This is a genomic window from Pseudomonas sp. C8002 (assembly GCF_013385765.1).
In the GTDB taxonomy this organism is placed as follows: domain Bacteria; phylum Pseudomonadota; class Gammaproteobacteria; order Pseudomonadales; family Pseudomonadaceae; genus Aquipseudomonas.
Map to the genome: position 1 here is coordinate 259 of NZ_JACAPJ010000001.1, position 111641 is coordinate 111899.

The 111641-nt window shown below is 61.9% G+C and carries 108 protein-coding genes; 59 read left to right on the forward strand and 49 right to left on the reverse strand.

Translation table 11 applies throughout. The annotated features are described in order from the left end of the window. Window positions 1-325: 325 nt before the first annotated feature. The 4 genes from HX814_RS00005 to HX814_RS00020 all read right to left on the reverse strand — a co-directional run bounded on the left by HX814_RS00005 (window position 326) and on the right by HX814_RS00020 (window position 4424). Window positions 326-1393, reverse strand: coding sequence for an ABC transporter ATP-binding protein (locus HX814_RS00005; protein WP_008430152.1), 1068 nt, complete (start codon window positions 1391-1393; stop codon window positions 326-328). Between the two features lie 5 nt (window positions 1394-1398). Then, window positions 1399-2190, reverse strand: a complete 792-nt coding sequence (locus HX814_RS00010) for an ABC transporter permease (protein WP_008430153.1) — start codon at window positions 2188-2190, stop codon at window positions 1399-1401. A 28-nt stretch (window positions 2191-2218) separates the two neighbouring features. Continuing rightward, a complete protein-coding gene (locus tag HX814_RS00015; protein ID WP_008430156.1) occupies window positions 2219-3154 on the reverse strand; it encodes an ABC transporter permease in 936 nt (311 codons plus the stop codon). 109 nt (window positions 3155-3263) lie between these two features. Further along, complete coding sequence (locus HX814_RS00020; protein ID WP_177009792.1) at window positions 3264-4424, reverse strand: PotD/PotF family extracellular solute-binding protein; 1161 nt, start codon at window positions 4422-4424, stop codon at window positions 3264-3266. Window positions 4425-5183: 759 nt separating this feature from the next. Between HX814_RS00020 and HX814_RS00025 the strand changes: the two genes are divergently transcribed. Beyond that, on the forward strand, window positions 5184-6275 hold the full coding sequence (locus tag HX814_RS00025) for a thiamine pyrophosphate-dependent enzyme (protein ID WP_177009791.1): 1092 nt from the start codon (window positions 5184-5186) through the stop codon (window positions 6273-6275). On the opposite strand, the gene HX814_RS00030 is transcribed toward HX814_RS00025, so the two are convergent. Then, complete coding sequence (locus HX814_RS00030) at window positions 6266-7132, reverse strand: helix-turn-helix transcriptional regulator (RefSeq protein WP_032899479.1); 867 nt, start codon at window positions 7130-7132, stop codon at window positions 6266-6268. The genes HX814_RS00025 and HX814_RS00030 overlap by 10 nt on opposite strands. 438 nt (window positions 7133-7570) lie before the next feature. On the opposite strand from HX814_RS00030, the gene HX814_RS00035 reads away from it, so the two are divergent. From HX814_RS00035 to HX814_RS00055, 5 genes are all read left to right on the forward strand, one after another. Continuing rightward, a complete protein-coding gene (locus HX814_RS00035; RefSeq protein ID WP_177009790.1) occupies window positions 7571-8737 on the forward strand; it encodes a Gfo/Idh/MocA family protein in 1167 nt (388 codons plus the stop codon). A 64-nt stretch (window positions 8738-8801) separates the two neighbouring features. Beyond that, entirely contained in the window at window positions 8802-9833 is a 1032-nt protein-coding gene (locus tag HX814_RS00040; RefSeq protein ID WP_177009789.1) for a glycoside hydrolase family 3 N-terminal domain-containing protein, read from the forward strand. Then, on the forward strand, window positions 9820-10860 hold the full coding sequence (locus HX814_RS00045; RefSeq protein WP_008436030.1) for a glycoside hydrolase family 3 N-terminal domain-containing protein: 1041 nt from the start codon (window positions 9820-9822) through the stop codon (window positions 10858-10860). The genes HX814_RS00040 and HX814_RS00045 overlap by 14 nt, the downstream gene beginning before the upstream one ends. After that, on the forward strand, window positions 10844-11725 hold the full coding sequence (locus HX814_RS00050; protein WP_177009788.1) for a sugar phosphate isomerase/epimerase: 882 nt from the start codon (window positions 10844-10846) through the stop codon (window positions 11723-11725). Before HX814_RS00045 ends, HX814_RS00050 begins: the two co-directional genes overlap by 17 nt. A 49-nt stretch (window positions 11726-11774) precedes the next feature. After that, window positions 11775-13361, forward strand: coding sequence for a GMC family oxidoreductase (locus HX814_RS00055; RefSeq protein WP_008436028.1), 1587 nt, complete (start codon window positions 11775-11777; stop codon window positions 13359-13361). Between the two features lie 312 nt (window positions 13362-13673). Here HX814_RS00055 and HX814_RS00060 read toward each other — a convergent pair whose 3' ends face one another. The 4 genes from HX814_RS00060 to xylA all read right to left on the reverse strand — a co-directional run bounded on the left by HX814_RS00060 (window position 13674) and on the right by xylA (window position 18814). Further along, window positions 13674-14810, reverse strand: coding sequence for a sugar ABC transporter permease (locus HX814_RS00060; protein WP_177009787.1), 1137 nt, complete (start codon window positions 14808-14810; stop codon window positions 13674-13676). Beyond that, window positions 14811-16370 (reverse strand): D-xylose ABC transporter ATP-binding protein, encoded by a 1560-nt coding sequence (gene xylG, locus HX814_RS00065; protein WP_134326919.1) that lies wholly within the window; start codon window positions 16368-16370, stop codon window positions 14811-14813. It lies immediately after the preceding gene. A 68-nt stretch (window positions 16371-16438) separates the two neighbouring features. Continuing rightward, window positions 16439-17440, reverse strand: a complete 1002-nt coding sequence (gene xylF, locus HX814_RS00070; RefSeq protein WP_003219660.1) for a D-xylose ABC transporter substrate-binding protein — start codon at window positions 17438-17440, stop codon at window positions 16439-16441. A 57-nt stretch (window positions 17441-17497) separates the two neighbouring features. Next, window positions 17498-18814, reverse strand: a complete 1317-nt coding sequence (gene xylA / locus HX814_RS00075) for a xylose isomerase (protein ID WP_003219661.1) — start codon at window positions 18812-18814, stop codon at window positions 17498-17500. Between the two features lie 153 nt (window positions 18815-18967). Here xylA and HX814_RS00080 point away from each other — a divergent pair, with 153 nt between their 5' ends. From HX814_RS00080 to HX814_RS00090, 3 genes are all read left to right on the forward strand, one after another. Beyond that, complete coding sequence (locus tag HX814_RS00080; RefSeq protein ID WP_003219663.1) at window positions 18968-20179, forward strand: DNA-binding transcriptional regulator; 1212 nt, start codon at window positions 18968-18970, stop codon at window positions 20177-20179. 54 nt (window positions 20180-20233) lie between these two features. Further along, window positions 20234-22384: a phosphocholine-specific phospholipase C gene (locus HX814_RS00085; RefSeq protein ID WP_177009786.1), complete on the forward strand. Its 2151-nt coding sequence runs from the start codon at window positions 20234-20236 to the stop codon at window positions 22382-22384. Window positions 22385-22523: 139 nt separating this feature from the next. Next, window positions 22524-22799 (forward strand): hypothetical protein, encoded by a 276-nt coding sequence (locus tag HX814_RS00090; RefSeq protein WP_008436022.1) that lies wholly within the window; start codon window positions 22524-22526, stop codon window positions 22797-22799. Here HX814_RS00090 and HX814_RS00095 read toward each other — a convergent pair. Next, complete coding sequence (locus HX814_RS00095) at window positions 22790-24505, reverse strand: amidase (RefSeq protein ID WP_177009785.1); 1716 nt, start codon at window positions 24503-24505, stop codon at window positions 22790-22792. The two genes, HX814_RS00090 and HX814_RS00095, sit on opposite strands and share 10 nt — an antisense overlap. Window positions 24506-24657: 152 nt before the next feature. On the opposite strand from HX814_RS00095, the gene HX814_RS00100 reads away from it, so the two are divergent. Next, on the forward strand, window positions 24658-24963 hold the full coding sequence (locus tag HX814_RS00100) for a putative quinol monooxygenase (RefSeq protein WP_177009784.1): 306 nt from the start codon (window positions 24658-24660) through the stop codon (window positions 24961-24963). A gap of 86 nt (window positions 24964-25049) precedes the next feature. Next, window positions 25050-25304 (forward strand): hypothetical protein, encoded by a 255-nt coding sequence (locus tag HX814_RS00105; RefSeq protein ID WP_177009783.1) that lies wholly within the window; start codon window positions 25050-25052, stop codon window positions 25302-25304. A 14-nt stretch (window positions 25305-25318) separates the two neighbouring features. On the opposite strand, the gene HX814_RS00110 is transcribed toward HX814_RS00105, so the two are convergent. Beyond that, the gene (locus tag HX814_RS00110) at window positions 25319-26119 is read right to left on the reverse strand and encodes an SDR family oxidoreductase (protein WP_177009782.1); all 801 of its coding nucleotides are present in this window, start codon (window positions 26117-26119) and stop codon (window positions 25319-25321) included. 120 nt (window positions 26120-26239) lie between these two features. On the opposite strand from HX814_RS00110, the gene HX814_RS00115 reads away from it, so the two are divergent. Both HX814_RS00115 and HX814_RS00120 read left to right on the forward strand, forming a co-directional pair. Beyond that, window positions 26240-26764 carry a MarR family winged helix-turn-helix transcriptional regulator gene (locus HX814_RS00115; RefSeq protein ID WP_003219677.1) on the forward strand — a complete coding sequence of 175 codons (525 nt, stop codon included), beginning with the start codon at window positions 26240-26242 and terminating at the stop codon, window positions 26762-26764. A gap of 74 nt (window positions 26765-26838) precedes the next feature. After that, entirely contained in the window at window positions 26839-28167 is a 1329-nt protein-coding gene (locus HX814_RS00120) for an LLM class flavin-dependent oxidoreductase (protein ID WP_003219678.1), read from the forward strand. 262 nt (window positions 28168-28429) lie between these two features. Here HX814_RS00120 and HX814_RS31640 read toward each other — a convergent pair whose 3' ends face one another. Genes HX814_RS31640 through HX814_RS00135 form a run of 3 tightly spaced genes read right to left on the reverse strand, consistent with a single transcriptional unit; the run spans window position 28430 to window position 29813 of the window. Next, window positions 28430-28951 carry a hypothetical protein gene (locus HX814_RS31640; RefSeq protein WP_043225000.1) on the reverse strand — a complete coding sequence of 174 codons (522 nt, stop codon included), beginning with the start codon at window positions 28949-28951 and terminating at the stop codon, window positions 28430-28432. Window positions 28952-29011: 60 nt separating this feature from the next. Further along, window positions 29012-29650 carry a helix-turn-helix domain-containing protein gene (locus tag HX814_RS00130; protein ID WP_008436005.1) on the reverse strand — a complete coding sequence of 213 codons (639 nt, stop codon included), beginning with the start codon at window positions 29648-29650 and terminating at the stop codon, window positions 29012-29014. A 4-nt stretch (window positions 29651-29654) separates the two neighbouring features. After that, window positions 29655-29813 (reverse strand): hypothetical protein, encoded by a 159-nt coding sequence (locus HX814_RS00135; RefSeq protein WP_003219684.1) that lies wholly within the window; start codon window positions 29811-29813, stop codon window positions 29655-29657. 216 nt (window positions 29814-30029) lie between these two features. Between HX814_RS00135 and HX814_RS00140 the strand changes: the two genes are divergently transcribed. Next, window positions 30030-32177, forward strand: coding sequence for a TonB-dependent receptor domain-containing protein (locus tag HX814_RS00140; RefSeq protein ID WP_177009781.1), 2148 nt, complete (start codon window positions 30030-30032; stop codon window positions 32175-32177). A gap of 51 nt (window positions 32178-32228) precedes the next feature. Here the strand turns inward: HX814_RS00140 and HX814_RS00145 are convergent, their stop codons facing one another. Continuing rightward, the gene (locus HX814_RS00145) at window positions 32229-32540 is read right to left on the reverse strand and encodes a hypothetical protein (protein WP_008435994.1); all 312 of its coding nucleotides are present in this window, start codon (window positions 32538-32540) and stop codon (window positions 32229-32231) included. A 174-nt stretch (window positions 32541-32714) separates the two neighbouring features. Between HX814_RS00145 and HX814_RS00150 the strand changes: the two genes are divergently transcribed. From HX814_RS00150 to HX814_RS00160, 3 genes are all read left to right on the forward strand, one after another. Then, window positions 32715-33260 (forward strand): sigma-70 family RNA polymerase sigma factor, encoded by a 546-nt coding sequence (locus HX814_RS00150; protein WP_003219688.1) that lies wholly within the window; start codon window positions 32715-32717, stop codon window positions 33258-33260. Then, window positions 33257-34201, forward strand: a complete 945-nt coding sequence (locus HX814_RS00155) for a FecR family protein (RefSeq protein ID WP_177009780.1) — start codon at window positions 33257-33259, stop codon at window positions 34199-34201. The genes HX814_RS00150 and HX814_RS00155 overlap by 4 nt, the downstream gene beginning before the upstream one ends. Before the next feature lie 89 nt (window positions 34202-34290). After that, entirely contained in the window at window positions 34291-36780 is a 2490-nt protein-coding gene (locus HX814_RS00160; RefSeq protein WP_177009779.1) for a TonB-dependent siderophore receptor, read from the forward strand. Between the two features lie 55 nt (window positions 36781-36835). Here HX814_RS00160 and HX814_RS00165 read toward each other — a convergent pair whose 3' ends face one another. The 3 genes from HX814_RS00165 to HX814_RS00175 form a co-directional block, all read right to left on the reverse strand. Then, complete coding sequence (locus HX814_RS00165; protein WP_177009778.1) at window positions 36836-37435, reverse strand: TIGR00730 family Rossman fold protein; 600 nt, start codon at window positions 37433-37435, stop codon at window positions 36836-36838. Window positions 37436-37512: 77 nt separating this feature from the next. Next, window positions 37513-38925: a PLP-dependent aminotransferase family protein gene (locus HX814_RS00170; protein WP_177009777.1), complete on the reverse strand. Its 1413-nt coding sequence runs from the start codon at window positions 38923-38925 to the stop codon at window positions 37513-37515. A 17-nt stretch (window positions 38926-38942) separates the two neighbouring features. After that, window positions 38943-39545 carry an FMN-dependent NADH-azoreductase gene (locus tag HX814_RS00175; RefSeq protein WP_087693030.1) on the reverse strand — a complete coding sequence of 201 codons (603 nt, stop codon included), beginning with the start codon at window positions 39543-39545 and terminating at the stop codon, window positions 38943-38945. A gap of 195 nt (window positions 39546-39740) precedes the next feature. Here HX814_RS00175 and HX814_RS00180 point away from each other — a divergent pair, with 195 nt between their 5' ends. The 3 genes from HX814_RS00180 to HX814_RS00190 all read left to right on the forward strand — a co-directional run bounded on the left by HX814_RS00180 (window position 39741) and on the right by HX814_RS00190 (window position 41331). Next, complete coding sequence (locus HX814_RS00180; protein WP_029615984.1) at window positions 39741-40187, forward strand: carboxymuconolactone decarboxylase family protein; 447 nt, start codon at window positions 39741-39743, stop codon at window positions 40185-40187. A gap of 67 nt (window positions 40188-40254) precedes the next feature. Further along, entirely contained in the window at window positions 40255-40575 is a 321-nt protein-coding gene (locus HX814_RS00185; RefSeq protein ID WP_087693029.1) for a multidrug efflux SMR transporter, read from the forward strand. Window positions 40576-40692: 117 nt separating this feature from the next. After that, window positions 40693-41331 (forward strand): hypothetical protein, encoded by a 639-nt coding sequence (locus HX814_RS00190; protein WP_003219694.1) that lies wholly within the window; start codon window positions 40693-40695, stop codon window positions 41329-41331. Window positions 41332-41393: 62 nt separating this feature from the next. Here the strand turns inward: HX814_RS00190 and HX814_RS00195 are convergent, their stop codons facing one another. After that, window positions 41394-41939, reverse strand: a complete 546-nt coding sequence (locus HX814_RS00195; RefSeq protein ID WP_003219695.1) for a hypothetical protein — start codon at window positions 41937-41939, stop codon at window positions 41394-41396. A 213-nt stretch (window positions 41940-42152) separates the two neighbouring features. On the opposite strand from HX814_RS00195, the gene HX814_RS00200 reads away from it, so the two are divergent. Next, complete coding sequence (locus HX814_RS00200) at window positions 42153-42482, forward strand: hypothetical protein (RefSeq protein ID WP_174717799.1); 330 nt, start codon at window positions 42153-42155, stop codon at window positions 42480-42482. Between the two features lie 3 nt (window positions 42483-42485). Here HX814_RS00200 and HX814_RS00205 read toward each other — a convergent pair whose 3' ends face one another. Then, window positions 42486-43037 carry a DUF4262 domain-containing protein gene (locus tag HX814_RS00205; RefSeq protein ID WP_003219697.1) on the reverse strand — a complete coding sequence of 184 codons (552 nt, stop codon included), beginning with the start codon at window positions 43035-43037 and terminating at the stop codon, window positions 42486-42488. A 172-nt stretch (window positions 43038-43209) separates the two neighbouring features. On the opposite strand from HX814_RS00205, the gene HX814_RS00210 reads away from it, so the two are divergent. The 4 genes from HX814_RS00210 (at window position 43210) to HX814_RS00225 (ending at window position 45644) form a co-directional block, all read left to right on the forward strand. Then, a complete protein-coding gene (locus HX814_RS00210; RefSeq protein ID WP_177009776.1) occupies window positions 43210-43905 on the forward strand; it encodes a fumarylacetoacetate hydrolase family protein in 696 nt (231 codons plus the stop codon). Window positions 43906-43941: 36 nt separating this feature from the next. After that, window positions 43942-44841, forward strand: a complete 900-nt coding sequence (locus tag HX814_RS00215; protein ID WP_177009775.1) for an AraC family transcriptional regulator — start codon at window positions 43942-43944, stop codon at window positions 44839-44841. A gap of 91 nt (window positions 44842-44932) precedes the next feature. Next, window positions 44933-45379: a GNAT family N-acetyltransferase gene (locus tag HX814_RS00220; RefSeq protein ID WP_003219700.1), complete on the forward strand. Its 447-nt coding sequence runs from the start codon at window positions 44933-44935 to the stop codon at window positions 45377-45379. 4 nt (window positions 45380-45383) lie between these two features. Continuing rightward, on the forward strand, window positions 45384-45644 hold the full coding sequence (locus HX814_RS00225; protein ID WP_177009774.1) for a hypothetical protein: 261 nt from the start codon (window positions 45384-45386) through the stop codon (window positions 45642-45644). Window positions 45645-45931: 287 nt separating this feature from the next. On the opposite strand, the gene HX814_RS00230 is transcribed toward HX814_RS00225, so the two are convergent. After that, window positions 45932-46876: a sensor domain-containing diguanylate cyclase gene (locus HX814_RS00230; RefSeq protein WP_177009773.1), complete on the reverse strand. Its 945-nt coding sequence runs from the start codon at window positions 46874-46876 to the stop codon at window positions 45932-45934. 243 nt (window positions 46877-47119) lie between these two features. On the opposite strand from HX814_RS00230, the gene HX814_RS00235 reads away from it, so the two are divergent. Beyond that, complete coding sequence (locus HX814_RS00235) at window positions 47120-47368, forward strand: DUF1652 domain-containing protein (RefSeq protein WP_008435982.1); 249 nt, start codon at window positions 47120-47122, stop codon at window positions 47366-47368. A 4-nt stretch (window positions 47369-47372) separates the two neighbouring features. On the opposite strand, the gene HX814_RS00240 is transcribed toward HX814_RS00235, so the two are convergent. Further along, complete coding sequence (locus HX814_RS00240) at window positions 47373-47516, reverse strand: hypothetical protein (protein WP_166742173.1); 144 nt, start codon at window positions 47514-47516, stop codon at window positions 47373-47375. Window positions 47517-47786: 270 nt separating this feature from the next. On the opposite strand from HX814_RS00240, the gene HX814_RS00245 reads away from it, so the two are divergent. The 5 genes from HX814_RS00245 to HX814_RS00265 all read left to right on the forward strand — a co-directional run bounded on the left by HX814_RS00245 (window position 47787) and on the right by HX814_RS00265 (window position 50338). Further along, window positions 47787-48107, forward strand: a complete 321-nt coding sequence (locus HX814_RS00245; RefSeq protein ID WP_003219711.1) for a YXWGXW repeat-containing protein — start codon at window positions 47787-47789, stop codon at window positions 48105-48107. Window positions 48108-48154: 47 nt separating this feature from the next. Continuing rightward, complete coding sequence (locus tag HX814_RS00250) at window positions 48155-48736, forward strand: RNA polymerase sigma factor (protein WP_087694119.1); 582 nt, start codon at window positions 48155-48157, stop codon at window positions 48734-48736. Continuing rightward, complete coding sequence (locus HX814_RS00255) at window positions 48733-49164, forward strand: hypothetical protein (protein ID WP_003219715.1); 432 nt, start codon at window positions 48733-48735, stop codon at window positions 49162-49164. The genes HX814_RS00250 and HX814_RS00255 overlap by 4 nt, the downstream gene beginning before the upstream one ends. Then, window positions 49161-49637: a periplasmic heavy metal sensor gene (locus HX814_RS00260; protein WP_008435977.1), complete on the forward strand. Its 477-nt coding sequence runs from the start codon at window positions 49161-49163 to the stop codon at window positions 49635-49637. Before HX814_RS00255 ends, HX814_RS00260 begins: the two co-directional genes overlap by 4 nt. A gap of 491 nt (window positions 49638-50128) precedes the next feature. Continuing rightward, entirely contained in the window at window positions 50129-50338 is a 210-nt protein-coding gene (locus tag HX814_RS00265) for a YXWGXW repeat-containing protein (protein ID WP_080673247.1), read from the forward strand. A 72-nt stretch (window positions 50339-50410) separates the two neighbouring features. Here HX814_RS00265 and HX814_RS00270 read toward each other — a convergent pair whose 3' ends face one another. After that, a complete protein-coding gene (locus HX814_RS00270; protein ID WP_177009772.1) occupies window positions 50411-51352 on the reverse strand; it encodes a LysR substrate-binding domain-containing protein in 942 nt (313 codons plus the stop codon). Window positions 51353-51470: 118 nt separating this feature from the next. Between HX814_RS00270 and HX814_RS00275 the strand changes: the two genes are divergently transcribed. Genes HX814_RS00275 through HX814_RS00285 form a run of 3 tightly spaced genes read left to right on the forward strand, consistent with a single transcriptional unit; the run spans window position 51471 to window position 53735 of the window. Beyond that, on the forward strand, window positions 51471-52475 hold the full coding sequence (locus HX814_RS00275) for an aldo/keto reductase (protein ID WP_003219721.1): 1005 nt from the start codon (window positions 51471-51473) through the stop codon (window positions 52473-52475). A 16-nt stretch (window positions 52476-52491) separates the two neighbouring features. Beyond that, entirely contained in the window at window positions 52492-53289 is a 798-nt protein-coding gene (locus HX814_RS00280) for an SDR family NAD(P)-dependent oxidoreductase (RefSeq protein WP_003219722.1), read from the forward strand. A 29-nt stretch (window positions 53290-53318) separates the two neighbouring features. Beyond that, window positions 53319-53735, forward strand: a complete 417-nt coding sequence (locus HX814_RS00285) for an SRPBCC family protein (RefSeq protein ID WP_102369400.1) — start codon at window positions 53319-53321, stop codon at window positions 53733-53735. Between the two features lie 126 nt (window positions 53736-53861). Here HX814_RS00285 and HX814_RS00290 read toward each other — a convergent pair whose 3' ends face one another. Continuing rightward, window positions 53862-55259 carry a cell wall metabolism sensor histidine kinase WalK gene (locus tag HX814_RS00290; protein ID WP_008435962.1) on the reverse strand — a complete coding sequence of 466 codons (1398 nt, stop codon included), beginning with the start codon at window positions 55257-55259 and terminating at the stop codon, window positions 53862-53864. Further along, entirely contained in the window at window positions 55237-55920 is a 684-nt protein-coding gene (locus HX814_RS00295) for a response regulator transcription factor (protein WP_003219726.1), read from the reverse strand. Before HX814_RS00295 ends, HX814_RS00290 begins: the two co-directional genes overlap by 23 nt. Before the next feature lie 368 nt (window positions 55921-56288). On the opposite strand from HX814_RS00295, the gene HX814_RS00300 reads away from it, so the two are divergent. The 5 genes from HX814_RS00300 to HX814_RS00320 all read left to right on the forward strand — a co-directional run bounded on the left by HX814_RS00300 (window position 56289) and on the right by HX814_RS00320 (window position 63545). Next, window positions 56289-57194, forward strand: a complete 906-nt coding sequence (locus tag HX814_RS00300; protein ID WP_003219728.1) for a hypothetical protein — start codon at window positions 56289-56291, stop codon at window positions 57192-57194. A 297-nt stretch (window positions 57195-57491) separates the two neighbouring features. Next, window positions 57492-57836: a hypothetical protein gene (locus HX814_RS00305; protein WP_177009771.1), complete on the forward strand. Its 345-nt coding sequence runs from the start codon at window positions 57492-57494 to the stop codon at window positions 57834-57836. Between the two features lie 96 nt (window positions 57837-57932). Beyond that, window positions 57933-59171 (forward strand): TolC family protein, encoded by a 1239-nt coding sequence (locus HX814_RS00310; RefSeq protein ID WP_177009770.1) that lies wholly within the window; start codon window positions 57933-57935, stop codon window positions 59169-59171. Then, window positions 59164-60435, forward strand: a complete 1272-nt coding sequence (locus tag HX814_RS00315; protein WP_177009769.1) for an efflux RND transporter periplasmic adaptor subunit — start codon at window positions 59164-59166, stop codon at window positions 60433-60435. Before HX814_RS00310 ends, HX814_RS00315 begins: the two co-directional genes overlap by 8 nt. Next, the gene (locus HX814_RS00320; protein ID WP_177015375.1) at window positions 60432-63545 is read left to right on the forward strand and encodes an efflux RND transporter permease subunit; all 3114 of its coding nucleotides are present in this window, start codon (window positions 60432-60434) and stop codon (window positions 63543-63545) included. The genes HX814_RS00315 and HX814_RS00320 overlap by 4 nt, the downstream gene beginning before the upstream one ends. A 102-nt stretch (window positions 63546-63647) precedes the next feature. Here the strand turns inward: HX814_RS00320 and HX814_RS00325 are convergent, their stop codons facing one another. Beyond that, window positions 63648-64763 (reverse strand): Gfo/Idh/MocA family protein, encoded by a 1116-nt coding sequence (locus HX814_RS00325; protein ID WP_177009767.1) that lies wholly within the window; start codon window positions 64761-64763, stop codon window positions 63648-63650. A gap of 428 nt (window positions 64764-65191) precedes the next feature. Between HX814_RS00325 and HX814_RS00330 the strand changes: the two genes are divergently transcribed. The 5 genes from HX814_RS00330 (at window position 65192) to HX814_RS00350 (ending at window position 70536) form a co-directional block, all read left to right on the forward strand. After that, window positions 65192-66232 carry a YCF48-related protein gene (locus HX814_RS00330; protein WP_256344144.1) on the forward strand — a complete coding sequence of 347 codons (1041 nt, stop codon included), beginning with the start codon at window positions 65192-65194 and terminating at the stop codon, window positions 66230-66232. A gap of 15 nt (window positions 66233-66247) precedes the next feature. Next, entirely contained in the window at window positions 66248-68623 is a 2376-nt protein-coding gene (locus HX814_RS00335) for an RND family transporter (protein ID WP_177009765.1), read from the forward strand. Window positions 68624-68741: 118 nt separating this feature from the next. Then, window positions 68742-69038, forward strand: coding sequence for a DUF5629 family protein (locus tag HX814_RS00340; RefSeq protein WP_003211207.1), 297 nt, complete (start codon window positions 68742-68744; stop codon window positions 69036-69038). Beyond that, a complete protein-coding gene (locus tag HX814_RS00345; protein ID WP_003211210.1) occupies window positions 69025-70200 on the forward strand; it encodes a lactonase family protein in 1176 nt (391 codons plus the stop codon). Before HX814_RS00340 ends, HX814_RS00345 begins: the two co-directional genes overlap by 14 nt. Before the next feature lie 156 nt (window positions 70201-70356). Then, window positions 70357-70536: a hypothetical protein gene (locus tag HX814_RS00350; protein ID WP_003211212.1), complete on the forward strand. Its 180-nt coding sequence runs from the start codon at window positions 70357-70359 to the stop codon at window positions 70534-70536. Between the two features lie 131 nt (window positions 70537-70667). Here HX814_RS00350 and HX814_RS00355 read toward each other — a convergent pair whose 3' ends face one another. From HX814_RS00355 to yegQ, 4 genes are all read right to left on the reverse strand, one after another. Next, entirely contained in the window at window positions 70668-71261 is a 594-nt protein-coding gene (locus tag HX814_RS00355) for a glutathione S-transferase (RefSeq protein ID WP_177009764.1), read from the reverse strand. Next, window positions 71258-74896: an AAA family ATPase gene (locus HX814_RS00360; RefSeq protein WP_177009763.1), complete on the reverse strand. Its 3639-nt coding sequence runs from the start codon at window positions 74894-74896 to the stop codon at window positions 71258-71260. The genes HX814_RS00355 and HX814_RS00360 overlap by 4 nt, the downstream gene beginning before the upstream one ends. Then, complete coding sequence (locus tag HX814_RS00365; RefSeq protein WP_177009762.1) at window positions 74893-76134, reverse strand: exonuclease SbcCD subunit D C-terminal domain-containing protein; 1242 nt, start codon at window positions 76132-76134, stop codon at window positions 74893-74895. The genes HX814_RS00360 and HX814_RS00365 overlap by 4 nt, the downstream gene beginning before the upstream one ends. A gap of 227 nt (window positions 76135-76361) precedes the next feature. Continuing rightward, complete coding sequence (gene yegQ, locus HX814_RS00370) at window positions 76362-77681, reverse strand: tRNA 5-hydroxyuridine modification protein YegQ (RefSeq protein WP_008435935.1); 1320 nt, start codon at window positions 77679-77681, stop codon at window positions 76362-76364. Window positions 77682-77830: 149 nt separating this feature from the next. Here yegQ and HX814_RS00375 point away from each other — a divergent pair, with 149 nt between their 5' ends. Continuing rightward, window positions 77831-78892, forward strand: coding sequence for an AI-2E family transporter (locus HX814_RS00375; RefSeq protein ID WP_177009761.1), 1062 nt, complete (start codon window positions 77831-77833; stop codon window positions 78890-78892). Here the strand turns inward: HX814_RS00375 and HX814_RS00380 are convergent. The 3 genes from HX814_RS00380 to HX814_RS00390 all read right to left on the reverse strand — a co-directional run bounded on the left by HX814_RS00380 (window position 78889) and on the right by HX814_RS00390 (window position 79952). After that, a complete protein-coding gene (locus HX814_RS00380) occupies window positions 78889-79068 on the reverse strand; it encodes a hypothetical protein (RefSeq protein ID WP_003211225.1) in 180 nt (59 codons plus the stop codon). The genes HX814_RS00375 and HX814_RS00380 overlap by 4 nt on opposite strands. Window positions 79069-79171: 103 nt before the next feature. Next, window positions 79172-79366 carry a hypothetical protein gene (locus HX814_RS00385; RefSeq protein WP_003211226.1) on the reverse strand — a complete coding sequence of 65 codons (195 nt, stop codon included), beginning with the start codon at window positions 79364-79366 and terminating at the stop codon, window positions 79172-79174. A gap of 232 nt (window positions 79367-79598) precedes the next feature. Then, window positions 79599-79952, reverse strand: a complete 354-nt coding sequence (locus tag HX814_RS00390) for a hypothetical protein (protein ID WP_008435927.1) — start codon at window positions 79950-79952, stop codon at window positions 79599-79601. A gap of 241 nt (window positions 79953-80193) precedes the next feature. Between HX814_RS00390 and HX814_RS00395 the strand changes: the two genes are divergently transcribed. After that, complete coding sequence (locus HX814_RS00395; RefSeq protein WP_003211230.1) at window positions 80194-81012, forward strand: shikimate 5-dehydrogenase; 819 nt, start codon at window positions 80194-80196, stop codon at window positions 81010-81012. A 201-nt stretch (window positions 81013-81213) separates the two neighbouring features. Here HX814_RS00395 and HX814_RS00400 read toward each other — a convergent pair whose 3' ends face one another. Then, on the reverse strand, window positions 81214-81861 hold the full coding sequence (locus tag HX814_RS00400) for a YceH family protein (protein WP_003211232.1): 648 nt from the start codon (window positions 81859-81861) through the stop codon (window positions 81214-81216). 126 nt (window positions 81862-81987) lie between these two features. Between HX814_RS00400 and HX814_RS00405 the strand changes: the two genes are divergently transcribed. Next, a complete protein-coding gene (locus HX814_RS00405) occupies window positions 81988-82497 on the forward strand; it encodes a DUF1993 family protein (protein ID WP_003211233.1) in 510 nt (169 codons plus the stop codon). Window positions 82498-82565: 68 nt separating this feature from the next. Here the strand turns inward: HX814_RS00405 and sstT are convergent, their stop codons facing one another. Further along, window positions 82566-83786 carry a serine/threonine transporter SstT gene (gene sstT / locus HX814_RS00410; RefSeq protein ID WP_087694103.1) on the reverse strand — a complete coding sequence of 407 codons (1221 nt, stop codon included), beginning with the start codon at window positions 83784-83786 and terminating at the stop codon, window positions 82566-82568. Between the two features lie 214 nt (window positions 83787-84000). Between sstT and HX814_RS00415 the strand changes: the two genes are divergently transcribed. Beyond that, entirely contained in the window at window positions 84001-85155 is a 1155-nt protein-coding gene (locus HX814_RS00415; protein WP_177009760.1) for an MFS transporter, read from the forward strand. 4 nt (window positions 85156-85159) lie between these two features. Here HX814_RS00415 and nhaR read toward each other — a convergent pair whose 3' ends face one another. Then, complete coding sequence (gene nhaR, locus HX814_RS00420; RefSeq protein ID WP_003211241.1) at window positions 85160-86062, reverse strand: transcriptional activator NhaR; 903 nt, start codon at window positions 86060-86062, stop codon at window positions 85160-85162. A gap of 134 nt (window positions 86063-86196) precedes the next feature. On the opposite strand from nhaR, the gene HX814_RS00425 reads away from it, so the two are divergent. The 4 genes from HX814_RS00425 (at window position 86197) to mnmH (ending at window position 89457) form a co-directional block, all read left to right on the forward strand. After that, window positions 86197-86460, forward strand: a complete 264-nt coding sequence (locus HX814_RS00425; RefSeq protein WP_023658942.1) for a hypothetical protein — start codon at window positions 86197-86199, stop codon at window positions 86458-86460. Between the two features lie 28 nt (window positions 86461-86488). After that, entirely contained in the window at window positions 86489-87235 is a 747-nt protein-coding gene (locus HX814_RS00430) for a TerC family protein (protein ID WP_003211245.1), read from the forward strand. Between the two features lie 84 nt (window positions 87236-87319). Then, window positions 87320-88354: a selenide, water dikinase SelD gene (gene selD, locus HX814_RS00435; RefSeq protein ID WP_003211248.1), complete on the forward strand. Its 1035-nt coding sequence runs from the start codon at window positions 87320-87322 to the stop codon at window positions 88352-88354. After that, window positions 88354-89457 carry a tRNA 2-selenouridine(34) synthase MnmH gene (gene mnmH / locus HX814_RS00440; RefSeq protein ID WP_003211249.1) on the forward strand — a complete coding sequence of 368 codons (1104 nt, stop codon included), beginning with the start codon at window positions 88354-88356 and terminating at the stop codon, window positions 89455-89457. The genes selD and mnmH overlap by 1 nt, the downstream gene beginning before the upstream one ends. Window positions 89458-89585: 128 nt before the next feature. Here mnmH and HX814_RS00445 read toward each other — a convergent pair whose 3' ends face one another. Together HX814_RS00445 and HX814_RS00450 are read right to left on the reverse strand one after the other, a co-directional pair. Further along, window positions 89586-90641 carry a permease gene (locus tag HX814_RS00445; RefSeq protein WP_003211251.1) on the reverse strand — a complete coding sequence of 352 codons (1056 nt, stop codon included), beginning with the start codon at window positions 90639-90641 and terminating at the stop codon, window positions 89586-89588. Window positions 90642-90834: 193 nt separating this feature from the next. Then, window positions 90835-91536, reverse strand: coding sequence for a histidine phosphatase family protein (locus tag HX814_RS00450; protein ID WP_177009759.1), 702 nt, complete (start codon window positions 91534-91536; stop codon window positions 90835-90837). Between the two features lie 217 nt (window positions 91537-91753). On the opposite strand from HX814_RS00450, the gene HX814_RS00455 reads away from it, so the two are divergent. The 3 genes from HX814_RS00455 to hemB all read left to right on the forward strand — a co-directional run bounded on the left by HX814_RS00455 (window position 91754) and on the right by hemB (window position 94401). Beyond that, entirely contained in the window at window positions 91754-92452 is a 699-nt protein-coding gene (locus HX814_RS00455; RefSeq protein WP_177009758.1) for a glutathione S-transferase N-terminal domain-containing protein, read from the forward strand. An 8-nt stretch (window positions 92453-92460) separates the two neighbouring features. Continuing rightward, window positions 92461-93303, forward strand: coding sequence for a PhzF family phenazine biosynthesis protein (locus HX814_RS00460; protein WP_177009757.1), 843 nt, complete (start codon window positions 92461-92463; stop codon window positions 93301-93303). 123 nt (window positions 93304-93426) lie between these two features. After that, window positions 93427-94401, forward strand: a complete 975-nt coding sequence (hemB, locus tag HX814_RS00465; RefSeq protein ID WP_003211635.1) for a porphobilinogen synthase — start codon at window positions 93427-93429, stop codon at window positions 94399-94401. Between the two features lie 124 nt (window positions 94402-94525). On the opposite strand, the gene HX814_RS00470 is transcribed toward hemB, so the two are convergent. Next, a complete protein-coding gene (locus tag HX814_RS00470) occupies window positions 94526-95140 on the reverse strand; it encodes a LysE family translocator (protein ID WP_102369383.1) in 615 nt (204 codons plus the stop codon). A gap of 146 nt (window positions 95141-95286) precedes the next feature. On the opposite strand from HX814_RS00470, the gene HX814_RS00475 reads away from it, so the two are divergent. Beyond that, window positions 95287-96372, forward strand: coding sequence for a DUF1615 domain-containing protein (locus HX814_RS00475; protein WP_177009756.1), 1086 nt, complete (start codon window positions 95287-95289; stop codon window positions 96370-96372). A 93-nt stretch (window positions 96373-96465) separates the two neighbouring features. Further along, entirely contained in the window at window positions 96466-96885 is a 420-nt protein-coding gene (locus tag HX814_RS00480) for a PaaI family thioesterase (RefSeq protein WP_177009755.1), read from the forward strand. Window positions 96886-96945: 60 nt separating this feature from the next. On the opposite strand, the gene HX814_RS00485 is transcribed toward HX814_RS00480, so the two are convergent. The 3 genes from HX814_RS00485 to HX814_RS00495 are packed head-to-tail and all read right to left on the reverse strand — an operon-like array spanning window position 96946 to window position 99528. After that, a complete protein-coding gene (locus tag HX814_RS00485; RefSeq protein ID WP_003211627.1) occupies window positions 96946-98127 on the reverse strand; it encodes an acetyl-CoA C-acetyltransferase in 1182 nt (393 codons plus the stop codon). An 11-nt stretch (window positions 98128-98138) separates the two neighbouring features. Continuing rightward, on the reverse strand, window positions 98139-98798 hold the full coding sequence (locus HX814_RS00490; RefSeq protein WP_003211625.1) for a CoA transferase subunit B: 660 nt from the start codon (window positions 98796-98798) through the stop codon (window positions 98139-98141). A gap of 31 nt (window positions 98799-98829) precedes the next feature. Beyond that, a complete protein-coding gene (locus tag HX814_RS00495) occupies window positions 98830-99528 on the reverse strand; it encodes a CoA transferase subunit A (protein WP_003211623.1) in 699 nt (232 codons plus the stop codon). Between the two features lie 133 nt (window positions 99529-99661). Here HX814_RS00495 and HX814_RS00500 point away from each other — a divergent pair, with 133 nt between their 5' ends. Continuing rightward, window positions 99662-100570, forward strand: a complete 909-nt coding sequence (locus HX814_RS00500; RefSeq protein WP_023658941.1) for a LysR family transcriptional regulator — start codon at window positions 99662-99664, stop codon at window positions 100568-100570. 64 nt (window positions 100571-100634) lie between these two features. Here the strand turns inward: HX814_RS00500 and HX814_RS00505 are convergent, their stop codons facing one another. The 6 genes from HX814_RS00505 to HX814_RS00530 all read right to left on the reverse strand — a co-directional run bounded on the left by HX814_RS00505 (window position 100635) and on the right by HX814_RS00530 (window position 108639). Continuing rightward, window positions 100635-100964, reverse strand: a complete 330-nt coding sequence (locus tag HX814_RS00505) for a hypothetical protein (protein WP_003211618.1) — start codon at window positions 100962-100964, stop codon at window positions 100635-100637. A 626-nt stretch (window positions 100965-101590) separates the two neighbouring features. After that, a complete protein-coding gene (locus tag HX814_RS00510) occupies window positions 101591-102439 on the reverse strand; it encodes an NAD-dependent protein deacetylase (protein ID WP_134326890.1) in 849 nt (282 codons plus the stop codon). A 14-nt stretch (window positions 102440-102453) separates the two neighbouring features. Continuing rightward, window positions 102454-102894, reverse strand: a complete 441-nt coding sequence (locus tag HX814_RS00515) for a CBS domain-containing protein (protein ID WP_177009754.1) — start codon at window positions 102892-102894, stop codon at window positions 102454-102456. Between the two features lie 135 nt (window positions 102895-103029). After that, a complete protein-coding gene (locus HX814_RS00520) occupies window positions 103030-104979 on the reverse strand; it encodes a DNA topoisomerase III (protein ID WP_177009753.1) in 1950 nt (649 codons plus the stop codon). Between the two features lie 235 nt (window positions 104980-105214). Then, window positions 105215-106837 (reverse strand): MFS transporter, encoded by a 1623-nt coding sequence (locus HX814_RS00525; RefSeq protein ID WP_003211608.1) that lies wholly within the window; start codon window positions 106835-106837, stop codon window positions 105215-105217. A gap of 158 nt (window positions 106838-106995) precedes the next feature. Beyond that, window positions 106996-108639: a GMC family oxidoreductase gene (locus HX814_RS00530; protein ID WP_177009752.1), complete on the reverse strand. Its 1644-nt coding sequence runs from the start codon at window positions 108637-108639 to the stop codon at window positions 106996-106998. 129 nt (window positions 108640-108768) lie between these two features. Between HX814_RS00530 and HX814_RS00535 the strand changes: the two genes are divergently transcribed. Beyond that, on the forward strand, window positions 108769-109659 hold the full coding sequence (locus HX814_RS00535) for a LysR family transcriptional regulator (RefSeq protein ID WP_003211603.1): 891 nt from the start codon (window positions 108769-108771) through the stop codon (window positions 109657-109659). On the opposite strand, the gene HX814_RS00540 is transcribed toward HX814_RS00535, so the two are convergent. Further along, a complete protein-coding gene (locus HX814_RS00540; RefSeq protein WP_134326886.1) occupies window positions 109656-111515 on the reverse strand; it encodes a DUF3857 domain-containing transglutaminase family protein in 1860 nt (619 codons plus the stop codon). The two genes, HX814_RS00535 and HX814_RS00540, sit on opposite strands and share 4 nt — an antisense overlap. Window positions 111516-111641 lie beyond the last annotated feature (126 nt).

Here is a 111641-nt window from a genome sequence, read left to right on the forward strand (position 1 = left end):
AAACCGGCAGGACGCCGGTTTAGCCGCACCGGGCCATGGATGGCCCGCTTCGCGGCGGCCCGCTTCGCGGTGCCGGAGTGAGGGAACGCCGAGCCTAGGCGAGGCGCCGACAGGCGGGGCAGAGCCCTAATGAGATGGTCAGCCCGGCACGGGCCCCCGGTAAATCTAGACTTACCGGAGGGCCCACTTCCCGCTCAATAAAACCGACCATTACTCTCTTCCCCCCGGGCAAAAAAAACGCCAGACCAGCCTCCCGTGAAAGAGCGCATGATCCAGCGTAAAAATGAACCTCGGCTGCTTCAGCCAGGCCCCATGTTCAACCCCTTCAGACCGGAATCACCACAAAGCTTTCCGGTTTGCAGGTCAACGCCACGTTCGTACCCGGCGGCAGTGCGTGGCTGCCGGGAGTCGGCAGTTGCTGGCATTTGAGATCAAGCGTGCCACCCGCCACCTCCACGCGGTAGATCACCCGATTGCCGATAAACGAAGTGTCCTTGACCTTCCCGGCAAACGCACCGTCGGCCAGCGCGGCGCCCAGAGCCGGCTCAAGGCCGATGGTTTCAGGCCGGATCGACACATTCACCGGCCCTGCACCCACGCCGCTTTTAGCGGTGTGGGCATAACGCCCAAACGGCAACTCGACCACGCCACCGAGCCCATACGTGCCGTTGACGATATTGGTATCGCCGAAAAACCTGGCGGCAAACAACGTGCGCGGCGACCAATACATCTCCTGCGGCCCGCCGATCTGCTCGATGCCACCCTTGTTCAGCAATACCACACGGTCCGACAAGATCATCGCTTCGTCCTGGTCGTGAGTCACATACACAAACGTGGTGGAAGTCTCTTCGTGGATGCGCTTGATCTCGTTAAGCATGTGATGGCGAATCTTCAGGTCCAGGGCCGCCAGCGGCTCGTCCAGCAGCAACACCGCCGGGCGATTCACCAGCGCGCGGGCCAGGGCCACACGTTGCGCCTGCCCGCCACTGAGCTCGGAGATCCAGCGGCTCTTGAAGCTTTCCAGTTGCACCAGTTCCAGCGCCTTGTTCACTTCACGCTTGATCTCATCCTTGGGCTTCTTCTTCAAACGCAACCCGAAGGCCACGTTGTCGAACACGTCCAGGTGCGGGAACAGCGCGTACTTCTGGAACACCATATTCACCGGGCGGTGTTCAGGCGCCAGGGCGGTGGAGTCCTTGCCGTCGATCACCACTTTGCCGGTGGTGGGCTCTTCGAAGCCGGCAATGATCCGCATCAGGGTGGTCTTGCCGCAGCCACTGGGGCCGAGCAGGGTCAGGATCTCGTTGCGTTTTACCGTGAGGTCGACTTTGCCCAGGGCAGTGAGGTTGCCGTAGCTCTTGGAAATCCCGGTCAGTTCAATACTGTTGGTCATGGTGATTACTCTGCAGTTTCAGCACGTTCAAGTTCGAGGCGGCGACGACGCAAGGTCATGACCAGGCCGGCAATGGCGATGATGGCGATGGTCACCACCAGCATGAATACCGAGGCGGCATTGATGGTGGGGCTGACGGCGCGGCGCATCATCGAAAGAATCATGAGGGGCAGCGTGGTGTCGCTGCCGGTGACGAACACGGTGATCAGGAATTCATCCATCGACAGCGCCACCGCGAGGATCGCGGCGCCGGCGATGGTTGGCCCGATGATCGGCAGCGTCACCAGCCAGAACGCTTTGAGGGGCGAGGCGCCGAGGTCACGCGCGGCCTCCTCGAACGACAGGTCGAAATACTCCAGCCGTGAGCGCACCGACTCCACGAAGAACGGAAAGGTAAACAGGGTGTGGCCGATGATCACCGTCAGCAGCGAGCGGGGCAGGCCGACCAGTGAGAAGAAAATCACCAGTGCAATCCCCAAAAACAAACCGGGCAAGGCGATGGGGGCGAAGTTCATGAACGCGAACACCGCTTTTACCCGGCCTTTCATGCGCATCAGCGCCAGGGCCGAGAACGTGCCCAGCAGCGTGGTGAGAATCGCCGAACCGGCGGCGACGATCGCACTGTTGGTCAGGGCTGTCATGAAGTCCGAACTGCTGAACAGCGCCTCGTACCAGCGCGTGGAAAAACCCTCGAACGGGAACGACAGCGAGGCGGACGAGTGAAAGCTGAACAGCGCGATAATCGCGATGGGCGCGTAGAGGAACAACATGTAGACGTAAGTGAATAACCGGATCATGGGGAGTTACCTTTTTTATGAGCGGCAGTCAGTCGTGGTAACGCTTGCCGGGTGCCAGGTTGGCTGCGCGCAACACCCCCAGCAGCAACGCGTACACCAGCATGAACACGATCAACAGCAGATAAGCCATCGCCGCACCGAGTGGCCAGTTACCTACCGAGCGGAACTGGTTGGCGATCACCAGCCCGGTGGTCATCGCATCCCGGCCGCCCAGCAGTTGCGGGGTGACGTAGTCGCTGGCGGCCAGCACGAAGGTGAACATGAACGAGCTGACGATGCTCTTGTGGGCCATCGGCATGATCACCCGCCACAGAATGGTGACACCGCCGGCGCCCAGGTCGGCAGCGGCCTCCAGGTAGTCCTTCTTGATGTCCCGCAGGCCCGACACCAGCAGCAACAGGGTGAAGGGCAGCATGATGTGCACCAGGGTCAGCACCACGGCGAACTTGCTGAACACCAGCCACTCCAGCGGCTGGTCGATCAGGCCGAAGTGCAGCAGGGTGGAGTTGATCACGCCGTTGGTGCCCAGGATCGAGCGCCATGCGTAGACCCGTACCAGGTAACTGGAAAACCACGACACCAACGCCAGGTACAACACGGCGTTGGAGCGTGTGCGGTACACGATGTAATAGGCCACCGGCGCACTGATCACTGTGGAGAGCAGGGCGGTCCAGAAGCCGTTTTGCAGGGCGATCCACAGCGAGTCATAAAACCCGCTGGCGCTCAGGGCCTTGGCATAGTTGGCCAGGGTGGCGGCGGGCTCCATGCTGAAGGTCTTGGCGGTCCAGAAACTGGCAATCAGCAACAGTGCCGACGGAACCAGAAAGAACACCACCAGAAACAGCAACGGCGGCGACGCCAGCCAATACCCGCTGAGGGTTCTCTTATCCATCTTCACGTGTTTACCGACCCTTGAATCGCCGTCGTCCAGGGGCATGGACTCGGTGTTGTTGACTACGGTCATGATGAGGTTGCCTTTGCGTTTTTATTCGAGAGTCAGGGCGCGTTGACCCGTGGGGCGCGTGTTGATGAACACCCACCCCACGGTTGCCAGCGCCGGCGTGCCAAGCGCTCTAGAACGAGCCTTTGAAGTTCGCCCACTGATCGATCCATTCCGCATAGGTCACATACTTTTCGGAGCTCAGGGGCGGTTGGCCATAGAGTTTGGATTTCTCGAAGAAGCTGTCGAGGTTCGCGTAGTCAAAGGTGTTTCTCAGGTCCTCCGGCAGCAGCGGCACGGCCTTGGGGTTGACCACGCCGGAGAACATCGTGGTTGCCATCTTGGCCTGGGTATCGGGCTCCAGGGTCTTGTTGATGAACTCCAGGGCCAGGGGAATATCCTTGGCGGTTTTCGGGATGAACAACGCATCGCACCACAGCGCTGCGCCTTCGCTGGGCACCGACAGGGCAGTGGTCACGCCGCGCTTGATGGTTTCGCTCGGGGTGTTGGCGGAGGCCGAGAACACCGCGTCCACTTCACCCGATACCAGCAGCGATACCGCGTCACCCGACGAAGCCGCGAACACGCGGCATTGATCACGGTACGGCTTGAGTTTTTCAAAGGCGTCGTTGAACTCGGCGCGGGTCAGGTTGGGGTACTTGTCGCCGTAGCCGGCGATGGTCGCGATCAGCGACCAGTTCGAGGTGCCGTCATCGACAAAGGTCAACTTGCCCTTGAGCTTGGGGTCCAGCAGGTCGGTGTATTGGGTGGGCTTTTTGACGTTCTTGGGGTTATAGATGATGGTGTTCATCCCCCACAGCAACGGGATGCCCCATTGCTTGCCGTCCCAGTACCAACGGCTGCCCTTGTAGAACAGCGCGAGGGTATTGTCGGCGGAATAGTTGGGGATCTTCGTGGTGTCGATGGCCTTGAGCAGGCCCATTTCCTGATAGATCTTTTCGTAGCCCAAGGCGTACATGGTCAGGTCGAGCTGCACTGGATCGGAGCCGGCCAGCCGGGCGGTGATGTCGTCCTGGTTGCTGGCATAACTGGAGCGCACGGTAACGTTGCGTTGCTTGCGCCAGTCGGCAAGTTCGGCGTCGCCGGTTTCGCCTTCCCAGCCGAGGATTTCCAGGTGCCCGGTGGTGGCGGCAAATGCGCTGGGCACGAACGAGCCGAGGTACAAGCCTGCGGCAGAGGCGGCAGCGCCCAGCAGGAACGAGCGTCGTTTCAAGCTGAGGAAATTGAAGTCAATGCCGGTCAAACCATAACCCGTCTCTATTTCTTTTTTCATTTCGAGTTCCTGCCTGGGTGGTGGGTGCAAATGTTGAGCGACTTGCAAGGCATGGGCCTGGTGTCGATGCCAGGTGCGTCCTTTTGTATGCAGTCAGTTGGATCGGCAGTGTTATGGCCAGCATTGATTCCATGCTGCTGGGGAGGGTGGTAAGGCCTCCACTGTTCCGATTGACTCTTCCTTGGCGGGGCGACGCACGCTTATTCCGGGCTGCAGGGTGTTGCGGGCCTGAAGCGGTGCGCCCAGCGCTTGATAGGCTCGGCTTGTTGTTTTCATGGGTTGAGTATTGAGCGGGGAGGCGGGGGGCTCAATTTCGCAGGGGGGTTAAAAGCGACGCACTCTGACGCATTGGAGTGACCTAAGCGGCGCACGTGGGGGGCCAGGGGTTTCTGGGGGGATCCGTAGCAAGAGCACGGCGGCCTGAAAGCCGACCTGCAGGTTAGAAACCAGAGCAGAAGCAGAGCGGCTTTTCTGTAGGAGCTGGCTTGCCTGCGATGCAGACAACTCGGTACATCAGACACACCTGGGCGATGCCATCGCTGGCAAGTCAGCTCCCACATTTGACCGTGCCCGCTTTAGCTTTTGATTTGGCTTCTAACACTCAAGCCGGCCTGCAGGCCGCTGTGCTGTAGTGAGCCCCAATATCTGCGTCAATCTGCGTCTCTTTTACCCAAGGTGCGAAATTGAGTCCACCCCGCACCAAGCGAATACTCCAAGCCTGATCCCGGCCCAGACGCCGCGCATTCGCTGGAGTATCGAGTGAAATTCACAGGTGGCCAAATCATCGCCAAGGCACTCAAGGCCAACAGTGTCGACTACGTAGCCGGGCCCCCGGGCGACGGCGCCCGGGCCCTGGTGGAAGCGCTGCTGACCCCGGGCACCGACATCCCCTTCATCCACGTCATCCAGGCCCACAGCGCCGTGCACCTCGCCGACGGCTACTACCGTGCGTGCGGTCGCCCCATGGCCGTCGTACTCACGGGCCCCCTGGGCATCCCCTCAGCCCTGGGAGCCCTCGCCACCGCGCACCAGGACGCCTGCGCGCTGCTGGTCATCAGTAACGCCCAGCCCGAAACGATAGCCGCCAACGTCATGAAAGATCACGCGACGGTTTCGACACTACAACAGCTACCCCAAGCCCTGCGCCAAGCCTTCGACACCATGCTGAGCGCCCACCCCGGCCCCGTCAGCCTGTCCATTGACGACGCCCTCCAAGGCGCCTCCACCAACGCCAGCCTGCCACCCGCCACCCTGCGTGCAGAACCCCAACCCACCCCGCGAAACATCAGCGTACTGCGCGAAGGCCGCGCCTCACCCTCCGTGCTGGAAAACGACGCCATCCTCGTCTTCGGTAGCGGCCCCACCCAGCCCATGGCCCGCAAGATGTTCCCGGTGCATTACCCCGGCAGGCACTTGTGCGCCGGCAACCCCGCCACCCTCGGCTGGGCCGTCCCGGCGGCTATCGGCGCCAAGCTCGCCATGCCCGCCCGCCAGGTGGTCTGTGCCGTGGGCAGCCGGGATTTCCTGCAGTCGATGCAAGAGATGGCCGTGTGCGTGATGCACAGCATTCCGGTGGTATTCCTGGTCTTCAACAGCAACGGTGACGAAGCCCTGGGCGACGTACAGACGTCGCCCATCGAGCAGCACCGGGCCGGTGAATTCAACCTGCCGGATGGCAAACCCTATGCCCCGGACTTCGCCGGCATCGCCCGAAACTTCGGCCTTGAAGCCTGGCGCGTGGAACACGCGTCACAACTCAACGCGACCCTCGTCAAAGCCCTCAACAGCAAGGGCCCGTCGCTGGTTGAAATGATGACGGCACGCCAGCCCCTGCAGGTCCCTCAGTCCTGACCGCCCCAGACGATGGTGGCGTTGTCGCCGGTCATGTATTCACGTACGTCCAGCGGGATCGACTGGTCGCTGGGCAACAGCACCGTTGCATTGCGCAAGTGATGCTTGCGGATCTTGCCCTTGTCCACCAGTCCCAGCGCCATGCGCGTGGAGAAGGGCTGGCGGAACGAGGACGACGCCACACCCGTCACCAACCCATAGAGAAAACGGATCGGCCGACGATGCTGCGGCGTCAGGATCGAGAACGTCATTTCGTTACGTTGCTTGCCTTCGAAATCCACCATGAACAGGCGATCGCCCAGCAGCAGGCAGAACCCGTGGTAGGTGAATGAATAACCGATCTTGCCGCTGCCATCGCGCAGCGGAAAGCGCTCGACGGTGACGTACTGCACCATCGAGTCGGCGCGGTACAGGCAGGTGACCGAACGCAGGATCCGGCCCTTGTAGATCGATGAATTGTGGTAGCGGTAATACACCCCCAGATAGTCTTCGAGCACGTCAGCCGACTGCTTGGCCAGCGGCAGGAAATGATTGAACTGCTCCGAAGCCCGCAAGCCGGTGGGCAGTTCGTTTTCATAGCCTTCATAGAACTTCTTGAACTCGGCGGGCGGGCGGAAGAGGTCTTCGGCTTCCATCATGAAATAGCGGCCGATCTTTTGCAGAATCTTCTGCGACGGCACGTGCTGGCCCACCAGGTACTTGTTGAACTGCTGGCGGTTCACATCAACTTTGCGGCACATGTCGGCCACCGACCGGCAGGACTCCACCAGCGTGCTCAGGTTCTTTTGCACATTGGCCTGCAAGTCGCTGCGCGCCTGCTGTCGCTCGGGGTGGGAGGTGGCGGCGGCTAATGACAGGGGCGATGAGTCCGGGCGGCTGGGCATTATTATCTCGATGTACTTGGCTGGGTTAAGGCGCCAGTTATTAAGTTATAGCGCAGTTATCGAATAACCTTGGGCATAACCGTAATAACCGTCTAAGCATTTGAAACTTCCGATCATTACCAAAGCATCTTTCATGCCGTTTGTTTAAGTTCGAACATGAAGTTTGAGCATAACTGAATGCGTCAGATTGTAAGCGCTTTTACTGAAGGTTCGGCGCCAGTGCGTTGTGGTTTTCACGGGTCAATCGTGAAGGTGGCGGTCCGCCCAGTAACACATTCGATAGCGACGGGTAACACCCCGTGCTGCGCAGGAGTGCTTCAGTCCGCGTCAGGTATCGCCAAGGGTGCGAAATGGTGGAAACACCGGTCACCCCTGATACTCGGGCCAATGCTTTTTGCGGAGGATTGGGCGATGGCAAGGTTGACCGGCGACATTCCCGGAAAGAGGCGACTCAAGGTCGGCATGGTCGGCGGCGGGCAGGGCGCTTACTTCGCCAGTTACCACCGCGCCGCGATGCGCCTGTGTAATCGCTTCGATATCGTCGCCGGCGCGTTCTCTGCCGACGCGGATAAATGCCGCGAGGCGGGCGCAGCGCTCACTATTGAACCCGAACGTATCTACTTGTCGTTCGAGGACATGGCGGCCGCCGAGTCTCGCCGCTCCGACCCGATCGAGGCGGTGGTTGTCGTGACGCCCAACCACTTGCACTTCGAACCGTGCCGGTTGTTCCTGGAGGCGGGCATCCCGGTGATCTGCGACAAGCCCCTGGTCAACCACCCTGACGAAGCCCATGAGTTGGCGAGCCTTGCCGAGCGCCATGGGACATTTTTTGCGCTGACCTACACCTACCAGGGCTACCCGATGGTCAGGGACGCCCGCAGTCGCATCCAGGCCGGCGAGCTGGGTGAGCTGCGCTTCCTGTACGTCGAATACCTGCTGGAGTGGCTGGCCCCCGGCGTGTCCGGCTTGAGCAATAGCCTGGCGTGGCGCGGTGACCCGCAAAAGGCCGGCCCCACCGGCGCGCTGGGAGACGTCGGCACCCACGCCTTCAACCTGTTGGAGTTTCTGTCCGGGCAGCGCTGCACCCAGCTCAACGCCAAGTTGACCAGCGTGGTGCCGGGTTGGGGCCTGGACGATACCTGCGTGGTGCAACTGGAATTCGACGGCGGCGTGGATGGATTGTTGTGGGCCAGTTTCGCCGCGCCCGGGCATCGCAACGGCTTGCGCTTCAAGGTCGTCGGCAGCCTGGCTTCGCTCGAGTGGTGCCAGGAGTCACCGGAAACCCTGTTGTTCACGCCCACTGACGGTGCAGACCGCATCTATCGGCGAGGCCAGTCCGACAACAGGCCGCAGACGCTGACGTTCACCAGCTTGCCGGCGGGCAATACCGAAGGTTATCTGGAAGCGCTGGCCGTGCTGTACGCCGACTTCGCCGAGGCCCTGGACGCCGGGGCGCAATGGCGCACAGCGACCAGCGTCCCGTTGCCGGATATTCACGCAGGCGTGCGCGGGGTGTTGTTGTCCCAGGCCAGCCTCGAATCCCACCAGCAGCGGGCCTGGGTGCCTTTCCCGCGGTAATTGATTTCATGCGTGGCACCGCTGCGCATCCAACGACTCACCCAAACGCTGTTGAGGAAAAACAATGTCAAGCGAACTGCATCGCGCCGCGTATTCGGTACTGCTTCCCGCATTCGGGGATTTGCACCTGGACGACAATGTGCGCCGTTACCTGAGCCGTGGTGGTGTGTCCCTGTTGCTTGGGGAAACCCGGGATGAATACGTGGGCCGAGGCATGAGCCCGGCGCGCAAGGCGGCCGAGTCCAAAGCCGATTTCATCAGTATCGTCAAGGAAGCCACGGCGCTGGCGGGCTCTGCGGTGCTGATCGCGGTAGACCAGGAACTCGGCGGAATCGAACGCCTGCACCAACTGGTCCCGGCGGTCGCCACCCGGGCGCAGCTCCAGGACCTCGGCGCCGAGGACCTCGAGCAACGTTGCTTCGAGATGGCCGCCGCGGCCCGCGGGCTGGGCGTGAATCTGTTCCTGGCGCCCATCGTGGACGTGGTCACCGGCGTCAATCCATGGCTGCACAATCGGCACCTGGGCGCGGATCCAGTGGAAGTCAGCCGAGTGTCCTGCGCGTTTATCCGCGGGGTGCAGCGCGCGGGTGTGATCGCCACTGCCAAGCACTTTCCCGGGCACTACGTCACCGAGCACGATCCGGCCATTGCCGAAGCCACCGTGCCGGGGCCGCTGGAATTGCTGCATGACAATCTTGAAGTGTTCAAGCAGGTCATCGCCACCGGCGTAAAAGCCGTCATGCCTGGCCCGGCGGTATTTCCTGCGATTGATGCGCAGCAGTCGGCGTCCACCTCGTCGAAGGTCATCGGCGTACTGCGTGACACCCTCGGCTTCGAAGGCCTGATCATTTCCGATGACCTGGACGCCGTGTCGATCCTGCGCGGCAATACCATCCCCGACACCGCCGTAGCCTCCCTGGTGGCCGGTGCGCACCTGTTGCTGGTGTCCAGCGAGTCAGGCCTGGACAGCATCGCCGAGGCGATTGTCGCCGCCGTCCACGAAGGCACCCTGGACCGCCAGGTTCTGTTGGACGCCGCTGCCAAGGTTCGTCAACTGGCAATCGCCACCCAGGAAACCAGCCATGAGCGCGAATGACCGCAAGGCCTACGGCGTACTGTTCCCGGTATTGCTGGACGTGCAGATGACGGATGACGTGCGTCGGTTCCTCGGCAATGGCGGGCGCAGCCTGTTGTTTGGCGAGACGGGAGAGGAATACGTCAGCGGAAAAATGAGCGCCAGCCGCCTGCAAACCGAAACCCTGGACATCTGGCAGCGTTTTACCGGCACGGCCACCGAACTGGGTGGGCCGCTGCTGCTGGCAGCCGATGCCGACATCTCCGCCGTGCACCGCTTGCAAGGGGTGACCCCGGCGCTGCCGGAGCCCGATGTGGCCCGGGCGATGGATTGTGCGGCGCTGGAGCAGGCGTGCTTCAAGGTCGCCACCGCCGCGCGGGCGACCGGGGTCAACCTGCTGCTGTCGCCGACGGCGGATGTGGTCGGCGGCCGTAATGTGTGGCTGGCGGGGCGCACGCTGTCGGGCGATGTCCACCAGACGGCGGCGATGGTCGGGGCGTATGTGCGCGGCGTGCGGCGGGCCGGGATGGCCAGCACCCTGAAGCACTTCCCCGGGCACCCGGTGCTGTTTCAGCAGCCGTCGACTGAAACGGCGGTGGTCAGCGAATCCATGCAGCAACTGCGGGCCTTCTGGCCCGGGTTCCAGGCCGGGATCGACGCTGGCGCCGATGCGGTGATGATGGGCCCGGCGATATTCGCTGCGTGCACACCGCCCACGGCAGCCTCGGTGTCGCCTGAATTGATCGGCGTGTTGCGCCAGGAGTTGGGCTTCAAGGGGCTGGTGATGACCATCGACCTCGATCACCGCTCAACCATCGGCCAGATGTCCCTCGGCGAGGTCGCAGTGGCCGCGCTGAATGCCGGGGCCGACTTATTACTGATTTCCGCAAAGGCTATGCCCCACGTGCCGCAGATCGTTCGGGCGATTGTCGCCGCCGTCGCCGAGGGCCTCTTGCCCCAAGCACGGCTGGACGCCGCGGCGTTGGCCGTTGGTGCCTTGGCTGATCGCTACTCAACCGTAGGAGCGCCATATGGCAACCCAAAATAACGTCCTCGCCCTGCATTCCACCGTTGCGAAACACTCGACCCTGGCGATGGATATCGACATAGCCCGGACGCTGGGTTTTGACGCGCTGGAGATCAACAGCGGCAAGCTGGAGGCGTATCTGCAGGCCGGCTATACCGAGTCAGAGCTTCAAGCACTGCTCAACGACGTGCCTGTCACCGGCATCGGCTACCTGCGGGACATCGAACGCCAGGGCGCCGAGCGCGATGACCTGTTCAAGGAAGCCCGGCGGCTATTTGAGCTGGCCAATCTGGTGGGCGCCAAAGGCGTGCAGGTCCTCACCGGTCCGATCAATGTACAGGCGGTGATTGATTTTCAGGCGATCGGCAAGAGCCTGCATTACTCAGGCTTGCTGGGCCTGGATCAGGCCGAACAATACGCCCGCACGGCAAGCAACCTGGCGGAGTTGGCCGATGTGGCCAGGCAATACGGTCTGCTGCTCTACCTCGAAGCCTTGTCCTGGACGCCACTCAACACCCTGGATCACCAACTGCAGCTGATTGAACGCACCGGGCGCAGCAACGTGAAGATGGTGATCGACTATTGGCATTGCTTTACCAGCGGCGTGACCCCTGCGGACGTCGCCCGGCTCGACAAGGACGTGATCTACGGCGTGCATGTCTGCGACTCACTGGCCTTCGAAGGCGGTATCCCGAATGAGGAAGTGCTGCGCGATGTGCCCACCGGCAGCGGCGTGCTCGATCTGGTCGAGTGGACCGCCGCGGTAAAGGCCACCGGTTACGCCGGGTGGTGGAGTTGTGAGTTGTTCTGCAAAAAACAGCAGCAGCAAAACAGCTACGCCGTCGCCCAACAATTGAAGACGCTGTTAACCGGCCTGGTCGGTTGATAACGCGCGTTTCGACACTGGCTGAATACTAAAAAGATCTGAGGTTGTCATGGTGGATTTCATCGTAATCGGGGGCGGCTCCACGGGCTGCACAGTCGCATCGCGCCTGAGTGAGGATGCGGGAGCGTCGGTGGTGCTGTTCGAGGAAGGCCCGCGGGATCGCAGCCCTTACATCCATATTCCCGGCGCCTACTACAAGACCGCCCAGGGCCCGCTGCTCAAGCGTTATGCGTGGGAGCCGACCGAGGACCAGCACCGCAGCGAAACGCCGACCATGGTCCAGGCCAGCGTGCTCGGGGGCGGCAGCTCGGTGAATGCGATGATTTATATCCGTGGCGTGCCTGCCGACTACGACGGTTGGGCCGAACAGGGCGCCGCCGGGTGGTCGTATAAAGACGTGTTGCCGTACTTCAAAAAGGCCGAGGACAACGAGCGGTTCTGCAACGAGGTGCACGGTGTCGGCGGGCCGTTGGGGGTGTCGGACCCGATCAATATCCATCCCTTGACCAAAGTCTGGCTGCGGGCCTGCCAGCAGTTTGGATTGCCCTATAACGAAGACTTCAACTCAGGCCAGCCCGAGGGCTGCGGGCTGTACCAGATCACCGCCAAAAACGGCTTTCGCAGCAGTGCCGCCGTGGCCTACCTGGCGCCGGCCAAGTCGCGCAAGAACCTGACGGTGAAGACCGGCTGCCGGGTGCTGCGTATCCTGATGCAGGGCAACAAGGCCGTCGGCATCGAATACCTGGAGAAGGGCGTGCGCCAGGTGATGCACGCCGACAAGGAAATCATCCTGTCCTGCGGCGCCATCAACTCACCCCGGTTGCTGATGTTGTCGGGGATCGGGCCCGCTGAGCAGCTGGAAAAACACGGGATCAAAGTGGTTCAGGATTTGCCCGGTGTGGGGCAGAACCTGCAGGACCATATCGAAATTTCACTGGTGTATGAGCTGACCGGCCCCCACAGCTATGACAAGTACAAAAAACCCTGGTGGAAGCTTATGGCGGGGTTGCAGTACGCGTTGTTCCGGCAAGGCCCGGCGGCGTCCAACCTGATTGAAGGCGGGGCGTTCTGGTGGGGCGACAAGACGGCGGTGCACCCGGATATCCAGTATTTCATGGTGGTGGGCGCGGGCATCGAGGAGGGTGTGGATTCGGTGCCCGGCGGCAATGGCTGCACGTTGAACCTGGGGCAGATACGGCCAAGGTCCAGGGGCTATGTGGAGCTTTACTCCGCCGACCCGATGTCCCCGCCGCGCATCGTGCCCAACTACTTTTCCGATCCGTACGACATTGAAAGCCTGGTGGACGGTTGCCTTGTGGGCGAACAGATCATGGCCCAGGCGGCCTTCAAACCCTACGTGGCTCGTCGGCATGTACCGGAACCCACCGTGCGTTCGCGCGAAGCGATGAAGCGGTTTTGCCATCAGGAAGCCCACGCCGCACTGCATCCATCCGGCACCTGTCGCATGGGTGTGGATGAGCGGGCGGTGGTGGGGCCGGACCTCAAGGTGCATGGCATCGAAGGGCTGCGGGTGGCCGATGCGTCGATCATGCCGACCCTGATTTCAGGCAACCCCAACTCGGTGTGCATCATGATCGGCGAAAAAGCTGCCGACATGATCCGGACCGCCCGATAGAGTTGCCCGAGCGGTAACACCAGCCTCTTTTTGGGGCAGGCTCAGGCGCCGATCAACCACAGCGCGAAACAGCTGCCGAGGGCCAGCAGCCCAAGGGCGATGCCAAGCTTTGCCTGCAGTTCAAGGGGCATTGCCCTAGGGTCCGGATGTTTGTCCATGGAATCAACGGACTGTACGCGGCCGTTGATCATCTGAGCGGTTGCAAAGAACAAACTGTGCATGGCATGTGCCTCGTGGGTCGTTTCTGCTCAAGTCGAGGCCGATATCGGCCGCCTGCTGGTCAAGAGCAAGCTCCATGCCATTGCCCAAATCTCAACGGCGCCCCGTCCGTGTACTCACATCCACCCACACCGCCAGCACCAGGATGCTGCCCTTGACGATCATCTGCCAGTAGCTGTCCACGTCGAGCATCGACATGCCGTTGTCCAGGCTGCTGATCACCAGTGCGCCGAGCAGGGCGCCGTACACGGTGCCCGAACCGCCGCGCATTGAAGTACCGCCGATAAAGCACGCCGCGATAGCGTCCAGTTCGCCCATGTTGCCCGCCGAAGGTGAACCCGCCGCCAGGCGCGCGGTGTTGACCAGCCCGGCGAGGGCGCACATCACGCCCATGATCCCGAAGATCCACAGTTTGACCGCCTGCACGTTGATCCCCGACAGGCGCGTGGCTTCCATGTTGCTGCCCACCGAGTAGATGCGCCGGCCAAAGACGGTCTGGCTGGTGACGTAACTGAACACCCCCAGCAGCACCAGCAGAAGCAGCACCGGCACGGGAATGCCGTCGTAGCTGTTGAGGGTGTAGACGAAGCCGGCCAGCACGAAACCGATCAACACCACGCGCACGCTGTCGCGCAGCATCGACGGCAGCGCCAAGCCGTGCAGGGCGCGGTTGTGGCGTTGGCGCCAGGTCAGGAATATCGCCAGACCGAACAGCAACACGCCGAGAATCACCCCGACCACCGTCGGCAGGTAACCCTGGCCGATGTACACCATTTGTGGCGAAACCGGTGCAATCGTGGTGCCGCCGGTAATGCCCAGCAGCACCCCGCGAAACGCGAGCATGCCGCCCAGGCCGACGATGAAGGAGGGGATGCGCAGGTACGCGGTCATGTAGCCGTTGCCCAGGCCAATCAGCAAGCCACAGAGGGCGACGATGGCCAGGTTCAGCGGCAGGGGAATGTGATAAACCACATCCAGGATCGCCGCGACGCCGCCGAGCAAACCGAGCATCGAGCCCACCGACAGGTCGATCTCGCCGCTGATGATCACCAGCACCATGCCGCAGGCCAGGATGCCGGTAATGGACATCTGCCGCAGCAGGTTCGACAGGTTGCGCGGGGTCAGGAAACCGCCTTCGGTCTGCCAGCTGAAAAACACCCAGATCAGCACCACGGCGATCAACAGGGCGAGCATTTTATAGCGGGTAAAAAGCTGTTTGACCTGGTTCATTTACGCGGACTTCCGATCATTATTATTGTCATGCCCGTTCGGTTGGCTGAGGGCGGCGGCGAGCACCTGTTCCTGGGTCAGGCCCTGGTTGATGAAGTCGCCGCGCAACTGGCCCTCGCCGATCACCAGCACCCGGTCGGAGACCCCCAGCACCTCGGCCAGCTCCGAGGACACCATGATGATCGACACGCCTTCGGCCGCCAGCGCGCCCATCAATTTGTAGATCTCATATTTGGCGCCCACGTCTACGCCACGGGTCGGTTCGTCGAGGATCAGCACCCGGGGTTTGGTCAGGAGCATCTTGGCCAGTACGGCCTTCTGCTGGTTGCCGCCGGACAGGCTGGTGATCGGCAGGAACGGGTTCGCCGTCTTCAGGTGCATGCGCTTGATTTCCTGCTCGACGCTGCCCAGTTCCGCCTCGGCATCGATGCGCGTCAGGTGCGAGAAACGGTCCAGCACCGCCAGGGTGATGTTTTGCCCAACGCCCAGGTCCGGGACGATGCCCTGGCGCTTGCGGTCTTCCGGGACCATGCACAGCCCGGCGCGAATCGACTTCAGCGGCGTGCGTGTATCAATCGGTTTGCCATCCAGCCACACCTCGCCTTGGTAGCGCCCGGGGTAGCTGCCGAACAGCGCCGACACCAGTTCCGTGCGGCCGGCGCCCACCAGCCCGGCGATGCCGAGGATTTCGCCACGGCGCAGGCTGAACGAGACATTGTCCACCCGCTTGCGGCCCGGGTTGTCGACGTCGTAGCAGGTGACGTTGCGCGCCTCGAACAGCACCTCGCCGACCGCATGGGGTTCGGTGGGGTAGAGGTTGCTCATCTCACGGCCGACCATCTGCGTGATGATGCGCGACACGTCCATCTCGGCCATGGCCGTGGTCGCGATGTGTTTGCCGTCGCGGATCACCGCGATGGTGTCGCAGATGGCCGAGACCTCATCGAGCTTGTGGGAGATGTACACGCAGGCGACGCCCTTGGCCTTGAGCCCACGGATGATGTCCAGCAGCACCTCGATTTCCGAGCGGGTCAGCGCCGAGGAGGGTTCGTCGAGGATCAGCAGGCGCGCCTGCTTGTTCAGGGCCTTGGCGATTTCCACCAGTTGCTGGTAGCCGCCGCCGTATTGCGAAACGGGCAGGGCGACGTTCATGTCCGGCACTTTCAGCTCGCGCATCAGGGCTTCGGCACGGTGCATCATGGCGGGGTAGTTCATGCGCCCGCCGGGCAGTGTCAGCTCGTGGCCCATGAAGATGTTTTCGGCCACCGAGAGGTCGGGTACCAGGGTCAGTTCCTGATGGATGATCACGATGCCGCAGGCTTCGGTTTCGGCGATGGAGTGGGCGCGCAACGGCTGGCCGTCCCAAAGGATTTCGCCGTCCCAGGTGCCATGGGGATACACCGCCGACAGCACTTTCATCAGGGTCGATTTGCCGGCGCCGTTCTCGCCGCACAACCCTACGCATTCCCCGGGTTTTACCTTGATGTCGATGCCATTCAGGGCTTTGACGCCACCGAACGTCTTGACGATGTTGTTCATTTCCAGCAGGTAGTCGGACATGGCGGGCACTCATTCCACAGCGAAAAGGCAGGAGCGGCCTCATACCGCCCCTGCAGTGAGCCGTACGCTTACTGCCCGGCGATTTGCGCTTTGGTGTAGAACCCGTCTTCTTCCAGCACGTTGACGTTGTCCTTGGTCAACGCGGTCGGCTTGAGCAGGATGCTCGACACCTGTTTGCTGCCGTTGTCGTACTGCGAGTTGTAGGCCGGTTTCTCGTCACGCACCAGTTGCACCGAGAGCTTGGCCGCCTCGGACGCCAGCAGCTTCAGGGGCTTGTAGACGGTCATGGTCTGGGTGCCGGCGATCACGCGCTTGATCGCGGCCAGGTCGGCATCCTGGCCCGAGACCGGCACCTTGCCCGCGAGTTTTTGTGCCGCCAGGGCCTGGATCGCGCCGCCGGCGGTGGCGTCGTTGGAGGCGACGATGCCGTCGATCTTGTTGCTGTTGGCGGTCAGGGCGTTTTCGACAATGCTCAGGGCTTCGGTGGGGTTCCACTCCTTGACCCATTGCTGGCCGACAATCTTGATGTCGCCCTTGTCGATCGAAGGCTGCAGCACCTTCATCTGGCCCTGGCGCAGGATCTTCGCGTTGTTGTCGGTAGGTGCGCCGCCCAGCAGGAAGTAATTGCCTTTAGGCTGCGCGTTCAACACGCCCTGGGCCTGCATCTCGCCGACCTTTTCGTTATCGAAGGAGATGTAGGCGTCGATATCGGCATTCAAAATCAGCCGGTCGTAGGACAGCACTTTCACCCCGGCTTTCTTGGCCTCGGCCACCACGTTGTTCAGCACCGTGGCATTGAACGGCACGATCACAATCACGTCGACGCCCCGGGAGATCAGGTTTTCAATCTGCGAGATCTGCCGCTGTTCGTTGGCGTCCGCCGACTGCACATAGACCTTGGCCCCCAGTTGTTCGGCGGCGGCGGTGAAATAATCGCGGTCGCGGGCCCAGCGTTCAAGGCGCAGGTCGTCGATGGAAAAGCCGATTTTCGGATGGGCCGCGTCGGCCATGACCGAATTGGAAAGCAGTGCCAGAACGCTGGTGAGCAAGACAGTTTTCAGGTGTTTCATGATGGTGAGTCCCTTTTATTGTTGTTTAGACGCACTGCTGGACCTGGAGCGTAGCGGTCATGGGTAGATAAAGCGATTCACTACGCCTTCGAGCATCTCCTGGCGGCCACTCACGGCTTGTGGGTTCAGTTGGTGGCTGAAGGCATGCTCGGCAAGCGACGCCAGGCTGAAGTCGCCGCCAAGCACGGCACGCCCGAAGGATTGGTCCCAGCCGGCATAACGCTGGGCCTTGAACTGTTCGAGGGCGTCGTTCTGCACCATGGCGGCGGCGCGTTCCAGTGACAGCGCCAGCACGTCCATTGCGGCCACGTGGCCATGGAACAGGTCCACTTCGTCGAGGCTTTGGCGGCGTACCTTGGAGTCGAAGTTGTAGCCACCTCCCTTGAAGCCACCGGCCTTGAGTACCTCGTAGGTGACCAGGGTCAGCTCCTCGACGCTGTTGGGGAACTGGTCGGTGTCCCAGCCGTTCTGCGGGTCGCCACGGTTGGCGTCGATGCTGCCGAAAATCCCCAAGGACGCGGCGGTGGCGATCTCATGGTGAAAACTGTGGCCGGCGAGGGTGGCGTGGTTGGCCTCGATGTTGACCTTGATCTCTTTCTCCAGGCCGAACTGATGCAGGAAGCCAAACACGGTGGCGCTGTCGTAGTCGTATTGGTGCTTGGTGGGCTCCTGTGGCTTGGGCTCGATAAACAGCTCGCCGGTGAAGCCGATCTTGTATTTGTGCTCGACCACCATGCGCATGAACCGCCCGAGTTGCTCGCGCTCGCGCTTGAGGTCGGTATTGAGCAGGGTCTCGTAGCCTTCGCGGCCGCCCCACAACACATAGCTGGAGCCCTTGAGACGGTGGGTGGCATTCATCGCGCTGAACACCTGGGCCGCCGCATAGGCAAACACTTCCGGGTTCGGGTTACTGGCGGCGCCGGCGGCGAAGCGCGGGTTGCTGAAGCAGTTGGCAGTGCCCCACAGCAGCCGGATACCGGTCTGTTCCTGATGGCCTTCGAGCTGGTCGACCATCCGCGCAAAGTTGTCGCGGTACTCCGCCAGGCTTGCGCCTTCGGGAGCCACGTCGGTGTCGTGGAAGCTGTAGTAGTCGATGCCCAGCTTGGAGAAAAACTCGAACGCCGCTTCGGCCTTGCCGCGTGCCACTTGCAGGGCTTCCCCCGGTTGCTGCCAGGGCCGCTGGAAGGTGCCGGAGCCGAACATGTCACTGCCGGGCCAGACGAAGTTGTGCCAGTAACACGCGGCCATCCGCAGGTGCTCGCGCATCGGTTTGCCGAGGATCAGCTTGTTTGCATCGTAGTGCCGGAAGGCCAGGGGAGAGTCGCTATCGGGGCCTTCATAGAGGATTTTTTCGACCGCGGGAAAGTAGGGCATCGCCAGATCCTTGTTGTTATGAGTGCACGTTAACCTTGCCTCGATACTAGCAACGGCCCCCGGCCAACCGATTATGAAAATCACCAGAGCAGGGTTCGATTTTGAGTGGTTTTACGCGCATAGTGGCTCGACATATCGCATGGAGCCGCCCCTGTGAAAACTGTCCCGCCTGTGCACCGGATTGCCCTGCTGTTCAATGGCAACAAGATCTACGATCGCGGCATCATCACCGGGATCGGCAACTACCTGAGCAGTACGCGGGTGTCGTGGGATCTGTTCCTGGAAGAGGACTTCGTCTGCCGGCTCAAGGGTATCGAGCGCTGGCATGGCGACGGGATCATTGCCGACTTCGACGACCCGGCGATGGGCCCCGCGTTGGCGGGTGTGCATGTGCCGGTGGTGGCGGTGGGCGGGTCTTATGAGGATGAGCGGGCTTACCCACGGCATACTCCGTATGTGGCCACTGACAATTTTGCTTTGATCAAGCTGGCCTATGAACACCTGATCGAAGCCGGGCTGACGCGCTTTGCCTGTTTCAGCCTGCCTGAAGCCGATATCAACCGTTGGGCCCAGGAGCGCGAAAAAGCCTTCCGCCGCCTGCTGGAGCGCGATGGCTTGCCGGTGGAGGTGTATCGCGGGCTCGGCACCAGCGCGCCGCTGTGGGACTCGGCGGTGGAGCAACAAATTGCCTGGTTGCACAGCCTGCCCAAACCCATCGGCATCATCGCGGTCAGCGACGCCCGTGCCCGCCAGTTGCTGCAGGCCTGCCTCACCGCCGGCATCCCGGTGCCGGAGCAAGTGGCACTGATCGGCATCGACAACGACCCCTTGACCCGCACCCTGACCCGCGTGCCGCTGAGCTCGGTGATCCAGGGCACTGAAAAAATGGGCCGCACCGCCGCGCGCCTGCTGCACCAGATGCTGCACGGCATGCCTTCGGCAGGCAGCCAGATCCTGGTGCCGCCGGAAGCGGTCAACGTGCAGACCTCAAGCCTGCACCAACCCCTCGGCCATCCCTACGTGATGCAGGCGCTGCATTTCATTCGCCAGTACGCCTGCCAGGGCATCAAGACCGCCCAGGTCGCCAACTACGTCGGCGTGTCGCGGTCGTCCCTGGAAGCGCATTTTCGCAGCGAACTGAACCGCAGCGTCCACGATGAAATCCTGCGCTTCAAACTCGCGGCTGCGGTTTCCAGCCTGGAAAATACCAGGGCCGCGATTGCGGATATTGCCTATGACTGCGGGTTCAAATCCGCCCAGTACCTGCACACGGTGTTCAAGCGCGAGTTCGGGTGTACGCCGAGGGAGTACCAGGTGGGGCAGGTCGAGCGCGATTCGAGCGATGTCATTTCTTTGTCGCCTTGAGTCCCTATTTTGTCCTGAGCCTCGCTCCAGAACTTCAAGGGATTGAATCGTCTTATGCCGACTCTTACACGCAGAACGTTGTTGCAAGCAGCTGCCATCGGATCCGCCTACACCCTGTTGCCCGACTCCATTCGCCAGGCCCTGGCGATCCCCGCCAACAACCGCACCGGCACCCTGATGGACGTCGAACATGTGGTGATCCTGATGCAGGAAAACCGCTCCTTCGATCACTACTTCGGCACCTTGCCGGGTGTGCGCGGGTTCAGTGACCGCTTCACCATTCCACTGCCGGGCGGGCACCGGGTGTGGGAGCAGCAGGGCGTTGGGCGGCGGATCCTGCCCTATCACCTGGACAGCTCCCGTGGCAACGCGCAGCGGGTCAGCGGCACGCCGCATTCCTGGGTCGACGAGCACGCCGCCTGGAGCAGCGGCCGGATGAACGCCTGGCCAACGTTCAAGACACCCACCTCGATGGGTTACTACCGTGAGCAGGAAGTGCCGTTCCAGTTCGCCCTGGCCAACACCTTTACCCTGTGCGACGCCTACCACTGTTCGGTACACGCAGGCACCAATCCCAATCGGCTGTTCCACTGGACCGGCACCAACGGCCCGACCGGTGCGAATGTGGCGGCGGTGGTCAACGAATGGGACGGCCCCGGCGCGGTGGGCGTGGGCTACACCTGGAAAACCTATCCCGAGCGCCTGGAAGAAGCGGGTGTGAGCTGGAAGGTTTACCAGTACCTGCCGGATAACTTTGGCGACAACCCCTTGGCCGGGTTTCGCCAGTTTCGTGCAGCCAGCGTCGCGGCCGGCAATCCGGCCGTGCCACCGAAAGACTTCAAGGATTTTGTGCCCTACAGCGATCAACTGAACGCCCGCGTGCCGTTGTACAAAGGCAATGGCAACACCCTGCCGGCGGTCACCGGCAGCGACCTGGAATCGATCATCCAGGGCTTTCGCAAGGACGTGAACGACGGGCGCCTGCCACAGGTGAGCTGGCTGGTGGCGCCGGCCGATTACTCCGAACACCCCGGGCCTTCGAGCCCGGTGCAGGGTGGCTGGTTCACCCAGGAAATCCTCAAGGCACTGACCGCCAACCCGGACGTGTGGAGCAAGACGGTGCTGCTGGTCAACTACGATGAAAACGACGGTTTCTTCGACCACGTGCCGTCGCCGTCAGCCCCGTCCAAACGCCTGGATGGCAGCTTTGCCGGCAAGTCCACGGTGAAGTTCGACAGCGAGATTTTTACCCACCCGGCACCGCCCGGCTCTAGCCAGCAACCCGCGCCGGACGGCGGGGTGTACGGCCCCGGGCCGCGAGTGCCAATGCTGGTGCTGTCGCCGTGGAGCCGTGGTGGCTGGGTCAATTCCCAGGCGTTTGATCACACCTCCGTGCTGCAATTTCTGGAGAAGCGTTTCCACGTGCGCGAACCCAATATCAGCGCCTGGCGCCGGGCGGTGTGCGGCGACCTCACCTCGGCCTTCAACTTCGTCAACCCCAACACCGAGACCCTGCCACCGTTACACACCATCAGCCGCCAGGCCGCCGACTCCCTGCGTCAACGCCAGGAGCAACTGCCCCAGGTCGCCCTGCCGACGGTGGGCCAGCAACAGGCGCCGTTCCAGGCGCGAATGGCGCGGCCATCCCGGGCGCTGCCGTACCAGTTGAACGTTGAAGGCTCGGTTGACCGTCGCGCCAGTTCGGTGAGCCTGGACTTCTTCAACAATGGCGAACAGGGCGTGGTCTTCCACGTCTACGACCGCCTGCACCTGGACGAGGTACCGCGCCGCTACACGGTGGAAGCCGGCAAACACCTCAGTGACACCTGGCAAGTGGCGGGCGCCTACAAGCTCTGGCTGTTGGGGCCGAATGGGTTCCACCGTTCGTTCAAGGGGCACCTGCAGCGTCGCGAGCCGGAGTTATCCCTGGCGTATCACGGCGACACCTTGCTGCTGACCCTGGTCAACCCCGGCAAGCGTGCGGCCTCAATCACCATCGAGCGTTGCCCTTACACCAAGCAGGGGCCGTGGCTGCTGGAGATTGCGGGCGGCAGTACCGTGCAACGAACGTTCTCCTGCCAGCCGAATGGGGGCTGGTATGACTTCAAGCTACGTGACGAGCATGGCTGGGTGCGACGAGTGGCGGGGCGCATCGAGACGGGAGCGCATAGCATCAGTGATCCGTTGATGGGCAAGCGTGTGTGAAAGGCTGTTGATCTGCGGGGTGATTTCGTGGGCTTTTTCCCTGTTTTGTGTAGGAGCAGGGCTTTCTCCCCTTGCAGCGCTTGAAACGCCACCCCTCTGGGCCATAGCCTCACGCTTTTCCTGACACTGAGGCCCGGCATTGGGTAAGCGAAAAACGGTTTGGCCCACGGAGCGGGAAGTTCGACTGCGCTTTATCCTGCTGGCAATCATTGAAACGGCCTGTATTCGAGGCGTTCCCATCGAACGCCTGCTGCTTTCATACATACTGTTGCGCAACAAGCCGACCCAGGAGCAACTTTGGGAGGCCATCAGCGATTGCCTGCTCCTCGATGAGATGCGTGGCTTTCGATTTGAACCCGGGTCGGAAGCCGATCGGTTGATGCGCAAGATCAGCAGCGAAATCAATCAGTCCTGACGAGCCACCAGCGCCGGCGTGCGCGGCGGCACCAGGCGCTTGCTGCCCGTCGACTCATAGGCCGATGCCAATCGCAGCAGCGCCGAATCGTCATACGCCCGGCCGGCAAATGTCAGCCCCACCGGCATGCCGATGTCGGCCATGACGCCCATGGGCACCGTCACTGTCGGCACGCCCAAATGGCGGATGGCGAGGTTGCCGTTGGCGACCCACACTCCGTTGCTCCAGGCGATATCCGCCGACGCGGGATTCACATCCGCATCCGCCGGACCTACGTCGGCAACTGTCGGAAAAATCACCGCATCCAGCCCCAGGTTATCCATCCAGTCTTCAAGGTCGATGCGTCGTGTCTGTTCCAGGCCGCGCAGGCCGTCGGGCACGGTGCTGATCCTGTCCCACGGCGTGATGCCGTGCTCGGCCATGCGCACGTATTCGTCCATGCCGGCGGCCAGGTCGTCTTCGCGGTTGGGCAGGGTGCCGGGGTCGTGGGGGAAGATCTTCGGGCCGTCGACATCCGCCAGGCGGTTCAGCGCAGGGTCGCCATTGGCCCGCAGGAAATCATCGAACGCCCAGGCCGATAGTTCCCACAATTCATCGTGGAGGAATTCCTTGGACACCAGGCCTCGGGTAAACACTTTCGGTGCGCCCGGGCGATCGCCTTCGCAATTGGAGACCAGCGGGAAATCCACCTCGACCACTTCTGCGCCGGCGGCTTCAAGTGCCTTGCGCGCAGCTTCCCAGAGCTCGATCACCGAGGCCCGGGTTTTGATTGGCTGGCCAGTAGGGCCGCCGATTCCCGGGGCGTCGCTGGTGCCTGCCTCGGGGTCGGCGTTGATGTACATGCGCGGCACGCCGAAGCGTTTGCCGGCGAGTGCATCGCCGGTCGCGGCCAGGTCTGCGTAGGATTGCGGGCGTACCGAGGCGACGCCGGGGATTGGCACCCAGGGTTGCATCCGCCACAGGTCGCCGCGTGTGTCGGGGTCTTCTGCGACCACGACGTCGAGCACTTCAAGCAGGTCGGCCATGGTCCGGGCGTAAGGCACGACCACGTCCATGGTCGGGGTCAGCGGCCAGTTGCCGCGCACCGAGATCACGCCACGGGACGGGGTGTAGGCACACAGGCCATTATTGGACGCCGGGCCGCGCCCGCTGGACCAGGTTTCTTCCGCCAGGCCAAACGCCGCGAAGCTCGCCGCGGTGGCCGTGCCGGCGCCGTTGGAGGAGCCCGAGGCGAACGGTGCGGTGAGGTAGTCGGCGTTGTACGGGCTCTCGGCCCGGCCATATACGCCGCGCTGCATGCCGCCGTTGGCCATCGGCGGCATGTTGGTCTTGCCCAGGCAAATGGCGCCTGTTGCCCGCAGTCGCTCGATGGTGAACGCATCGCGGTAGGCAACCAGGTTCGCGAAAGCCGGGCTGCCGGAGGCGGCGGTGAGGCCCTTGACCAGGTAGCTGTCCTTGGCTGTGTAGGGAATGCCGTCGAGCGGGCCCAGGGTTGTGCCGCTGGCCCGGCGTGCGTCGGATGCGCGGGCTTCCTCCAGCGCTTGCGGGTTGCGCACCACCACCGCGTTGAGCGCGGTGGCAGTCGTGGGGGCGTCGTAGGCGTCGATCCTGGCGAGGTAAGCCTCGACCAGTTCAACCGCCGTGGTCTGGCCGGATTCGAGCGCAGTGCGCAGCTGGGCAATGGAAACTTCGGTTACTTCGATCACGTGGTTATCGCCGGGTGCAGAAAAGGGGGAGGGCTTGAGTGCTGACTCAATCCAATCAGTGAAAGTAGCTTACTGATAGATTTTTCATAGCGCCAGAGAATGGCATCCCTTACTGTGGCGCCTCAATTTCCTTATCGATAACGGTGCTGTTTATGTCCGATGAAGTGCGGCTTGTCGTCATCATCAATACCCAGCCTGGCCGGGGTGCGGACCAGTTGGCGGCCTTTGCCGGGCTCGCTCCGCTGGTCCGGGCCGAAGCCGGTTGCATCCAGTACGACCTGCATCCGGTCGAGGGCAACAGCGACAGTTTTGTGTTGATCGAGACGTGGGCTTCAAAGGCGGCGCTCAAGGATCACCACGCAGCGCCGCACATGCTGGAAGCCGCGAAGCACAACCCGACATTCCGTGCGGGCCCCTCCAACGTATTGGTGCTGGAACCTGCCATCCAGGCACGTTGACTTCAACCCGGCAGCTCAAGGGGTTATCATTGCCCCTTCATTTTTTGCTGCCCGGAAAGATTTCGATGTTGTTTACAAGGACTGTCATGGCGAGCGCACTGCTCGCCGTTCTGGCCACCCAGGCCCACGCGTCCAGCCTGGACCTGACCTACGAGGCACCTGTCCTCAGCGCTGTACCGCTCACGCCGCAGGCTGAGCCCAAGCCGCGCTTTGCGGTCAAAAGCCTTGCGCCGGTGACCGTGGAAAACAGCTGCACCGGCCGCGAGTGTACCTACGAAGGCGACATCAGCCTGCCCCGTGAGGAGCAGACTGTGCGGCGCATTTCCATCGGTATTCAATAAAGCCGGCTGGCGCCTCAGACAATCCCATACCGGGGCGCCGGCTTGCCTGTTTGCGTGGCCGCAAACAACGCACCACGCGCCGCATCATAGGTCTCCCACAACGAACCATCGGCCACCGACGGCCAGGTGATCGTCTCACCCTGATCCAGCCCGGCCAGTGCCGCGTCCACCAGGTTTTCGGTGGTCATGACCGACTCCTGTTCCAGGGCGGAAAGCGGAATGCCCGACGCGTCCCAGATCTCGGTAGCGGTGGCTGCCGGCAACACGATCTGCACCTTCACCCCGGTTTCCGCCAGTTCCGATTGCAAGCCACGGCTGAATGCCAGGACATAGCTCTTGGTGCCGCTGTACACCGAGCTGACCGGCAGCGAGTGCACGCCCAACACCGATGCCACGTTGATGATCAAACCTTCATTGCGCACCAGCATGCCCGACAGCGCCGCGTGGGTCAGGCGGGTGAGGGCGGTGATGTTCAGGGCGATCTGGGTCGTGGAATCCTCGACCGAGGATTGAGCCAGCGGATGCAGGCGGGCCAGGCCGGCGTTATTCACCAGCACCTGGATCGCCGGGTTGCCGGCGAGCAGGCTTTCAACACGGGCCAGGTCCGCGGGGTTTACCAGGTCGGCGCCGATGGTCTGGACCTCGCGCCCGTAGGCTTGAGTGATCTTCGCCGCCACTGCTTCGAGGCGGTCTTCACGACGGGCGACCAGGATCAAGTCGTAGCCACGGGCTGCCAATCGGTCGGCATACACGGCGCCAATACCTGAAGAAGCACCCGTGATCAGGGCAATTTTTGTGGAAGCAGGGGTCGACATGAACGGCTCCAATAGATGAGTACTCAACCAATATTGTTGAGGGCTCAAGTTATAGGCTTGGCGTTTGTCCTTGTCAATGGTTTAGTACTCAATCATTCTACCGGCATGGAGGATCTGAAAATGCCAACACACAAGACTGACAAGCCTGATGCCCGTGCCGACCTTTTGAGCCTGCTGGGGGACGTGGCGTGCACCAACAACGCACTGCGCCGTGCCGCCCGGCGGCTGGGCCAACTGTATGACGAAGCGCTGGCGCCGATTGGCCTGAAGGCTACGCAGGTCGGCTTGCTGGGTGAAATCGCCCGGTGGGCGGCGGTGGATGAGCAGGCAGGGCCGACGTTGCAGGAGCTGGCCGGACGCCTGGCGATCCTGATGTCGGCGCTGACCCATGCGATGAAGCCGCTGGTGCGCGACGGGATTGTCGAGCTGCGCCCGGATGCCCTGGACAAGCGCACCAAACGCTGCGTGCTCACGCCCAAGGGCGAAGCGCTGTTCAGTGAGGCGCTGGTGTATTGGGCGGCGGCCAATAACCGGGTAGAGGAGGTGCTGGGGCATGATTCGGCCGCGCAGCTGCGGGGCATGGCAGACCATGTCGCCTCCGAAGAATTTCTGGCGGACTACAACAGCCGATCCGCGCAGGCATAAGTCAGATCCTTTGGTTATTAGACAGACGCCGTTCGCCCATCCGATGCTGGGCCCCTCTCGATCAGGGGCTTTCCATGACCACTCAACGCCAACTGAAGCTGGGCGCGTTCATGCGTCCGGTCAGCATCCACACCGGCGCCTGGCGCTATCCCGGCGCTTACCGTGACGCCAACTTCAACTTCACGCACCTCAAGCAGTTTGCCCAAACCCTGGAGAAAGCGCGTTTCGATGCGTTCTTCATGGCCGACCACCTCGCCCTGCTCAACATGCCTATCGACGCGTTGAAGCGCAGCCACACCGCCACCTCCTTCGAACCGTTCACCTTATTGTCGGCCCTGAGCCAGGCCACCGAGCACATCGGCCTGGTAGCCACGGCCTCGACCACCTACGACGAACCGTTCCACATTGCCCGGCGCTTTGCGTCCCTGGATCATTTGAGCAACGGCCGCGCCGGCTGGAATATCGTCACCACTGCCAACCCGGATGCGGCGCAGAATTTCGGCCTGGAGCAGGCCTATGCCCACGACGAGCGCTACGCCCGTGCGCGGGAGTTCTACGATGTGGTCACCGGGCTCTGGGACAGTTGGGCCGATGATGCCTTCATCCGCGATGCCGACAGCGGTGTGTACTTCGACCCCGACAAGCTGCACACCCTCAATCACCAGGGCCGCTACCTCAATGTGCGCGGCCCGCTGCACATTGCCCGCCCGGTGCAGGGCTGGCCGGTGATCGTGCAGGCCGGCGCCTCGGAGCCCGGCCGGCAATTGGCGGCAGAAACCGCCGAGGTGATCTTCGTGGCGCCCGGCACGCTCGAGGAAGGGCGTAAATTCTATGCCGATATCAAGCGCCGGATGCTGGCGGTGGGGCGGCATCCCGACCATCTGAAGATCTTGCCCGGGGCGTTTGTGGTGGTCGGCGATACGCTGGAAGATGCGCGGCGGATTCGTGCGCATCTCGACAGCCTGGTGCATTACGAAAGTGCGATTGCCTCGCTGTCGATCGCGCTGGGTACCGACGCGACGAAGTTTGATCCCGACCAATACCTCCCGGCGATTCCCCAAACCAACGCCAGCCAGAGCTCCCGCGAACGGGTACTGGCGCTGGCTGATCGCGAACAGTTGACGGTGCGCCAATTGGCCCAGCGTCTTGGCGGTTATGCAGGTCTCTCGTTTGTCGGCACCGCCCACAGTATTGCCGATGAGATGCAGCAGTGGCTGGAAGAAGAGGGCAGCGATGGCTTCAACATCATGTTCCCGTGGCTGCCGGGCGGGCTCGATGACTTTGTGGCCAGGGTGGTGCCCGAGTTGCAGGGGCGCGGGATCTTCCGGCGCGAGTACGAAGGCTCTACCCTGCGGGAAAACCTCGGGCTGCCGCGTCCGGCGAACCGCTTCTTCGCCGAATGAGCGGGTATTTCTACCGTGGTTAGATCGTTTATTTCCTTCTGATTGGGGGCCATTCCCCAATCGCATATCTATCGCGCCGGTTTGGCCCTGATAGCGGAGCCGGCCGGCGTGATCACGCCAAAGCATCTGTCATCGCGGAATTATCCGCTGCCGCGCCCCGGGAAATCCCCATGCAGCGTCTATTCCTGCTGCAGGGCCAGCGTCTTGCGCCGTTGTGCGGCCTCTCTAGAATCGGCCCCAGAACTTACTCATTTCCTGTCGATTACGGAGTTTCGAAGATGATGAACGCCATGCAGATGCCAATGAACAACGCGATGCCGATGATGCCGATGATGGGCATGCCGATGATGATGGCAACCATGACCTGCAAGATGACCGACGAGGCCATGATGTGCACCATGAAGCCGGCCGCTGGCATGGACATGGCGATGTTCAAGAATAACGCCGAAATGATGGCGATGATGATGAACTGCGGCATGCCGATGATGATGCAGTGCGCCAACATGTCGATGATGTGCATGTCTGAAGACGGCATGGCGATGATGAACAGCATGTCGACCATGAACATGCCGATGATGATGCCGATGGGCATGCCTATGCCGATGATGAAGTGCGTCATGGAATGCAAGATGGAAGCCGACTGCATGACCTGCAAGATGATGCCGATGCCTGGCATGAGCATGGACATGATGAACAACTGCTGCATGCTGATGATGAAGATGATGAACGACTGCGCCATGCCGATGATGATGAGCTGCAACGGCATGCCGATGATGTGCTGCACCTGCTGATTGGTTTGGCGTGAAATCAAAAAGCCCCGGCGTGTGCCGGGGCTTTTTGCGTTTCAGTCCAGGCGTTCCGGGTAGGTGATCACCAGGAACGCCACCGCCTCACTGTCTGCGGGGTTGCGGTAGCGGTGGGGCTGGTCGGCGTAGAATAGGATCGAATCACCGGTGGACAGCAGGTAGCGTTCCTCGTTGACGCTGACTTCCAGCACGCCCTGGGCCACCACCAGGTTTTCCTGGATCCCGGGCCCGTGACCTTCTGAAATTTCCTCGCCGAGGGCCTTCAGGCGTATCTCGTAGAACTCCGACTGGCGCGCCATATCGTACGGAAACAGCGCCCGGCTGATGAAGCTGCCATCGGCACTCACCAGGCGTTTGCTCTGTTGCGCCGGCAGCAGCTCAACCCCTTCGAACGCTCGATTTTCCAGGAACGCCGCCACCGACACTTTCAAGCCTTTGGCGATCTTGCACAGCACCTTGATCGACGGCACGCTGCGCCCGGACTCGATCTGCGCGAGCATCGCCCGGCTTACGCCGCAGTTGCGCGCCAGGGCATCCAGCGACAGGTAGCGTTTACTGCGCAGGCGCTGCAAGTTCTGCGCGACGCACTGGCCGATGGCGTCATCGTCGCCGCTGTTGCAGTCCTTGGGTTTGGTGGGGAGGTCGGGCACTTCGGGTATCGCGTGCAGGAAATTCATCGCCTCACGCCCGGCGGGTATCGCTGGACGTGGTGACGTGTGCGGTAAACAGCGCGACCCCGGCCCGTGCCGCATACATCGCCCACATCAGTTCAGCCGCTGCGCGAGCCTGGCGGCGTTTGCGGTGGAGGGTGAAATCGATGACGGTGGCGGATGTTTGCATGACGTAAATCTCTGGGGACTCAATGGCTCTACAGTAATCGGTGCCGCTTATTTCCATAAATACTGAGTTTGCATTTGGTAATTCTATTTTGGACTTAACGCCGATGGGGGCCTGTGCGTTCATCAATGGTGACCCGCCGCGCTTCACGGGCTTCCCACCACAGACCTTGTGCCGGACCGAGCCCGTCGCAAAAACGAATTCCAAGGATTTACCCCCATGCCCCCCGCGTTTCCGTTCACCTCCCGAAAAGCCTGGCCCTTGCTGGGCTTTGGCGCCGCCCTGAGCTTCAGCCCGGCCACCCAGGCCGAAGACACGCTGCAACTGGCCCCCGTCGAAGTCAGCAGCGCCGAACTCAGCGCCGACGAACTGGCCGAGGTCCAGCTCAAGAGCGTGCCCGGCGCTACCAACTACATCGACATGGGCAGCGTCGATCAGGGGCGGGTGAGCACCAACGAGGACGTATTCAAGTACCAGGCCGGTGTTTATGCCAAGGCGGCAAACAACGAAGGGGTGAAGCTTTCGATCCGTGGCTCGGGTATCAACCGGGGCCCGGGCGCCCACGCTTCCGGCCTGTATGAAACCTTCGACGGCCTGCCACTGACCGGCCCGGGTGGCACGCCCTACGAACTCAAGGACCCGTTGTGGCTCAGCCGCGTTGAAGTGCTGCGTGGCGCCAACGGTTTTGACCAGGGCGCATTGGCCCTGGGTGGGGCAGTCAATTACGTGACCCACACCGGCTACGACGCGCCCAGGCTGCAAGTACGCTACGAAGCAGGCAGCCATGGCTACGGCCAGCGAGAGATCAGCTCGGGCCAGGTGCTGGGGGATGCCGACTACTACATCAGCCTCACCGACTCGCAATACGACGGTTTCCAGGACCACAGCGCCGGCAGCGGCAAGGGCATCGCGGCCAACTTCGGCTACCGCTTCAACCCCGACCTGGAAACCCGCTTCTACTTTCGCTACCGCGAAACCGACAACGATTCCCCCGGCAAACTGACCCGCGACCAGATCAGCCACGACCCGCGCGCCGCCGCCAGCCTCAACGTGGCGCGAGACTCGAAACGCACGCAACCGGGCTCGACCTGGATCGCCAACAAAACCACTCTGCACCTGGACGACAAAGCCCGGGTCGAGGTCGGGCTGGCGTATCACGATTATCCGATGGACCTGCGCGAGGGCACCAACCGTCTCAAGGTTGCCTACACCGACGTCAGCGGCACCCTGAATTACATCCGCCAGGACACATTGTTCGGGCGTGACAGCAAGACCACCCTCGGCCTGCGCACCACCCAGGCGATGCCGAACAACGGCGGCTCGGAATTCGTGCGGATCCCCACCGGCAATACGGCGGGCTACGCGCCCGGCACCAGGACCCGCGACTACAGCTACCTGGGTTCGGACAGCGTGCTGCATATCGGCAATGACCTGGAACTGCTGCCGGACCTGTGGCTGACCACCGGGCTGGCGGCGATCTACACCCGTCGTGAAACCGAAGTCAGCTACCCGCAGACCCACACACCCGTCAGCCAGCACGATTGGGATTACGCGCCAAGGGTTGGCCTGCGCTACGACTTCAGCCCCCAATTGCAGGTGTACGGCAACCTGAGTCGCTCGGTGGAACCGCCCCATGCGTGGTCGATGATCTGGGGTTCCAACAAGTACTTCCCCGTGGGCAGCGGCCCGGCCAGCGGTTTGCAGCGTGAAGGGGTAAAGCTGAAAAACCAGAACGCCACCACCCTGGAAGTCGGCGGTCGCGGTGAAGCGTGGTTCGGCCAGTGGGACCTGGCGCTGTACCGCTCCGAGGTGCGCCACGAACTGCTCAGCGTCGAAACCCAGGCCGCGACGTCCACCACGTCCGCAATAATCGCCGAATCCAACGCCAGCCCAACCGTGCACCAAGGCCTGGAGCTGAGCCTGATCAGCCCGCTGTGGGACGGTGGCCGCACGGGCCAGCTCGCCCTGCGCCAGGCCTACACCTACAGCGACTTCCACTACCGCAACGACGACCGCTTCGGCGACAACACCTTGCCCGGCATCCCCAGGCACTACTACCAGGCGCAATTGCGCTACAGCCACCCTAGCGGTTTCTACACCAGCCTCAATGGCGAACATTCATCGCGGGTCGCGGTGGACTACGCCAACTCCTACTACGCGGCGGCCTACACACTGCTCGGCGCGACGCTCGGGTACGACGCGCCGAAGCACGACTGGCAAGCCTGGGTCGACCTGCGCAACCTGACCAACCGGCGTTACGCGAACACGGTCACGCCGGGTTATGACGACAAGGGGCTGGATGTGGCGCGGTCGACGCCGGGGGATGGCATGGGGGTTTACACCGGGGTTTCCTGGAGCTGGCGTTAATCCATAAAGTGTTTGATGTTGGCAGTGGGTGATTGCTGGCAAAGGGCACGTTCAGCGAACGAAGGCTGCATGCACCAGGCGCTGCAGCTGCGTTCGCTCCCACAGGCTCATCAGATCGAGCGGATTGGTGCCGTAACGTTGCCAGGTGTCCAGTGAACCTTGCCTGTTATCCGGTGCAATACAGCGCAGGCAGCACTCCATAGCCGTCCCGCAGGTTGACAGCGTGACCTGCCAGCCGTCGATGTCGACAACCATTTGCTCGTCGCTGGAGCTGACGGGTTTCAGCGTTCGAACCTCTAATGCCACGTCCTTGAGCAGTTGATAGGCCTCGCGGGTGGAGACCGTGTTGGCGAAGGTTGTCATGCGTGATGTCCTTGTATGAGTCGCAGAAGTGTCGCGTGCGCACTGGTCGCTTTCAAGGTGGGCACAGCAAGTCGCAGATTCGTTGCAACCCATCACTCCATCCTTGCTCCCCCTTCGTTTTACTGTCATCGTTCGCGCAATTGGTAATCTTTCTTGTTTGAGAAATTTTTGCGCATGCATGACTTTCCTGTAGCTGATGGTGATATAGCCCGTCGCCAGCAGACCATCACCACCCTCTACAGCGACCATCATTCCTGGTTGCACGGTTGGCTGCGCAAGAAACTCGGCTGCTCGCAACATGCCGCCGACCTGGCCCACGACGCGTTTATCCGCATCCTGCTGCTGGCCGACCCCCATACCATCAAGGAACCCCGCGCCTTCCTGGCCACCACGGCGGGGCGCTTGATGATCGATGGCGCGCGTCGGCGGCGCATCGAAAAGGCCTACATGGAAGCCCTGGCGATCCAGAGCGAAGATGCCGGCATGCCGGACCCGGCGGCGATTCATGTGGCACTGCAGGCCCTGGAACGCATTGCCGAAATGCTCATCGGCCTGCCCGCCAAGGCCCGCGAGGCATTCCTGCTCAGTCGCCTCGACGGGCTGACCTACAGCGAAATCGCCGAACAACTGCAGGTGTCTTCCAGCACCGTGAAGAACTACATCTCCAGTGCGTTGGTGCATTGCTATCACACCCTGCACGGGGCGGACCCGCTGTCGTGAGTTCCGAGCAGATCATCAGTGAAGCCGCCTGCTGGCTGACGTTGTTGCATGACGACCACGTGACCGAGGCCGACCGCGCAGCCTTCGAGAAATGGTGCCAGGCCGACCCACGGCATGCGGTCGCTATCGAGCGCATGCGCAGCCTGTGGGGCAGCCTCGACGAGTTGCCCGCCGCCCCGGCGCGCATGGCCCTGAACCGTGCATTTGCCCCACAGAAAACAAGGTTTGCCGCCCGCAGCACCCAGGCCGTCGCGCTGTTGGGTGTGTTGCTGTGCGGCTGGGCCGGGATTGAGCGCCTGCCGGTGTGGATGGCCGACCAACGCACCAGCGTGGGCGAACGGCGCCAGGTGGCACTGACCGACGGCAGCCAGGTGCAGCTCAACAGCAACTCGGCACTGGACGTGAAGTTTGACGGCCACCAACGGGTGATCGAACTGTTGCAGGGCGAGATGTGGGTCGAGGTGGCCAAGGACGCGCAACGGCCGTTCGTGGTGCACACCGACCAGGGCACGGCCACGGCGTTGGGCACGCGGTTCCTGGTGCGCAAGGCCGAGGATGGCGCGACCGTGGTCACCGTGATCGAGTCCACCGTGGCCGTCAAAGGCACCGTTGCGGGCGACGTGAAAGTGCCGGCGGGGCAGAAGTCCACGCTCCAGGACGGCCGTGCCGGCACCCCACAACCCATCGGCAACGCCGACCCGGACGCCTGGACCCGTGGTTTGCTCAAGGTCGACGACCAGCCCCTGAGCGAGGTCCTGCAAACCCTCGCCGGTTACCGCCATGGGCTGGTGCGCTTTGATCCGCAGGCGCTGCAAGGGATGCGCGTGTCCGGGGTATTCAAGCTCGACGACACCGGCGCGGCCCTGGCGTCACTGGCGGATAACCTGCCGATCAAGGTCGAGTACTTCACCGATTTGGTGGTGGTGATCAAGCCGCTGTAAAAAGTCTGAATAAAAACTGCTCTCATTCATACCCGATTTTCCGACATGGCCGTCATGACTAATAGAACCCCCATTTCCCAGGACTTCTCATGTCGCGCCTTGCTCGTCCTTTACAGCCATTGACCCTTTCAGTGGCGATGGCGTTTGCCGCCGTACCCCTGCTGACCGTTCATGCGTCCTACGCGGCTGAAAGCGCTGCGTTCTCCATTCCCGCCGGTGACCTGAGCCAGGCCCTCAACAGCCTCGCCGAACAGGCGGGCCTGGTATTGGCCTTTGATTCGAGCCTGACCCGTGGCAAACACAGCAATGGCCTGAACGGGCAATACAATACCGACGCCGCCCTGGCCCAAGTGTTGGCCGGCAGCGGCCTGCAAGCCCTGAAGATCGCCGACGACCGCTACCGTCTCGAAGCCATCCCGCACACCGATGGCGCCATGGAGTTGCAGGCCACCACCATCAGCGGCGCGTACCAGTCGGAAAGCCCCACCGGCCCGGTGTCTGGCTACGTGGCCACCCGCAGCCTGTCGGGCACCAAGACCGACACCGCACTGATCGAAACCCCGCAGTCGATCTCAGTGGTCACCAAAGACCAGATGCGCGCGCAGAACGCCGAGAGCCTCAACCAGATCCTGCGCTACAGCGCTGCCGTGATCCCGGAAACCCGTGGCTCCACCGCCTCGCGCCTCGACCAGTTGACCATCCGTGGCTTCACCCCGGCGACCTACCTCGACGGCCTGCGTATGCCCTCGAGCCGGGATGCCCTGCCGCAAAAAGACGCCTTCGACCTGGAGCGCGTCGAAGTGCTGCGCGGGCCGGCGTCGGTGCTGTACGGGCAGGGCACCCCCAGCGGCGTGATCAACATGGTCAGCAAACGCCCGCTGGACACGCCGTTCCATGAAGTCGGCGTCGAGTACGGGACCTTCAACAAGAAGCGCACGACCTTTGACTTGAGTGGCCCGCTGGACGACCAAGGCGTTTATTCCTACCGCGTTGCCGGCCTGTTCGACGATGCCGACGGGCAGATCGAGCACACCGAAACCCGTCGCCAGTCCCTGTCCAGCGCCTTCACCTGGCGACCGGACGAGAATACCTCGCTGACCTTGCTCGGGCACTTCCAGAAGGACCCCAAGGGCGCGTCCTACGGCTCGATGCCAGCCTGGGGCTCGGTGCTGCACAGCCCGACGGGGCGCAAGATCGACGTGGATTTCTACGACGGCGAGAAAAGCTTCGAGAAGAGCGACCGCGAGTATTACTCCATCGGCTACGCCTTCGAACATCACTTCAACGATGTCTGGACTGTGCGCCAGAATGCGCGCTACCTGCGCAGCGAAGGGCAATACCGCAGCCTCTACAGCAACTACCTGGAGAGCGATTACCGCACCATCCGCCGCTCGACCACTGCCAGCGACGTGAACATCGACGCCTATGCCCTCGACAACCAGTTGCAGGCCAAATTCGACACCGGCCCGTTGCAGCACACCGTGCTGATGGGCGCCGATTACCAGAACACCAGCACTGACACCAAGTCGGGCAACGGCGTGTACACGGCAGGGCCTACGCTGGATATTTTCGACCCGGTCTACGGCGCGGCCGTGCCGGTGCCGGCCTACACCAGCGACGCCACCTCGCGCAGCGAGCAAACGGGGGTGTACCTGCAAGAGCAGATGAAGTGGGACAAATGGGTGCTGTTGATGGGCGGGCGTTATGACTGGGCCAGCACCGACAACAGTACCCTGGCGATGACCACCCAGAAAAAGACCAAGTCGTCCCAGGACAGCAAGGCCTTCACCGGCCGCCTGGGCCTGGTCTACCTGTTCGATAACGGCCTGGCGCCGTATGTCAGCTACTCGGAATCCTTCCAGCCGCAATCCGGCACGGGCTACGGCGGTTCGACGTTCCAGCCGACCGAGGGCAAGCAGACGGAAATCGGCATCAAGTACCAGCCGCCGGGCAGCAACAGCTTCATCACGGCTGCCATTTTCGACCTGCGCCAGACCAACGTACCGACGCTGGACCCGGACGCTTCCCACCTGTGCAACGGCTCGCGTTGCCAGATTCAGGACGGTGAAGTGCAATCCCGCGGGTTTGAACTGGAAGGCAAGGCCAGCCTGAACGACAACCTGGATATCACTGCGGCCTATGCCTACCTGGATAACCGCATCAGCAAATCCAACAACACCGTGCGTTATGCGCCCATCAGCGACATCGGTGTCGGCCCGGCCATTGCGGCCGAAGGCACCACCACCTACGCGGTGCCGCGTCATACCGCGTCGGCCTGGGCGGATTACACCCTGCACGACGGCACGCTGAAGGGCTTCGGCGTGGGGGCCGGTGCGCGCTATGTCGGTTCTTCCTGGGGCGATACCGCCAACACCCTGAAGGTGCCCGGTTACACCCTGTTTGATGCAGCGGTGCACTACGACATCCCGCACATCAATCGTCAGGGTGACAACCTGCGCCTGGCGGTAAACGCCACCAACCTGGCGAATAAAGAGTACGTCGCGTCCTGCTATTCCTACTCGTGGTGCTGGTATGGCTCGCAGCGTACCGTGCAGGCCAGTGCGACCTATCAGTGGTAAATAAAAAGGCCTTGGCGAAAGGATTCGGGAGCAGCATCGCCAAGGCCGAAAAACGTTAGTTCGCCACCGGCTCAATCAGCTTGGAAACCATCGGCGCCTGCCACTGCTCCAGGGCATCAATCAGGGCGCCGGGGTCTTCGTTGAACATCAGCATCCGGCTGTGCTCGACCTTCATGAAGCCTTCCTTCACGGCGTGATCCAACAGGGCGCGCACCGGGTTGAAGAACCCCTCCGTATTCAGGCACGCCACGCCCTTGTGGTGTTCGCCGACCTGGGTCAGCGTGGCCGCCTCGAACAACTCCTCCAGGGTTCCCAGCCCGCCGGGCAAGGCAATGAAACCGTCGGCGCAGTCGCTCATGCGTGTCTTGCGGCTGCGCATGTCTTGAGTCACTTCATGGTGGGTAAGCCCGGCGTGGGAATGGCCGCGTTCATGCAGTAACTCGGTGATCACGCCGATGACTTCGCCACCTTCAGCCAGCGCAGCATCCGCCACCACGCCCATCAAGCCCTTGTGGGTGCCGCCGTAGACCAGGCGTATGCCGCGCCGGGCGATTTCCCGGCCGAGGGCTTGGGCGCCATCCGCATAGCGCGGGTTGAAGCCGAAATTGGTACCGCAGAAAACTGCAAGGCTGCGCAGGGGAGTGGGCATGGGCATTCCAGGCGGGTGAGGACAAGCTGTCCAGCATGGCGCCACTCGCCGGTGGGCGAAAGAGCCAAGAACGCGCAGGCGGATCAGGCCATGAGTGCGTCCAGGATGCGTTTTCCAAGGGCTTCGGCGATGGCCTCGGATTCGATATTGGCAAAGCCCAGCAGCAGGCCGGGGCCGGTCTGGCCTTGAATATTCCAGTCGCTCAAGGCTTCGGCATAAATGCCGGCCTGCGCCAGGCGTTCCACGCACAGGCGGTCTGACTGTTGTGCATTGAGGCGCAGGATCAAGTGCATCCCGCCCGGCTGGGCGTCAATCGAAATATGCTCGCGCAAGGCCTTGCGCAAGCCCCTGGCGGTGGCCTCCCGACGCTCACCGTAGAGCTTGCGCATGCGCTGGATATGCCGCGCAAAATGCCCCTCGGTCATAAACGTTGCGACGATCGCCTGGGTCAACTCCGGGCAGCCCCCGAGGAAGGTCTGGCTGACATGTTCGAAGCGTTCCACTTGAGCTGCCGGCACCACCAGATAGGCCAGGCGGATGCCGGGGAACAACACCTTGCTGAAGGTTCCGGCGTACAGCACTCGGCCGTCGCGGTCCAGGCTCTTGAGGGCCGGCAGCGGGCGGCTCACGTAGCGGTATTCGCCGTCGTAGTCGTCCTCGATGATCCAGGCCTGCTGGCGACTCGCCCAATCCAGCAGTTCCAGGCGCCTGGGCAAGGACAGCGAGACACACAGCGGGCTTTGATGGGCCGGCGTGACCACTACGGCGCGGGCGCCTTTGCCCTGTTGCACGGCCCGGGATACCTGCATGCCATCCGGGTCCACCGGCACCGGTATGGCCTTGATATTCAGGTAATCCAGCAACGGCCGGGTGAACAGGTAGCCCGGGTCTTCCACCAGCACCCGATCGCCCGGTTCCAGCAGTGCATGGGCGATCAGCCCCAGCGTATTGCGATAGCCCGAGGTGACGAAGACCTGCGCCGGCGAACAGTGGATGCCCCGGGCGACCTGCAAGTAGCTGGCAATCGCCGTGCGCAGCGAGTGCAGGCCGAACACGCACGGGTTGGCCATGTCGGCGACCTGGGTGGCCCGCACGCAGCGGGCGGCGATTTTCGACCAGATCTTGCGAGGGAACGCATCCAGTGCGGGCAGCCCCATTTGAAACGGCAACACGGCGGCCTTGTGCCGCACGGCATTCTGGTCGCTGGCCGTCATGGGGCGCTCCGGCAGGCTGGCCTTGATCCCTTCAGCCACCACCGTGCCGGCCTGGCCTCGGGCCTGGATATAGCCCTCGGCTGCCAGCAGCGAATACGCCGTGTCGATGGTGCCCCTGGCCAACCCCAGCTCCTTGGCCAGGGCCCGGGCTGCGGGTATGCGTTCGCCCGGCTTGAGCAAACCGTCGGCAATCGCGCTGCGGAACCGCCAGTAAAGTTGCCGGTAAATCGGCTCCGCGGCGCCGGCGTCCAGCGGTGAAAAGGCCTTGATCGAAGTGCTCATCCGGCGGCGGGTCCTGTTCAGGTGGCGAAATAATCGTGCAGCGCCTGGTCGGTCTGGCGGCGCGTCTGGGCCAGAGTTTCCGGGCGGGAAGCGGTGCCTTCGACGGTGAAGAAGGTCACGTCATGCAGGCCGATCATGCCCAGTATGGTTTTCAGGTACGGCGTCAGGAAGTCCGGCTGGTGCGCGCGCTCCCCGGAAAACCGCCCGCCTGAGGCGATGGCGACGAACACTGGCCGGTCCTGCAACAGGCCGATCTTGCCCTGGGCCGAGATATCGAAGGTGCGGCGCACCCGTGCGATGTGATCGAGCCATAGCTTGAGGGCCGCGGGCACCGAGTAGTTATGCATGGGGGTGGCGATCACCACAATGTCGGCCAGCTCCAGTTCCTGAACAAGCCGCTCGGACTGGGCCATCGACCCCTCGGACGAGACGTCCACGAGGGACTGCTGGGACGTTGCATAAGGCTCGTCCACCGGTGCCAGGGCATTTGCGGCAATGCCGCGCTGGATCACCTCGGCGTCCGGGTGCCGCTGGCGCAGGCATTCAATGATCTTGAGGGAGAGGGCGTTGCTCTCCGACGCTTGCCCGCGAGGGCTGGCACTGACATGGAGGATATTCATGGTGCGTTGCTTCCTGGATGGATGGCCCTCAGTCTACGAACCCCATGACCCATGCCAAAGAGCCAAGAATCATGATTCAGAGTAGGCCATGTCCGCGGGTCCATGGCCTAGCGCTCAAGCCGGATCATGGATCTTTTTGGGTGGGCCATGGCGCCGCAAGATGGCGGCTTCATCCAACCGCTACAGGACTTCACCATGACAACGCGTCTCGACTACTCCAAAGCTTCCCCTGAAGGTTACAAGGCGTTCGGCGGGGTTTACGTCTACCTGCAAAACAGCGGCCTGTCCAAGGAGCTGATCGACCTGGTCTACCTGCGGGTTTCGCAAGTCAACGGCTGCGCCTTTTGCATCGACATGCACTCGCGGGACCTGCTCAAGCAAGGCCTGGCCGTGGACAAGCTGGTGCTGGTGCCAGTGTGGCACGACGCTGGCGCAGTCTTCACCCAGCGTGAGCGCGTGGCGCTGGCCTTTGCCGAAGCCGTGACCGCCAGTGATGTTTCGGACGCCGACTATGCGGCAGCGGCCGCCGAGTTCAGCGACAAGGAACTGGCTGACCTGACCTACGGCATCGCCTTGATGAATGCCTTCAACCGACTGGGCATCACCTTCCGTACCACGCCAGCGGCGGCTGCCAAGGCATAGCCAACGCTGATTCGGTGTGGCGGGGCTGCTCGCCACACACTCACTGTATTTCCTGAGGGCTCATCCCATGGCATGGCTACTGCTCGGCTTGGCCGGCATCCTTGAAATCGCCTTCGCGTTCGCGATGAAGGCCTCGGACGGTTTCACCCGATTCACCCCCGGATTGCTCACCGTCGTGACCGGCGTTTCCAGCGTGATCCTGCTGTCGATGGCACTGCGCACCCTGCCGGTGGGCAGCGCCTACGCGGTCTGGACTGGAATCGGCGCAGCGGGCACCGCGATCCTCGGCATGGCATTGCTGGGCGATTCCACCGCGCCATTGCGGGTTTTGTGCATCGTGCTGATCCTGGCCGGCGTGATCGGCCTGAAACTGGTCTCCGCCAACTAGTGCTGCCTGCGAGCGGGTATTTCTCGGAGATGGCCTTTTAACATTCCCACCCACTCTTTATCATCCGCCCCCAGCAACTCCGGCCATGGAGACGCTCCATTCACTAAGGAAGTCGTAATGCACATTGGAAAAATGCTGGGGTTGGCCCTGATCACGTTGTCGATGGGCGGCTGCGCCAGCTTCACGAAAGACGAAGTGGCACCCGTCACGCTGCCATCGAAGGCCAGCTACGCCAACAAACCGAACGTCTACGTAGACTTCAAGTTCTACCAGGGCGAGCCGACAAATGCCGCCGCGGCCGAAGTCCCACAAGCGCGTGAGATGCTCAAGCCACAGCTGCAGAAAGTCCTGACTGACTCCGGCCTGTTTGGTCGCGTGACCCTGGATGAATTCCAGAAGCAGCCAGGCGATTACAGCCTGCGCCTGAAGGTCTACAACCATCCACCGGGTGGCGGCCAACTGGTACTGGCCTTTATCAGCGGCTTTACCTTCACCATCATTCCGGCGCTGGGGACTGATCAGTACACCATGAAGCTGGAATCGGTGGACGCACAAGGCCAGGCACTGAGCACCGGCTCCAACCACGACTCGATCAATACCTGGATGGGCATCTGGTTCATCCCGTTGATGGCCAATACGCCGAAAGACGCGGTGACCGATACCTTCACCCGCCAGGTCAATGCCCTGCTCAAGCAAATGGTCGACGGTAATAACCTGAAGTATTCGGCGCTGGATGCCGGCGTGCCACGGGCGTGACACGTAACTGAACGTTTGAAACAGCTGCGAGGGCAGGGTGGCCGATCCTCGCAGCCCAGGCCTTACTTAAGCGCCTTGATGAACAACGGGTCGCTGTACAGCGACTTGAGCAAATCCCGCACCATCGGGTTGTAGGCGTTGGCGGCATTCGGGATCGCAATGAACCCGAAGAACGAACTGGGCCAGGTGTGATTCACTTCCTTGGTCGCGTCGTACACCACGTCATTGCCCTTGAGCAGGGTAAACCGCGCGGCCAGCGTGCCGTTGCCGGAGCCCATGCCTGCCGACAGCGAATTCTTCACCACCAGCACTTGCAGATGACGTTCTGCTTGCGGGTTCAGCAGGCCTGCCAGTTGCAGTTCCTGGGTGATTGCAGCCTGAATATGCGCCGGGATGCTGCCACTGGGCGAGCGGATCGGGTTGGCACGTACAGACAACGAGCCTTCGCCCGATGCGGCCGTCACCTGGGCATTGCTGACGGGTTGCAGCGGCGCTGCTTGCTTGAGGACCTGGACGTTATCGAAGTTCGGCTCGTATTGCGTCATGGTGACGCCGCAGCCTTGCAACAGCAGCGCGAGCAATGGGGTCAACAGTAGAAGCTTTTTCACGGCGTTTCCTTGCGTGAGTGTGGGAGAGCGCCGCGATTATCGTCAGGCAATGGGCCATCGGCAACCAACAGTGGCAAAATGCCTGAATGGCAACGCTGTTACTCGGTTCGGTTTCAGGTCGGAAAATTCACCGATAAGGCAATTTGCTGGCCCCTTTGTAACAAAATTCTCGCCAAAATCACTTTTATTTTCAGGTGGTTAGGCGGGATGCAAATGCGCAATGTGGGAATCATGCTGATCGCCTGTGCCGTGGCGGGTGGGGCGGTTTCGGTTGAGGCACGGGAGCTGCGGGACAACGACAAGTACATGTGCAGCTGGGGTGCAGGCACCGCCGCCCGGGCCCAGGAATTGAAGCTGTCGGGCGTCTCGCTGTACGCCGCGCGGCAGAAGCTGAAGACCTACCAGTTCAAGAAACCCTGGATGCACATGATGGCCATGGGCATCACCGAGCAGACCTACGACAGCCGTTCGCGGGTCAAGCCCGAAGTGATTCGCCAGAGTTTTTATCAGGACTGTTTGCGCTACAAGCTGGCGCGTAAATAACCCTTATTTATCCAGCAGCAATTGGAGCCTTGAGAACGACTGGTCGTAGTTGGGCTCCCACGGAAAGCGCCCTTGTTTGTCCGGCCAGACCATTTGCAACGCAGGGAAATCAGCTTTGATCGAGGCGTAGAACCAGCCGGCATAACCGAGGTACTCGCGGTAGTGCCTGCGGTCTACAGGAATGAAGGCGATGCGCATGCCTTCGGCAATATCGTCATAGGGCTTGTAGGTTTCATAGGCGGCTTTTGCACCGGCAAAGCGGATCGCGGCGATGTTCAGCAACTGCTGGGCAATCTGCGGGGGCAGCCCGAATACGATGATTTCCGGTTGGCCGAAGTTGGCGTAGAACCCCAGGGAGTAGGCGAACGAAGGCTCACCGTCTTCAGCCCGCACATGCACATGGTGCCAGCCGATCTTCTTGATATCCGCCAACACCTTCTCGTCATATTCCGAATCTGCCTTGGGCAACTGGAATCCCGGAAGCGGGGCCTTGGCTGAAGTGTTCATCGAGAACAATGAGGCGGCGAAGAGGGCGACGGCGCGAATGATGTTCATCAGAGTCCTTTCTGCGGGATCAGGGGTTGAAAGCGCGATGAGGCTAGCAGTGTTGGGTTCGCTCGGCAAAGTGACCGATGCACCGCCCAGTACAAAATCTGCGTAAGCCTGTCCAACTTCGCCCCGGAGCCAGTCCTCATACTGGCCCCAGGTAACCGAAGAGGCACATGCCATGACCCGCTACGTCATCACTCCATACGAAACCCCGTCCCTCGCCATCCACGGCGACGACGCCCGCTTCCCGCTGCGCCGGGTGTTCTGTGTCGGGCGCAACTACAGCGAACATGCCCGCGAAATGGGCCACGACCCCGACCGCGAGCCGCCGTTCTTTTTCATGAAGCCGGCTGATGCCGTGGTGCCCGCCGAGGGCGTGATCGCCTATCCGCCGCTGACCGCCGATCTGCACCATGAAGTCGAGTTGGTGGTGGCCATCGGCAAGGGCGGGGTGGACATTGCCCCGGAAGATGCCCTCGCGCATATCTGGGGTTACGGCCTGGGCATCGACCTGACCCGCCGCGACCTCCAGGCCCAGGCGAAAAAGCTGTCGCGGCCGTGGGAATGGGCCAAGGCCTTCGATGAGTCGGCACCCTGCACGGCGTTGCAGCCGGTGAGTGCCGTCGGCCACCCGGGCACTGGGCGAATCTGGCTCAAGGTGAATGGCGAGCAACGTCAAGTGGGCGATCTGGCAGACCAGATCTGGTCGGTCAGTGAGGTGATCAGCCACGCGTCCAAATCCGTGGCGCTGAAAGCCGGCGACTTGATCTTTACCGGCACCCCGGCGGGCGTCGGCGCCTTGCAACCGGGCGATGTGGTGACCGCCGGGATCGACGGCCTGGCCGAACTGAGCTTCACCCTCGGCCAGGGTTGACGCTACAGTGGTGCCCAGGCCCCCCGAGAAACGTGTATGCCCGGCACCCGCATCACCACCTATGGCATGGAACAACGCAGCGACCGCTCCGACTTCTACATCCGCGACAAGCGGGGCAGGGCGGCGCTGACCAGTCCCCATCGCCACGAATACTTCCAGATTCAGATCAACCTGGGCGGCGACACCGTGCAGCACATCGGCGGTGCGGTGCGCCCGTTCCCGAAAAAGGCCCTGGCCTTTATCCTGCCCCATCGCCTGCATGTGATTCCCCATCCCGAAGACGGCGACTTCATGCTGATCAATTTCAGCCAGGGCTTTTTCCTGCCGCAACTGACCTGCGACCCGCTGGACCTGGAAGACATCCCCATCGGCCAGGCGCCGGAGCTGTCGCCGTTCCGCTTCCAGGAGCAGCTGGATTTCATCCTCGACGACGCGGCCTTCGAAGAAGTCAAAACCTGGCTGGAACACATGCGTAGCCTGGACGCCCACCGCAGCTTCGGCGCCCGGGAGCGGCTCAAGGGTTACCTGTTCCAGTTGATCGGGCTGGTGTGCCAACAGTACGCCGAACCGCTCCAGGCGTTCGCCGCCAACAACGCCACCCGGCGTGGGCGCAAGGATGCCCTGGCCCGGGTGCAAGGCTACATCCGCGAGCATTTGCACGAGCCGTCGCTGAACCTGACGGATGCCGCGGCGGCGGCGTTCCTGTCGCCCAACTACCTGACCCACCTGTTGCGCAAGGAAACCGGCAAACCCTTCTCCCAGTTGGTGCTCGACCGGCGCATGCAACTGGCGCGCACGCTGCTGCTCAACAGCCCGCAGATGATCGGCGCGATTGCGCACCGTTGCGGGTTTACCGACGAGGCGTATTTTTCCCGGTGTTTCCGCAAGGCCCACGGGCTGGCGCCGGGGCAGTTCAGGCGGCGTGAGCAGGATTAACGCGCAATCCGGCTGACTGTTTTACAAATCCACCACAACCGATGTGTTTCAATTTACATACAATTGAGCGTCTCATCGGGAGGCGGTGCACATGGGTTCGGTTATACGGTTGGCAACTCCGGGCGATATCAATGCCATTTTCGACATTCGCACCGCTGTGGTGCAGAACCACTTAAGCCGCGAGCAGATGGCTGAGCTGGGCATTACCCCGCAAGTCGTCGCCGACAGCATGCGCGAGGCGCCTTGCGTATGGCTTGCCGAACTGGACGGCAGGCCTGTCGCGTTTGCAATGGTTGATCTTGCCGAAGGCGAGGTGTTCGCCCTGTTTGTATTGCCGTCTCACGAGAACCTTGGGTTGGGCCGCCAATTGATGGCAGTGGCCGAGGCCGCGCTGTTCGAGCACCACGACACGCTCTTCCTGATCACGGATGGGCGGGATCAGATCCGTGCCAACGGTTTTTACCAGCGGCTTGGCTGGGCAGTGGTCGACACGGCCGAGGGCGACGATGTTCGCTATCAGAAACACAAGGTGCAATGAGTGTATGAGTGAGCTGGAACCCCCTCAATCCAACGCCTTGCGCTATTTTTGCGTCGGGGTTCTATGTGTCGCGGTGTTGTTGGGGACCTATTTCGTTCGGCTCAATGCCCAGGTAGACCGGCAGCGGGAAGAGGCGGCGGAGCGCCTGGCGTTATGCCGCCAGGCGGCGAGTGTTTCGCGCGCCACGCCCCAGGACGAACTTGTATTGGTGGATCCGTGCAAACACCTGTATCAGCACGACTTGAAGAAGCCCACGCACTTTTAATCAATAACCTTATTTTTATCGAGGAATTAAACAGCGAAGTTTGTTTAACGATGCGCTGTTATTGCACCAAAAAGTGGCATTTCCAATAATCGGATCCATTAAAAAAGTGTGGTTATTGAATGACTTAGCGCTGTTTTAATCCGACGAAAGGTTGAAAATTATCTTGTTACAAGTTTTCCCGCTGGGTAATATAGCCGGGCGTTCACCTCCCACGGTTTATGCATTTTTAAATCCCAAGTTTCCATCAGCTACTTGGGATTTTTTTTGCCCGCGATTTGAGCGTTGTATCAATCCTCTACGTCGGCAAACTCTGCACGCATCCGCCCATTGCGCTTGGCCTGGTACAGCAACTTGTCGACGGCTTCGACAAAGGCCAGCGCCGCGCTGCCCGGCGTTACCGTGCAAGTGCCTACGCCCAGGCTCAGTGTCAGCAGGTCCGACACCGCCGAGTGCTCATGCGCGATCTGCTGCTGGCGGATCAAGTGCAGGCAGCGTTCGGCCACGCGCCGTGCCGACTCGGCATCGGTTTCCGGCAGCAACCACACAAATTCCTCACCGCCGATGCGCGCAATGAAGTCCCGTGGCCGGTTGGCCGCCTGCGACAGCGTGCGTGCCACCTGGCGCAGGCATTCGTCGCCCTTGATATGCCCGTAGAGGTCGTTGTACTGCTTGAAATAGTCGATATCCAACAGGATCAACGACAGCGGCAATTGGCTGCGCTGGGCGCTGGTCCATTCCCGCGCCAGCACGGTGTCGAACATGCGCCGGTTGGCGATGCCGGTGAGGCCGTCCTGGAACGAATACTCCTCCAGCTGTTTTTGCAGGCGAATCAGGTGTTCTTCGGTCTTCTTGCGCTCGCTGATGTCGAACATGAAGCCGATCAGCGCCTGCACCTCGCCGTCCTTGCGCTCCACGTGCACCACGTCGCGAATCCACACGTACTCACCGCTGGCGGTCAGCGCCCGGTAATCGGCTTCATGATCGACCCCGGCCCGGGACTGCGAGACGCAGAAGTTGACCACGTATTCGCGGTCATCCGGGTGCATGCGTTCCACCCAGTCGTCCACGGTGGCCCAGCTCTGTGGCGTCCAGCCCAGCAGCGCCTCGATTTGCGGGCCGATGTAGCTGAAGGTCATGGTCGGCCAGTCGATGCGCCAGGGGATGGCCTTGGTCGATTCCAGCAACGTCTTGTACACAGCACTGTCGGGTTCGATCAAAGGTTCGATACTCATGCGGGGTGCTCTCGGTGTCGGAAAAAACCAGAGCATCTGGCCATCATCGCCAGGAAGCAAGCCCTTCGCGTGGCATCGGATAAGAGGGGGGCTGTGTGGTTTTTCTGGCGTCAGCCGGCCAGCGGTTTTAGCCGAAATGCGCACCAAGTATCACTTTTGAATTAATTCCCGGGCAGTTTGAAAAAGCTCATCTACCCTAGACGGATCACGTCCTCCGAGCCCCGTACAGGGAAGGGTGCCCGCATGATTTCGATCGCCGAGTTTCGCCACATCATGGAGTCGGGCTTCCTGCCCCTCGCCTGTGACTGCTCATTGAACAGCGACGGTTCGCTGCGCATCAACATCTTCGACCCGGCCTCCGGGCGCGTCGACCTGCTGCTGCCCCGTGTGTCGCCCCAGGGTCTGGACAGCATCCGTTCCATCTCAAACCTGATTGGCGAACTGCGCACCGAGATCAAGGCCGGGCGCAGGGGTTTTGCAGCGGTCAGTTAGCGGATCAGGAGATCGCTTGTGCCGTCGGGGTAGTCACTACCCCGTAACCGCGCCAGCAGCAATGCTCGCGGTGCCCCGGCAGGAACACGCAGCCGCCAAGGTTCATGAGCAGGACGGCGGCAACCAGCAGTGAAATTCGACGAGACATGGTGATTTCCTCAAGGTGATGGGCGTCGCCAACCAACAGAACGCGCCTGTCGATTACCAACGGTTAACCCTTGAACGCGGCCATATGGATAAATCCGTCGCGACCTTTCAACAATTTCATCAACTCCCCGCAAACCCTGGGCAATACTGGCCCTGCCTGCCGTCCTGAGCGGTCGCGATAAAAAGTTCTTTTTGTTGCGACGGATTTTCGGACGCCTGCCGTTCAACCCTACAACTGCGATCACTGGCGATCGCCGATGAAGGAGTTGTCATGAGACTTGCACGACCGCTGGCCAAATTACGTTATGCCCTGTTGATCCCGCTGGCACTGGCCGCCCTGGTCAGCACGCCGACCTTTGCCCAGACCGAAGTGATCATCCGCGAAGCGCCACCGCCGATGCGCGTCGAGGCCGTTCCCGTCGAACGCCCTGGCTATGTGTGGGATCGCGGGCACTGGCGCTACGAAGGGCGCGGTTATGCCTGGGTACCGGGCCACTGGCAGCCGGTGATGCGCAACGCCCGTTGGGAACCTGGCCACTGGGAATCGCGCGGCCCCAACTGGTACTGGAGAGAAGGGCACTGGATCCGCTGAGCATTCCGTCAACCTGACCCTTAGCCACCGGACCGAGACTTGCCCTATTGAAAGACACTGATCCGGACGTTGAGCTGTTGGCCCGCATCGGTAACAACGAACCGGCGGCCATCAACGAAATGGTGACGCGCAAACTGCCGCGTTTGCTCGCGCTCGCCAGTCGGATCCTCGGGGATGCCGACGAGGCCAGGGACGTGGCCCAGGAAAGCTTCCTGCGTATCTGGCGCCAGGCTGCAAGCTGGCGCAGTGGCGAAGCGCGTTTCGACACCTGGCTGCACCGCGTGGCACTCAACCTGTGCCACGACCATTTGCGTCGGCGCAAGGAGCGCCCGCTGCACGATGAGGAGGCGATGAGCGAGGTGGTCGACACAGCGCCTGCGCCCGATGAACAGCTGGAAGCGGCCGCCCGCAGTGAGCACATGGCGGCGGCGTTAGCGTCGCTGCCTGATCGCCAGCGTGAGGCGATTGTGTTGCAGTATTACCAAGAGCTGTCGAATATCGACGCCGCGGCGCTGATGAACATCAGCGTCGAGGCACTGGAGAGCTTGCTGTCACGGGCCCGGCGCAACCTGCGCAGTTACCTTGACGACACACCCGGGCCCGCCCGCCCAGGAAGGGGAAAACCATGACGCCTGAACGATTTGCCCAATTGGCCGAGGCTTACGGCGGCCACTTGCACCGTTGGCCGCGCGCCGAACAGGCCGAGGCCCAGGCCCTGCTGGATGCAGGCGATGCCAGCCTCCTTGAGGTGCTGCATCAGGCGCGATGGCTCGACGGCCAGCTGGACGGCTATCAACTGGCACCCGTCGACCCGGCGCTGGCGCGGCAGATTCGCCAATCGTTTCCCCAGCGCCAGTCCTTCTGGGCGCGCTACGCGGGCTGGCTGTCGCCGGCCGGTTTTGTTGGCGTGGGCATCGCCGGGGTCGCCGCCGGAATCCTGGTGGCGTCGTTGAGCGTGCCGTTGCCCATGCTTGGCCCTGAAGTACTGCCGAGTGTCTTCGACCAGGGCGACGCCGAAGTCGTCTTCACCGTCAACGCCGAGGAAAGCGAGCAATGACCCCGTCACCCAAGTACCTGAAGCCGCTGCTGGTTGTGTCGGTGTTGTTCAACGTGTTTTTGATCGGCGGTGTCGGCGGAGGCTTGTACCACTGGTTGGCGAACACCAAGCCCGCCGAGGCGGTGGTGAACCAGCATGGCCTGCGCCAGGCGATGGTCAAGCTGCCGCCGGAACGGCGCAAGGAACTGCGCCAGTTGTTGCGCCAGAACCGCGCCGACAGCCAGCCGCTGGTGCTGGCCGGGCGTGAGGCGCGGCTGGACGTGATCAAGCAACTGGAGGCGCCGACTCTCGACCGTGAGGCGTTGGTGACGGATCTGGGCAAGGCCCGGGAGGCGGACATGGCGCTCAGGGCGCTGGTGGACAACACCCTGGCGCAGTTCGCCAGCACCTTGCCCCGGGATGAGCGCCAACGGTTGGTGGAGGCGTTGTATATGAAGGGGCAGGCGAAGGGCAAGGTCGCCAGAAGTAACTGAGACGAGCGACGGATGATCGTTCCCACGCTCTGCGTGGGAATGCCGCCCCGGACGCTCTGCGTCCAGTTGGCGATGCAAGGTTCAAGTCTTGCGCAGTGGTGACGCGGAGCGTCACGGGATGCGTTCCCACGCAGAGCGTGGGAACGAGCATTAATCACCGGATGGCATCGCCTGGGTCTGACTGACAGACCGAGGTGCCTGCATCGCGGGCAAGCCCGGCTCCCACATGAGCTCGCTGCGGAACTGAATATATGATGATCGTTCCCACGCTCTGCGTGGGAATGCCGCCCCGGACGCTCTGCGTCCAGTTGGCGATGCAAGGTTCAAGTCTTGCGCAGTGGTGACGCGGAGCGTCACGGTATGCGTTCCCACGCAGAGCGTGGGAACGAGCATTAATCACCGAGACGGGCGACGGATTTCCCGGTTGGCGGCGTTTAACCCGGGTAGGCCCGCCACTCAGGCGAAGGCCAATCTCATTGGGGAACCGTGCCATGTCCCGCCTATTCAAAGCTACGCTGGCCGCCACGTTGATGGCGGCTGCGTTGTCCGGTTGTATTGTCGAGCCTGTTCATCCGCGGCGTCCGCCGCCTTTGGTCGAGGTGGTGCCGGTGGCGCCGGCGCCAGGGTATCAGTGGGTGCGGGGGCACTATCGCTGGGGGAACGGGCAGTGGTTATGGGTGCCGGGGCATTGGCGGTACTGATCCACCACACGTTCAACTGCGACACCTAAACCCTGTGGGAGCTGGCTTGCCTGCGATGGCGTCACCGCGGTGTTACTGACAGACCGAGGTGCCTGCATCGCGGGTAAGCCCGGCTCCCACAGGTGATAGGGGCTCTGTCAGGACTTTCCTGAACGTCTCCACCAGCGGCCGCAGATTGATCCGATGCCACGCCGCCCACAGCGGCGTGGTGTAGGTCAGCCACGGCAGTTCTCGCAGCACAACGCCCGGCGGTGCATTGCGGCTCAAACCCTTTTGCACCATCGCGACACCTAGCCCCGACGCCACCAACCCCAACGCGGTAAACGGCTCGCTGGCTTCCATCGGAATCTGCGGGGTAAACCCTGCCCGAATGCACGCCGCAACAAAGTCATCCGCCGGGTTTGCACCCGCTTTGCGCTGCACGCCAATCCATTGCTGCTCGGCCAGATGCTCAGGCAGCAACTCGCTGACGCTGGCCAGCGGATGCTGCTCGGGCAGTGCCAGCAGCATCGGATCGTCCAGCACTTGCAATGCCATCAGGTCCGGGTCATCCGCCGCCGGTGGTTCACCCACCAGAGCGATATCCAGGCTGCGTTGGCGCAGGCCTTCCAGCTGTTCGGCGGAGGGCAGGTTGTACAGGGCGATATGCACGTTGGGCCGCGCGTCACGCAGTACCTTCAGGCCGTTGGGCAGCACCCCCGCGTGCATGGCGTTTTCGATGTAGCCGATGCACAGTCCGCCTTCTTCGCCTTTACCCAATCGCCGGCCCAATGACTCCAGGCGGTTGGCGTGGGTCAGCAGCGCCTTGGTTTCGGCGAGGAACGTCTGGCCGTCGCGGGTCAGGCGGATGCGCTGTTGGCTGCGCTCGAACAGGGTCAGGCCCAAGCGTTCTTCCAATTGGGCAATCTGCCGGCTCAGGGGCGATTGGGAGATGTGCAACCGTTCGGCAGCACGCCCCACGTGTTCTTCTTCAGCGACTACAACGAAGTAGCGCAATTGGCGGAAGTCGATCATGTCAGACCTTAAGGGACTCAAGTTGGTCGCAGTATGTCTTGGACGGTCCGATCTCTGCAATCTACGATCTGCTCAACGGTCAACACAGCGACCTTGAACAATCTTGAGGATTTACCCCATGAGCTTGAAAGACAAACTGCCCGGCGTGCTGGGTTTTGGCACCGCCCCCTTGGGCAACATGTTCCGTGCGATTCCTGAAGAGGAGGCGCAAGCCACCGTTGAAGCGGCCTGGAACCAGGGCGTGCGTTACTTCGACACCGCACCGTTCTACGGCTCGGGCCTCTCGGAAATCCGCCTGGGCCAGGCCCTGTCCAAGTACAACCGTGACGACTACGTGCTCAGCACCAAGGTCGGCCGGGTGATCCTGGATGAAGTGGAAGAAAGCGCCCGCGACCTCGGCGAGAAAAGCGGCGTGTTTGAACATGGCCGGCCGAACAAGATGGTCAACGACTACAGCGCCGATGCCACCCTGCGCTCCATCGAAGACAGCCTCAACCGCCTGCAAACCGACCGCCTCGACATTGTGTGGATTCACGACATCGCCCAGGATTTCTACGGCGATCAATGGCTGGACTACTTCAATCAGGCGCGCACCGGTGCTTTCAAAGTACTGACCCGCCTGCGTGAAGAAGGCGTGATCAAGGCCTGGGGCCTGGGCGTCAATCGGGTCGAGCCTTGCGAGTTGACCCTGGACCTGGCCGAAGCCCAGCCCGACGGTTTCCTGCTTGCCGGTCGCTACACCTTGCTCGACCATGAACGCGCCTTGCAGCGCTTGATGGATGCAGCCCAGGCGCAGAACGTCGAGATCGTGGTCGGTGGCCCTTACAGCTCCGGGATCCTGGCGGGCGGCGCACATTTTGAGTACCAGAAAGCCAGCCCGGCGATCATCAGCAAGGTCGAGCAGATCAAGGCGATTGCCGCGGCCCATGGCGTGAGTGTGAAAGCCGCTGCACTGCAATTCTCCCTGGCCCACCCGGCAGTGGCGGCAGTGATTCCGGGTGCCAGTCGTCCGGGGCGCATTGCTGAAGACGTCGCGGCGTTGTCAGAGAAGATTCCCGCAGCCTTTTGGCAGGCCCTGCGCGAGGCACGATTGATTTCGGCCCGTGCACCGCTGCCGCTCTAACCATAGGAACGCGAACATGAAAATTGATATCAGTGGCAAAGTCGCAATCGTCAGTGGCAGCACCGCCGGCATAGGCCTGGGCATCAGCCAGGCGCTGGCGCAATCCGGCGCTACGGTGGTGGTGATCGGGCGTGAATCGGGCAAGGTCGACGAGGCGCTGGCGACCATTCGCCAGGCCGTGCCCGGCGCGGATCTGCGTGGGCTGGTGGCGGACCTCGGTACGGCCGAGGGCGCTGAAAAGCTGTTCGCCGCCGAGCCGCGCGCCGACATCCTGGTGAACAACCTCGGGATCTTCAACGACGTCGATTTCTTCGACGCCCCCGACAGCGAGTGGACGCGTTTCTACGAGGTCAACGTGATCTCCGGTGTGCGTTTGTCGCGGCATTACACGCCGGGCATGGTCGAGCAGGGCTGGGGCCGGGTGATCTTTGTGTCGTCGGAATCCGGGGTGGCAACGCCGGCTGACATGATCAATTACGGCGTGACCAAAAGCGCCAACCTGGCGGTGTCCCATGGCTTGGCCAAACGCCTGGCGGGCACCGGGGTGACGGTCAATGCGATCCTGCCGGGGCCGACCTTTACCGATGGCCTGGAGCACATGCTCAAGGACGCCGTGGCCAAGTCCGGGCGCAGTGCGCGGGACGAGGCGGATGTGTTTGTGCGCAATGCGCGGCCGACGTCGATCATCCAGCGCGCAGCGAATGTGGATGAAGTGGCGAATCTGGTGGCGTACATTGCTTCACCGTTGTCCTCTGCCACCACCGGTGCCGCGTTGCGGGTCGACGGCGGTGTTGTCGACAGCATGGCGATCTGATTTTTCTTGAATGGTTTGGAGTGTTAATCGTGGCAAAAGCATCTGCTGTTATTGAAATCCCGGTTTCGGCCGAACAGGTTTGGCAATTGGTCGGCGGCTTCAATTCGCTGCCGGACTGGCTGCCCTTTATCGTCAAGAGCGAGCCGAGTGAAGGCGGGCGCGTGCGCCACCTGCAAACGGCGGATGGCGGGGTGGTGGTGGAACGGTTGCAACGCTTTGATGATGCGGCGCGTACCTACAGTTATTCGATCAGCGAGTCGCCGTTTCCGGTGAGTGAGTATTTGGCGACGTTGAAGGTTGAGGCGCTGGGTGACAGCTCCGCGAAGGTGACCTGGTCGGGCGTGTTTACTCCGGTGGCCGGTGTGACGGATGCGGCGGTGGAGGAGTTGTTCAGCGGTGTCTACAGCGGCGGGCTGGATGCGTTGCGGGGTAATTTTCCGGGCTGAATGAAGATCAAATGTGGGAGCGGGCTTGCTCGCGAATGCGGTGGATCAGTGCCAGATGGGTTGACTGACACTCCGCATTCGCGAGCAAGCCCGCTCCCACATTGGTTTTGTGGTGTTCTTCAGGCTTCAGGCTTCGGGCATCAGTTGTTGGCGGCATTCGAGGATCAGCTTCGCACCGCCTCGTTCGCTGCTGCCGACTTCCAGCTTGAAACCGTGCAGGTTGATGATCGCGGCGACAATCGACAGCCCCAAGCCAAACCCGCCTTGCTGTTGATTGCCTTCGTCCACCCGGTAAAACCGCTGGAACACCGCGGCACGTTCAGCTGCGGGAATCCCGGGGCCGGAGTCCAGGACTTCAATGCGGGTGCTGCCGGCATCGTTCACGCCGCGCAAAATCACTTCGCCGCCCGGCGGGGTGAATTTGATCGAGTTGCTCAGCAGGTTGGCCAGGGCTTCGAACAGCAGCGCGCGGTCACCGGTGATCCAGGGCAATGAGTCCGGCACTTGCAGCAGCAGTTCCATCTCGCCTTCTTCTGCCAGGGGCAGGTAGAAGTCGTGGAGTTCCTGCAGCAAGGGCAGGGGATCAAGCACCAGGAAGCCCGAGCGGCGCTGGTGGTCTTCCAGTTCGGAAATCCGCAGCAGGCCGCGAAAACGCGCCATCAAGGTGTCGGTCTCGGCGATGGCCGCGTCCAGTTGCAGGGCGTGGGGCGCGTCTTCATCAGCCTGTTGCTGGATCCGGTACAGCTGCGCCCGCAGGCGTGTGAGCGGGGTGCGCAGGTCGTGGGCGATGTTGTCGCACACGCCCTTGACCTCGTTCATCAGCTTCTCGATGCGGTCGAGCATCGCGTTGACGATGGCTGCCAGCATGTCCAGTTCGTCGCGTCGGTCGGACAATGGCAAACGGTGGGTCAGGTCGCCGGCCACGATGGCTTCGGCACTCGCCTGGATCCCGCGAATCCGCCGCAACGGGCGCCGCCTGAGCAGGTGCCAGCCGGCCGCGCCGGGAATGATCGTCAGGGTGATCCCCCACAGCAAGGCGTGCAGGATGATCCGCGTCACGCCGAACAGCGAGCCGTTGGCGCGCACCAGGATCAGCCAGCGGCCGTCTTCGGTGTGGGTGGCTACGGCGTCGCAGCTGTCGCGCGGCAGTTTCGGGTCGTCGGAGTCGATGCAGTTGGCCAGGGCGTGGATGTGTCCGTCCATTGGCAGGTCGGGCGGTATCACGCGGATCGGGCCGCTGATGGGGTTGAACTGATTATCGAACAGGCCGTAGGCGTCAACGCCCTTCATGTCGAAGGTCATGCTGGTGGTCAGGGCTTCCACCAGCTCTTCGCCGTCAAACCGCTGGAACAGGTGCTGGCGCTGCATCAGGGAGTGGCGCGAGAGGTCGCCCAGGTAACCGGACACCTCGTAGTACAGCACGCCCATGAGGATGCAGCTCCAGGCCACGAACAACGAACTGTAGAGCGCCAGCAGCCGGCTGCTGGAAGAGCGCCAGCCTTTAGAGGGGTTCAGCAATGACATACCCGGAACCTCGTACCGTGCGGATCAGCGGCGTGAGGCCCGGCGGGTCGATTTTTTTGCGCAGGCGACCGATGTGCACGTCGATCAGGTTGGTGCCCGGGTCGAAGTGATAACCCCAGACTTCCTCGAAGATCATCATCCGCGAGAGGATTTGCCCGGTGTTGCGCATCAGGAATTCCAGCAGTTTGTATTCGGTCGGCAACAGGCTCAGGGGCTGTTCGGCACGGCTGGCTTCACGGCTGATCAGGTTCAGTTCCAGATCCGCCACGCGCAAGGCAGTTTCGAACTCCTTGACCGTGCTTTTGCGCCGCAGCAGCACTTCGACGCGGGCGGCCATTTCGTCGGAGGCGAACGGTTTGGTCAGGTAGTCATCACCACCGGCCCGCAGGCCGCGTACCCGTTCATCCACATCGGAGAGGGCGCTGATCATCAGGATCGGCGTGGATACGCCGATGGTACGCAGGGTGGTGACGATGGCCAGGCCATCCAGTTCCGGGAGCATGCGGTCGAGGGTGATCAGGTCGTAATCACCGCTGACGGCACGGACCAGGCCTTCGCGGCCATTGTCTACCCAGTCTACGTCCAGTCCATGGCTACTCAGCTCGGCAACGATCTCGCGGGCCGTTACGGCGTCGTCCTCGATGGTCAAAATGCGGGTCATAAGGATTACCTGGTGAGCGATTCACACTGAAGTGCGGGCATTTTGCCAAGAAATGATAGCCCGCTTCCTAAATAAAAATTTATGTAGGCACAAACGACACAATTCACCATAACCCGCTGAATCTGAACGAACGCTGTGTGTGTAGGATTTTTTGCATGCCATGGGGGGCGTACGGGTTATTTCCTACGAGGAATGCAATACGCCCGCCGCTCCAGGCCATTTCTTGCAAGTTGCATGGTTCAAATTAGTTCAACTTAATTAAGTTGTTGAAATATATGAAATTTTAATTTTCGAGCTTCTGGCACGTCGCCTGCACTGTCCCTTTTGAGACTTGTAACACTATTTTTCATGCCTGGAGCAAAACAACAATGATTACATCCTCATCCACGCTGCAAGAGTCGAGCACGCTCTCCGGGGTTTCCTGGGGCGCGATCTTTGCCGGGGCCGCTGCCGCGGCTGCGCTGTCCTTGATTCTGGTACTGCTGGGCTTCGGCCTGGGCTTTTCGGCGGTGTCGCCGTGGGCCGACAGTGGCATCAGCGCCAAAGGGCTTGGCATTTCTACCATTGTCTGGCTGGCGGTTACGCAAATCATCGCGTCGGGGATGGGCGGTTACATCGCCGGTCGCCTGCGGGTGAAATGGGCCAATATGCACGGCGATGAGGTGTACTTTCGCGACACCGCCCATGGCTTCCTGGCCTGGGCCGTGGCGACACTGGTGACGGCGGTGCTGATCGTCGGTTCGGTCAGCAGTGTGGTCAGCGGTGGTGTGAAGGCCGGAGCCAGTGTGGCCTCGGGTGCCGTCAGTGGCATGAGCCAGGTGGCTGGCGCTGCCTCCAAGGGCGAAGACTTTGGCTACTACGTCGACAGCCTGTTCCGTGATGATCGCCCGGCCGCCGTCAGTGATGACGCGGTGCATGGTGTGGTCGCTCGCATCTTCGCTCGTACCGTGAGCAACAATGGTCAGCTGGCACCTGAAGACCGTGCGTACCTTGCACAGTTGATCAGCCAGCGGACCAACCTCAGCCAGGCCGATGCCGAGGCGCGTGTTGACCAGGTCTATGGCCAGGCTCAAAAAGCCCTGGATGACGCCAAGTTGAAAGCCAAGCAGGCTGCCGACACGGCTGCAAAAGTGGCTGCCTACACGTCGCTGTGGACCTTCGTGGCGCTGTTGATCGGTGCGTTTTTTGCCAGCCTCGCTGCAACCTTTGGTGGTCGTCGCCGGGATGCCGTGGTGTATCTGGAAACCACTCCCCACACCACTTCCGTTCGTTAATTCAAGGAGAACGTCATGCGCTCATTACTGCTGTTTTTCCTCGGTGTGCCTATCCCGGTCATTATTCTGATCGCGATCTTCATGCACTGATCCTGAGGCTTGCTCGGTCCCCATGTGGGAGCGGGCTTGCTCGCGAAAGCGGTGTATCAGTCACCTATGGATTGGCTGATACACCGCTTTCGCGAGCAAGCCCGCTCCCACATTTTGTTTTGTGTCGTTGCTGCATTCCGGGGGAAGGCGAAATCTCCGGATTTTGTTAATTGTTGCTTAACATCCTTTTAGCTAAGCTCCCGTCCCATGAGCCGCTATCTGCGTTTTTTCCTGGTCCTGCTGTTGAGTCTTGCGCTTCCCCTGACCGGGATGGCGGGTGTGCCGTCGAGCACCGAGCCGTGCCCGATGCAGATGTCCGACATGCAGATGATGAGCGACATGGCCCCTGACTGTTGCCAGGACGGCGCAGCTGCCGACCACGGCAAAAGCTGCAAGCCCGGCCAGGAGTGCAAGACCGGCGGCATGCTGCAATTGTCGATGCCGGTGCTCAAGGCCCCGGTGACTGCTTCCAATGCGCTGGTTGTCAGCGTCTCTTCCGACTTCATTCCCGACCGCACGCCGTCCGGCGTCTGGCGCCCGCCCCGTCGCTGAATCCTGTTGCACCTGAAGACTCGTCCCTGAACCGGGACGGCTTTGCTGTGGGCCGCGTAAAGCGGTGCACAGCGCAACAGAACAGGACACTTCAAGATGAATTTCCTATGCGTGCGTGCCCTGGTGATGGGCGTGCTGGCGTGGCCGACGCTGGCGTCTGCGCTGACCCTGGATGAGGCCTTGCGCCTGGCGCAAAACAACGCGCCGTCGCTGACGGCTGAATCCTCCAAATTGCAGGCTGCCACTCAGGCGGCGATTCCGGCCGGCGAACTGCCGGACCCGAAACTGGTAGTAGGCCTGCAAAATTTCCCCGTTGGCGGGCCCAATCGCGGCACGTTGTATGGCGATGACATGACCGAGCAAATGATCGGCATCCAGCAACAAGTGCCCAGCCGCGACAAGCGCAAGGCACGGGTTGAGTTGGCGTCGGCCAGCGTGGACACGGCTGCCGCCGAAGGCCGGATCGAGCGCTTGAATGTGCGTCAGGCCACCGCCCAGGCGTGGATTCGCGCCTATGCGGTGGAGCGCAAAGAGGCGCTGTTCAAGGACTTCTATCAGCAGAATCGCCTGCTGCAAGACACCGTGCGTGCGCAACTGGCCGGCGGTCGCGGGCAGCCTTCCGACGTCGTGATCCCGAAGCAGGAAGCGGCTGACCTGGCCGAGCGCGAGGATGAGCTGATCCAGCAACGCGCCCAGGCCCGGGCGGCCCTCAAGCGCTGGATCGGCCCGGCCGCCAGTGAAGCCCCCAGCGGGCAATTGCCGAACTGGAAAATCGACACCACCGGCTTCACCCACAACCTGCACCAGCACCCGGTTCTGCAAGCCTTTGCACCGCGCACCCGCGAGGCCGAAGCCCGGCTGAACGAGGCCAGGGCGCAAAAGACCTCGGACTGGAGTTGGGAAGTGGACTACCAGCACCGAGGCCGTGAGTACGGGGACATGGTCAGCCTGCAATTCACCTTCGATTTGCCGATCTTCCCCGGTCGCCGACAAAACCCCGGTATCGCCGCCAAGCAGGCCGAACTCGACCAACTGGACGCCGAACGCGAAGCCAAGACCCGTGAACATACCCAGGAACTCGAAGACGACCTGGCCAACTACCAGCGCCTGGACCGCGCCGTGCAGCGCAGCCAGGACAGCCTGGTGCCGCTGGCCGAGGAGAAATTGTCGCTGAGCCTGGCGGGGTATCGCGCGGGCAAGGGCGACCTGATGAGCGTGGTCAGCGCCCGCCGCGAGTGGGTCGAGGCGCGCTTCAAACAGATTGACGCCATTGAGCAGCGTGCCCTGACCGGCGCCCAGCTGTATTTCGCTTACGGGGAACCCGCCAATGAATAACCGAATCGTGAATATGGCCCTGTTGGGCGGCGTCCTGCTGCTGGGTCTGGGTGGCGGCTACTGGCTGGCGCAGATGCGCGAGGCACAGCCGGCCATGGCCGGGACGATGCAGGCGCCGGACGAGAAAAAGGCGCTGTACTGGTACGACCCGATGTACCCGCAGCAAAAATTCGACAAGCCGGGCAAGTCGCCCTTCATGGACATGCAACTGGTGCCGCGCTACGCCGGTGGCGCCGAGGAGAGTGCGGCGATTCATATCGATTCGAGCCTGACCCAGAACATCGGCGTGCGTTTGGCGAGCGTCAGCCGTGGGGTGCTGGCGTCGAGTCTTGAGCTGTCGGGAATCCTCGCCTTCAACGACCGCGATGTGGCGGTGGTGCAGGCGCGCGCTGCCGGATTTGTCGAGCGGGTTTACGCCCGTGCGCCGGGGGATGTGCTCAAGGCTCAGGCGCCCCTGGCTGACATTCTGGTGCCCGAATGGGCCGCCGCTCAGGAAGAGTTCCTTGCTCTGCGACACAGCGATCCAGGTTTGTTGGCTGCCGCCCGCCAGCGTCTGCGCTTGAGCGGAATGCCTGCCGGGTTGATCACGCAGATGGAGCGCAGCGGCCGGGTGCAATCGGTGATGACCATCACCACCGCGCTGGGCGGCGCGTTGCAAACCCTCGACGTACGCGAAGGCATGACCGTCGCGGCGGGCCAAACCCTGGCGCGGGTCAATGGCCTGGGCACCGTGTGGCTGCAGGTCGCCGTGCCTGAAGCCCAGGGCGCCGCGCTGGCCGTTGGGCAAACGGTCGAGAGCCGTTTTGTCGGGTTGCCGGGACAAGTCGTCAAAGGCACCGTCGCCGCGATTCTGCCGGCAACCGCCATGGACAGCCGCACCGTGCAGGTTCGGGTCGAACTGCCCAACCCTGACGGTATGTTGCGCCCCGGTATGACCGCCCAGGTGCGCCTGGCCCAATCCAGCGGCCAATCGGTGCTGTTGCTGCCGAGCGAGGCGTTGATTCGCACCGGCAAACGCGTGCTGGTGATGGTGGCCGAGGAGGGCGGGCGATATCGCCCGGTAGAAGTCCAGGTGGGTGCAGAAAACCAGGACAACACCGTCATCCTCGCCGGCCTGCAGGAAGGCCAGCAGGTGGTGGCCTCCGGTCAATTTCTGCTGGACTCCGAAGCAAGTTTGAAGGGTATTACCACTCAATCGTCCGGCGGTTTTTCAGATGAGGGGGCCATGGACGGCATGAGCATGCAACCGGGAGCCCGGCCATGATCGCCCTGTTGATTCGCTGGTCGGTGGCCAACCGCTTTTTGGTGTTGTTGGCGACTTTATTCGTGACGGCCTGGGGTTTGTGGTCGATCCAGAACACCCCGGTGGACGCCTTGCCGGACCTGTCGGATGTGCAGGTGATCATCCGCACGCCTTACCCGGGCCAGGCCCCGCAGATTGTCGAGAACCAGGTCACTTACCCGATGACCACCACCATGCTCTCGGTGCCGGGGGCGAAGACCGTGCGCGGCTTTTCGTTCTTCGGCGACAGCTACGTCTACGTGCTGTTCGACGAAGGCACCGACTTGTATTGGGCGCGCTCGCGGGTGCTGGAATACCTTAGCCAGTTGCAGGCGCGTTTGCCGGCATCGGCCAAGCCGGCGCTGGGCCCGGATGCCACCGGTGTCGGCTGGATCTACCAGTACGCGCTGGTGGACCGCACCGGCAAACACGACCTGGCGCAACTGCGCTCGTTGCAGGACTGGTTCCTCAAGTTCGAGCTCAAGACCCTGCCCAATGTCGCCGAAGTGGCGACCATCGGCGGCCAGGTCAAGCAGTACCAGGTGCAGATCGACCCGCTGGCCCTGGCCAGTCGCGGCATCACCCAGGCCCAGGTGGTGGAAGCCATCGGCAAGGCCAACCAGGAAACCGGCGGTTCGGTGCTGAACATGGGTGAGTCGGAATACATGGTGCGTGCGTCCGGCTACCTGAAAACCCTGGAGGACTTTCGCGGCATTCCCCTGCGGCTCGACACCCACAACGTGCCGGTGCCCCTTGGAGATGTGGCGACGATCCAGCTGGGCCCGGACATGCGCCGGGGCATCAGTGAACTGGATGGCGAAGGCGAGGCGGTGGGCGGCGTGGTGATCCTGCGCAGCGGCAAGAACGCCCGCGAGGCCATCGCGGCGGTCAAGACCAAGCTGGAGCAACTGCAAACCAGCCTGCCGCCCGGGGTGGAAATCGTCACCACCTACGATCGCAGCAAACTCATCGATCGCGCCGTGGACAACCTCAGCCACAAGCTGCTCGAAGAGTTCCTGGTGGTGGCGCTGGTGTGCGGGATCTTCCTGTGGCACCTGCGCTCCTCGCTGGTGGCGATCATCTCGTTGCCGGTGGGGGTGTTGATTGCCTTTATCGTCATGCGCTTCCAGGGCATCAACGCGAACATCATGTCCCTGGGCGGGATTGCGATTGCCATCGGCGCGATGGTCGATGGCGCGGTGGTGATGATCGAGAATGCCCACAAGAAAATCGAAGCCTGGCACCACGCGCATCCGAACCAGGAATTGAAGGGGGAGGCGCATTGGAAGGTCATCACCGATGCAGCAGTGGAGGTGGGGCCGGCGTTGTTTTTCTGCCTGCTGATCATCACCTTGTCGTTTATCCCGGTGTTCACCCTGCAAGCCCAGGAAGGCCGCTTGTTCGGGCCGCTGGCCTACACCAAGACCTATGCCATGGCCGCTGCGGCGGGGTTGTCGGTGACCCTGATCCCGGTGCTGATGGGCTACTGGATTCGCGGGCGTATTCCCGATGAGCAACGCAACCCGCTGAATCGCGGCCTGATCAAACTCTACCAACCGGCCCTCGACGCGGTGCTGCGCTGGCCGCGCATGACCTTGCTGGTCGCGCTGCTGATGGTCGCCAGTGCGCTATGGCCAGTGTCGCACCTGGGCGGTGAATTCCTGCCGCCGCTGGATGAGGGTGACCTGTTGTATATGCCGTCGGCGTTGCCTGGTTTGTCGACGCAAACTGCCGGCGCATTGCTGCAACGTACCGACCGCTTGATCAAGAGCGTGCCGGAAGTCGCCCACGTGTTCGGCAAGGCCGGCCGCGCCGAAACCGCCACCGACCCGGCGCCGCTGGAAATGTTCGAAACCACCATCGAGTTCAAGCCGCGAGACCAATGGCGGCCGGGCATGACCCCGGAAAAACTGGTGAAGGAACTCGACCGGGTGGTGCAGGTGCCGGGGCTGACCAACATCTGGATTCCGCCGATCCGCAACCGCATCGACATGCTCGCCACCGGGGTCAAAAGCCCGATCGGCGTGAAGGTCGCGGGTTCCAGCCTGATGGACATCGACGCCGTGACCCAGGCCGTGGAAAAGGTCGCCAAGACGGTGCCCGGCGTCAGCTCGGCGCTGGCGGAACGCCTGACGGGCGGGCGCTACATCGACGTGGATATCGACCGCCCGGCCGCCGCGCGTTATGGCCTGAACATCACCGATGTGCAGTCCATTGTCTCCGGGGCGATTGGCGGGGAAAACATCGGCGAGACCGTCGAAGGCTTGGCGCGGTTTCCCATCAACCTGCGCTACCCGAAAGAATGGCGCGACTCGGTGAGCGCGATGAGCAACCTGCCGATCTATACGCCGTCAGGCAGCCAGATCACCCTGGGCACCGTGGCCAGGATCAAGGTCAGCGAAGGCCCGCCGATGCTCAAGAGCGAAAACGCCCGGCCTTCCGGCTGGGTGTACATTGACGTGCGTGATCGCGACCTGGCGTCGGTGGTGAAGGACTTGCGCGAGGCGATCAACCAGAACGTGCAACTGCAACCGGGCATGAGCCTCAGCTACTCGGGGCAGTTCGAGTTCCTGGAGCGGGCCAATGCGCGCCTGAAACTGGTGGTGCCGGCGACCTTGCTGATCATCTTCGTGCTGCTGTACCTGACGTTCCGGCGGGTGGATGAGGCGCTGCTGATCCTCGCCACGTTGCCGTTCGCGCTGACGGGTGGGGTGTGGTTGCTGTACTGGCTGGGCTTCAACCTGTCGGTGGCGACGGGTGTTGGATTTATCGCGTTGGCGGGGGTGTCGGCGGAGTTCGGCGTGATCATGCTGCTGTATTTGAAAAACGCCTGGGCCGAACGCCAGGGAGGAGGGGACCAGGCCCTGCTGGAAGCCATCACCGAAGGTGCCGTATTACGCGTGCGGCCCAAGGCGATGACCGTGGCCGTAATCATCGCCGGCTTGCTGCCGATCCTTTTAGGCGGCGGCAGCGGCAGCGAAGTCATGAGCCGGATTGCCGCGCCCATGATTGGCGGCATGCTCACAGCGCCCTTGCTCTCCCTATTCGTCATCCCGGCGGCATATAGGCTAATGCGCAAATCCAAAAGCTAACGACAATCAAATGTGGGAGCGGGCTTGCTCGCGAAAGCGGTGTGTCAGTCGCCAGATGCCGTGGCTGACCCACCGCGTTCGCGAGCAAGCCCGCTCCCACATTTAGACCTCATTCAGCCTGACCCACCGCTCTTCCCGAGCCGCCACCCGAATCGCCGCCGCCAACCGCTCAACCTCCCAAGCCGCCGCAAAATCCGTCCCGTCACTGCCCTTGCCGGCCAACGCCATCACCAACTCATGCACCTCCAGCGTCTTCAACTCGTTGTACCCCAACTGATGCCCCGGCGCCGGACTGAACGCCGCATACCCTGGCAACGAAGGCCCCGCCAACACCCGCTGAAACCCCTCCTGCCCAACCCGAAACAGCTGCAATTCATTCAACCGTTCCTGATCAAACAACAACGTGCCCCGCGTGCCACTGATCTCAAAACTCAGGTGATTCTTATACCCATGCTTCAGCCAGCTACTGCTCACCGTCCCCCGTGCCCCATTGGCAAACCGCAACAACGCATGCACCTGGTCATCCACCGCAATCTCCCGCAGCGTCTCACTCCCGGCCGTGGCAGGCCGCTGCCCGTGCACCGTTTGCGTATCGGCACACACACTCACCACATCCCCCACCAAATAGCGCGCCATGGACAGTAAATGGCTGCCCAGATCCGCCAACGCACCGCCGGCATGTCCCACCTCACAGCGCCACGACCACGGCGACGCCGAATCCGCCATGAAATCCTCGCTGAACTCCCCCTGAAAACTGATGATCTCCCCCAACTCACCGCGGGCGATCAACTGCCGGGCCAAACCAATCATCGGGTTGTGCTGATAGTTGTAACCCACCCGCGTCACCACCCCGGCCTTGCTCGCCGCATCACGCATCGCGGCCGCCTGCTCCAGGCTCACCGCCAGCGGCTTCTCGCAATACACCGCCTTGCCTGCCGCCAGTGCAGCCATGGCCATGGGGTAGTGCAAATGGTTGGGAGTAGTGATGGCGACAACATCCACCTTGGGATCGTCAATCAACTGCTGCCAGTCGCCATGGGCCTGGGCAAACCCCCAGTCAGCGGCGCAGTGTATTGCGCGCTCGGTATCGGCATCGGCCAGGGCGGCCAGCGTGAGCTTCGCCGGCAGCTCGAACACCGCCCGCGCATTATTGAACGCCAAGGCGTGGGCACGCCCCATAAAGCCTGTACCAATCAGGCCGATTCCGAGTTCGCGCATAGCCGGGTTCCTTCGAATTATTGTATTGAGAAGCCTATTTATGGAATAAATATTCCCAAAACTCAACACATAGAATAAAAATTCATTCCAAGACCCACACCTCACCCCGTGGCGAGGGAGCTTGATCCCGCTGGGCTGCGCAGCGGCCCCAAAAAGCGTAGGAGCGCTGCGCACTCCAGCGGAAGCAAGCCCCCTCACCCCAACAGCCCCCCTCCAGGGATCACCGCCGCTGATAGCACTACATTCAGCACCAACCCAAACCCCTCCAGTTAACAAAACATAACGTAGCGCCGATTGTCAGACGATTCCAAAGCCCGCTAGGATGGCCCAGCTTGCCCAAGGCGCTCTAGATTGCAGGTTTCAGGGCTCCCCACGGCAAGACGACCTAACAATAATAAATGGGAGAAAGGTCTATGAGTGAGCCTGTCATGGGTGTGGTGTTTTTCCGCCCGAAGGCCACGCGCAGGGTCGCATTGCTGGCCACAGCGCTCTCGTTGCTGGGGGTTGTCGCGTTGTCGAAACCGGCCCATGCCGCCACAGAAACCACCGCCGCCGCGGTGTTCGCCATTGACTCCCCCAAGGCCGCCAAAAGCCTGATGATCGACGTGGTCCACGCAGGCAAGCGCCTGGTCGCGGTCGGTGATCGCGGGCACATCCTCTATTCCGACGACCAGGGTGTCACCTGGACCCAAGGCAAAGTCCCCACCCGGCAACTGCTGACCGCCGTGTTTTTTGCCGACGACCAACACGGCTGGGCGGTGGGCCATGACGCACAGATCCTCGCCACCACCGACGGCGGCATGACCTGGACCCAACAATTCCAGGACCTCAAGCGCGAAGCACCGCTGCTCGACGTCTGGTTCAAGGACGCCAGCAACGGCTTTGCCGTGGGTGCCTACGGTGCGCTGATCGAAACCACCGACGGGGGCAAGACCTGGGACGACGTCAGCGACCGCCTCGACAACGAAGACCAATACCACCTCAACGCCATCGCCCAGGTGAAAGACGCCGGGCTGTTTATCGTCGGTGAGCAGGGCAGCATGTTCCGCTCCCATGACGAGGGGCAAACCTGGGAAAAACTCGAAGGCCCCTACGAGGGCTCGCTGTTCGGCGTGATCGGCACCGCCCAGGCGCAGACGCTGTTGGCCTACGGCCTGCGTGGCAACCTGTTCCGCTCCACGGATTTTGGCAGCACCTGGGAGCCGGTGGAGCTGAACGCCACTCGTGGCGCGCTGGAGTTCGGTTTGTCGGGGGCGACCCTGCTGGACGACGGTTCCATCGTGGTAGTGGGCAACGGTGGCAGCGTGGTGGTCAGCCACGACGACGGCCTGACCTTCAGCGTATTCAATCGCCCGGACCGCATTTCGCTGTCGGCGGTCACCGCGGCGGGCAACGGCAACTTGATTCTGGCGGGGCAGGGCGGCGTTCGCGTGGCCAGTCCAACCGGCGCCGAGCCGACAAAACAATAAGAAGGCGGGGACACAATGAGCAGTCATCACAACGACAAGGCCACGTTTCTCGAGCGCCTGATTTTCAATAACCGCCCGGCAGTCATCACGATCTGCCTGCTGGTGAGTATTTTCCTGTTCTGGCAGGCGACGTTGATTCGCCCGTCCACCAGCTTCGAAAAAATGATCCCCCTCCAGCACCCCTTCATCGAGAGGATGATGGAGCACCGCAATGACCTGGCGAACCTGGGCAACACGGTGCGCATTTCGGTGGAGGCCAAGGACGGTGACATCTTCACGAAGGAGTACATGGAGACCCTGCGCCAGATCAACGACGAGGTGTTCTACATCTCCGGCGTCGACCGCTCCGGCCTCAAGTCCCTGTGGAGCCCCAGCGTGCGCTGGACCGAAGTTACCGAAGAAGGCTTTGCCGGCGGTGAAGTGATCCCGCAGAGCTACAACGGCTCGCCGGAAAGCCTCGACCAGTTGCGCAACAACGTGCTGAAGTCCGGGCAGGTCGGGCGGTTGGTGGCCAACGACTTCAAGTCGAGCATCGTCGACATTCCGCTGCTGGAGTCCTATCCGGACCCACAGGACCAGGGCAAGCTGCTGGCCCTGGACTACCGCAAGTTCTCCCATGAGCTCGAAGACAAGATCCGCGACAAGTTCGAAGCGCAGAACCCCAACGTCAAGATCCACATTGTCGGTTTCGCCAAGAAGGTCGGCGACCTGATCGACGGCCTGGTGATGGTGGTGATGTTCTTCGGTATCGCCTTCGTCATCACCCTGGTGCTGCTGCTGTGGTTCACCAACTGCCTGCGCAGTACCGTCGCGGTGTTGAGCACCACGCTGGTGGCGGTGATCTGGCAGCTCGGGTTGATGCATGCCCTGGGTTTCGGGCTGGATCCCTACTCGATGCTCGTGCCGTTCCTGATCTTCGCCATCGGTATTTCCCACGGCGTACAGAAGATCAACGGCATCGCCCTGCAATCCAGTGATGCCGACAACGCCCTGACCGCGGCCCGGCGTACCTTCCGCCAACTGTTCCTGCCGGGCATGATCGCGATCCTCGCCGATGCGGTCGGTTTTATCACCCTCTTGATCATCGATATCGGCGTGATCCGCGAGCTGGCAATCGGTGCTTCGGTGGGGGTGGCGGTCATCGTGTTCACCAACCTGATCCTGCTGCCGGTGGCGATCTCCTATGTCGGCATCAGCAAACGCGCCATCGCCAAGAGCAAGAAGGATGCGCACCGCGAACACCCGTTCTGGCGCCTGCTGTCGAAGTTCGCCAGCCCCAAGGTCGCGCCGGTGTCGATTGCCCTGGCGCTGATCGCCTTTGGTGGCGGCCTCTGGTACAGCCAGAACCTGAAGATCGGTGACCTCGATCAGGGTGCACCGGAACTGCGCCCGGACTCGCGCTACAACAAGGACAACAACTTCATCATCAACAACTACTCCACCAGCTCCGACGTGCTGGTGGTGATGGTCAAGACCCCGCCCGAAGGCTGCTCGCGGTATGAAGCCATGGCGCCCATCGACCAGTTGATGTGGAAGATGCAGAACACCGAGGGCGTGCAGTCGGCCATCTCGCTGGTCACCGTGTCCAAGCAGATGATCAAGGGCATGAACGAGGGCAACCTGAAATGGGAAACCCTGTCGCGCAACCCGGACGTGCTGAACAACTCCATCGCCCGTGCCGATGGCCTGTACAACAACAATTGTTCCCTGGCGCCGGTGCTGGTGTTCCTCAACGACCACAAGGCCGAAACCCTCGACCGCGCAGTGCATGCGGTGCAGGACTTTGCCCAGGAGAACAACAAGGAGGGCCTGGAATTCATCCTCGCCGCCGGTAACGCCGGGATCGAGGCGGCCACCAACGAGGTGATCAAGGAGTCCGAGCTGACCATCCTGATCCTGGTGTACCTGTGCGTGGCCACCATGTGCATGATCACCTTCCGCTCCTGGGCGGCGACCCTGTGCATCGTGCTGCCGCTGGTGCTGACCTCGGTGCTGGGCAACGCGCTGATGGCGTTCATGGGCATCGGTGTCAAGGTCGCGACCTTGCCGGTGGTGGCGCTGGGGGTGGGGATCGGCGTGGACTACGGCATCTACATCTACAGCCGCCTGGAGAGTTTCCTGCGGGCCGGCCTGCCGTTGCAGGAAGCCTATTACCAGACGCTCAAGTCCACCGGTAAAGCCGTGCTGTTCACCGGCCTGTGCCTGGCAATCGGCGTATGCACCTGGATCTTCTCGGCCATCAAGTTCCAGGCCGACATGGGGTTGATGCTGACCTTCATGCTGCTGTGGAACATGTTCGGCGCGCTGTGGCTGCTGCCGGCGCTGGCACGCTTCCTGATCAAGCCCGAGAAGCTGGCGGGGCAGAAGGGCAATTCGCTGTTCGCCCACTGATCCAACGCTGTTTGCCAAAACGCCGTGGCCTGTGCCACGGCGTTTTGCATTGCGCGGGCTTAGGCCGATGCAACGATTTGACCTATCATGAGGTCTTTCCTCTTGATGATTGATGGTTATGACTGCCGACACCGCTACCTTGCCCGACGCTTTTGAAGACTGCCAGATGGTCGAAATCGATGGCCTGCACAGCTTCGATTTCAGCCTGGATGACCAGACGTTATCGATCATCTGCATGGACGGTCGCGTCGAGAAGCGCTGGAGTTTCACCCTGGAGCAAGTCAAGGCGGCGACCTTTGATCAAACCCTGCAAAGCTGGACACTTACCGATGACAAGGGCGAACACCGCCTGGTCTGCATGAGCGGCGTCACCGGCAACAATAATGACGAGGATGAAGCGGATGATGATGCGTAAATTCTGGCCCCTGCTGATGGCCGGCAGCGTAGGCGCAATGTCGGTCCAGGCTGCGCCGGTGGACACCTATGAGTTGCTGGTGGGCAGCTACACCGCCGGCACCAGTGAAGGTATCTACCGCTTGCAGTTCGACAGCCGTACCGGGCAGTTCAACGGCCAGCCGGTGCTCGCCGCCAAGGCGGCCAACCCGTCGTGGCTGACCCTGTCCAAGGACCAGAAGCACCTGTTTGTGGTCAACGAAAACGGCCCGGGCCAAAAAGACCCGGTGGGGCGCGTCAGCAGCTACAGCATCGACCCGAAGAACCATCAACTGACCCTGATCAACCAGGTGCAGAGCCTGGGCAACGAGCCGACCCATTCCAGCCTGGCCAGTGATGGGCGCTATCTGTTCGTGGCCAACTATTCGGTGCTGGAAGATCCGGGAGGAAGCCTCGCGGTGTTGCCGGTAGATGCCCAGGGCAAGCTGTCGCCGCCGGTGCAGTTGAGCGGGCACCCGGCCAGCCGGGTCAACCCGGAGCGTCAGGCGTCCAACCACGTGCATTCGGTGGTGTCTTCGCCGGACGGCAAATACGTGTTTGTCCAGGACCTGGGGGCGGACAAGATCTTTGCCTACCACTACGACCCCAAGGCCAACCATGAACTGCCGCTGACCCCGGCCGACCCTGCGTTTGTGCAATTGCCACCGGGCAGCGGCCCGCGGCACCTGCTGTTCACCGCAGACGGCAAGCACGCGTGGCTGACCACCGAGATGAGCGCGCAAGTGGCGGTGTTCGACTACAACGATGGCAAGCTGACCCAGAAGCAACTGGTCAACTTCGCGGATGGCCAGCCGGTGTCCGACAAGGCCGGTGCTGCACTGCACACCTCAAGCGACGGCAAGTTCCTCTACGTGAGCAACCGTGGCACCGCCAACCAGATGTTGGTGTTTGCCATCGACCCGGCCACTGCGCAGCTCAAAGAGATCCAGCGCCGATCGGTGGAAGGTGACCATCCCCGGGAGTTCGCCCTGGACCCCAGCGGCAAGTTCCTGCTGATCGCCAACCAGAAGAGCAACGAGATTGTGGTCGTCGAGCGCGATCCCAAGACCGGTCTTTTGGGCAAAACCGTGCAGAAACTGGCGATTGATGCCCCCAGCGACCTCAAGTTCCTGGTGCGGCAATAAGCCACAGGCCCCGCAGTGCGGGGCCTGACTTGTTGTATTAATACTATTAATAGCGGCTAGTGTTTCAATGAATTTCTAAGGCTATCCCCTCGGGCGTAAGTTTGGTTCCAAGGCCAACACAGGCCACCAAGCCAACCGAACACAAGGGTTACCGACATGAACTTCAATCTTTTCTCGATCATCGCCGCTTCCGCTGTTTCCGCCACCGTAGCGTTGCCAGCCAGCGCCAGTGTTGAAATCAGTAGCAAAAAAACCAGCACCAGCGCCTACACCCAGAAATACCTGCAACAAAGCGCCAACTTCTATGCAGCGCTGGACCACAAAATCCAGAACTGATCTTGAAGCTGATGAAGATCAAATGTGGGAGCGGGCTTGCTCGCGAAAGCGCCGGGTCAGTCTATACATGGGCTGACTGATACACCGCCTTCGCGAGCAAGCCCGCTCCCACATTTTGTCCTGCGACAGTCTCAGGTTTTTGCCATCACGGCGATGAACAACGGCGATTCCAGGAAGCGTTGCAACCAGCCCTGCAATCGCGGATAGGGCGCCTGGCCAAACCACTCCCGATCCACATGGGCAAACTGCCGCACAAACGGTGCAAGTGCCACATCCGCCAGGCTCAAATGCCCGGCCAGCAAATACTCCCGCTCCGCCAGCAACCCCTCCAGCCTCATCAAAAACACCTCACCCTCGGCCCGATAATGCTCCATCGGATACTCCGGATAGCGCTCGGCATACTTGTATCGATTCAATTGATGTTTGAAGCCCTGATCATTCTCTTCAATCAGCGCCTGCGTCGCCCGATCATCCCCAAGCAACCAACCCTCAGGATCGTTCTGTGCCAGTGCCCAGCGCATGATCGCCAGGCTTTCATCGATCACCCGGCCATCCACGCTCAGCACCGGCACCGTGCCTTTGGGTGACAACGCGAGCATCTCAGCCGGCTTGGCCTTGAGGCTGACCTCGATGATCTGCACCGCCAGCCCTGAATACCGCAGGGCCATCCGCGCCCGCATCGCATAGGGGCAACGGCGGAACGAATACAACACGGCCTCGCTCACTTGACCTCCAGGGTGCTCAAGCCATTGCCCTGGCGCTTGACCTGAATCTGCACCGGAATCCGCTCGTGCATTTCCTGCACATGGGAAATCACCGCGACCTTGCGGCCCTGGGCCTGCAAGCCGTCGAGGGCGTCCATCGCCAGTTGCAGCGACTCGGGGTCGAGACTGCCGAAGCCTTCGTCGATAAACAGCGACTCGATCTTCAACGTGCTCGACGCCATCGACGCCAGGCCCAAGGCCAGCGCCAGCGACACCAGGAACGTCTCGCCGCCGGACAACGAGTGCACCGAACGCAGTTCGTCGCCCATCTCCGTGTCGAGTACCAGCAGGCCGAGCATGCTGCCGCCGCGCTTGAGGCGGTAGCGGCGCACCAGTTGGCGCAGTTGCACGTTGGCGTGGTGCACCAGCAGGTCGAGGTTGTAGGCCTGGGCGATCTTGCGGAAGGTATCGCCGGTGGCCGAACCGATCAGTGCATTCAGGCGTGCCCAGCGTTGCCATTCTTCGTAGGCCTTGGCGATCTCGGCCGCCAAGGCCTGGTTGGCATCCTGGCGGCGCTGGTCGTCGGCCTGTTGGGCGCGCAGTTCGGCGCAGTGTTTTTCGCCAATGATCAGCGCGGCATTGAGTTCGGCCAGGGCGCTGTCCAGTTGCTCGGCGTCGAGGTTGCCGTTGTGCAGCGCCTGGTGATCCTTGAGCCGCTGTTCGCGCTCTTGCAGCAACACCTTGGCCTGCTCGATGGCTTTTTCGCTGTGTTGCAGTTGCTGGCGTAGCTCGGCCACCTGCGGCTCATCGAAGGCCACCAGGCGCGCCAGGCCTTCGTCATCGAGTTCCGGGTGCAACGCGCGCCAGTCGCTCAGGCGCGTAGTGAGGGCCGCGTGTTCGGTTTCCAAAGACTGTTGGCGCTCTTGCAGCGACTTGAGGTCGGCGGCCAGTTGGATCAACTGGTTGCGGGTGTCCTGCAACTGCTGGTTGGCCTCGCTCTCATGCTGGCGAGCCTGCTCGACGGCCTGGTCCAGCTGCTGTTGCCAGTGCTCGGCGCTGGGGCTTTCGCCCAGCAGACCGGCGAGCTTTTCCTCGGCCGCGTGTTGCAGGGCGCTCTGTTCGGCGAGCTGTTTGTGCAAAGTCTCCAGCTGCTGCTGGCGATGTTGCTGGCGGTCCTGCTCTTTCTCGATGGCTTGCTGGCGCTGTAGCTGCTCGGCCAATTCTTCCTTTTGGTTGTCGAGCTGTTCCAGGCGCTGGCTGACCTGCTGGTCGAGCAACATGAAGGTCGCCGCCGGCTCGCTGCGCAGGCCTTCGAGGGTCTCGGTGGGCAGCAGGCTGGCGAAGGCGTTGAGTTCTTCGTCCAGGCGTTCGCGGTCGTTGGACAGTTCCCGTTGCTGGTCGATCAGCAATTGGCGTGCCTGTTGGCTGGCGTCCTGGGCGGCTTGCAGTTGTTGCTGCAAACGCCCGGCGTTCTGTTGCAGGTTGAGCAGGGCGCCCTGGCGTTGCTCGTCCTGGGTGAGGCTTTGGCTGAGCTGGCTCAGTTGCTGGGCGAGCCAGGCATCACGCTTGGCCGCGTCCTGGTTGAACAGCGAGGCCGACAGCGGATGGGCTTCAAGATTCGAGGAAGAGATTTTTTGTTGAGCGGCCAGTTGTTCCTGCTGGCTCAGGAATTCCTTTATTTGGCCGTTCACTCCTCCCAAGTCGCCCCGCAACTCAATGAGTTTGCTGTTGAGGGTGTCGACGGACTTCTGAGCCACGGCTTCTTCATTTTCATCGTGCCGATCCATGCTTTGCAGCAGGGCTTCAGGTTGATGGTATGGATGCTCGTGGCTACCGCAAACCGGGCAAGGCTGATCGTCCTGTAGCTTTGCACGTAATTCTTCGATGCTTTCACTGCGTGCGTGGCGCTGGCGATCTAGCAGTTGCTTGGTGACGGTCAGGGTTTGTTCTGCGGTTGTTAGCTCTGTCTTGGTTTGAAACCCAGACTGTATTAGCGCTTCCCGCTGCTGTTGGGCAACACTTAGTCTCTCGCCCAATGCCTGTAGCTGCTTATCCAGTTGCTGATGGCTGTCCCACAGCCGCGCCAGGTCTTCAAACGCGCGATGTTGCTTGCGGTTGTCCTGGAGCAGGCTGCCGAGCAACTGGATCTGTTCGGCCACTGCATGGGGCTCGGCGCCGGCTTCGTGGTACAGCAGGTCAAGGGCTTCGCGTTGCTCGGTCCATTTTTCACCGAGACGGGTGGCGCGCTCTTCCAGTTGTGGCAGTTCGGCCTGGCCTTTATTGAGGCGATTGCCGATCAGCATCAGCTGTTGCAAGCGGTCGCGGTAGGCGCTCCAGGCCTCGCTCAACGGCGCGAGGGCGGCGCTGCGTTCAAGCTCCGCGGCCAGCCTGTGCAGGCGCTCGGCGACAACTTTCTGCTTGTCGAGCAAGCCGGTCAACGTCGCCTGGCCTTCCGCACAGGCAGCTTCACCCAGCTGTTTCTCTTCGCTGCGTTTGGCCAGTTCGCGGGTCAAGTGGGCGAGGGTGGTTTGCTCCTCGAAGGCCTGGCGCAGCAAGGGCACAGCGTCGGCTTGCTGCTTGAGGGCCTGGGCGAGGGCGGCTTGCACGTCGGCCTGTTGCTGTTGCAGTTGGGTCTGGCGGGTGTGCAACGCGGTTTGTTGCTCAAGGTGCTGCTGGATTTGCGCGGCAAGGGGCTGCAACTGCGTGGTCAGTTCGGCCTGGCGGGCGAAGTGGTGACGTTGCGGCGCCAGTTGTTCCAGGCGGCTGAGGTCCAGGCGCTGCGGGCCCTGGCTTGCCCAGTGTTGCTGGGCCTGTTGCAGTTGCTCGACCGCACTTTGTTGGCGCTCCTGCCACTCCCGCAGTTCCTTCAGCCAGGTGTGCTGCAACTCGAGTTGCTTGAGTTGTGCCTGCTGGGTCTTGAGCTGTTGCTGTGCGGAGGCCAGCTGTTCGTCGAGTTCGGCGCGGGCCTCGGGGGCCAGCGGGGTGACGCCGGTAGCCTGGTCCTGCAGGTGTTTGTGGGCGTCCCGGGCGTCCTTGGCCTTGTCGAAGGCGCGGCGACCGAGCTGGGTGTAGAGCGCAGTGTCGGTGAGCTTTTCCAGCAGTTCGCTGCGCTCGTTGTCGTTGGCCTTGAGGAACGCGCTGAACTCACTTTGCGCGAGCAACACCGCGCGGGTGAACTGCTCGAAGTTCAGGCCCAGGGCCAATTCCAGCTGGGTCTTGTATTCGGTTTTCTGGCTGGCCAGCAGCTGCTCGCTGTCCAGGTCGATCAGGCTTTGCCGGCTGGCTTGCAGCTTGCCGCTGGCCTTGTCCCGGGCACGGTTGGCTTCCCAGCGGGCGCGGTAGCGGCGGCCACTGACGCCGACAAAATCCACTTCGGCATAACCGCCGCCAGTGCCCCGGCGAATCAGGGTGCGTGGGTCACCGATGGAAATATCGGTGTCGGCATCCGGCATTTTTGCCTGGCCGGTATCGCCCAGGCGCGGCACGGCGCCAAACAGCGCCAGGCACAGCGCATCGAGCAAGGTACTTTTGCCGGCGCCGGTGGGCCCGGTAATCGCGAACAGCCCGGCGCTGGCCAGGGGCTCGGCGGTAAAGTCGATTTCAAACGGACCCGCCAAAGAGGCGAGGTTTTTCAGGCGAATGGCGAGGATCTTCATGGCTGTTCGCCCTCCTGTTGCACTTCCTGGAGCAGCACGGCGAAGTCCTTCAGGGTCTGTTCGTCCACTTCACTGCCGTAGCTTTCCTGCCAGGCGCGGCTGAACAATTCCTGGGGCGTGAGCTGGTCGAGTTCGATCAGGCGGTCTTCCTGGCTGTCTTCACGGCCTCCGCTACCTGCGTATTCAGCGGCGATGCGCACCAGGCGCACGGCCTTGCCTTGCAGGGCGTTTTCCACCTGCTGGCGCAGGTCGGGCTGCGGTTCGTCGAGGCGCACCCGCACTTCCAGCCACGGTTGGCGCTGGGTTTCGGCCAGCAGGTCGATGTCGGGCAGGTCGGCCAGTTGCTTGAGGATGTCGGCCAGGGGCGCGGCTTCCAGGCGTTGCAGGTTGACCGAGCGCGGGATCAGGCGGGATTCGACGCTGACCAGGATTTCGCCGTCCAGTTGCACGTCGAGGATCTGGTGCTGGTAGCCGATTTCCGAGAATGACAGCGGAATCGGTGAGCCGCAGTAGCGAATCCGCTCCTCGCCATTCACCCGCTGGGGTTTATGCAAATGGCCGAGGGCCACATAGCTGACGGTGGCATCGAACAGGCTGGCCGGCAGCGCTTCGGCATTGCCGATGATCAGGCTGCGCTCGGAGTCTTCCGACACCGAGCCGCCGGCCATGTGCGCATGGCTGATGGCAACCAGTGCCTGGCCCGGCTGGCGCTTGGCATTGGCGGCAGCAATCAGCCACTCGTGAACCTGGCCGATGCCCCGCAGGTAATCGTCCCCCAGTTGGGCGCCGGTCACTTCGGCCGGGCGCAGGAACGGCAATGCCAGGCACCAGCCGGCAATTTCACCGTCGGCACCGGGCAATGGAATCAGCAGGCGTTCGACATCCAGTTGTCCGTCATCCAGCCACAGCACCCGGCCCAGGGCGTGGGTGCGCAGGCGGCGCATCAACGGCGCCGGCAGTTCGATGCGCGAGCCGGAGTCGTGGTTGCCGGCGATCATCACGATGGTCAGTGCAGGGTTTTGCTCATGGGCGCTGATGATGAAGTCGTACAGCCGCTCCTGGGCCTTGAGTGGCGGGTTGACCGTGTCGAAAATATCGCCGGCGATCAACAGCACGTCAGGGCGATGCAGGCCCAACTGGCCCAGCAGCCAGTCGAGGAAGCAGGTGTGTTCGAAGTCGCGTTCCTGGCCGTGCAGGTTTTGCCCAAGGTGCCAGTCGGAGGTATGAAACAGACGCAAGGCGATCTCCGTAAAAAAGAGGGTGACCGCTCAAGACAAGGTGGCGGTACGCAGAACCGCCAATTCTACTTTGCAAATGAACCTATTGCGCGTACGCCCTGCTTTTTGTGGTGGGGGAGCTTGCTGTGGTGAAGGAGAGTGCTGTGGTGGGGGAGCTTGCTGTGGTGAGGGAGCAAGCTCCCTCACCACAGCAAGCTGTCTCACACTCATTGAGGTGTCTGGCGAAGTTAAACGTCGCGCATCAAAAGGCCGAAACGCAGGTCCATCTCCGCCGGGATCGGCAAATACACCGTATGCCCGTCACCCGGCGCCACCGCGATGGCCTCGCCCTTGGCGTTGTGCAATGAGCCCAGGTCAAAGTGGAAATTCCCCGCCGGGGTCATCAGTTCCAGGTGATTGCCCACGGCAAAACGGTTCTTGACCTTGACCTCGGCCAGTTCGCCGCGCCGTTCACCGGTCAGTTCGCCGACGAACTGCTGGCGTTCGGACACCGAGCTGCCGTTCTGATAGTTCTGATACTCATCGTGCACGTGCCGGCGCAGGAAACCCTCGGTGTAGCCGCGCTGGGCCAGGGATTCGAGGTTGGTCATCAAGCCCCGGTCAAAGTCGCGCCCGGCCACCGCGTCATCAATCGCCTGGCGATATACCTGGGTGGTGCGGGCGCAGTAAAAGTGGGATTTGGTGCGGCCTTCGATCTTCAACGAGTGCACGCCCATGCGCGTCAGCCGCTCGACGTGCTGCACCGCCCGCAGGTCCTTGGCGTTCATGATGTAGGTGCCGTGTTCATCTTCGAAGGCGGGCATCTGTTCGTCGGGGCGATTGGCCTCCTGCAGCAGGAACACCTGGTCGGTGGGCGCACCGAGGCCCAGGGTCGGCTCGGGCGCATAGTGCTGCACGATGTCGCCGGCGGCGTTTTCCACCGCAGGCGTCGCCTGGTATTTCCAGCGGCAGGCGTTGGTGCAGGTGCCCTGGTTGGCATCCCGCTTGTTCATGTAGCCCGACAGCAGGCAGCGCCCGGAATAGGCCATGCACAGCGCACCGTGCACAAACACTTCCAGCTCCATGGCGGGGACTTGCTGGCGAATCTCGTCGATTTCCTCCAGCGACAACTCCCGCGACAGGATGATCCGGCAGATGCCCTGCGCCTGCCAGAATTCGACGCTGGCCCAGTTCACCGTATTGGCCTGCACCGACAGGTGGATCGGCATGTGCGGGAAGTGCCGGCGCACCAGCATGATCAGGCCCGGGTCGGACATGATCAGCGCATCCGGGCCCATGGCGATCACCGGGGCAAGGTCCTTGAGGAAGGTTTTCAGCTTGGCGTTGTGAGGCGCTATGTTGACCACCACATAGAACCGCTTGCCCTGGGCCTGGGCTTCCTGGATGCCGAGGGCGAGGTTGGCGTGGTCGAACTCGTTATTGCGCACCCGCAGGCTGTAGCGCGGTTGCCCGGCGTAGACGGCATCGGCACCGTAGGCAAAGGCATAACGCATGTTTTTCAGGGTGCCGGCGGGGGCGAGCAGTTCGGGGGCGATAACGGGAGGCATGGGTTCGGGTCGCAAAAGGGCGGCAGGGTAGCCGGGCCGGGTGCGCAGTTTATTGATCCAGGTCTAATAAGTAGGGCACTCGCGGGATTTGCAGTGGACTAAACATCAAGGCGCACATGAGCGCCTGGTGTTTTAGACATGGACCGAACATGAACCAAACCAATCTGCAATTCAAAACTCTGCTGTTACTGCTCGCCCTGGTGACCATCGCGTTTATCTGGATTTTGCTGCCGTTCTACGGCGCGGTGTTCTGGGCGGTGATCCTGGGGATCATCTTTGCGCCGATGCAACGGCGCTTCCAGCAACGTTTTGGCTGGAACCGCAATCTCACATCCCTGGCAACCCTGATGGTGTGCCTGATAATCGCGATTCTGCCGGTGATCATCACCAGTGCCTTGCTGGTGCAGGAGGGCGCGACGCTTTACAAGAACGTCGAAAGCGGCAAGCTCGACGTTGCCGGGTATATCGAGCAGTTCAAGAACTTCCTGCCACCGTATTTCCAGCATCTGTTGGACCGCTTCGGCATGGGCAACCTGGAAGGCCTGCGGGAGAAGATCGTCAAGAGTGCGATGCAGGGCAGCCAGTTTTTTGCGACCCAGGCGTTCAGCTTCGGCCAGGGCACGTTTGATTTCCTGGTGAGTTTTTTCATCATGCTGTACTTGCTGTACTTCCTGCTGCGCGATGGCCCCGAGCTGGTGCGCAAGGTGCGCACCGCGGTGCCGCTGGCCGAACCGCAGAAGCGTCGCCTGCAATTGAAGTTCAACCGGGTGGTGCGTGCCACGGTGAAAGGCAACGTGCTGGTAGCGGTCACGCAAGGCGCGTTGGGTGGTTTGATCTTCTGGTTCCTGGACATTCCCAGCGCGCTGCTCTGGGCGGTGTTGATGGCGTTTCTGTCGCTGCTGCCGGCGGTGGGCGCGGGGATTGTGTGGGGGCCGGTGGCGGCGTACTTCCTGCTGAGCGGGTCGATCTGGCAGGGCGTGGTGCTCGGGTTGTTCGGGGTATTTGTGATCGGGCTGGTGGACAATGTGCTAAGGCCCATCCTGGTGGGCAAGGACACCCGCATGCCGGATTACCTGATCCTTATCTCAACCTTGGGTGGCCTGTCGATCTTTGGCTTGAACGGCTTTGTCATCGGGCCACTGATTGCTGCGTTGTTCATGTCCAGCTGGGCGCTGTTTGTGGAAACCAAACCGCGGGTGCAACTGCCTTAGGCATGAAAGCAATGCGCCATTTTGACCGACAGGGCCTGGGCGGCCGGTAGTGAAGTGAGTGGGCCGCTGATGGCTTCGCCATCGCGTACCAGGTACCAGCAGGCGAGTAGACCCAGCTCCCGGAGAGAGGCGGGAACGGCACTGCCGATGACAGACATGATTTGAATAGTGGGCATGATGACCTCCGATACGCTATGGAGGTGACATTACGGTGCGTGGGCCTTCAGGGAAAATCAACCTGCTCGATAGTCGACATCACTGTTATCGAGCGACCCTCAGTCAGTCGACCACCTGGTCGAGCATATGCACCACTTCCTGTTCACTGAGCAGGCCCTTGCGCACCAGGTTTTCCGTCAGCAAGGACAGGAACTTGGCGTTGCGATGGCCTTCCAGGGCCTTGAGCTCCGTCAGTACGCTATAGACCTTGCTCGAGGTGCATAGGCCGGCGGTGCGATGTGGGTTTTGCGTGGGCATGGGCAATCGTCCTTGTTGTTATTGGTCGGACAGTGTTGATAGTGGAAGCCTTTTGAGACACAAACATGACAGCGCAAGCCCCGTTCGGGCAAGCGCCTATTGAGATCAATGATGTGGGATTTGGCCACAGCCATTGTCCTTATAACGACCTTGGCGAGATTTATTCAGACCTGCAGGCCAAAAAAAGGCCCCGCTTTTAGGGCGGAGCCTATTCAGGTGTGTCAGTTGAGGGTTACCAGCCGCGACCGTAATAGCCGTGTGGAGGGCCGTAGTAGCCGCGCGGTGGGCCGTAGTAGACCGGCGCCGGGCGGTAATAAACCTGTTGTTGCACATACACAGGCGGTGGCGGTGCGTAGTAGACCGGCGGCGGAGCGGCATACACCGGCTGCGGCTGGACATACACCGGTTGTTGCACGTAGACCGGCCGCGATTGGCTGGCGACGATCGAGCCGCCTACCACTGCACCAACAACGGCTCCCAGTGCGAGCGGAGCACCCCAACCACCACCGTGGGCGGAGGCCTGTCCTGCCATAGCGAGTGCGCCGATCAGCAAGGCGATCTTGGGGAGTTTACGAATCATGGTCATTCCTCGGTTAGCCCCTGCGCTCATGGTCTGCAATCAATCGACTCAAGGATTGTCGCGGGGATACTTTTAAGACAGCGTATTTCTAAAAAACAGCACAGCCGATAGGTAAAGGTTGTGTAAGGTCTGTATCGGTTGACTTACACAAGTGGCCGGGCACAGTGCGTATGATCCATGAGAACCCGCCGGCGCGGGTATTCCGTCTATCCGAAACCGCCTCTGGAATGGCTTCAAGGAGTTACCGATGCAGATGAACCCCAACAAGGACACCCAACTGTGCATGTCACTGTCGGCGCGCCCAGGGAACTTTGGCCTGCGCTTTCATAACCACCTGTATGAGCAGTTGGGGTTGAATTTCTACTACAAGGCCTTCAGTAGCCAGGACCTGCCGGGCGCCGTCGGTGGCATTCGGGCCTTGGGCATTCGGGGTTGTGGCGTGTCGATGCCGTTCAAGGAAGCCTGTATTGCCCTGGTGGATGAGCTGGACGATTCGGCGCGGGCCATTGCGTCAATCAATACCATCGTCAACACCGACGGGCATTTGAAGGCCTACAACACCGATTACATCGCCATCGAGCAACTGCTGCACAAGCACCAGGTGCCCAAGGACTCGACCTTCGCCCTGCGCGGCAGCGGCGGCATGGCCAAGGCGGTGGCCAGTGCCTTGCGCGATGGCGGCTACGCCAAGGGCGTGATCGTGGCGCGCAATGAAGAAGCGGGCCGGGCGCTGGCCCAGAGCCTGGGGTATGAGTGGCAGGCGCAGTTGGGTGCCTTGCGCCCGCAGATGCTGGTCAACGTGACGCCGATTGGCATGACCGGAGGGGCGGAAGCGGATCAGTTGGCGTTTGAAGCTGACGCGGTTGATGCGGCCGAGACGGTCTTCGATGTGGTGGCGATTCCCTCGGAAACGCCACTGATCCTGCGTGGACGGGCCCAGGGCAAACGAGTGATCACCGGTTTGGAAGTGATCGCCATCCAGGCGTTGGAGCAGTTCGTGCTGTACACCGGCGTGCGGCCGACGGATGAACAGTTTCAGGCGGCGGTGGCATTTGCCCGGAGCTGAGCATCACCGCTGGCGGTGTGGAGAGTGAGCTTGCTGTGGCGAGGGAGCTTGCTTTGGAGAGTGAGTTTTTGTGGCGAGGGAGCTTGCTCCCGCTGGGTTGCGCAGCAGCCCCAAGAAAATGGGAGCGCTACGCACTCCAGCGGGAGCAAGCTCCCTCGCCACAAAAGCTCCATCACCACAGAAGCTCACTCTCCACAAACATTACTCGAGCCGCGAAAGGCGCTCTTCCAGCGCCGCAATCCGCGCTTCCAGCTCTTCGATACGCTCCAGGGAAACCCCACTTCCCGCACCACGCTCCACCGGATTCCCACGCGCCGCCAGGATCGCTTCAATGTCCGCCGGGTCGCCCAGGGCGTGCATGTACCGATCTTCCCGCTGCCCCGACTGACGCGGCACCAACAACGCCAGCCCACGGGCAATCAGGCGTTCCAGTTGATGCACCACCTGCTCGGCGTCTTCAAAGTCATGCATGCGCCCGCTGCGGGTCAGCAGTTCGTTGACCGTCTGCGGCCCCCGCAGGAACAGCAACCCGCTGAGAATCACCTGGGCCGGCACCAGCTCCAGCGCCTTGTCCACCCGATGCTCCCAGCGGTCGGCGCGGCTGCCCATCACCAGCCGGGTAAACCCGCGGCCTTCCAGGGCCCGCAGGCTCTGGCCAACCTGGCCCTGGCTGAGGTTCATCACCGGTTCGCGGCTGGTTTTCTGGTTACAGGCGATCACCAGCGCGTTGAGGGTCAACGGGTAGGTTTCGGGGCTGGTGGCCTGTTTTTCGATCAGGCAGCCAAGGATGCGGATTTCCGTGCTGTTCAGGCGCGGTTCTTCGGAAGTGGTGTCGTGCTCGGTGGTCATCGCGCTTTCCCTAATGCAGTGAGCTCACTAGCCTAATCCTGAAAAAATAAAAGACAAGCGGCGCCGGTGGCCGGCATGTCTATAATCGCGGCTGTTTCAAACCCTGCCACAACTGTCGAGACTGTCATGACTATTTCCCTGTACGCCGCTTCCCTCCCGGTCTTCAAGCAAATGCTCAACGCCCTGAGCGATGTGCTGAACAAGGCCGAGGCCCACGCCACCGCCAAGAACATCGACCCGAACGCCTTCCTGCAGGCACGCCTGTACCCGGACATGTTCCCGCTGGTGCGCCAGGTGCAGATCGCCGTCGACTTCGCCAAAGGCGTTTCTGCCCGCCTGGCTGAAATCGAAGTTCCGAAATACGACGATACAGAAGTCACCTTCGCCGACCTGCAAGCGCTGATCGCCAAGGTCCTGGCGTTTATCGACACCATCACCCCGGCCCAGGTCGACGGTAAAGAAGGCATCGAGATCATCACTCGCCCTGGCACGCCGAAAGAGAAGCGCTTCAGCGGCCAGTCGTACCTGCTGAGCTACGGCCTGCCGCAGTTCTTCTTCCACGTCACCACCGCTTACGCCTTGCTGCGTCACAACGGCGTGGAAGTGGGCAAGCGCGACTACATGGGCGCGTTCTAAGCCTTGTAATAAAAAGCCCGGGGCGGTTCATTCACGAACCGCCCCGGGCTTTTTTGTGCGCGCAAGGTCTACGCGGCTTGTTCTTCCTTGCCCAGGCACGCGGCAGCGGTGAACAACACATCGGTGGACGAGTTCAGTGCGGTCTCCGCCGAGTCCTGCAACACGCCGATGATGAAGCCCACGGCCACCACCTGCATGGCGATTTCGCTGGGAATGCCGAACAGGCTGCACGCCAGCGGGATCAACAGCAGCGAGCCCCCGGCAACCCCCGACGCGCCGCAGGCACACACCGCCGCGACCACGCTGAGCAGCACGGCGGTGGGGATGTCCACGGCAATGCCCAGGGTGTGCACGGCGGCCAGGGTCAGCACGGTGATGGTGATGGCAGCGCCGGCCATATTGATGGTGGCGCCCAGCGGGATCGATACCGAGTACGTGTCTTCATGCAGGCCCAGGCGCTTGCTCAACGCCAGGTTGACCGGAATGTTGGCCGCCGAACTGCGGGTGAAAAACGCGGTGATCCCGCTTTCCCGCAGGCACATCAGCACCAGCGGGTAAGGGTTGCGGCGCAGCTTCCAGAACACGATGGCCGGGTTGATCACCAGCGCGACGAACAGCATGCAGCCGATCAACACCAGCAGCAGGTGTGCGTAGCCCAGCAGGGCGCCGAAGCCGGACGTGGCGAGTGTCGAGGCCACCAGGCCGAAAATCCCCAGGGGCGCGAAGCGGATCACCATGCGCACGATCAGCGTGACGCCGTTGGACAGGTCCCCCAGCACGGTGCGGGTGGTGTCGCTGGCATGGCGAATGGCGATGCCCATGCCGATGGCCCACGCCAGGATACCGATGAAATTGGCGTTCATCAGCGCGTTGACCGGGTTGTCCACCACGCTCAGCAACAGGCTTTGCAACACATCACCGATACCGCCGGGAGGGCTGACGGCCACATCGTGGGTGGCCAGCACCAGCGAGGAGGGGAACAGCGTGCTGGCGATCACCGCGACCACGGCGGCAGCGAACGTGCCCAGCAGGTACAGGAACAGGATCGGGCGGATATGGGTTTCCTGGCCGTGCTTGTGGCTGGCAATCGAGGCCATCACCAGCACAAATACCAGGATGGGCGCGACGGCCTTGAGCGCCGAGACAAAGACCTTGCCAATAAACCCGGTGGCTTGTGCGACGTCGGGCAACAGCAGGGCCAACAGGATACCGGCGATCAGGCCGATGACAATTTGGGTGACCAGGCTGATAGACATCAGGCGTTGAAAGAGGGAAGGGGCAGCAGTCATAAAAAGGTTGTCTCTGGTTTTTTTAATAGATGCAGCTAGGCAGCATGAATCTGGCAGGGGCGAAGTCTAACATCTGTAGGAAACGTCTAATCCGGGTGCGGCGTTCCGTCACCACGATGGGACACATTCTGTTAACATTGCCCATCCTCTTATTTCTTCTCTATCAGCGGGCCCTCCGGGCTGTCGTTGATGTCGCTGTTTTCTGGAGTTTTTAATGCTGTTTCCGATCCTGCTGTTGTCGGCAGCCGGTTTTACCGTGCTGACCACAGAGTTCATCATCGTCGGCCTGTTGCCTTCCATCGCCCGGGACCTCGATGTAAGCGTGTCCCAGGCCGGGTTGCTGGTGACGTTGTTCGCCTTCACCGTGGCGGCGTTTGGCCCGTTCCTCACCGCATATTTCGCCCGGTTCGAGCGCAAGCGGCTGTTTATCACGATCCTGATCATGTTCGGCCTGGCCAACACTCTGGCGGCGATGGCCTCGAATATCTGGGTTATGTCCCTGGCCCGGTTGATCCCGGCACTGGGGCTGCCGGTGTTCTGGGCCCTGGCCAGCGAAACAGCGGTGGACATTGTGGGGCCGGACTTCGCCGGTCGCGCGATTGAAAAAATCGGCTTCGGCATCGTGTGTGCCACGGTCTTCGGGATCCCGGTGGGCACGCTGATTTCCGATATGTTCGGCTGGCGCACCGCCTTTGGCATTCTCGCGGTGGTGGCGTTCGCCAAGGCCCTGCTGCTGTTTATCTACCTGCCGAAGACCCGGGCAAAGCACGACCAGGTCAGCCTGCGCTCGCAGTTCAAGATCTTGCGCAGCCCGCTGATGCAGGGCCATATCCTGCTGTCGATCCTGGTGTTCAGCGGGATGTTCACCGCCTACACCTACCTGGCAGACATTCTCGAACGCCTGGCGGGTTTTGACGGCACGGTAGTGGGCTGGTGCCTCATGGGCTTTGGCGCGGTCGGCCTGATCGGCAACTCTTTGGGCGGGCGCATGGTCGACCGTCATCCGCTGATTGCGTCGATGGTGTTCTGCGGTTTCATGATCGCCGGCATGGTGGCGCTGGTGCCCGCCATCCATTCCACGATCGGGTTGGCGGCGGCGATGGCGGTATGGGGCGTGACCCAGGCGGCATTGTTTCTGGTCAGCCATGTGCGACTGATGAAGGCCGCACCCCATGCGCCGGCGTTTGCCGCCTCGTTGAACATTGCCGGGGCCAACCTGGGTATTGGCCTGGGGGCGCTGGTGGGCGGGCACGTGATCGACACCCTGGGCCTGGGCAGCCTCGGGTTTGCCGCGGCGGGCTTTATCCTGTTGTCGATCCTGCTGGCGCTGTGGCTGATGACCGCCAAGACCCGCGCCGTCTGCGCCTGAGCCTTCAGGGCAGGGAAGTGAACAGCTCCCGTCTGGCACCTTCGGTAATCGCCACGATGCCGGGGTGCTTGACCTTGCGCTCCACCGAGATTGCATAAAACGATTCGGTCACCGCATCCGTCTGGCCGATCAGCGCCACGCCATACTGGCGTTCCACCTCGTCGGCAATCACGCTCGGCGCGATGAAAATCCCGCTGCCGGATTGGCCAAAGGCCTGCATCAACGCGCTGTCGTCAAATTCCCCGACAATCCGAGGCTGGATCTGCTGCTCGGCAAACCAGCGCAGCAAACGGCTGCGCACCACCGTCTCCGCCCCCGGAATCAACAGCGGCGCGCCCTGCAGGCATTGTGGGAAATCGCCGCGATGCTGGTCAGCCAATGCCTGGGTTGCGAAGAAACTGATGCCGCATTCCCCCAGCTTCTGGCTGTAGCCTTTGATGTCCAGGTGCGGCGGCATCGGGCTGTCGGAGATCACCAGGTCCAGGCGCTGGATCGCCAGGTCCGCCAGCAAGCGTTCGAGTTTGTCTTCACGGCAGGTGATGCGGATCGGCTCGCTCAACTCCATGGTTGGCGCAATCAGCCGATAGACGATGGACTTGGGCACCACATCCGCGACGCCAACCCGGAACAGGATCTGCTGCTCATTGGGCTGGGTGCGCAACATCGCTTCAAGCTCATTGCCCAGCTGGAACATCTGCTCGGCATAGGGCAGCGCCTGGCGCCCGGCTTCGGTCAGCTCCAGCTGGCGCCCGACCTTCTGGAACAATGCCACGCCAAAGGTCTGTTCCAGCAGGCTGATCTGCCCGCTGATGGTCTGCGGCGTGAGGTTCAGTTGCTCGCAGGCGCGCACGATGCTGCCGGTCTTGGCGACGACCCAGAAGTAGTGCAGTTGTCGGTAATTAAGCATGGCGGCCAATACTTCGTTAAAACCGAAGTATAAACGAAAAAAATACGAATTTTCCTGAAGTGTTCTCCTGCATAGAATGCGTCGCTATCGAGGGGCCACTACTTGGACCCGAAGGTTCTAACGAGGAACGCATCATGAAACTCAATTCCCTGGGCGCAACGGCGTTACTTGGGCTTTCATTAGTCATGCTCAGTGGCTGTGACCAAGCGGAAAAAAGCGCGCAACAACTGCTGGGCAAGGCCACCGAGTCGGCCAAGCAAGTGATTGACGACACCCACCAGGCCGCCGAACAGGCGTTGAGTGACGCGACCAAGGGCTTGATCGCACCGCCGCAAGGCAAGCCGGACAAGCCGGAACAGGAAGACAGCAAGCCTGAGTCCACCTCCCAAGAAACCTGATACCCGCACACAACACCAGGAATGACCTATGGAATACCTTTTACAACTGGCCGCCAGCCCGACCGCGTGGATCGCACTGGCCACCCTGATCGTCATGGAGATCGTGCTGGGGATCGATAACCTGATCTTTATCTCGATTCTCACCAACAAGTTGCCGGTGAAGCACCGGGCCAAGGCCCGCCGCATCGGCATCAGCATGGCATTGATCCTGCGTCTGGGCCTGTTGAGCACCATCGCCTTTATCGTGCAGCTGACCGAGCCGGTCATCGACATCCTGGGGCAGTCGTTCTCCTGGAAAGACATGATCCTGATCGCCGGTGGCCTGTTCCTGGTGTGGAAGGCTACCACCGAGATCCATCACAGCATGGACCCCGAGAAGGAGCATGTGGACACCGGCGCGCCGAGCGTGACCCTGGGCTTCGCCTCGGCAATTGGCCAGATCCTGCTGCTGGACATGGTGTTTTCCATCGACAGCATCATCACCGCCGTGGGCATGACCGAGCACTTGCCGATCATGATCATTGCCGTGGTGGTCTCGGTGATCGTGATGCTGGTGGCGGCCGAGCCGCTGGCCAAGTTCATCAACGACAACCCGACCATTGTGATGTTGGCCCTGGGCTTCCTCATCATGATCGGTATGACGCTGATCGCCGAAGGTTTCGGCGCCCATGTGCCAAAAGGCTATGTGTATGCGGCCATGGCGTTCTCGGCGGCTATCGAATGCCTGAACATGATGCGACGCAACCGGCATAAACGGCTTGCTGCCAAACACTAAGGGCTGAACATAAAGGCCGACTGCATGCAGTCGGCCTTTTGCTGTCTGCTAGAATCCGCCCACTTGACGCCTTGAGGGATATCCATGAACGAGCCGATTCGCCTGACCCAATACAGCCACGGTGCTGGTTGCGGTTGCAAGATCTCACCTCAGGTACTGGAAGTGATCCTCGCCGGCAGTGGCGCACAGAACCTCGACCCCAAGCTCTGGGTAGGCAACGCTTCGCGCGATGACGCGGCGGTGTACGCCATCGACGAGGAGCGCGGCGTGGTGTCCACCACCGACTTTTTCATGCCGATCGTCGATGACCCCTTCGACTTCGGCCGCATTGCCGCCACCAATGCCATCAGCGATATCTATGCGATGGGCGGCGATCCGTTGATGGCCATCGCGATTCTCGGCTGGCCGGTCAACGTGCTGGCTCCGGAGATTGCCCGGGAAGTGATTCGCGGCGGTCGTTCCGTGTGTGACGCTGCCGGGATTCCCCTGGCCGGCGGCCACTCCATCGACGCCCCCGAGCCGATCTTCGGCCTGGCCGTCACCGGGCTGGTGGAAAAGCGCCACATGAAGCGCAACGACACCGCCACCGCCGGTTGCCAACTGTACCTGACCAAACCCCTGGGCATCGGCATCCTCACCACGGCCGAGAAGAAGGGCAAGCTGCGCGAGGCCGACGTGGGCCTGGCCCGTGACTGGATGTGCACCCTCAACAAACCCGGCAGCCGTTTTGGCAAGCTGGCCGGTGTCACGGCCATGACCGACGTCACCGGTTTCGGCCTGTTGGGCCACCTGGTGGAAATGGCTGACGGCAGCCAATTAACTGCCCGCATCGAATACGAAAAAGTCCCACGCCTGCCCGGGGTTGAGTACTACCTGGAACAGGGCTGCGTCCCCGGCGGCACCTTGCGCAATTTCGACAGCTACGCCAGCAAGCTGGGGCGCCTGAACGAACTGCACAAACGCGTGCTGTGCGACCCGCAAACCAGCGGCGGGCTGCTGGTGGCGGTCACCCCCGAAGGCAATGCCGAATTCCTCGCCGTGGCGGCGGAGCTGGGCCTGAATCTTGAGCCGATCGGTGAACTGGTTGAGCGACAGACCAACGCGGTAGAGGTGTTCTGATGCCCATCGACATCACCGATTACCGCGATATCTTTCTCAACGACCGGCCGATGATGGATACCCGCGCGCCGATCGAGTTCATCAAGGGCGCGTTTCCCGGGGTGGTCAACCTGCCGTTGATGACCGACGACGAGCGCGAACGGGTGGGCACCTGTTACAAGCAGCAAGGCCAGCAGGCGGCCATTGTTCTCGGGCACGAACTGGTGTCCGGGGCGATCAAGGCCGAACGTATCGAACACTGGGCGCGTTTTGCCCAGGCCAATCCGGATGGTCTGCTGTACTGCTTTCGCGGCGGGATGCGTTCGCAGATTGCCCAGCAATGGTTGAAAACCGAGGCGGGTATCGACTATCCGCGAGTGGGCGGTGGCTACAAGGCCATGCGGACTTTCCTGCTCGACACGGTTGAAAGCGCCACCGCGCAATGCGACTTCGTACTGTTGGGCGGCATGACCGGTACCGGCAAGACCGAAGTGCTCGGCCAGTTGAACAACGCCCTGGACCTGGAAGGCCACGCCAACCATCGCGGTTCCAGCTTCGGCAAACGCGCCACGGCGCAACCTTCCAACATCGACTTCGAAAACCGCCTGGCGGTGGACCTGCTGAAAAAGCGCGCCGCCGGTATCGAGCAGTTTGTGGTCGAGGATGAGAGCCGCATGATCGGCAGCTGCGCGCTGCCGTTGCCCTTGCACAAGGGCATGCAGGGCTTTCCCATGGTATGGCTGGAAGACAGCGTTGAAGGCCGCGTGGAGCGCATCCTGAAGGATTATGTGGTGGACCTCTGCGCCGAGTTTGTCGCGGTGTTTGGCGACACTGGCCAGGAACTGTTTGCCGAGCGCCTGACCCAGAGCCTGGCCAATATCCACAAGCGCCTGGGCGGCGAGCGGTTTGCGCGGTTGCACGCGATCATGCAGGAAGCATTGGCAGAACAAGCCAGCAGCGGCGCGGTGGATTTGCACCGCGGCTGGATTGAAGGGCTGTTGCGTGAGTACTACGACCCGATGTATGCGTTCCAGCGGGAAAGCAAAGGCGCACGCATCGAGTTTGCGGGAGAGCAAGCGGCGGTGGTGGAGTATTTCCGGGACAGGCTCGCTCGGCGTAAGTAATTGATTGAGTTCGCCGGCCCCTTCGCGAGCAAGCCCGCTCCCACATTCGACCGCACTCCTACAGGATAAACGCGGTCGAATGTGGGAGCGGGCTTGCTCGCGAAGAGGCCCTCGAACTCACCCAATCACTACAGGATAAACGCCCCGATCAGCCCACACACCACCCCCATCAGCATCGTCAGCCCGGCCACGGTCACCAGCACCCGCGCATCGAAATCCTTGCGCAGCATCAGCAGCGACGGCAGGCTCACGCTCGGCAGCGTCATCAGCAAGGCCACGGCCGGGCCGGTGCCCATGCCGAGGGTCATCATGGTCTGCACGATGGGGATTTCGGCGGCGGTCGGGATCACGAACAACGTGCCGACAATCGCCAGAGGCACCAGCCACACCAGGCTGTTGGCCATGGCGCCGTCAACGTGGGGAAACAGCCAGACCCGCGCCGCGCCAAGGATCAGCACCGCCAGGATGTACACCGGAATCGTGCTCCAGAACAGCTGCCACAGGGTGCGCAGCCAGCGGGTCAGGAACGGTTCGGTTTCGGCATGGCTGGCCTGGGCCACGGCGTCGAGCGCGGCTTCCGGTACCTGCTCCGGCCGCGCGATGCGTTGCGCCACCAGCGAAACACCCACCACCAGCACGATCCCGGCCACCAACCGCAGCGCGGTAAAGCCCCAGCCCAGCACAAAGCCCATGAACACCAGTGTCGCCGGGTTCAGCACCGGGTTGGCAATCCAGAACGCCAGCGCCGCGCCGACCGAGACTTTCTGCCGACGCATACCGGCCGCCACCGGAGCGGCGCAGCAACTGCACATCATCCCCGGCAGGGCGAACAGCCCGCCACGCAGGGTAGATCCCAGCCCGGCACGGCCAAACAGGCGCAGCAGCCAGTCCCGTGGGATCAGCACTTGCAGCAATGAGCCGAGAATGACCGCCAGCACCGCAGCCTTCCAGATCGCCAGGAAATACACCTGGGCATAGGCCAGCGCCGCGGCCAGTGGCGCGCTTTGCTGGTCGTTGAGAATCGAGGCGCCGATGCTGTGGTTGTCTGCCGCGATAAACGCCTTGGCGTAGTAGGGCGACCATTTCACGTAGTAGAGGCCGACGCAGGCCACCAGCAGGAACAGCGCTGGTTTCCACCAGAAGGACCAGCCCCGGGCAGGCTGGGTGGAGGAGAGGTTGGACATGTAGATGATCCGCAGGTGAGTCAATAGCGCAACATCATACGCTGTACAAGGCCGCCTCCGAAGCACTGTGGCGAGGGAGCTTGCCGTGGCGAGGGAGCTTGCTCCCGCTGGAGTGCGAAGCGCTCCCAGAATTTTGGGGCCGCTTCGCAGCCCAGCGGGAGCAAGCTCCCTCGCCACGGGTCTTCGGGGGCGGTCAGATATCGGCGCTGACTTGCGTTGCGTCCGGGCAAGTCTGCTGGCCATTGTCCAGGCCTTGCTTGTAGTTGCGGCTGAGCAGCGAGGCCTTGCCGTTGTGCCAGGTCAGGGTCAACACATACAAGCTATCGAAATCGCTGCCGGACCAATCGTCGGTAATCACATGTTTTTCACCGACGGCCTCGCTTGCCACCTTGTTGATCAAGTCCGGCAGATACCCATGGGACCAGGCAGTGTAGATGACGGCGTTGTGGTATTTGTCTTCCACCAGTTCGTCAGCGAGGGCGCTGGTGTCATTGGCCGAGAACTTGATGTTGACCGGCAACCCGAGCTTGATCGCGCTGGGGCTGATGGTCATCAACGGGCGGATGTAGCTGTAGGAGTTGTCTTTCTCGCCTTCCTCGACATTGCGGGTCGGGTTGGGTGCGAACACGTAGTTGGCCTTGCCGAATTTTTCCGGCAGCACGGTGGCCAGGTTCATCGCACGGTTAAGCCCCTGGCAGTTGAGTTGGCCGAGGCCCCCGGCAGGTTTCTCGCCATGGCGCAGGAACACCAGGGTTTGCACGCCGTCGACCGGCTGGGCGCGGCTGATCCGCGATTCCAGGCTAAGGCCGACCGCGGCGCTCACCAGCAATACCGGCAGCAGGATGTAAGAGTAGCGTTTGAAGCGTTTCGCAAGGCACAGAGGCTTGATGGTCATGATGGTTCTAAGTCTCGGTGCAGGGATTCAGGGCAAGCAAGCCCAGCCATCGGGCGCTCTTTAAGAGTTCCCCAAGGCAGTTTGGTTCGTTTCGCGGGGGAGATGGGGCGGCATCCTTGCCGTGTGCAGGAGATTAACCCGCCGATGTTGCTGAATTAAGACGGATGCACGATAGGCACTGAACCACTACTCTCCTACTTTTATCAGGAGTCCCATGATGAACTCACTTTCAGACTTCCCCATCACCGCCAAATGGCCTGCCCGGCATCCCGAGCATCTGCAGCTGTATTCTTTGCCCACGCCCAACGGGGTCAAGGTGTCGATTATGCTCGAGGAAATCGGCCTGCCCTACGAGGCGCACAAGGTCAGTTTCGAGACCCAGGACCAGCTTTCCAGCGAGTTCCTGTCGCTGAACCCCAACAACAAGATTCCGGCGATCATCGACCCCAATGGCCCGAGCGGCCAGGCGCTGGGGCTGTTCGAGTCGGGCGCGATCCTGATCTACCTCGCCGAGAAGAGCGGTGAATTGCTTCCCGAAGACCCGGCGATGCGTTACGAGACGATCCAGTGGCTGATGTTCCAGATGGCCGGTATCGGACCGATGTTCGGCCAGGTGGGGTTCTTCAACAAATTCGCCGGCGCGGCCTATGAAGACAAGCGCCCGCGCGATCGCTACGTCGCCGAGTCGCGCCGCTTGCTGGAGGTGCTGGAAAAGCGCCTGTTGGGCCGCACCTGGATCATGGGTGACGAGTACAGCATCGCCGATATCGCCACCTTCCCGTGGGTTCGCAACCTGATCGGCTTCTATGAGTCCGGCGACCTGGTGGGTATTACCGACTTCCCGAACGTACTGCGGGCCCTGGACGGGTTTGTCGCCCGGCCGGCGGTGATCCGTGGCTTGAACATCCCAGCATAAGGACCGGCATGGCTTCTTTCGACTTCAAACAACTGGACGTTTTCAGCAGCGTGGCCGTCAAGGGCAACCCGTTGGCCGTGGTGCTGGGCGCCGACAGCCTGAACGACCAGCAGATGGCGGATTTCGCCAACTGGACCAACCTCAGCGAAACCACCTTCCTGCTCAAGCCCCGTGATCCACGAGCGGACTACCGCGTAAGGATCTTCACGACCCTCAAGGAATTGCCGTTTGCCGGCCATCCGACCCTGGGCAGTTGCCATGCCTGGTTGCTGGCCGGTGGCCAACCCGCTGGGGCGGAGATCATCCAGGAGTGTGAGATCGGCCTGGTGCGCATCCGCCGCCAGGGCGATGAACTGGCGTTTATCGCGCCACCGTTGCTGCGTTCCGGCCCGCTGGAAGCTGAATTGGTCGAGCGCGTGCGTCGGGCCCTGGCCCTTGAACCCGGTGCCATTTTGCGCAGCCAGTGGGTGGATAACGGCGCGGGCTGGCTGGCGGTGATGCTGGCGGATCGCGAGCAGGTACTGGCACTGCGGCCCGACTATTCGCAGTTGCAGGGCTTGGCCGTGGGCGTGATCGCCCCGTGGAACCCCGAGCGGGATGGCGATGAGGCGCAGTTTGAGGTGCGGGCCTTTATTGCCGGCGACGGCGCTCCGGAAGATCCGGCCACCGGCAGCCTGAACGCCGGTGTCGCCCAGTGGTTGCTGGGCGAGGGGTTGGCGCCCAGCCGCTATGTGGTCAGCCAGGGCACCGCCATGGGCCGCGCCGGGCGAATCCGCATTGAACACAGCGGCGAGGAAATCTGGGTCGGCGGCGCGGTTGCCGTTTGCATTGAAGGCCGTCTACAGCTCTAGATCAATGCAATTGTTACCAAGCCTGCAATAAACTGTTCCGCACTTGGCGTTTGTGCTCTGCGGTGCACGAGGCATAAGCTTTCGCCCCAAAGATTTTTGGCCTGCCTTTTTTCAGGAGCATCAATGTCCAGCCAGTTCCCCGAAGCCCGTCCACGCCGCCTGCGCCGCTCCCCGGAGTTGCGTGGCCTGTTCCAGGAAAGCGAATTCACCCTCAATGACCTGGTGCTGCCGATCTTCGTTGAAGAAGAAATCGACGACTTCGTGCCAATCACCAGCATGCCCGGGGTGCAGCGCATTCCCGAGTCGAAGCTGGCCGGCGAGATCGAACGCTATGCGAAAGCCGGGATCAAGTCGGTGATGACCTTCGGTGTGTCCCACCACCTGGACGCCTCGGGGAGTGACACCTGGCAAGAGCGTGGCCTGGTGTCGCGCATGTCCTCGATCATCAAGGATGCGGTGCCGGAAATGATCGTGATGTCCGACACCTGCTTCTGCGAGTACACCGACCACGGCCATTGCGGCGTGATGCACGGCGCCGAAGTCGACAACGACCGCACCCTGGTCAACCTTGGCAAGCAAGCTGTGGCTGCCGCTCGTGCCGGTGCCGATGTGATCGCGCCGTCTGCCGCGATGGACGGGCAGGTCCAGGCCATTCGCCGGGCCCTGGATGAAGCAGGCTTCAGCCATATCCCGATCATGGCCTATTCCACCAAGTTCGCCTCGGCCCTCTACGGCCCGTTCCGCGAAGCCGGCGGCAGCGCGCTGAAGGGCGATCGCAAGAGCTACCAGATGAATCCGATGAACCGCCGCGAAGCGGTGCGCGAATCGTTGCTGGATGAGCAGGAAGGTGCGGACGCGCTGATGGTCAAGCCGGCCGGCGCGTACCTGGACATCATCCGCGACATCCGCGAAGCCTCGCGTTTGCCGGTGGCGGCGTATCAGGTCAGCGGCGAGTACGCGATGATCAAGTTCGGCGCCCAGGCGGGCGCGATCGACGAAGCCCGCGTAGTGCGGGAAACCCTGGGCTCGATCAAGCGCGCCGGTGCGGACTTGATCTTCACCTACTTCGCGATGGACCTGGCACTTGCCGGGATCTAAGTAACCTGTGGCGAGGGAGCTTGCTCCCGCTGGGGCGCGCAGCGGCCCTGAAAATGGGCCTGCTGCGCAGTCCAGCGGGAGCAAGCTCCCTCGCCACAGAAGGCTGTTCGCGGCTGCTTGAAACTTAGCGCTGGGCAAACGCCAGGTTCAGCCCCAACCCCGCAAACGCCGCTGCAAAACTGCGGCGCAGCCAGTTCTGTACACGTGGCGATTCGATCACCGCGCGGCGGAACACATTGGCCAGCAGGCCATAAATCACAAACACCGCAAACGTCATCGCCATGAATACACTGCTCAGCAACAGCATTTGCAGGGCCGGTGCGCCCGCGCCCGGGGTGACGAATTGCGGCAGGAACGCCAGGAAGAAAATCGTCAGCTTGGGGTTCAGAATATTCAGCAACAGGCCTCGCACCATCAGGCTGTGGGCGCTGGAAATCGTCGGTGCGTCGTTCATGGCAAAGGCCGAGCGGTCCCGCCAGGTGGCATAGGCGAGGTACAGCAAGTAGGCGGCGCCGGCATACTTGAGGGCTTCGAACGCCAGGGCGCTGGTATGCAGCAGGGCGGACAGCCCAAGCACGGAGGCCAACAAGTGCGGAACGATCCCGGCGGTGCAGCCCAGCGCGGCGAACACACTGGCGCGCTTGCCGGCGGTCAGTCCGGTGGACACGGTGAAGATCACGCCGGTGCCGGGAATGAGCACGACGATCAGGCAGGTGATCAGGAAGTTCAGGCTAAGCATGGCATTCAAACTCCTTGTAGGAACGATGGGAGCCTGATCCTTTCACGTTGCGGTTTTTTTGGCGAGTGCGGCAGGTCGGCGAACCCCGGTTAGACTTACCGGTCGATATCTGCCAAGACTGGCCCATTGTCGCCCAAGGAAGCCCCATGCGTTCATCTCGCCTCATCCTGTGCCTTACCACCTTATTGGTACTGGCCGGCTGCTCCAGCCAGCGCACCCAGCAACTGCCGGAGCGCAGCGAAGCCGAGGTGAAAGCGCAGATCGTGCGGCTGATGCCGGCCAGCGTGCCGGATCGTGGCGGCTGGGCCCAGGACATCTACACCGCCTTCAACACGCAGAAAATCTACCCCGGTACGGAGAACATATGCGCGGTATTGGCCGTGACCGAGCAGGAGTCCACCTATCAGGTCGACCCGCCGGTCCCGAACATGGGCAAGATCGCCCAGGACGAGATCCTGCGGCGCGCTGCTAAAGTCCATGTGCCAGCGGTATTGGTGCGCACGGCACTGCAACTGCGCTCGCCCACCGGCAAGTCCTACGCCGAGCGCTTGAACGCTGCGCGCACCGAGCGGGATTTGAGTGGAATCTTTGATGACTTCATCAGTGTTGTGCCCCTGGGCAATACGCTGTTTGGCGGCTTCAACCCGGTGCATACCGCCGGCCCGATGCAGGTCAGCATCGACTTCGCACAGAAGCAGGCCCGGGATTATCCCTACACCGTGGATGGCAGCATCCGCCGGGAAGTGTTTACTCGCCGAGGCGGCATGTACTTTGGTATCACCCATTTGCTGGGTTACCCGGTGCACTACGACCAGATGCTGTACCGCTTCGCCGATTTCAATGCCGGTTGGTACGCCAGCCGCAACGCCGCATTCCAGGCAGCGGTCAGCCGAGTCTCGGGCGCCAATCTGGCGTTGGATGGCGACCTGATCAACTACGGCTCGTTCCTGCCGGGCACCACGGAGCTGGCAGTGCGCTCTCTGGGCAAGGCGCTGGACATGCGCAACCCGAGCATCCGCAGCCAGCTGGAGCAGGGCGAGCGCCTGGATTTTGAAGACACTACCCTGTACCAGCGGGTGTTCGCCCTGGCCGACAAGGCCGCCGGCAAACCGGTGCCGCGGGCGATCCTGCCGGGCATCGTGCTGAAAAGCCCGAAGATCACCCGCAACCTCACCACGGCCTGGTTTGCCAAGCGCGTGGATGAGCGTTATCAGCGCTGCATGAAGCGTTAGGCTTATCACCGGGGATTTACCGGGCTGATGTTGATGGTCCGGATGGCTGCGGTGGGATACACCTCCAGCCTTGTCCCCAAGGAAGAACCTGACATGACTGCCCATGCCACCCCCGAAGGCTTTACCCCGCTGCGTCGCAGCAGCCCACTCCTGGACCTGCTTGGCCCGGTGTATAGCCGAGGTGAAGGCTTGCAGCTGGAAATCGGCCTGCGCGCCGACAACCGCCACGCCAACGGACGCGGCACCGTGCACGGTGGCGTGCTGGCCACCCTGGCGGATGTGGGCATGGGCTACGCCATGGCGTTTTCCAGCGAGCCGCCGCTGCCGTTGATCACGGCGAGCATGACCCTGGACTATCTCGGCGCGGTGCAGGTAGGGGAGTGGGTCGAGGTGCGTCTGGAGCATCACAAGCGCGGGCGGCAGATGGCGTTTGCCACGGTCAGCGTGCAGGTCGGGGAGAAGGTGGTGGTGCGGGCAAATGCGGTGTTTGCGGTGCCCCAGGCGCGGGACTGACCGATAAAGAAAAGGCCCGGTTTTCGTGGAACCGGGCCTTTTCCATGTTGCTCTTTGAAATCAGCTGCGTTCAAGGGCCAGGGCTACACCTTGCCCGCCACCGATGCACAGGGTGGCCAGGCCTTTCTTGGCGTCACGCTTGATCATTTCATGCAGCAGGGTCACCAGCACACGGCAGCCTGACGCGCCAATCGGGTGGCCGATGGCAATCGCGCCGCCGTTGACGTTGACCTTGGCCGCGTCCCATTCCAGCTCTTTGCCCACCGCCAGTGACTGCGCGGCAAAGGCTTCGTTGGCTTCGATCAGGTCCAGGTCGCCCAGGCTCCAGCCGGCCTTGTCCAGGCAGCGGCGGGTGGCCGATACCGGGCCAATGCCCATGATCGCGGGATCGACGCCGGCGTTGGCGTAGCTGGCGATGCGTGCCAGTACCGGCAGGCCCAGGGCCTTGGCTTTGTCCGCGCTCATCAGCAGCACGGCAGCCGCGCCGTCGTTGAGGCTGGATGCATTGCCGGCGGTGACCGTGCCGTCTTTCTTGAAGGCCGGCTTGAGCTTGGCCAGGGATTCGGCGGTGGTGCCCGCCCGTGGCTGTTCGTCCACGGCGAAGGCCACCGGGTCGCCCTTGCGCTGGGGAATCAGGATCGGCGTGATCTCATCGCTGAAACGCCCGGCTTCAATGGCCGCCGTGGCTTTTTGCTGGGAGGCGGCGGCGAAGGCGTCCTGGGCTTCACGGCTGATGCCGTACTTGTCCACCAGGTTCTCGGCGGTGATGCCCATGTGGTAGTCGTTGAACGCATCCCACAGACCGTCGGTGATCATGCTGTCGATCATCTTCGCATGGCCCATGCGCAGGCCGGTGCGGGCGGCCGGCAATACGTACGGGGCCAGGCTCATGTTCTCCATGCCGCCGGCGATGATTACCTCGGCATCGCCGCAACGGATCGCTTGTGCGCCCAGGTGCAGGGCCTTGAGCCCCGAGCCGCAGACCTTGTTCAGGGTCAGCGCCGGCACGGCGTGGGGCAGGCCGGCGAGGATCGAGGCCTGGCGGGCCGGGTTCTGGCCGCTGCCGGCGGTGAGCACCTGGCCAAGGATCACTTCATCCACGAGTGCCGGGTCGATGCCGGTCTGCTCCAGCAGGCGACGAATCACCGCAGCCCCCAGCTCCGGGGCCGGGATGCTTGCCAGCGAACCTTGGAAGCTGCCCACGGCGGTGCGGGTGGCAGCAACAATCACGACGTCTTGCATGGAATCTGTCCTCACTGGAAGTGCATTTCTGGAACGTGGTCCGGGACGATCAGTTTACCGGCTGTCTTGCTGACGATCTCTTCAACACTGACGCCAGGTGCGCGTTCCTTGAGGACAAAAGCGCCATTTTCGATTTCCAGGTAGGCCAGGTCCGTCAGCACGCGCTTGATGCAGTTGGCACCCGTCAGCGGCAGGCTGCATTGGCTCAGCAACTTGGATTCACCGTCCTTGGACGCGTGGGTCATGATCACGATGATGTTCTCGGCACCGGCCACCAGGTCCATCGCGCCGCCCATGCCCTTGACCAGCTTGCCGGGGATCATCCACGAGGCGATGTTGCCTTGTACATCGACCTCAAACGCGCCGAGCACGGTCAGGTCGACGTGGCCGCCGCGAATCATCGCGAAGGACTCGGCCGAGGAGAAGATCGACGCGCCAATGCGCGCGGTGACGGTCTGTTTGCCGGCGTTGATCATGTCGGCATCGATGGTTTCTTCAGTAGGAAACGGACCCATGCCCAGCAGGCCGTTTTCCGACTGCAGCATGACCTCCATGCCCTCTGGGATGTAGTTGGCCACCAGGGTCGGAATGCCGATGCCGAGGTTGACGTAGAAACCGTCCTGCATTTCGCGGGCGACGCGTTGAGCCATTTGTTCGCGGGTAAGAGCCATTTTTTGTCTCCTTATTATTTGGGCTGGTGGATTATTTGCGGAGGGTGCGCTGTTCGATGCGCTTCTCGAAGGTGCCGCAAATGATCCGGTCGACGTAGATCCCTGGGGTGTGGATATGCGCCGGGTCCAGCTCGCCCGGTTCGACGATTTCTTCGACTTCGACCACGGTGATCCTGCCGGCGGTGGCGGCCAGCGGGTTGAAGTTCTGGGCGGTATGGCGATAGATCACATTGCCGAAGTGGTCGGCTTTCCAGCCTTTGACGATGGCGAAGTCGCCGGTGATGGATTCTTCCATCAGGTACGGGCGACCGTTGAACTCGCGGGTTTCCTTGCCTTCAGCGACTGGCGTGCCGACGCCGGTGGCGGTGAAGAAGGCCGGGATGCCGGCACCGCCTGCGCGCAGTTTTTCGGCGAGGGTGCCTTGGGGCGTCAGGACCACTTCGATTTCGCCGCTGAGCAGTTGCTTCTCGAACAGCGCGTTTTCACCGACGTAGGACGCGAAGACCTTGCGGATCTGCTTGCCTTCCAGCAGCAGGCCCAGGCCGAAGCCGTCGACGCCGCAGTTGTTGGAGACCACGGTCAGGTTGCGGGTGCCCTTGCGCTTGATTTCGGCAATGAGGTTTTCCGGGATGCCGCACAGGCCAAAACCACCGGCAAGAACCGTCATGCCATCTTCCAGGCCTGCCAGCGCCTCTTCATAGGACGCTACACGTTTATCAAAACCTGCCATATGCACCTCTTTTATTGTTTGTGGGCCAGCCATATGAACCGAGTGTTGCGCCGACGGATTGATTTGTTAAGTTGTTTTTTAAGGTTGATTGATTTAAAAAACAGCATAGTCCTCAGTCATCGAGAGAAGCTTCATGACAGTTAAACAGATGCGCGCCTTTCTTGCCGTAGCCCAGACCTTGAGCTTTGCGGCCGCTTGTGAGCGTTTGCATCTTTCCCAGTCGGCCTTGAGCCTGACCATCAAAGGCCTGGAAGAAGGCCTGGGCGGGCGCCTGTTCAGCCGCAATACGCGCAATGTCGCGCTGACCCCTGAAGGCGAATCCCTGCTGCCCCTGGCCCGGCGCTTGATCGCCGACTGGGACAATGCCGAGGATGAGTTGCGCCAGCGTTTCACCCTGCAGCGCGGGCGGGTAACGGTGGCGGCGATGCCGTCGTTTGCCGGAAACCTGCTGCCACCGATCCTGAAGATTTTTCGCGCGCGCTATCCCCAGGTCAACGTAACGGTGAATGACGTGATCAACGAGCAGGTGCTGGAAATGGTCCGCGATCGCCAAGTGGAGTTGGGCGTGGCGTTTGAACCGTCGGAAAGCTCATCGCTGGTGTTCACCCCGCTGTATGTGGACCGCTTTGTGGCGGTGGTGCCCGGTGACTCGCCATTGGCACGCCGCTCCGATATCGCCTGGCACACCCTGCTGGAACAACCCTTCATCACCTTGCAGCGCCCGTCCACGGTACGAGTGATGCTTGAAGAACACCTGAAGGCGCTGGACCTGAAGCTGCCCGTAGCCCTGGAGAGCCATCAACTGGCGACGGTGGGCAAGATGGTTGCCAGTGGCTTGGGCGTGAGTGCAGTGCCGGCGTTGTGTGCACGCCAAATGCAGGAAGCAGGCGCTCATTGCATCACCTTGAGCGATCCGGTGATCGAACGGCCGATTGGTGTACTGACCAAGCCCGGCCACGAACTTTCAGCGGCGGCCCAGGCCATGTTTGATATTTTTTGCGATGAAGCGGGGAAGGGGCGTTTCCCGGCGTTGTTGCAATAACCGTCGGCCATAAAAAAGCCTGCTCGTTTTAAGCGAGCAGGCTTAAGTGATAAGTGCGTAGTTATCAGCAGTATCTGTCGATCACCTTAACTTGCGAATGGCCTTTAAGGTTCTGCCACTCGGTATTAAGTGTATGGAAGACCTGCTCGATAAAGTTGCGATCGGCGGCGGCTTTCTTGCCGACATAACCCTGGCCGCGGCGGTACATCTTCAGGCGCGCTGCCAGTTCACGGTTATTCCTGTCGAACTCTTCTTCCACGGTGTGGGGCGCCAGGCAGTCAATATGGACCTGGCCCGATTTACCAATCCAGAGGATATGGTCGTCGAGCGTGTCTTTCTGCGCTGCGAACATCTCAGCCAATTCATCGATAGTTGGTTGGTTGTTCAGATTCATGTGTAAGCCCCTTGACCAGTTGGCGATCTCTAGTTGATCCGTTAAAACTACTAAGTTGTCTCCGGCTCAGAAAACCGGGCGTCAGCGACTGTCTGCCGAATACGGGCAGGGTCTTGAACCGATGCATGTAGTCTTGCTGATGACCTGCTACGCAATGGTTTCATAACGAAGACAAGCAGCGTTTGAGCTCCTTGTACCGATCCTTTCGGGCCGGTCAGCTTCATCAATCTGCCTTGTGGGCAGTGCACATCCGGAAAAAACAGCTCGGCGGTCAGACGAGCTTGTTCAAAACGCGTGTTACCAACGCTCCCGATCCGGGAGACGCTTGAATCATGCAATTACAAAACGGTTACGTCAACGATTATGTAGTGATTATTTTTCAGCACTACATAAATCCTTGCAGGGCGGGGGTGTGAGCGGAAAACGTGACTTGGGCGTCACTTTTTGTGCGGGCAGGTCGCGGGATCCGGGGGCTTTTTGTGGCGAGGGAGCTTGCTCCCGCTGGGGTGCGAAGCGCCCCCACCAGGCTGACTGCGGTTCTGCAGGAATCATTCGGTTGTCGGTTTTGGGGCTGCTGCGCAGCCCAGCGGGAGCAAGCTCCCTCGCCACAGAAAAGCAGGATTGGGCTATCCCAGGCGTTCTGCCAGCAACGGCAACAAACGTTCGCAGGAGGCTTCGATCTTGAGTTGCAGCAACTCATCGCCCCGTGTCTTGCCCAGATTGATGGCAATCACGGGCTTGCCTTGCTCGACCATCGCCTTGCACAACCGAAACGCTGAATACGCCATCAGCGACGAACCCACCACCAGCAATCCTTCTGCGTCATCCACCGCCGCCATCGCCTTGGCTGCCGTGCCCTGGGCGACGTTCTCACCGAAAAACACCACATCCGGCTTCAACCGTTGCCCACCGCAATGGGGGCAGCGGGGCACCTGAAAACGTCCTTCAAAGGCCGGGTCCAGCAGGGTGTCACCGTCGGGGGCTTGAACGGCATCCACACCCGCCAGGTACGGATTCTCCGCTTCCATTTGGCGCTGGATCAGGTCCCGCTCGCTGGTCTGCTGGCAATCCAGGCACAGCACCCGGTGAAGGCTGCCGTGGAGTTCGATCACATCATGGCTGCCAGCCTGGTCGTGCAGGGTGTCGACGTTCTGGGTGATCAGCCCGGTAATGCGCTGGCGTTGCTGCAGAGTGGCCAGGGCGATATGCGCCGCGTTCGGCTGCGCGACACGCACCCTCGGCCAGCCGAGCATCGCCCGCGCCCAGTAGCGGCGGCGCGCCTGCGGGGTTGCCAGGAACTCCTGGTACATCATCGGCGCCTTGCCCCGGCGCACGCCTTCGCTGTCGCGATAATCGGGAATCCCCGAAGAGGTGCTGATACCCGCACCGGTCAGCACCAGGAAGCGCCGTTCGGCCATGGCCCGGTGCAGGTTGTCGAGCTGGTTATCGACTTGATGTTGCAGGGTATCGAGCATGGGTTCCCCAATGATTATTCGCCGCGAATGTACTGCTCCAGCTGTTTGATCAGGTCTGCCTGTTCGGCAATCGCTTCCTTGACCAGGTCGCCGATGGACAGCAAGCCAAGCAGTTCGCCATTCTCCACCACAGGCAGGTGCCGCAGATGTCGGTCGGTCATGATCGTCATGCACGTCTCGACAGTCTGGTGAGTGTCGACGGTGATCACCGGTGAATTCATGATCTCGTGGGCTTTGGTCTTCACCGAAGACAATCCATGGAGGATGACCTTGCGGGCATAGTCTCGTTCACTGATGATGCCCACCACCTTGCCGTCCTGGAGCACTGGCAAGGCCCCGACGTTTTTCGAAGCCATCACGATCAAGGCCTCAAATACCGTATGGTCGTGGGGGATGGTGTGGACTTGATGGTTATGCTGGTCTTTGGACTTCAGCACTTGGGCAACGGTTTTCATGGAGGCCACTCCGGTGTTGTTATTGTTGGGAGGTTAGCAGGCCCTACAGAATCCTGGATGGCCTGCAGCAGGGCAAGGTCCAAAGCGGCATACATCCCGTCGAAAAACGTCATTGTCGCGATTTCTTAGTGCTTCTCAGCCCTTGTTTGCCGGTTTCGCCGCCCGCTTCGGGCTGGTGGCCGTCTTGCGCTTGGCCGGTTTGCGTTTGTTTTTCCACGGTGTGGCGCCACGTCCGGCCGGGCTGGCCGGGCCGCTGATGGTCAGGCGCATGCCAGTGCAGCGGGTCACCTGTTTGCTCATCCATGCCGCCTGTTTGGCGACGAACTCTTCCAGGCTCATCTCGCCGCTTTGTACCATGTCCAGTGCCTGCTCCCAGATAGCGGTGGTACCGGGGTCGGCAATTGCCCGTGGCACTGCATCAATCAGGCTGAACGCGGCGGGTGTTGCCGACAGCGCCTTGCCGTTTTTCACCAGGTAGCCGCGGTCCAGCAGGCCCTGGATGATCCCGGCGCGGGTGGCTTCGGTGCCGATCCCGGTGGTGTCCTTGAGCTTTTGCTTGAGCAGCGGGTCTTCCACCAGCTTGGCGACGTTTTTCATCGCCTTGATCAGGTCGCCTTCGGTGAAGGGTTTGGGTGGCTGGGTCCACAGGTCCTTGAGGTTGACCTTGGCCACGGCGTAATCCTGACCTTGAACCAGTTTTGGCAAGGACTGCGGCGCAGGTGCTTCACGGCCCTTGGCCGGCGCCAATGCTTCCGGCAATGCGCGTTTCCAGCCAGGCTCGACGATGACTTTGCCAACTGCCCGCAGGGCTTCCCCGGCGCAGTCGAAGTCTGCCTGGGTGCGGTCGTATTCGTGGTTGGGCAGGAACTGTGCGAGGTAGCGGGCGCGAATCAGGGTGTATACCGCGCGATGCTTGCCGGTCAGTTGCCCGACATCCTTGCCGGCGCCGGTTGGGATGATGCCGTGGTGCGCACTGACCTTGGCGTCGTTCCAGGCCCGTGAGCGGCGTTGTGGGTCCATGTGCGGCATCAACGCGTACACTGCCGGATCGGCCCGGCCCAGCGCCGCGAGGATTTTCGGCGCGTCGCCGTGCTGGCTAAGGGGCAGGTAGCCGCAATCGCTGCGCGGGTAGGTAATCACTTTGTGGGTTTCGTAGAGCGACTGCGCAACATCCAGGGTTTCCTGAGCGCCGAGGCCGAGCTTTTTCGAGCAGATTTCCTGCAAGGTGCCGAGGTCGAAGGGCAGGGGCGCCACGTCGCGCATCCGCTCGGTACGCAGTTTGACCAGTCGCGCACTGGCGGCGTTGCTCATGGCGTTGGCCGCGTCCCGGGCAAGCTCCGGATTGAGGCAACGGCCCTGATCGTCACAGGCATCTTCGGTCGCGCGCCATTGCGCAGTGAAGGTGATGTTGTCGTGGAGCAGGTCCACATCGATGGCCCAATAGGCGACGGGTACAAAGTCGGCAATGCTGCGGTCCCGGTCTACTACCAACCGCAGGGTCGGGGTTTGCACACGCCCAACCGGCAACACACCCTGATAACCGGACTGTTGGCCCAGCAGGGTAAACAGGCGGCTCATGTTCATCCCGATCAGCCAGTCGGCACGGGAGCGGCCAAGGGCCGAATGGTAGAGGCTGAAGGTTTCAGCACCGGGCTTCAACGAGGCCAGGGCCTTGCGGATCGACGCATCGTCGAGCGCCGAGAGCCATAGCCGCTGGATGGGGCCGCGATAACGGCAATGCTCCACCAGCTCACGGGCGATCATCTCGCCCTCACGGTCGGCATCGGTGGCGATCACCAATTCCTGGGCTTCCCCCAGCAGACGCTTGACCGCCTTGAACTGGCTGGCAGTCTTGGGCTTGACCAGCATCTTCCACTTTTCGGGGATGATCGGCAGGTCGGCCAGCACCCAGCGCTTGTACTTGGCGTCGTAGCTGTCGGGCGGGGCGGTTTCCAGCAGGTGGCCGATGCACCAGGTCACCGTCACGCCTGAACCCAGCCAACAACCGTCGCCACGCCGGGTCGCGCCGAGCACGGCGGCGATATCCTTGGCCTGGGACGGTTTTTCACAGAGGAACAGCCGCATGGTCACCACATTCGCTACGCAATTGAATGGGGAGCAGGATGAGCAATAAATCAGAATTGGGCAACTTTTATCTGGATGGATATACAGCAATTTGTGTGTCTGGTGCTAAACCCAATGTGGGAGCGGGCTTGCTCGCGAACGCGGTGTATCAGTCAACCTATCCGGCGACTGACACCCCGCTTTCGCGAGCAAGCCCGCTCCCACACTGAAACTCCAGCGTCGGCCGGATCGACGTTTAGTTATTGTCGATATCGACGTTCTTGGTTTCTTTCAGGCAAATCAGCCCCACGATCAGGCTCACCCCGGTAATGACCACCGGGTACCACAGCCCATAGAAAATATCCCCGGTGTACACCACCAGCGCAAACGACACCGTCGGCAGGAAGCCACCAAACCAGCCATTCCCGATGTGGTATGGCAGCGACAGCGAGGTGTAGCGGATGCGTGTCGGGAACAGCTCCACCATCAGCGCTGCCAGCGGGCCGTAGCACATGGCGGCGATCAGGATCAGCGCGACAATCAGCACCACCACCATGGTTTTGTTGACCTGGGCCACATCAGCCGATTGCGGATAACCCGCCAGGGTCACCGCGCCTTTCAGGGCGGCTTCGTCGTAACCGTCAATACGCACATCACCCACGCTCACCTGCACCGCGCTGCCCGCCGGGGCGGCCGCGCTTTCGTACGGCAGGCCCTGTTTCACCAGGAAGGTCTTGACCTTGTCGCAGGGGCTGTCAAAACGCGCCTTGCCCACCGGGTCGAACTGGAAGGTGCAGGTGGCCGGGTCTGCCAATACGGTGATCGGCGACTGGCGGCTGGCGTGGTCCATCGCCGGGTTGGTGTAGTGCGCCAGGCCCTTGAAGATCGGGAAGTACAGCGCGGTGGCCAGCAGCAGGCCGACCATCAACACCGGCTTGCGCCCCAGCTTGTCCGAAAGCCAGCCGAAGAAGATGAAGAACGGTGCACCAATCACCACGCTGATGATCAGCAGCATGTTGGCCAGTGCCGGATCCATCTTCAAAAACTGTGTGAGGAAGAACAGCACATAAAACTGCGCGGCATAGAACGTCACTGCCTGGCCGGCGTTGATGCTGAACAGCGCAATCAGCACGATCTTGAGGTTTTCCCATTTGCCGAAGGATTCGCGGATCGGCGCCTTGCTGGCCTTGCCTTCCTCTTTCATTTTCAGGAACGCCGGCGACTCGTGCAGGCTCAGGCGGATCCAGGTGGAGATGCCCAACAGCACGATCGACAGCAGGAACGGCAGGCGCCAGCCCCACACTTCGAATTGGTCGCCGGTGAAGTAACGGCACGCCAGCACCACCAGCAACGACAGCAACAGACCGAGGGTCGCGGTGGATTGAATCCAGCTGGTGTGGAAGCCGCGTTTGCCCGCCGGGGCGTGCTCGGCCACATAGGTGGCTGCGCCGCCGTACTCGCCGCCCAGCGCCAGGCCCTGGAGCATGCGCAGCGCGACGAGGATGATCGGTGCGGCAATACCGATGCTCGAATAGGTCGGCAGCAGGCCAACGCAGAAAGTCGCCAGGCCCATCAGGATGATGGTGGCGAGGAAGGTGTACTTGCGCCCGATCATGTCACCCAGCCGACCGAACACCAGCGCGCCGAACGGGCGCACCACAAAGCCGGCGGCGAAGGCCATCAGGGCAAAGATAAACGCCGTGGTGTCGTTGACCCCGGCAAAGAACTGCTTGCTGATCACCGCCGCGAGTGCGCCGTAGAGGAAGAAGTCATACCACTCGAACACCGTCCCGAGGGAAGAGGCGAAGATGACTTTCTGTGTGTCGTTGCTGTCTCGCGCCTTGGTGGCGGAGCCCAGGGGTTGAGCGTGTTCTGACATTTGGGTAGCCCTCACAGTGATTATTTATTGTTGTTCCACTGTCGGCGCCACATCGGCGCCGCTATTCCCCTGTAGGTGCCCGGCTTGCCGGCGATGGCGCTCTCAAGCTGTGCACAACGCTTGAAAACGCCACCGCCGGCAAGCCGGGGTCCTGCAGGTCAAGCCGGTAAGGTCAGTTCTTTCTCCGGGGCGAGGCTCCTTGTGTTCGGCGAAAGGATAAGCTGCGCGGCTTTTTCCGCGATCATCAGCGTCGGTGAGCAGGTGTTGCCTGAAGTGATGCGGGGCATGACCGACGCGTCGGCGATGCGCAGGCCGGGAACCCCGTGCACTCGCAGTTGGGCGTCGACCACCGCGTCCTTGTCGCTGCCCATGCGGCAGGTGCCCACTGGATGGAAAATCGTGGTGCCAATGCGGGCGGCGGCTTCCTGCAGCTGTTCGTCCGTCTGCAGTTCTGCGCCGGGCAGGTACTCCACCGGGTTGAATTGCTTCAGGGCCGGCGCCGAGACGATGCGTCGGGTCAGGCGAATGGCGTCGGCGGCCACCCGCAGGTCTTCCGGATGGCTGAGGTAGTTGGGGCGGATCAGCGGTGCGTCTGCCGGGTTGGCCGAGCGAATGTCGATGCGGCCACGGCTTTGCGGGCGCAAGTCGCACACCGAAGCGGTGAAGGCCGGGAACCCGTGCAGTGGTTCGCCAAAGCGCTCCAGGGACAGCGGTTGCACGTGGTATTCGAGGTTGGCCGACGTCTGCTCCGGCCCGGAGCGGGCAAACGCGCCAAGCTGGCTGGGGGCCATGGACAACGGGCCGCTGCGGTCGTACAGGTAGCGCAGGCCCATGCCCATCTTGCCCCACACGGTGCCGGCGATCTGGTTCAGGGTGCGGGCGTTTTCCAGCTTGTAGATCAGGCGCAGTTGCAGGTGATCCTGCAGGTTGCCGCCCACGCCGGGTAACTCGTGCAGCACATCGATGCCCAAAGGCTTGAGCACGCTGGAGGGGCCGATACCGGAGCGTTGCAGGATGCCGGGCGAACCGACGGAGCCGGCGCACAGGATGATTTCCTTGCGCGCCCGCCACGTGACTGGCTGGCCTTGCTGGCGAGCAACCACCGCCGCCGCGCGGCCGTTCTCCAGGAGTACGCGGTCGACTTCAACCTCGGTCATCACCGTCAGGTTGGGCCGCTGGCGGATCGGCTTGAGAAACGCCTTGGCCGCATTCCAGCGCACGCCGGATTTCTGATTGACCTGGAAATAGCCACAGCCTTCGTTGTCGCCCTGGTTGAAGTCGCTGATGCTGTCGATACCGCTTTGCTGCGCCGCGTCACGAAACGCATCGAGGATCGGCCAGTGCAGGCGCTGTTGCTCAACCCGCCATTCACCGCCGTCACTGTGAAATTGCGAGGCACCGGCAAAATGGTTTTCGCTCTGCTTGAACAGCGGCAGCACATCCTTCCAGGCCCAGCCGGGATTGTCCTCGGCCCAGCCGTCGTAATCCCGGGCCTGGCCGCGCATGTAGATCATGCCGTTGATGGACGAGCACCCGCCCAGCACCTTGCCGCGCGGGTAGCTCAGCGCACGGCCTTGCAGGCCTTCCTGGGCTTCGGTCTTGAAGCACCAGTCGGTGCGCGGGTTGCCGATGCAGAACAGGTAGCCGACGGGAATATGGATCCAGGGGTAGTTATCGCGACCGCCTGCTTCAAGCAGCAACACGCGATGGGCAGGGTTGGCAGACAGTCGATTGGCCAGCAGGCAGCCCGCCGGGCCGGCGCCTACCACCACGTAATCGTATTCAGCAGCTGCAGAATGCATCTGTGACCTCGCTTGTTTTTCTTATTGGTCCCATCCTAGTTGTTAGTTTTCGTCTTAAAAATGTTAGTTTTTACCCAGCTGCTGTGCGTTTTTAGACAACGCTGCTGTTCAGGGGAAGAAGGGGAAGGCATGTTCGACTGGAATGATCTGCGGTTCTTTCTTGAGTTACAGCGTAGCGGACGCTTGCTCACGGCGGCGCAACGCCTGAAAACCACCCACGCCACCGTGGCCCGGCACATCGAGGCCATCGAGAAAAGCCTGGGCACTGCGCTGTTCGTGCAGCACGCCCAGGGTTACGAACTCACGCCCTCCGGCGAAGCCCTGCTCAAACATGCCGAAGCCATGGAAAACGTGGCGCTGCTGGCCGAAGAAGAACTGACTCATTCCGCCGCGCCCCTGGGCAAGATCCGCCTGGGGGTGGCCGAGGGTTTGGGCGTGATGTTCCTGGCCAGTCGCATGGGCGGCCTGTTCGAACGCTACCCGGGCCTGGAAGTGGAACTGCTGGCAGTGCCACGGTTTGTCAGCATCCTCAACCGCGAAGCGGAAATCAGCATCCACCTCGAACGCCCCAGCGTCGACCAACTGGTGACCCGCAAACTCACCGACTACCGCCTGGCGCTCTACGCCAGCCGCAGCTACCTGGACCGCACACCGCCGATTGAAAAACGCGAGGACCTGGCGGTGCACGCCTGGATCGATTACGTCGACGATTTACTGTTCAGCCAGGAACTGAAATTCCTCAGCAGTTTCTGCCGCAACCCCAAAGTGGTGTTCCACAGCACCAGCGTGATCGCCCAGCACCAGGCGGCGCGCTCGGGGTTGGGAATTGCCGTATTGCCGTGCTTCATGGCGGCGAGCGACCCGGACCTGGTGCCGCTGCTGCCGGCGGAGAGCATCCAGCGCAGCTACTGGATCAGCTCCCGGCGCGAGTTGCACAAGTCGGTAAGGTTACGGGTGTTGTGGGATTACCTGGTGGAACTCTGCGCGCGGGAGCAAGGGGTTTTGCTGGGGGAGGGTTAGAGCTTCACCACCTGATGCACCTGCTCACCACAGGCACGGATCTCCTTGATCATTTTTTCAAACGGCGCGCTGACAATTTCATCGTGGGTCAGCCAGCGTATTTTCTGCGTCAGGACGTAGTGATAACGCCAGTCGCCCTTGACGCGCTCACCCGTCAGGTCCAGGTCGTACCACGGCGAGCGTACCTGGCAAGCCTTGATGTCCTTGTCGATCTGCCCACCCGACAGTGTGATGGTGTAATCCAGCGTCTCGGGGTTGCCTATGTACAAGTCGGCCAGTTGCCCATTGCGGCGGTAGTTGAGCAGACCGTCCCATTTCTCTTGCAGCAAGGCATCGTTGTAGATGTGGTCGTTGCCCAGCGGTTCCAGGGGCCGCATGTCCGTCAGGGTGGCGCTGACCTTGTAGCTGGCCGGGATCAAGAAGGCGGTGGCGGGGCGCTCGACCTGGCAGTCGGTGATCTGTTTGCCGAAATTGTCGCAGATGTTCTGGTCGCTGGCGGTGGCGCCTTGCTGGCGGTCGGCGACGCTCAGTTGCATCAGCGGCATGCCGCGAAAATCAACGGTGGCCGAGACCCGGGCGGTGCCCTGGGCGTCGAAGCGCTCCTGTTTGTCGAGGATCAACGTGGGGGCGGCGGGTTGCAGCGGGATGTGTTCTTCACGTACCTGGCCCTCGGCGTTGGTCACCAGCACCCAGCGGTCCTGGATGTCGGGCAGGGTCTGGCCGGGGGCGAAGATCGGGTTGGTCGGGTCCAGCCACCACACCTGGCCATCGACTTCGGCGCGGACGATGGCGTGGTTCGGCGCGCCGGTACCGGGAATCAGCAGCGGGTTAACCACATCGCCGCGGCTGACCCAGGCCGGTTCGGCCTTGATCCCGCTGGCCTTGAGCATGGCCGCCAGCAGCGTCGAAAGGTCTTTGCAGTCGCCGTAGCCGTGCTGTTCGATCTCCGCCAGGCTGAAGGGCACATAGCCGCGATCCGAGGCGCGCCAGTCGCCCAGGTAACGATAGTGGTCGTTGATGTGCTGCATCAGGCCGGCCACCTGTTGTGCCGGTGGCAAGCCGCGAACGGCGGCCACGGCGGCGGCGCCCTGGGGCGGCAGCTTGGCGCCGAGGATCTGGTTGTAGCGTTCGGCAAAGCCGCCGAAGTACTGCTGGCGATCCAGGGAGCTGCCGACTTCGATACGCGGGGCGTGGCGTATGTAGGCGTTGGCGGATTCGTTGATGTAGCTGAGGTAGGTCGGGGCCTTTTGCACCACGTCCAGGGTCTTGCGATTGGCCGATGGCGTAATGCTGAAACCCTCCATCAATTCGCTGCGCCACTCGATCGGCCGCTCGGCGGTGAAGCGTGCCTTGAAGTGGTCGCGCCGTGCGGCGTTAGGGCCGAACTGCAAGGCGTAGTAGAACTCGGTCATCAGCGGTTTGGCCGGGTGATGTTCGCGCACCGTGTAGCGGATTTGCGTGCCGACCCGCAGGTTGGGAAACGCCAGCGAGGTCTGTTTTTCCCGGGAGAAACCCTGGTCCGGGTTGGGGGCGGTGCGGGTGTCGATTTGCGTCGGGTCCAGGGGCACAGGTTTACCGCCGGGCTGGGTGGACTCGGCCTTGATCAGTTCGAAGCCGTCTTCTTCCTGGTAGCTGAAGTCGATCCGCGAGAGCATTTCGCGGCCGCTTGGCTTGAGGATGGTGTAGTGAAAGCGGGTAGTGCAGTCGACGCTGGCGTCGCGGTTGAAGTGGCAATGCAGCTCGGTGTCGCTGGCCAGCGGGGCTTCGGCCATTGGTTGCAGGGCGGCAAGCGCGCTGTGGCTGGCAAGCCCCCAGCTGATGCAGATCAGGGGACGGTAAAACGAAAAACGGAGCATGGGCGCCTCAGGCGGAACATTGACACAAGTACCCTAGGGGTACCGAGAAGGCGCCGGATGATAATGGATCGCAACACGAATGCCTAGCATTGTCCGACAATTAATTTCGCTGTAATGCCCGATCTA

Coding starts and splice junctions, on each gene's coding strand:
- HX814_RS00345 (WP_003211210.1), top strand. CDS start 69,025: ATGATGATGCGTAAATTCTGGCCCCTGCTGATGGCCGGCAGCGTAGGC.
- HX814_RS00160 (WP_177009779.1), top strand. CDS start 34,291: ATGTCGCGCCTTGCTCGTCCTTTACAGCCATTGACCCTTTCAGTGGCG.
- HX814_RS00510 (WP_134326890.1), bottom strand. CDS start 102,439: ATGCTCGATACCCTGCAACATCAAGTCGATAACCAGCTCGACAACCTG.
- HX814_RS00505 (WP_003211618.1), bottom strand. CDS start 100,964: ATGAATCTGAACAACCAACCAACTATCGATGAATTGGCTGAGATGTTC.
- xylA (WP_003219661.1), bottom strand. CDS start 18,814: ATGCCCTACTTTCCCGCGGTCGAAAAAATCCTCTATGAAGGCCCCGAT.
- mnmH (WP_003211249.1), top strand. CDS start 88,354: ATGCCCATCGACATCACCGATTACCGCGATATCTTTCTCAACGACCGG.
- HX814_RS00395 (WP_003211230.1), top strand. CDS start 80,194: ATGCAGATGAACCCCAACAAGGACACCCAACTGTGCATGTCACTGTCG.
- HX814_RS00235 (WP_008435982.1), top strand. CDS start 47,120: ATGATTTCGATCGCCGAGTTTCGCCACATCATGGAGTCGGGCTTCCTG.
- nhaR (WP_003211241.1), bottom strand. CDS start 86,062: ATGCTTAATTACCGACAACTGCACTACTTCTGGGTCGTCGCCAAGACC.
- HX814_RS00005 (WP_008430152.1), bottom strand. CDS start 1,393: ATGACCAACAGTATTGAACTGACCGGGATTTCCAAGAGCTACGGCAAC.
- HX814_RS00340 (WP_003211207.1), top strand. CDS start 68,742: ATGACTGCCGACACCGCTACCTTGCCCGACGCTTTTGAAGACTGCCAG.
- HX814_RS00520 (WP_177009753.1), bottom strand. CDS start 104,979: ATGCGGCTGTTCCTCTGTGAAAAACCGTCCCAGGCCAAGGATATCGCC.
- HX814_RS00130 (WP_008436005.1), bottom strand. CDS start 29,650: ATGAATTTCCTGCACGCGATACCCGAAGTGCCCGACCTCCCCACCAAA.
- hemB (WP_003211635.1), top strand. CDS start 93,427: ATGTCCAGCCAGTTCCCCGAAGCCCGTCCACGCCGCCTGCGCCGCTCC.
- HX814_RS00135 (WP_003219684.1), bottom strand. CDS start 29,813: ATGCAAACATCCGCCACCGTCATCGATTTCACCCTCCACCGCAAACGC.
- HX814_RS00400 (WP_003211232.1), bottom strand. CDS start 81,861: ATGACCACCGAGCACGACACCACTTCCGAAGAACCGCGCCTGAACAGC.
- selD (WP_003211248.1), top strand. CDS start 87,320: ATGAACGAGCCGATTCGCCTGACCCAATACAGCCACGGTGCTGGTTGC.
- HX814_RS00480 (WP_177009755.1), top strand. CDS start 96,466: ATGACTGCCCATGCCACCCCCGAAGGCTTTACCCCGCTGCGTCGCAGC.
- HX814_RS00190 (WP_003219694.1), top strand. CDS start 40,693: ATGCACATTGGAAAAATGCTGGGGTTGGCCCTGATCACGTTGTCGATG.
- HX814_RS00150 (WP_003219688.1), top strand. CDS start 32,715: ATGCATGACTTTCCTGTAGCTGATGGTGATATAGCCCGTCGCCAGCAG.
- HX814_RS00110 (WP_177009782.1), bottom strand. CDS start 26,119: ATGTCGACCCCTGCTTCCACAAAAATTGCCCTGATCACGGGTGCTTCT.
- HX814_RS00425 (WP_023658942.1), top strand. CDS start 86,197: ATGAAACTCAATTCCCTGGGCGCAACGGCGTTACTTGGGCTTTCATTA.
- HX814_RS00240 (WP_166742173.1), bottom strand. CDS start 47,516: ATGTCTCGTCGAATTTCACTGCTGGTTGCCGCCGTCCTGCTCATGAAC.
- HX814_RS00215 (WP_177009775.1), top strand. CDS start 43,942: ATGCCCGGCACCCGCATCACCACCTATGGCATGGAACAACGCAGCGAC.
- HX814_RS00490 (WP_003211625.1), bottom strand. CDS start 98,798: ATGGCTCTTACCCGCGAACAAATGGCTCAACGCGTCGCCCGCGAAATG.
- HX814_RS00100 (WP_177009784.1), top strand. CDS start 24,658: ATGTCCGATGAAGTGCGGCTTGTCGTCATCATCAATACCCAGCCTGGC.
- HX814_RS00115 (WP_003219677.1), top strand. CDS start 26,240: ATGCCAACACACAAGACTGACAAGCCTGATGCCCGTGCCGACCTTTTG.
- HX814_RS00305 (WP_177009771.1), top strand. CDS start 57,492: ATGAGCCGCTATCTGCGTTTTTTCCTGGTCCTGCTGTTGAGTCTTGCG.
- HX814_RS00375 (WP_177009761.1), top strand. CDS start 77,831: ATGAACCAAACCAATCTGCAATTCAAAACTCTGCTGTTACTGCTCGCC.
- HX814_RS00105 (WP_177009783.1), top strand. CDS start 25,050: ATGGCGAGCGCACTGCTCGCCGTTCTGGCCACCCAGGCCCACGCGTCC.
- HX814_RS00245 (WP_003219711.1), top strand. CDS start 47,787: ATGAGACTTGCACGACCGCTGGCCAAATTACGTTATGCCCTGTTGATC.
- HX814_RS00405 (WP_003211233.1), top strand. CDS start 81,988: ATGACTATTTCCCTGTACGCCGCTTCCCTCCCGGTCTTCAAGCAAATG.
- HX814_RS00185 (WP_087693029.1), top strand. CDS start 40,255: ATGGCATGGCTACTGCTCGGCTTGGCCGGCATCCTTGAAATCGCCTTC.
- HX814_RS00040 (WP_177009789.1), top strand. CDS start 8,802: ATGTCAAGCGAACTGCATCGCGCCGCGTATTCGGTACTGCTTCCCGCA.
- HX814_RS00120 (WP_003219678.1), top strand. CDS start 26,839: ATGACCACTCAACGCCAACTGAAGCTGGGCGCGTTCATGCGTCCGGTC.
- HX814_RS00020 (WP_177009792.1), bottom strand. CDS start 4,424: ATGAAAAAAGAAATAGAGACGGGTTATGGTTTGACCGGCATTGACTTC.
- HX814_RS00535 (WP_003211603.1), top strand. CDS start 108,769: ATGTTCGACTGGAATGATCTGCGGTTCTTTCTTGAGTTACAGCGTAGC.
- sstT (WP_087694103.1), bottom strand. CDS start 83,786: ATGACTGCTGCCCCTTCCCTCTTTCAACGCCTGATGTCTATCAGCCTG.
- xylG (WP_134326919.1), bottom strand. CDS start 16,370: ATGTCCGACTACCTGCTGGAAATGAACAACATCGTCAAGACGTTCGGT.
- HX814_RS00015 (WP_008430156.1), bottom strand. CDS start 3,154: ATGACCGTAGTCAACAACACCGAGTCCATGCCCCTGGACGACGGCGAT.
- HX814_RS00200 (WP_174717799.1), top strand. CDS start 42,153: ATGCGCAATGTGGGAATCATGCTGATCGCCTGTGCCGTGGCGGGTGGG.
- HX814_RS00485 (WP_003211627.1), bottom strand. CDS start 98,127: ATGCAAGACGTCGTGATTGTTGCTGCCACCCGCACCGCCGTGGGCAGC.
- HX814_RS00265 (WP_080673247.1), top strand. CDS start 50,129: ATGTCCCGCCTATTCAAAGCTACGCTGGCCGCCACGTTGATGGCGGCT.
- HX814_RS00255 (WP_003219715.1), top strand. CDS start 48,733: ATGACGCCTGAACGATTTGCCCAATTGGCCGAGGCTTACGGCGGCCAC.
- HX814_RS00290 (WP_008435962.1), bottom strand. CDS start 55,259: ATGTCATTGCTGAACCCCTCTAAAGGCTGGCGCTCTTCCAGCAGCCGG.
- HX814_RS00230 (WP_177009773.1), bottom strand. CDS start 46,876: ATGAGTATCGAACCTTTGATCGAACCCGACAGTGCTGTGTACAAGACG.
- HX814_RS00450 (WP_177009759.1), bottom strand. CDS start 91,536: ATGACCATCAAGCCTCTGTGCCTTGCGAAACGCTTCAAACGCTACTCT.
- HX814_RS00455 (WP_177009758.1), top strand. CDS start 91,754: ATGAACTCACTTTCAGACTTCCCCATCACCGCCAAATGGCCTGCCCGG.
- HX814_RS00515 (WP_177009754.1), bottom strand. CDS start 102,894: ATGAAAACCGTTGCCCAAGTGCTGAAGTCCAAAGACCAGCATAACCAT.
- HX814_RS00175 (WP_087693030.1), bottom strand. CDS start 39,545: ATGAATATCCTCCATGTCAGTGCCAGCCCTCGCGGGCAAGCGTCGGAG.
- HX814_RS00310 (WP_177009770.1), top strand. CDS start 57,933: ATGAATTTCCTATGCGTGCGTGCCCTGGTGATGGGCGTGCTGGCGTGG.
- HX814_RS00180 (WP_029615984.1), top strand. CDS start 39,741: ATGACAACGCGTCTCGACTACTCCAAAGCTTCCCCTGAAGGTTACAAG.
- HX814_RS00360 (WP_177009763.1), bottom strand. CDS start 74,896: ATGAAGATCCTCGCCATTCGCCTGAAAAACCTCGCCTCTTTGGCGGGT.
- HX814_RS00220 (WP_003219700.1), top strand. CDS start 44,933: ATGGGTTCGGTTATACGGTTGGCAACTCCGGGCGATATCAATGCCATT.
- HX814_RS00385 (WP_003211226.1), bottom strand. CDS start 79,366: ATGCCCACGCAAAACCCACATCGCACCGCCGGCCTATGCACCTCGAGC.
- HX814_RS00325 (WP_177009767.1), bottom strand. CDS start 64,763: ATGCGCGAACTCGGAATCGGCCTGATTGGTACAGGCTTTATGGGGCGT.
- HX814_RS00225 (WP_177009774.1), top strand. CDS start 45,384: ATGAGTGAGCTGGAACCCCCTCAATCCAACGCCTTGCGCTATTTTTGC.
- HX814_RS00390 (WP_008435927.1), bottom strand. CDS start 79,952: ATGACCATGATTCGTAAACTCCCCAAGATCGCCTTGCTGATCGGCGCA.
- HX814_RS00445 (WP_003211251.1), bottom strand. CDS start 90,641: ATGTCCAACCTCTCCTCCACCCAGCCTGCCCGGGGCTGGTCCTTCTGG.
- HX814_RS00050 (WP_177009788.1), top strand. CDS start 10,844: ATGGCAACCCAAAATAACGTCCTCGCCCTGCATTCCACCGTTGCGAAA.
- HX814_RS00380 (WP_003211225.1), bottom strand. CDS start 79,068: ATGCCCACTATTCAAATCATGTCTGTCATCGGCAGTGCCGTTCCCGCC.
- HX814_RS00145 (WP_008435994.1), bottom strand. CDS start 32,540: ATGACAACCTTCGCCAACACGGTCTCCACCCGCGAGGCCTATCAACTG.
- HX814_RS00540 (WP_134326886.1), bottom strand. CDS start 111,515: ATGCTCCGTTTTTCGTTTTACCGTCCCCTGATCTGCATCAGCTGGGGG.
- HX814_RS00170 (WP_177009777.1), bottom strand. CDS start 38,925: ATGAGCACTTCGATCAAGGCCTTTTCACCGCTGGACGCCGGCGCCGCG.
- HX814_RS00330 (WP_256344144.1), top strand. CDS start 65,192: ATGGGTGTGGTGTTTTTCCGCCCGAAGGCCACGCGCAGGGTCGCATTG.
- xylF (WP_003219660.1), bottom strand. CDS start 17,440: ATGAAACACCTGAAAACTGTCTTGCTCACCAGCGTTCTGGCACTGCTT.
- HX814_RS00295 (WP_003219726.1), bottom strand. CDS start 55,920: ATGACCCGCATTTTGACCATCGAGGACGACGCCGTAACGGCCCGCGAG.
- HX814_RS00415 (WP_177009760.1), top strand. CDS start 84,001: ATGCTGTTTCCGATCCTGCTGTTGTCGGCAGCCGGTTTTACCGTGCTG.
- HX814_RS00320 (WP_177015375.1), top strand. CDS start 60,432: ATGATCGCCCTGTTGATTCGCTGGTCGGTGGCCAACCGCTTTTTGGTG.
- HX814_RS00350 (WP_003211212.1), top strand. CDS start 70,357: ATGAACTTCAATCTTTTCTCGATCATCGCCGCTTCCGCTGTTTCCGCC.
- HX814_RS00205 (WP_003219697.1), bottom strand. CDS start 43,037: ATGAACATCATTCGCGCCGTCGCCCTCTTCGCCGCCTCATTGTTCTCG.
- HX814_RS00140 (WP_177009781.1), top strand. CDS start 30,030: ATGCCCCCCGCGTTTCCGTTCACCTCCCGAAAAGCCTGGCCCTTGCTG.
- HX814_RS00045 (WP_008436030.1), top strand. CDS start 9,820: ATGAGCGCGAATGACCGCAAGGCCTACGGCGTACTGTTCCCGGTATTG.
- HX814_RS00260 (WP_008435977.1), top strand. CDS start 49,161: ATGACCCCGTCACCCAAGTACCTGAAGCCGCTGCTGGTTGTGTCGGTG.
- HX814_RS00430 (WP_003211245.1), top strand. CDS start 86,489: ATGGAATACCTTTTACAACTGGCCGCCAGCCCGACCGCGTGGATCGCA.
- HX814_RS00035 (WP_177009790.1), top strand. CDS start 7,571: ATGGCAAGGTTGACCGGCGACATTCCCGGAAAGAGGCGACTCAAGGTC.
- HX814_RS00060 (WP_177009787.1), bottom strand. CDS start 14,810: ATGAACCAGGTCAAACAGCTTTTTACCCGCTATAAAATGCTCGCCCTG.
- HX814_RS00500 (WP_023658941.1), top strand. CDS start 99,662: ATGACAGTTAAACAGATGCGCGCCTTTCTTGCCGTAGCCCAGACCTTG.
- HX814_RS00525 (WP_003211608.1), bottom strand. CDS start 106,837: ATGTCAGAACACGCTCAACCCCTGGGCTCCGCCACCAAGGCGCGAGAC.
- HX814_RS00475 (WP_177009756.1), top strand. CDS start 95,287: ATGCGTTCATCTCGCCTCATCCTGTGCCTTACCACCTTATTGGTACTG.
- HX814_RS00280 (WP_003219722.1), top strand. CDS start 52,492: ATGAAAATTGATATCAGTGGCAAAGTCGCAATCGTCAGTGGCAGCACC.
- HX814_RS00210 (WP_177009776.1), top strand. CDS start 43,210: ATGACCCGCTACGTCATCACTCCATACGAAACCCCGTCCCTCGCCATC.
- HX814_RS00085 (WP_177009786.1), top strand. CDS start 20,234: ATGCCGACTCTTACACGCAGAACGTTGTTGCAAGCAGCTGCCATCGGA.
- HX814_RS00335 (WP_177009765.1), top strand. CDS start 66,248: ATGAGCAGTCATCACAACGACAAGGCCACGTTTCTCGAGCGCCTGATT.
- HX814_RS00275 (WP_003219721.1), top strand. CDS start 51,471: ATGAGCTTGAAAGACAAACTGCCCGGCGTGCTGGGTTTTGGCACCGCC.
- HX814_RS00270 (WP_177009772.1), bottom strand. CDS start 51,352: ATGATCGACTTCCGCCAATTGCGCTACTTCGTTGTAGTCGCTGAAGAA.
- HX814_RS00470 (WP_102369383.1), bottom strand. CDS start 95,140: ATGCTTAGCCTGAACTTCCTGATCACCTGCCTGATCGTCGTGCTCATT.
- yegQ (WP_008435935.1), bottom strand. CDS start 77,681: ATGCCTCCCGTTATCGCCCCCGAACTGCTCGCCCCCGCCGGCACCCTG.
- HX814_RS00165 (WP_177009778.1), bottom strand. CDS start 37,435: ATGCCCATGCCCACTCCCCTGCGCAGCCTTGCAGTTTTCTGCGGTACC.
- HX814_RS00530 (WP_177009752.1), bottom strand. CDS start 108,639: ATGCATTCTGCAGCTGCTGAATACGATTACGTGGTGGTAGGCGCCGGC.
- HX814_RS00460 (WP_177009757.1), top strand. CDS start 92,461: ATGGCTTCTTTCGACTTCAAACAACTGGACGTTTTCAGCAGCGTGGCC.
- HX814_RS00055 (WP_008436028.1), top strand. CDS start 11,775: ATGGTGGATTTCATCGTAATCGGGGGCGGCTCCACGGGCTGCACAGTC.
- HX814_RS00315 (WP_177009769.1), top strand. CDS start 59,164: ATGAATAACCGAATCGTGAATATGGCCCTGTTGGGCGGCGTCCTGCTG.
- HX814_RS00010 (WP_008430153.1), bottom strand. CDS start 2,190: ATGATCCGGTTATTCACTTACGTCTACATGTTGTTCCTCTACGCGCCC.
- HX814_RS00300 (WP_003219728.1), top strand. CDS start 56,289: ATGATTACATCCTCATCCACGCTGCAAGAGTCGAGCACGCTCTCCGGG.
- HX814_RS00495 (WP_003211623.1), bottom strand. CDS start 99,528: ATGGCAGGTTTTGATAAACGTGTAGCGTCCTATGAAGAGGCGCTGGCA.